This window comes from Extibacter muris, assembly GCF_004345005.1.
Taxonomy (GTDB): domain Bacteria; phylum Bacillota; class Clostridia; order Lachnospirales; family Lachnospiraceae; genus Extibacter; species Extibacter muris.
In genome coordinates this window covers 1-96,435 of record NZ_SMMX01000012.1, presented here as the reverse complement: position 1 = coordinate 96,435, position 96,435 = coordinate 1, and the positions used below count along the sequence as shown (strand labels likewise).

Annotated in this window: 105 protein-coding genes, 2 tRNA genes and 8 pseudogenes; 48 read left to right on the top strand and 67 right to left on the bottom strand. The window is 43.6% G+C overall.

What is annotated here, in order from left to right; all coding sequences use genetic code 11:
• Window positions 1–312: 312 nt before the first annotated feature.
• From E1963_RS14085 to E1963_RS14045, 11 genes are all read right to left on the bottom strand, one after another.
• Window positions 313–400, bottom strand: a tRNA-Ser gene (locus E1963_RS14085).
• A gap of 35 nt (window positions 401–435) precedes the next feature.
• Complete coding sequence (locus tag E1963_RS14080) at window positions 436–699, bottom strand: hypothetical protein (RefSeq protein WP_132279118.1); 264 nt, start codon at window positions 697–699, stop codon at window positions 436–438.
• Between the two features lie 170 nt (window positions 700–869).
• A complete protein-coding gene (locus E1963_RS14075) occupies window positions 870–1,487 on the bottom strand; it encodes a recombinase family protein (protein ID WP_132279115.1) in 618 nt (205 codons plus the stop codon).
• A gap of 596 nt (window positions 1,488–2,083) precedes the next feature.
• Window positions 2,084–2,212, bottom strand: a complete 129-nt coding sequence (locus E1963_RS21340) for a hypothetical protein (RefSeq protein ID WP_279230717.1) — start codon at window positions 2,210–2,212, stop codon at window positions 2,084–2,086.
• 102 nt (window positions 2,213–2,314) lie between these two features.
• On the bottom strand, window positions 2,315–2,914 hold the full coding sequence (locus E1963_RS14065; RefSeq protein WP_132279112.1) for a substrate-binding domain-containing protein: 600 nt from the start codon (window positions 2,912–2,914) through the stop codon (window positions 2,315–2,317).
• Between the two features lie 134 nt (window positions 2,915–3,048).
• Window positions 3,049–3,537 (bottom strand): ABC transporter permease, encoded by a 489-nt coding sequence (locus tag E1963_RS14060; protein ID WP_167482208.1) that lies wholly within the window; start codon window positions 3,535–3,537, stop codon window positions 3,049–3,051.
• 20 nt (window positions 3,538–3,557) lie between these two features.
• A complete protein-coding gene (locus tag E1963_RS20175) occupies window positions 3,558–4,025 on the bottom strand; it encodes an ATP-binding cassette domain-containing protein (RefSeq protein ID WP_201272046.1) in 468 nt (155 codons plus the stop codon).
• Entirely contained in the window at window positions 3,964–4,233 is a 270-nt protein-coding gene (locus E1963_RS20170; RefSeq protein WP_201272045.1) for an ATP-binding cassette domain-containing protein, read from the bottom strand. The genes E1963_RS20175 and E1963_RS20170 overlap by 62 nt, the downstream gene beginning before the upstream one ends.
• Window positions 4,227–4,799, bottom strand: coding sequence for an ATP-binding cassette domain-containing protein (locus E1963_RS20165; RefSeq protein WP_243117741.1), 573 nt, complete (start codon window positions 4,797–4,799; stop codon window positions 4,227–4,229). Before E1963_RS20165 ends, E1963_RS20170 begins: the two co-directional genes overlap by 7 nt.
• 313 nt (window positions 4,800–5,112) lie before the next feature.
• Window positions 5,113–5,292, bottom strand: coding sequence for a hypothetical protein (locus E1963_RS14050; protein WP_132279106.1), 180 nt, complete (start codon window positions 5,290–5,292; stop codon window positions 5,113–5,115).
• A 78-nt stretch (window positions 5,293–5,370) separates the two neighbouring features.
• Window positions 5,371–5,619: a hypothetical protein gene (locus E1963_RS14045; protein ID WP_243117740.1), complete on the bottom strand. Its 249-nt coding sequence runs from the start codon at window positions 5,617–5,619 to the stop codon at window positions 5,371–5,373.
• A gap of 355 nt (window positions 5,620–5,974) precedes the next feature.
• On the opposite strand from E1963_RS14045, the gene E1963_RS14040 reads away from it, so the two are divergent.
• On the top strand, window positions 5,975–6,817 hold the full coding sequence (locus E1963_RS14040; RefSeq protein WP_132279103.1) for an aldose epimerase family protein: 843 nt from the start codon (window positions 5,975–5,977) through the stop codon (window positions 6,815–6,817).
• Here E1963_RS14040 and E1963_RS14035 read toward each other — a convergent pair.
• From E1963_RS14035 to E1963_RS14025, 3 genes are read right to left on the bottom strand one after another with little or no spacing between them, the layout of a single operon-like run.
• Complete coding sequence (locus E1963_RS14035; RefSeq protein ID WP_132279100.1) at window positions 6,810–7,541, bottom strand: lysophospholipid acyltransferase family protein; 732 nt, start codon at window positions 7,539–7,541, stop codon at window positions 6,810–6,812. The two genes, E1963_RS14040 and E1963_RS14035, sit on opposite strands and share 8 nt — an antisense overlap.
• A complete protein-coding gene (locus E1963_RS14030) occupies window positions 7,541–8,089 on the bottom strand; it encodes a Fe-S-containing hydro-lyase (protein WP_132279130.1) in 549 nt (182 codons plus the stop codon). The genes E1963_RS14035 and E1963_RS14030 overlap by 1 nt, the downstream gene beginning before the upstream one ends.
• 35 nt (window positions 8,090–8,124) lie before the next feature.
• On the bottom strand, window positions 8,125–8,967 hold the full coding sequence (locus E1963_RS14025; RefSeq protein WP_201272044.1) for a fumarate hydratase: 843 nt from the start codon (window positions 8,965–8,967) through the stop codon (window positions 8,125–8,127).
• A 237-nt stretch (window positions 8,968–9,204) separates the two neighbouring features.
• Here E1963_RS14025 and E1963_RS14020 point away from each other — a divergent pair, with 237 nt between their 5' ends.
• From E1963_RS14020 to E1963_RS14000, 5 genes are all read left to right on the top strand, one after another.
• Entirely contained in the window at window positions 9,205–9,645 is a 441-nt protein-coding gene (locus E1963_RS14020) for a C-GCAxxG-C-C family protein (protein ID WP_132279094.1), read from the top strand.
• Window positions 9,646–9,682: 37 nt separating this feature from the next.
• Window positions 9,683–10,855 (top strand): GGDEF domain-containing protein, encoded by a 1,173-nt coding sequence (locus E1963_RS14015; RefSeq protein WP_132279091.1) that lies wholly within the window; start codon window positions 9,683–9,685, stop codon window positions 10,853–10,855.
• A gap of 127 nt (window positions 10,856–10,982) precedes the next feature.
• Window positions 10,983–11,351 (top strand): GntR family transcriptional regulator, encoded by a 369-nt coding sequence (locus tag E1963_RS14010; protein WP_132279088.1) that lies wholly within the window; start codon window positions 10,983–10,985, stop codon window positions 11,349–11,351.
• The gene (locus tag E1963_RS14005) at window positions 11,348–12,196 is read left to right on the top strand and encodes an ATP-binding cassette domain-containing protein (RefSeq protein ID WP_132279085.1); all 849 of its coding nucleotides are present in this window, start codon (window positions 11,348–11,350) and stop codon (window positions 12,194–12,196) included. The genes E1963_RS14010 and E1963_RS14005 overlap by 4 nt, the downstream gene beginning before the upstream one ends.
• Window positions 12,197–12,208: 12 nt before the next feature.
• A complete protein-coding gene (locus tag E1963_RS14000; protein ID WP_132279082.1) occupies window positions 12,209–12,946 on the top strand; it encodes a hypothetical protein in 738 nt (245 codons plus the stop codon).
• 52 nt (window positions 12,947–12,998) lie between these two features.
• Here E1963_RS14000 and gyrA read toward each other — a convergent pair whose 3' ends face one another.
• The 6 genes from gyrA to dnaA all read right to left on the bottom strand — a co-directional run bounded on the left by gyrA (window position 12,999) and on the right by dnaA (window position 21,486).
• Window positions 12,999–15,467 (bottom strand): DNA gyrase subunit A, encoded by a 2,469-nt coding sequence (gene gyrA / locus E1963_RS13995; RefSeq protein ID WP_132279079.1) that lies wholly within the window; start codon window positions 15,465–15,467, stop codon window positions 12,999–13,001.
• Window positions 15,468–15,477: 10 nt separating this feature from the next.
• On the bottom strand, window positions 15,478–17,412 hold the full coding sequence (gene gyrB, locus E1963_RS13990; RefSeq protein WP_132279076.1) for a DNA topoisomerase (ATP-hydrolyzing) subunit B: 1,935 nt from the start codon (window positions 17,410–17,412) through the stop codon (window positions 15,478–15,480).
• Between the two features lie 10 nt (window positions 17,413–17,422).
• A complete protein-coding gene (gene recF, locus E1963_RS13985) occupies window positions 17,423–18,508 on the bottom strand; it encodes a DNA replication/repair protein RecF (RefSeq protein ID WP_132279073.1) in 1,086 nt (361 codons plus the stop codon).
• Window positions 18,498–18,707: an RNA-binding S4 domain-containing protein gene (locus E1963_RS13980; protein ID WP_132279070.1), complete on the bottom strand. Its 210-nt coding sequence runs from the start codon at window positions 18,705–18,707 to the stop codon at window positions 18,498–18,500. The genes recF and E1963_RS13980 overlap by 11 nt, the downstream gene beginning before the upstream one ends.
• A gap of 35 nt (window positions 18,708–18,742) precedes the next feature.
• Window positions 18,743–19,849 carry a DNA polymerase III subunit beta gene (gene dnaN, locus E1963_RS13975; protein WP_132279067.1) on the bottom strand — a complete coding sequence of 369 codons (1,107 nt, stop codon included), beginning with the start codon at window positions 19,847–19,849 and terminating at the stop codon, window positions 18,743–18,745.
• 248 nt (window positions 19,850–20,097) lie between these two features.
• Entirely contained in the window at window positions 20,098–21,486 is a 1,389-nt protein-coding gene (gene dnaA / locus E1963_RS13970) for a chromosomal replication initiator protein DnaA (protein WP_132279064.1), read from the bottom strand.
• Between the two features lie 393 nt (window positions 21,487–21,879).
• Here dnaA and rpmH point away from each other — a divergent pair, with 393 nt between their 5' ends.
• The 8 genes from rpmH to rsmG all read left to right on the top strand — a co-directional run bounded on the left by rpmH (window position 21,880) and on the right by rsmG (window position 28,683).
• Window positions 21,880–22,014: a 50S ribosomal protein L34 gene (rpmH, locus tag E1963_RS13965; protein WP_132279061.1), complete on the top strand. Its 135-nt coding sequence runs from the start codon at window positions 21,880–21,882 to the stop codon at window positions 22,012–22,014.
• A gap of 49 nt (window positions 22,015–22,063) precedes the next feature.
• On the top strand, window positions 22,064–22,417 hold the full coding sequence (rnpA, locus tag E1963_RS13960) for a ribonuclease P protein component (RefSeq protein WP_132279058.1): 354 nt from the start codon (window positions 22,064–22,066) through the stop codon (window positions 22,415–22,417).
• A gap of 14 nt (window positions 22,418–22,431) precedes the next feature.
• Complete coding sequence (gene yidD, locus E1963_RS13955; protein ID WP_082912647.1) at window positions 22,432–22,644, top strand: membrane protein insertion efficiency factor YidD; 213 nt, start codon at window positions 22,432–22,434, stop codon at window positions 22,642–22,644.
• Window positions 22,645–22,683: 39 nt separating this feature from the next.
• A complete protein-coding gene (locus E1963_RS13950) occupies window positions 22,684–23,754 on the top strand; it encodes a YidC/Oxa1 family membrane protein insertase (RefSeq protein WP_132279055.1) in 1,071 nt (356 codons plus the stop codon).
• Window positions 23,755–23,766: 12 nt separating this feature from the next.
• The gene (jag, locus tag E1963_RS13945) at window positions 23,767–24,588 is read left to right on the top strand and encodes an RNA-binding cell elongation regulator Jag/EloR (protein ID WP_132279052.1); all 822 of its coding nucleotides are present in this window, start codon (window positions 23,767–23,769) and stop codon (window positions 24,586–24,588) included.
• Between the two features lie 68 nt (window positions 24,589–24,656).
• Entirely contained in the window at window positions 24,657–26,093 is a 1,437-nt protein-coding gene (gene mnmE, locus E1963_RS13940; RefSeq protein ID WP_132279049.1) for a tRNA uridine-5-carboxymethylaminomethyl(34) synthesis GTPase MnmE, read from the top strand.
• Window positions 26,059–27,960, top strand: a complete 1,902-nt coding sequence (mnmG, locus tag E1963_RS13935) for a tRNA uridine-5-carboxymethylaminomethyl(34) synthesis enzyme MnmG (protein ID WP_132279046.1) — start codon at window positions 26,059–26,061, stop codon at window positions 27,958–27,960. Before mnmE ends, mnmG begins: the two co-directional genes overlap by 35 nt.
• 9 nt (window positions 27,961–27,969) lie before the next feature.
• Complete coding sequence (gene rsmG, locus E1963_RS13930) at window positions 27,970–28,683, top strand: 16S rRNA (guanine(527)-N(7))-methyltransferase RsmG (RefSeq protein ID WP_132279043.1); 714 nt, start codon at window positions 27,970–27,972, stop codon at window positions 28,681–28,683.
• Window positions 28,684–28,754: 71 nt separating this feature from the next.
• On the opposite strand, the gene E1963_RS13925 is transcribed toward rsmG, so the two are convergent.
• A complete protein-coding gene (locus E1963_RS13925) occupies window positions 28,755–29,717 on the bottom strand; it encodes an alpha/beta fold hydrolase (protein WP_132279040.1) in 963 nt (320 codons plus the stop codon).
• A 431-nt stretch (window positions 29,718–30,148) separates the two neighbouring features.
• On the opposite strand from E1963_RS13925, the gene E1963_RS13920 reads away from it, so the two are divergent.
• Genes E1963_RS13920 through E1963_RS13900 form a run of 5 tightly spaced genes read left to right on the top strand, consistent with a single transcriptional unit; the run spans window position 30,149 to window position 34,606 of the window.
• The gene (locus tag E1963_RS13920; protein ID WP_132279037.1) at window positions 30,149–30,907 is read left to right on the top strand and encodes a ParA family protein; all 759 of its coding nucleotides are present in this window, start codon (window positions 30,149–30,151) and stop codon (window positions 30,905–30,907) included.
• A 20-nt stretch (window positions 30,908–30,927) separates the two neighbouring features.
• Window positions 30,928–31,836, top strand: a complete 909-nt coding sequence (locus E1963_RS13915; protein WP_132279034.1) for a ParB/RepB/Spo0J family partition protein — start codon at window positions 30,928–30,930, stop codon at window positions 31,834–31,836.
• Window positions 31,837–31,842: 6 nt separating this feature from the next.
• Window positions 31,843–32,382 (top strand): DUF4446 family protein, encoded by a 540-nt coding sequence (locus E1963_RS13910; protein WP_132279031.1) that lies wholly within the window; start codon window positions 31,843–31,845, stop codon window positions 32,380–32,382.
• Between the two features lie 35 nt (window positions 32,383–32,417).
• Window positions 32,418–33,704 carry a serine--tRNA ligase gene (gene serS / locus E1963_RS13905; RefSeq protein WP_132279028.1) on the top strand — a complete coding sequence of 429 codons (1,287 nt, stop codon included), beginning with the start codon at window positions 32,418–32,420 and terminating at the stop codon, window positions 33,702–33,704.
• A gap of 26 nt (window positions 33,705–33,730) precedes the next feature.
• The gene (locus tag E1963_RS13900; RefSeq protein ID WP_132279025.1) at window positions 33,731–34,606 is read left to right on the top strand and encodes a DUF3881 family protein; all 876 of its coding nucleotides are present in this window, start codon (window positions 33,731–33,733) and stop codon (window positions 34,604–34,606) included.
• A gap of 89 nt (window positions 34,607–34,695) precedes the next feature.
• Here E1963_RS13900 and E1963_RS13895 read toward each other — a convergent pair whose 3' ends face one another.
• On the bottom strand, window positions 34,696–35,481 hold the full coding sequence (locus E1963_RS13895; RefSeq protein ID WP_243117743.1) for a DDE-type integrase/transposase/recombinase: 786 nt from the start codon (window positions 35,479–35,481) through the stop codon (window positions 34,696–34,698).
• Between the two features lie 681 nt (window positions 35,482–36,162).
• Here E1963_RS13895 and E1963_RS13890 point away from each other — a divergent pair.
• From E1963_RS13890 to E1963_RS13850, 9 genes are all read left to right on the top strand, one after another.
• Entirely contained in the window at window positions 36,163–39,690 is a 3,528-nt protein-coding gene (locus tag E1963_RS13890) for a Cna B-type domain-containing protein (protein WP_132279019.1), read from the top strand.
• An 89-nt stretch (window positions 39,691–39,779) separates the two neighbouring features.
• Window positions 39,780–43,151 carry a DUF7601 domain-containing protein gene (locus E1963_RS13885; RefSeq protein WP_132279016.1) on the top strand — a complete coding sequence of 1,124 codons (3,372 nt, stop codon included), beginning with the start codon at window positions 39,780–39,782 and terminating at the stop codon, window positions 43,149–43,151.
• A 47-nt stretch (window positions 43,152–43,198) separates the two neighbouring features.
• A complete protein-coding gene (locus tag E1963_RS13880) occupies window positions 43,199–43,483 on the top strand; it encodes an HU family DNA-binding protein (protein ID WP_132279013.1) in 285 nt (94 codons plus the stop codon).
• 207 nt (window positions 43,484–43,690) lie between these two features.
• Entirely contained in the window at window positions 43,691–43,888 is a 198-nt protein-coding gene (locus E1963_RS13875; protein WP_132279010.1) for a hypothetical protein, read from the top strand.
• A gap of 11 nt (window positions 43,889–43,899) precedes the next feature.
• Window positions 43,900–44,394, top strand: a complete 495-nt coding sequence (locus E1963_RS13870; protein WP_132279007.1) for a class B sortase — start codon at window positions 43,900–43,902, stop codon at window positions 44,392–44,394.
• Between the two features lie 746 nt (window positions 44,395–45,140).
• Window positions 45,141–45,590 carry a sigma-70 family RNA polymerase sigma factor gene (locus E1963_RS13865; protein WP_132279004.1) on the top strand — a complete coding sequence of 150 codons (450 nt, stop codon included), beginning with the start codon at window positions 45,141–45,143 and terminating at the stop codon, window positions 45,588–45,590.
• Window positions 45,591–45,705: 115 nt separating this feature from the next.
• Window positions 45,706–45,975, top strand: coding sequence for a hypothetical protein (locus tag E1963_RS13860; protein ID WP_132279001.1), 270 nt, complete (start codon window positions 45,706–45,708; stop codon window positions 45,973–45,975).
• Window positions 45,976–46,270: 295 nt separating this feature from the next.
• Window positions 46,271–46,477, top strand: a complete 207-nt coding sequence (locus E1963_RS13855; RefSeq protein WP_132278998.1) for a helix-turn-helix domain-containing protein — start codon at window positions 46,271–46,273, stop codon at window positions 46,475–46,477.
• A gap of 20 nt (window positions 46,478–46,497) precedes the next feature.
• Entirely contained in the window at window positions 46,498–47,901 is a 1,404-nt protein-coding gene (locus tag E1963_RS13850) for a site-specific integrase (protein ID WP_167482206.1), read from the top strand.
• A 182-nt stretch (window positions 47,902–48,083) separates the two neighbouring features.
• Here the strand turns inward: E1963_RS13850 and E1963_RS13845 are convergent.
• A tRNA-Arg gene (locus tag E1963_RS13845) sits at window positions 48,084–48,160 on the bottom strand.
• A 283-nt stretch (window positions 48,161–48,443) separates the two neighbouring features.
• Here E1963_RS13845 and E1963_RS13840 point away from each other — a divergent pair.
• The 15 genes and pseudogenes from E1963_RS13840 (at window position 48,444) to tnpC (ending at window position 62,087) form a co-directional block, all read left to right on the top strand.
• Window positions 48,444–48,817: pseudogene (locus tag E1963_RS13840) on the top strand (TnpV protein).
• 446 nt (window positions 48,818–49,263) lie between these two features.
• Window positions 49,264–49,965 carry a lantibiotic protection ABC transporter ATP-binding protein gene (locus tag E1963_RS13830; protein ID WP_132278995.1) on the top strand — a complete coding sequence of 234 codons (702 nt, stop codon included), beginning with the start codon at window positions 49,264–49,266 and terminating at the stop codon, window positions 49,963–49,965.
• Window positions 49,966–49,968: 3 nt separating this feature from the next.
• Entirely contained in the window at window positions 49,969–50,694 is a 726-nt protein-coding gene (locus E1963_RS13825; RefSeq protein ID WP_132278992.1) for a lantibiotic immunity ABC transporter MutE/EpiE family permease subunit, read from the top strand.
• A 6-nt stretch (window positions 50,695–50,700) separates the two neighbouring features.
• Entirely contained in the window at window positions 50,701–51,432 is a 732-nt protein-coding gene (locus E1963_RS13820) for an ABC transporter permease (protein ID WP_132278989.1), read from the top strand.
• On the top strand, window positions 51,425–52,240 hold the full coding sequence (locus tag E1963_RS13815) for a NisI/SpaI family lantibiotic immunity lipoprotein (RefSeq protein ID WP_132278986.1): 816 nt from the start codon (window positions 51,425–51,427) through the stop codon (window positions 52,238–52,240). Before E1963_RS13820 ends, E1963_RS13815 begins: the two co-directional genes overlap by 8 nt.
• Before the next feature lie 63 nt (window positions 52,241–52,303).
• Complete coding sequence (locus E1963_RS13810; protein WP_132278983.1) at window positions 52,304–52,963, top strand: response regulator transcription factor; 660 nt, start codon at window positions 52,304–52,306, stop codon at window positions 52,961–52,963.
• The gene (locus tag E1963_RS13805; RefSeq protein WP_132278980.1) at window positions 52,954–54,315 is read left to right on the top strand and encodes a sensor histidine kinase; all 1,362 of its coding nucleotides are present in this window, start codon (window positions 52,954–52,956) and stop codon (window positions 54,313–54,315) included. The genes E1963_RS13810 and E1963_RS13805 overlap by 10 nt, the downstream gene beginning before the upstream one ends.
• A gap of 530 nt (window positions 54,316–54,845) precedes the next feature.
• On the top strand, window positions 54,846–55,271 hold the full coding sequence (locus tag E1963_RS13800; protein ID WP_132279124.1) for an RNA polymerase sigma factor: 426 nt from the start codon (window positions 54,846–54,848) through the stop codon (window positions 55,269–55,271).
• 213 nt (window positions 55,272–55,484) lie between these two features.
• Window positions 55,485–55,970, top strand: coding sequence for a hypothetical protein (locus E1963_RS13795; protein ID WP_132278977.1), 486 nt, complete (start codon window positions 55,485–55,487; stop codon window positions 55,968–55,970).
• On the top strand, window positions 55,909–56,265 hold the full coding sequence (locus E1963_RS13790; protein WP_132278974.1) for a plasmid mobilization protein: 357 nt from the start codon (window positions 55,909–55,911) through the stop codon (window positions 56,263–56,265). The genes E1963_RS13795 and E1963_RS13790 overlap by 62 nt, the downstream gene beginning before the upstream one ends.
• 1 nt (window position 56,266) lies before the next feature.
• On the top strand, window positions 56,267–57,631 hold the full coding sequence (locus E1963_RS13785; RefSeq protein ID WP_132278971.1) for a relaxase/mobilization nuclease domain-containing protein: 1,365 nt from the start codon (window positions 56,267–56,269) through the stop codon (window positions 57,629–57,631).
• Entirely contained in the window at window positions 57,628–57,930 is a 303-nt protein-coding gene (locus E1963_RS13780; protein ID WP_132278968.1) for a hypothetical protein, read from the top strand. Before E1963_RS13785 ends, E1963_RS13780 begins: the two co-directional genes overlap by 4 nt.
• A gap of 108 nt (window positions 57,931–58,038) precedes the next feature.
• Window positions 58,039–59,697, top strand: a complete 1,659-nt coding sequence (locus tag E1963_RS13775) for a recombinase family protein (RefSeq protein ID WP_167482205.1) — start codon at window positions 58,039–58,041, stop codon at window positions 59,695–59,697.
• A 288-nt stretch (window positions 59,698–59,985) separates the two neighbouring features.
• A complete protein-coding gene (gene tnpB, locus E1963_RS13770; protein WP_132278962.1) occupies window positions 59,986–60,327 on the top strand; it encodes an IS66 family insertion sequence element accessory protein TnpB in 342 nt (113 codons plus the stop codon).
• A gap of 143 nt (window positions 60,328–60,470) precedes the next feature.
• Window positions 60,471–62,087: pseudogene (gene tnpC / locus E1963_RS13765) on the top strand (IS66 family transposase).
• 255 nt (window positions 62,088–62,342) lie between these two features.
• Here the strand turns inward: tnpC and E1963_RS13760 are convergent.
• Window positions 62,343–62,975 carry a site-specific integrase gene (locus E1963_RS13760; RefSeq protein ID WP_330570835.1) on the bottom strand — a complete coding sequence of 211 codons (633 nt, stop codon included), beginning with the start codon at window positions 62,973–62,975 and terminating at the stop codon, window positions 62,343–62,345.
• Window positions 62,976–63,073: 98 nt separating this feature from the next.
• Here E1963_RS13760 and E1963_RS13755 point away from each other — a divergent pair, with 98 nt between their 5' ends.
• Window positions 63,074–63,325, top strand: coding sequence for an ABC-2 transporter permease (locus tag E1963_RS13755; RefSeq protein ID WP_243117739.1), 252 nt, complete (start codon window positions 63,074–63,076; stop codon window positions 63,323–63,325).
• Complete coding sequence (locus tag E1963_RS20755) at window positions 63,297–63,497, top strand: DUF6440 family protein (protein ID WP_132279121.1); 201 nt, start codon at window positions 63,297–63,299, stop codon at window positions 63,495–63,497. The genes E1963_RS13755 and E1963_RS20755 overlap by 29 nt, the downstream gene beginning before the upstream one ends.
• 264 nt (window positions 63,498–63,761) lie before the next feature.
• Here the strand turns inward: E1963_RS20755 and E1963_RS13745 are convergent, their stop codons facing one another.
• From E1963_RS13745 to E1963_RS13730, 4 genes are read right to left on the bottom strand one after another with little or no spacing between them, the layout of a single operon-like run.
• Window positions 63,762–64,103, bottom strand: a complete 342-nt coding sequence (locus E1963_RS13745) for a YxeA family protein (RefSeq protein WP_132278959.1) — start codon at window positions 64,101–64,103, stop codon at window positions 63,762–63,764.
• A 12-nt stretch (window positions 64,104–64,115) separates the two neighbouring features.
• Complete coding sequence (locus E1963_RS13740; protein WP_132278956.1) at window positions 64,116–64,910, bottom strand: ABC transporter permease; 795 nt, start codon at window positions 64,908–64,910, stop codon at window positions 64,116–64,118.
• 10 nt (window positions 64,911–64,920) lie between these two features.
• Window positions 64,921–65,706 (bottom strand): ABC transporter permease, encoded by a 786-nt coding sequence (locus E1963_RS13735; protein WP_132278954.1) that lies wholly within the window; start codon window positions 65,704–65,706, stop codon window positions 64,921–64,923.
• Window positions 65,699–66,622 carry an ABC transporter ATP-binding protein gene (locus E1963_RS13730; protein ID WP_132278951.1) on the bottom strand — a complete coding sequence of 308 codons (924 nt, stop codon included), beginning with the start codon at window positions 66,620–66,622 and terminating at the stop codon, window positions 65,699–65,701. The genes E1963_RS13735 and E1963_RS13730 overlap by 8 nt, the downstream gene beginning before the upstream one ends.
• 159 nt (window positions 66,623–66,781) lie before the next feature.
• Here E1963_RS13730 and E1963_RS13725 point away from each other — a divergent pair, with 159 nt between their 5' ends.
• Both E1963_RS13725 and E1963_RS13720 read left to right on the top strand, forming a co-directional pair.
• Window positions 66,782–67,477 carry a response regulator transcription factor gene (locus tag E1963_RS13725; RefSeq protein WP_132278948.1) on the top strand — a complete coding sequence of 232 codons (696 nt, stop codon included), beginning with the start codon at window positions 66,782–66,784 and terminating at the stop codon, window positions 67,475–67,477.
• Window positions 67,474–68,838 carry a sensor histidine kinase gene (locus E1963_RS13720; protein WP_132278946.1) on the top strand — a complete coding sequence of 455 codons (1,365 nt, stop codon included), beginning with the start codon at window positions 67,474–67,476 and terminating at the stop codon, window positions 68,836–68,838. The genes E1963_RS13725 and E1963_RS13720 overlap by 4 nt, the downstream gene beginning before the upstream one ends.
• A gap of 59 nt (window positions 68,839–68,897) precedes the next feature.
• On the opposite strand, the pseudogene E1963_RS13715 reads toward E1963_RS13720, so the two are convergent.
• The 19 genes and pseudogenes from E1963_RS13715 to E1963_RS22070 all read right to left on the bottom strand — a co-directional run.
• Window positions 68,898–69,002 (bottom strand): annotated as a pseudogene (locus tag E1963_RS13715) (M15 family metallopeptidase); the annotation flags it as partial.
• A 60-nt stretch (window positions 69,003–69,062) separates the two neighbouring features.
• On the bottom strand, window positions 69,063–72,239 hold the full coding sequence (locus E1963_RS13710) for a leucine-rich repeat protein (RefSeq protein WP_132278943.1): 3,177 nt from the start codon (window positions 72,237–72,239) through the stop codon (window positions 69,063–69,065).
• 5 nt (window positions 72,240–72,244) lie between these two features.
• Window positions 72,245–72,565, bottom strand: a complete 321-nt coding sequence (locus E1963_RS13705) for a hypothetical protein (RefSeq protein WP_132278941.1) — start codon at window positions 72,563–72,565, stop codon at window positions 72,245–72,247.
• Between the two features lie 375 nt (window positions 72,566–72,940).
• Window positions 72,941–73,777, bottom strand: a complete 837-nt coding sequence (locus tag E1963_RS13700; RefSeq protein ID WP_132278938.1) for a tyrosine-type recombinase/integrase — start codon at window positions 73,775–73,777, stop codon at window positions 72,941–72,943.
• A gap of 67 nt (window positions 73,778–73,844) precedes the next feature.
• Window positions 73,845–73,984: pseudogene (locus tag E1963_RS13695) on the bottom strand (cysteine-rich KTR domain-containing protein).
• 24 nt (window positions 73,985–74,008) lie between these two features.
• The gene (locus E1963_RS13690) at window positions 74,009–74,530 is read right to left on the bottom strand and encodes a hypothetical protein (RefSeq protein ID WP_132278935.1); all 522 of its coding nucleotides are present in this window, start codon (window positions 74,528–74,530) and stop codon (window positions 74,009–74,011) included.
• Window positions 74,531–74,591: 61 nt separating this feature from the next.
• The gene (vanX, locus tag E1963_RS13685) at window positions 74,592–75,200 is read right to left on the bottom strand and encodes a D-Ala-D-Ala dipeptidase VanX (RefSeq protein WP_132278932.1); all 609 of its coding nucleotides are present in this window, start codon (window positions 75,198–75,200) and stop codon (window positions 74,592–74,594) included.
• 5 nt (window positions 75,201–75,205) lie between these two features.
• Window positions 75,206–76,237, bottom strand: a complete 1,032-nt coding sequence (gene vanD, locus E1963_RS13680; protein ID WP_132278929.1) for a D-alanine--(R)-lactate ligase VanD — start codon at window positions 76,235–76,237, stop codon at window positions 75,206–75,208.
• Complete coding sequence (gene vanH-D / locus E1963_RS13675) at window positions 76,230–77,201, bottom strand: D-lactate dehydrogenase VanH-D (protein ID WP_132278926.1); 972 nt, start codon at window positions 77,199–77,201, stop codon at window positions 76,230–76,232. Before vanH-D ends, vanD begins: the two co-directional genes overlap by 8 nt.
• 19 nt (window positions 77,202–77,220) lie before the next feature.
• A complete protein-coding gene (gene vanY-D, locus E1963_RS13670) occupies window positions 77,221–78,276 on the bottom strand; it encodes a transpeptidase-like D-Ala-D-Ala carboxypeptidase VanY-D (protein ID WP_132278923.1) in 1,056 nt (351 codons plus the stop codon).
• A 123-nt stretch (window positions 78,277–78,399) separates the two neighbouring features.
• A complete protein-coding gene (vanS, locus tag E1963_RS13665) occupies window positions 78,400–79,545 on the bottom strand; it encodes a vancomycin resistance histidine kinase VanS (RefSeq protein ID WP_132278920.1) in 1,146 nt (381 codons plus the stop codon).
• Window positions 79,535–80,233, bottom strand: coding sequence for a vancomycin resistance response regulator transcription factor VanR-D (gene vanR-D, locus E1963_RS13660; RefSeq protein ID WP_132278917.1), 699 nt, complete (start codon window positions 80,231–80,233; stop codon window positions 79,535–79,537). The genes vanS and vanR-D overlap by 11 nt, the downstream gene beginning before the upstream one ends.
• Window positions 80,234–80,438: 205 nt before the next feature.
• Window positions 80,439–80,732, bottom strand: coding sequence for a winged helix-turn-helix domain-containing protein (locus tag E1963_RS13655; RefSeq protein WP_167482203.1), 294 nt, complete (start codon window positions 80,730–80,732; stop codon window positions 80,439–80,441).
• A gap of 280 nt (window positions 80,733–81,012) precedes the next feature.
• A complete protein-coding gene (locus E1963_RS13650; protein ID WP_132278912.1) occupies window positions 81,013–81,573 on the bottom strand; it encodes an AraC family ligand binding domain-containing protein in 561 nt (186 codons plus the stop codon).
• A gap of 170 nt (window positions 81,574–81,743) precedes the next feature.
• Window positions 81,744–82,172, bottom strand: coding sequence for a DUF3788 domain-containing protein (locus E1963_RS13645; protein WP_132278911.1), 429 nt, complete (start codon window positions 82,170–82,172; stop codon window positions 81,744–81,746).
• 13 nt (window positions 82,173–82,185) lie between these two features.
• Window positions 82,186–83,115: a helix-turn-helix domain-containing protein gene (locus tag E1963_RS13640; RefSeq protein WP_132278908.1), complete on the bottom strand. Its 930-nt coding sequence runs from the start codon at window positions 83,113–83,115 to the stop codon at window positions 82,186–82,188.
• A gap of 465 nt (window positions 83,116–83,580) precedes the next feature.
• Window positions 83,581–83,718, bottom strand: a pseudogene (locus E1963_RS22770) (TipAS antibiotic-recognition domain-containing protein); the annotation flags it as partial.
• Window positions 83,719–83,774: 56 nt separating this feature from the next.
• The gene (locus E1963_RS22075; RefSeq protein ID WP_330570837.1) at window positions 83,775–84,128 is read right to left on the bottom strand and encodes a DUF2268 domain-containing putative Zn-dependent protease; all 354 of its coding nucleotides are present in this window, start codon (window positions 84,126–84,128) and stop codon (window positions 83,775–83,777) included.
• Between the two features lie 65 nt (window positions 84,129–84,193).
• Window positions 84,194–84,361: a hypothetical protein gene (locus E1963_RS22070; protein ID WP_330570834.1), complete on the bottom strand. Its 168-nt coding sequence runs from the start codon at window positions 84,359–84,361 to the stop codon at window positions 84,194–84,196.
• Between the two features lie 39 nt (window positions 84,362–84,400).
• On the opposite strand from E1963_RS22070, the pseudogene E1963_RS22065 reads away from it, so the two are divergent.
• Window positions 84,401–84,490: pseudogene (locus E1963_RS22065) on the top strand (XRE family transcriptional regulator); the annotation flags it as partial.
• Window positions 84,491–84,578: 88 nt separating this feature from the next.
• On the opposite strand, the pseudogene E1963_RS23135 reads toward E1963_RS22065, so the two are convergent.
• From E1963_RS23135 to E1963_RS13530, 20 genes and pseudogenes are all read right to left on the bottom strand, one after another.
• Window positions 84,579–85,388: pseudogene (locus E1963_RS23135) on the bottom strand (relaxase/mobilization nuclease domain-containing protein); the annotation flags it as partial.
• Window positions 85,389–85,738: 350 nt separating this feature from the next.
• Window positions 85,739–85,936 (bottom strand): annotated as a pseudogene (locus E1963_RS22760) (DUF3795 domain-containing protein); the annotation flags it as partial.
• A 25-nt stretch (window positions 85,937–85,961) separates the two neighbouring features.
• Window positions 85,962–86,156: a DUF6144 family protein gene (locus tag E1963_RS22755; RefSeq protein WP_243117742.1), complete on the bottom strand. Its 195-nt coding sequence runs from the start codon at window positions 86,154–86,156 to the stop codon at window positions 85,962–85,964.
• A gap of 23 nt (window positions 86,157–86,179) precedes the next feature.
• Window positions 86,180–86,437: a hypothetical protein gene (locus E1963_RS20730; RefSeq protein WP_243117744.1), complete on the bottom strand. Its 258-nt coding sequence runs from the start codon at window positions 86,435–86,437 to the stop codon at window positions 86,180–86,182.
• Window positions 86,415–86,642 (bottom strand): DUF3788 family protein, encoded by a 228-nt coding sequence (locus E1963_RS22060; protein ID WP_330570833.1) that lies wholly within the window; start codon window positions 86,640–86,642, stop codon window positions 86,415–86,417. Before E1963_RS22060 ends, E1963_RS20730 begins: the two co-directional genes overlap by 23 nt.
• Entirely contained in the window at window positions 86,639–86,767 is a 129-nt protein-coding gene (locus E1963_RS22055; RefSeq protein ID WP_315974363.1) for a hypothetical protein, read from the bottom strand. The genes E1963_RS22060 and E1963_RS22055 overlap by 4 nt, the downstream gene beginning before the upstream one ends.
• Window positions 86,768–86,825: 58 nt before the next feature.
• Window positions 86,826–87,086: a hypothetical protein gene (locus E1963_RS13600; RefSeq protein WP_243117734.1), complete on the bottom strand. Its 261-nt coding sequence runs from the start codon at window positions 87,084–87,086 to the stop codon at window positions 86,826–86,828.
• A gap of 116 nt (window positions 87,087–87,202) precedes the next feature.
• Entirely contained in the window at window positions 87,203–87,955 is a 753-nt protein-coding gene (locus E1963_RS13595; protein WP_132278902.1) for an inositol monophosphatase family protein, read from the bottom strand.
• Window positions 87,956–88,050: 95 nt separating this feature from the next.
• Window positions 88,051–88,941, bottom strand: a complete 891-nt coding sequence (locus E1963_RS13590) for a penicillin-binding transpeptidase domain-containing protein (protein ID WP_132278899.1) — start codon at window positions 88,939–88,941, stop codon at window positions 88,051–88,053.
• A 45-nt stretch (window positions 88,942–88,986) separates the two neighbouring features.
• A complete protein-coding gene (locus E1963_RS13585; protein WP_132278896.1) occupies window positions 88,987–89,451 on the bottom strand; it encodes a VOC family protein in 465 nt (154 codons plus the stop codon).
• A gap of 139 nt (window positions 89,452–89,590) precedes the next feature.
• The gene (locus E1963_RS13580; protein WP_330570832.1) at window positions 89,591–89,893 is read right to left on the bottom strand and encodes a DNA-processing protein DprA; all 303 of its coding nucleotides are present in this window, start codon (window positions 89,891–89,893) and stop codon (window positions 89,591–89,593) included.
• Window positions 89,894–90,047: 154 nt separating this feature from the next.
• Entirely contained in the window at window positions 90,048–90,458 is a 411-nt protein-coding gene (locus tag E1963_RS13570; protein ID WP_243117733.1) for a hypothetical protein, read from the bottom strand.
• Between the two features lie 238 nt (window positions 90,459–90,696).
• Window positions 90,697–91,755, bottom strand: a complete 1,059-nt coding sequence (locus E1963_RS13565; protein WP_132278893.1) for a type IV pilus twitching motility protein PilT — start codon at window positions 91,753–91,755, stop codon at window positions 90,697–90,699.
• Window positions 91,756–91,767: 12 nt separating this feature from the next.
• Window positions 91,768–92,247, bottom strand: coding sequence for a hypothetical protein (locus E1963_RS13560; RefSeq protein ID WP_132278890.1), 480 nt, complete (start codon window positions 92,245–92,247; stop codon window positions 91,768–91,770).
• Window positions 92,248–92,260: 13 nt separating this feature from the next.
• Window positions 92,261–92,698 (bottom strand): PulJ/GspJ family protein, encoded by a 438-nt coding sequence (locus E1963_RS13555; protein WP_132278887.1) that lies wholly within the window; start codon window positions 92,696–92,698, stop codon window positions 92,261–92,263.
• Window positions 92,695–93,180 carry a DUF4860 domain-containing protein gene (locus E1963_RS13550; RefSeq protein ID WP_132278883.1) on the bottom strand — a complete coding sequence of 162 codons (486 nt, stop codon included), beginning with the start codon at window positions 93,178–93,180 and terminating at the stop codon, window positions 92,695–92,697. Before E1963_RS13550 ends, E1963_RS13555 begins: the two co-directional genes overlap by 4 nt.
• Window positions 93,177–93,449: a hypothetical protein gene (locus E1963_RS13545; RefSeq protein ID WP_330570831.1), complete on the bottom strand. Its 273-nt coding sequence runs from the start codon at window positions 93,447–93,449 to the stop codon at window positions 93,177–93,179. The genes E1963_RS13550 and E1963_RS13545 overlap by 4 nt, the downstream gene beginning before the upstream one ends.
• Window positions 93,450–93,533: 84 nt before the next feature.
• Window positions 93,534–94,523, bottom strand: coding sequence for a type II secretion system F family protein (locus tag E1963_RS13540; RefSeq protein WP_330570830.1), 990 nt, complete (start codon window positions 94,521–94,523; stop codon window positions 93,534–93,536).
• Between the two features lie 108 nt (window positions 94,524–94,631).
• Window positions 94,632–95,555 (bottom strand): transglutaminase-like domain-containing protein, encoded by a 924-nt coding sequence (locus E1963_RS13535; RefSeq protein ID WP_132278874.1) that lies wholly within the window; start codon window positions 95,553–95,555, stop codon window positions 94,632–94,634.
• Between the two features lie 19 nt (window positions 95,556–95,574).
• Window positions 95,575–96,300, bottom strand: coding sequence for a hypothetical protein (locus tag E1963_RS13530; protein WP_132278871.1), 726 nt, complete (start codon window positions 96,298–96,300; stop codon window positions 95,575–95,577).
• Window positions 96,301–96,435: the final 135 nt, after the last annotated feature.

Below are 96,435 nucleotides of genomic sequence, written 5' to 3'. Positions count from 1 at the left end.
GACATCTCATTCGATGTCCGTTCTGAATTTTTCTCTTTTCAAGAAATCTTCAGGGTCGTTGTCTATTGTTTAATTATCAAGGTGCTTTTGCTCCCCCGTTTGGGTCAGCTCAGATATAGTATCATTTTTTGGCTATAAATGTCAAGTGCTTTTTTATCTTTTTTTTACTTTTTTTAAACAAGCTCTTAACAGATACTATACCTTGTACGATGTGGAGCAGTTTCTACTATATATAATAGTTAAGATACCGTCTGCGCATTGGCCATAAAAAACTGTCTGAAACTTTAGTCCCAGACAGCCATTCATGACTAACGGAGAAAGAGGGATTTGAACCCTCGCGCCGGTTACCCGACCTACACCCTTAGCAGGGGCGCCTCTTCAGCCTCTTGAGTATTTCTCCAGCACGGATTATTATACTAAAGGAAACCTGTATTGTCAATGCTTTTTTGAATTCAACCAGTTAATAATATATTCTTTTGCTTCTTTCTTTGTCTTTATTCCATCTAATACACTTAATTCTGTATCTGTAAGATAAGAAGTGACTTCTTTCCAATCACTTAATACATATTCATCCATATCGATGTTACCCAGTATTTCAATGATTCGGGGCGACCATTGCTCCTGTCTGAGCCGCAGATCCGACAGACAGTCACACCCGGCTTCTTGAGCTAGATATTCAAGAAAACTTCTCTTTTCCATATCTGTTCCTCCTTTATATGTGAAAGAATACTGTTTATAAAAGTAGACTTTTTTGATCAAAAAACATTGATTCATTTTATTGTATATGTATTCGCAATTCTTTCGTTTCTCTACAAAATTCTCTATTTTTTACCGATAATTTTATTATATATGAAGCGCCCAATAAAGTTCTACTTTTTTATTCTGTCAGAACTTCTCTCCGCATAGCCGGCCCATTTCATGAATGTGGTATAGGATACTCCAAGCTGTCTGGCTGCTTCCCTGCCGCTTATTTTGCCATATCGCCAACGGCTGTACACTTTATAGAAATTATGGGGGACTTTTTTGTTCGGCCTTCCAAACTTCACACCTCTTGCTTTAGCAGCGGCAATTCCTTCAGCCTGCCTCTGTTTTATGTTTTCCCGCTCCGTCTCGGCAACATAGGATAACAGCTGAAGTACGATATCTGCAATAAGGGTACCAATCAGGTCATTGCTCTTTCGCGTATCGAGAAGCGGCATGTCCAGCACTACGATGTATATTTCCTTAGATTTGGTCAGATATCTCCACTGGTCCAGTATTTCTTTATAATTCCTGCCAAGCCGGTCTATTGATTTGATAACCAGTATATCCTTCTTTTTCAGCCTTCTCAACAGCTTCTGATATTCAGGACGGTTGAAATCTTTTCCACTTAACTTGTCCAGATAAATGTTTTCAGGCAGCACGGGAAAATCACGCAGTGCAATCATCTGTCTGTCTTCGTTCTGCTCTCTCGTCGATACTCGTACATATCCATATGTCTTATTCATTCCTTCACCCCACTGATTTTGAAATTGCATACCATATGAACATTAGTAGTTCAATAAGTATAAATTGATACGTCGGCTGTATTAAAAAGAGAGGACGCTCATCCTCTCTTTTTAATCTTATCATTACCTTTTTATTTCATTTTCATAAATCATCTGGCTGGCTTTTTACCTCTTCTGCGATAATCTTATGTAATATACTACCATTACTATAATACAATAAAAGGAAAAAATTACAATACATTTATACTATCCCCCGGTCCTATCTAAGGTACCCGAGTCCATCATTGGATTATGACCCTTTTTTGAAATCAAAAGACGGGCAGGTTATATATGTTCATTATCAACGTTCGCAGCGAAGCATGGAAAATGTTGCTGCAAGAAAATCCGGAATCAGGTATGAAGATGTTATCTCGCATAACAACCTCCGACTGATTCCGGATTTCCTAAAATTATGATTTTCTGGCATAGATTTCAGCTTCTTAAATATGTTATCAACATGCTCACACACGCCAAGGTCCTTACATCAGCCAGAAGCCTCTCCGCTACCGGCGTCCACTTTACTAAGCCTCCAGTTCGTACAGCCGTGCGGCATTGCGTTACATGATGCCCTCTATCTCTTCCTCCGTCAGCAGCGGCCATCCGCAGCGTCTGTTTATCTCGTTGAATCCGGTGCGGACTTTTTCGATATGGCCCCGTATCTCGACCGAAGGGTCTCCAGTTATCAAGCCACTGGTATCTTTCCTTATCAAAGTTCTCTTTTCTGATCAAATGCATATGAGCATCAATAATCATCCTGCATGCCTCCTTTGCTTATGCCTTTCTTTCCACTAGAAATTGTAATCGTCTACGGTATCCTTATCGAATTCCAGCACTGCATTGAACGTAATGTTCGTTCCGATTACAGAGGACTCCGGATACCCTTCCACCGTATCCCCTTCCTTATATTCTTTTCCGTCCGCCAGACAGCTGTACACGATATTGACCGCTTCTTTCCCAAGTGTCATTACATCCCACAGGCAGCCTACTACATTCAGATTGTCTTTCTTCATATATTCTTTGATATTGTTCGGCTGCTCTGCACCGTACACGATCACTTTGCTTCTGCCGGATGCGTCCACTGTCTGGGCAGCACCCAGAAGTCCCGGTGTAGCGATGACGGCGATGAGTTCCAGATCTGGGTTGGCCGTCAGCAGGTCCTGGCAGAGCGCGTAAGCCTTCTGCTGGTCGCCGCCGTGATATACCGTAGGCATCACCTGGATGTCAGGGAACTCATTCTTCAGGACATCCTGAAGGGCCTCTTCCTTCTTTGTCTCAGCAGATCCGGACTTGCTGTCCTTTTCGCCCGCTCCGCCTCTTGTACATCCGGCAAGCCCGAATACAAGGGCAAACGCCAGAATGACTGCCGTCAGCTGTTTTACTTTTTTCATAGTTCTTGCTCCTTACATTGAGTTGGTTTGTTATTTATTTTGACCGCTTATCATCCGTCTCTCCTTCAGTTTTCCGGAAAACTGCCGGATGAGCAGGACGGCAAGCAGGACAATCCCTATGAGCATCTGCCGTTTCAGGGAAGATATCTTGTTGAGGTTAAGCCCGTTCCCCAATATGGCGAAGACGAGCACACCAATAATCGTGCCGTAGACTTTGCCGCTTCCTCCGGCCAGAAGCGCTGCCGCCAGTTCATAGCCAGAGAGACGATGATGGGAGGCAGGTTCGTCTTGGAAACAAGCGTGCCGTTGACGCCTCCGAGCAGGCCCCCGATTATGAAAAATGCCAGAAACATAGTAAATACGTTCAGAACCTGCATCTGCATAAGCTTCCCCGCCAGCACGCCGACTGTGACAAGCTGTGCAGATACGGATATATCGATGCCGCCTACGATGAGGACTGCCGTCATCCCTACTGCCATGATGGCATTAGCCGCATTGGTGGATATGATATTGATAAGGTTGAACGGTGTCAGGAACTGAGGATTGATCACCGTTGTAATCGCCGCAACTATCAGGATTGCTATCAGGAGCGTCGCCTCCCGCTTTGCAAGTATTTTCTTCATCTCGAACCCCTTTCCGCACATCAGAGCGCTTTCTCCAGAATCTTTTTCTGCGTAGCCTCTTCCGCCTTCATCTCACCGACGATCCTGCCCTTCTTCATGACGACGATCCGGTCAGATACTTTCAGAATCTCAGGAAGTTCGGAAGATATGACAACGACGCCCATCCCTCTAACGGCCAGATTCCTCAGAAGCCTGTGGATCTCTGTCTTTGCTCCGATATCGACACCGACCGTCGGTTCATCTACGATAAATATCTTCGGATCTGTAGACAGCCATTTTCCTACGACTACCTTCTGTGCATTTCCGCCAGACAGATGTTCGATATTCATCTCCGGCAGCCGCGGGCGGATGTCCAGCTTCTCCATATTCTCTTCTACGAGCTCATCTTCCTTCTTCTTGTCAAGAAGGCCCATCTTCCCGGTTATCTTATCCAGAACCGTGGCGGTCAGATTGGCCCTCACGCTCTGCTTTACGATTATGCCCTGCATCAGGCCTCGTAATGCCGAACACGCTTTGGAACAGCTCGCTCCTTCCGGCGCCCACAAGACCGGTAAGTCCCACCACTTCCCCTTTATAAAGTGTGAAATCCACGTCCGCAAAGTTCCCTTCTTTGGTATACCCTCTTAATTCCATGAGCTTATCTTTGCGGTCCACCGGCTTCTTTTCCTCTATCTCATCAATCTTTCTGCCTACCATATGGACGACCAGCTTATCCTAGGACATCTCTTCTGTACGGAAGGTCCCGATATAATTTCCGTCCCGCAGAATGCTGATCCGGTCGGATACACGGAATACCTCTTCAAATTTGTGGCTGCTATACAAGATGGAAATATTCTTTTTCTCAGCATTTCGATAATATGATAGAGCTTATCTACCTCGCCGCTTGACAGTGACGCGGTCGGCTCGTCCATGACGATGACCCTGGACTCGAAGTATACTGCTCTTGCAATCGCGACCATCTGCTGTACGCCGATGCTTACATCTTCCAGCCTCTTCCTCGTATCTATCTCAATGTCCAGAAGCTTCATGTCCTCCACCGCCACCTTTTCCTGGCGTCTGTGGCTGATGAACCTTTTATCATCCTTTCCCATGCAGATGTTCTCTGCAATGGACAGGTTCGGGTACAGGCTGATATCCTGATAGATGATAGATATTCCATGCCGGATGGCCGAATACGGGTCTGTGATGGTCTCTCCTGTCCATCCGAGCCTGATCTGCCCGCCTTCATCCGGGTGGTAAACCCCGGCAAGTATTTTTATCAATGTAGATTTTCCGGCTCCATTTTCACCGACAAGCGCGTGTACTTCTCCTTCTTTAATTCCAGGTTTACATCATTTAATGCCTTTACACCGGGAAATGTCTGCTGATATGCTCTAACTAAACTGCAATTTTATCTGCCATTGCTCCACTCCCTTTCCTCTATGGCACGTCATTATGCTTCCAACGCAAACATCTCTTTCCTGTCCAGCAGGAACGGAAACATCACTGCGTTGTAGCCGCTCATAGGAAGCAAATCCTCATGGAGCGCGATGCCAAGTGTCTCTTCAAACCTGCAGTCGTACCGTGTGAAATATTTTATATTTGAAAATGTTCTCTATCTCCATAGAGCACTGCAAAGTCCAGATTCTTCTCCTGAATCCGTCTTGTGAGAAGTTCCTTCCTCTTCTGGTATACGCTGTCCTCCAGCCGAACAGGCTTTACCTGCTCTTCATTTAGAATCCCTTCCGGGCTTGCTATCCTTACTACTCTGCTCATGTCGTTCTCCTCCTGCATGTTAGTCTATTTAACGTTTTTTTAGTGTCGTGAAGCGAATATGCTCTTATATGGCCGGCTCTACTTGCGGAAGAATATGGAATCATAAGCTTTTCCTGTCGATTTCCGCTCTACCCGCCTGCATTTGAATACGGTATCTTCTACCTGGCCGATCTTAATCTGCAGATTATATCTTGTCATATGCAGACGGTCGTTGACAGCCTGTATGAGAGACAGCTGATGCAGCCACGTGGAGTCTCCGATTTCACGTTCTGACAGTATGTACAGCAGAATCGTATTCGTCCTTCCGCTTGCCAGCCGCTGTGCCATCGTATTGGGAGTAAAGTGCAGGACCTTTATAGCATCCTCGATCCGCTCTTTGTTCTTCGGCTTCGCTCCTTCCGGGTTATTCAGATAATTAGAGATGGTGTACTGCCACGCCGGCTAACTTTTCCACATCCCGTAATGTCGGATTATTATTACATATCACAGTAAAGCTGCAGTGAGCCGTCCATTTTGGACCGACCGGTTGACATGTGCCGGGAAGCTCTATAATATGGGGCTCAGATAGAGACGTCTGTTATCGTTCTCATAAGCGTAGGAGGTAATTGGATGAGCATCCATATGAAAATATATTTAGAAAGCAGAGATAAGAAAAGGCGAACGCCGGTCTATACGATGGATAATGGGCAGATATGCCAACCGGATAAAGAACGGAAGGTTCTTTTTAGACGGTAAACTAATCCAGGTAGCCCAGAACGACGGCTTCCATCATCTTCACGGCGGTAAAAAAGGATTCCACCGGTACATGTGGAATCCCTCTGTATGTATGGATGACAGCGGTCAGGAATATGTCCGGCTGGAACGTCTGAGTCCGGACGGGGAAGAAGGCGTCCCCGGCAATCTGTCGGTCTCTGTCCATTTTGCCTTAAATAAACAGAACGAGCTTTCCATTCGTTTTCTAGCGGTCAGCGACAGAGATACGGTATGCAGCCTTTCAAACCATATGGCCTTGAATCTGGACACGTGCCGTTCCTCCACCTGTATGGACCACCGGCTGAAGATATATGGCAGCTCTTTTGCACCTGCCGGCTGTAATGGCATTCCTGGCCAGGTGCTATCCGCGGGCCACACGAACATGGATCTGCGGACGGAACAGCTCATAAGGGCGCAGATTGTTTCTCCTTCCGCCTATACTGAGACGTTTGGAGGCTATGACCATAACTGGTTCTTGGACGGCGGGTCCTACCTGAGGCCCTGCCTCTCGCTTACCCATCCCGGCAGTGGACGGACGTTAGAGTGCTTCACTACCATGCCCTGCGTCCACCTCTATACCGCCAACTCTCTCACCGGCAGCGAGACGGGCAAATATGGAGTGCCCTACAAGAGGCACTGTGCTGTCTTCACTGAGACCCAGTATGCGCCTGACAGCGTGAACCACCCGGAATGGGAACAGCCTTTCTTAAAAGTAGGAGAACTGTATGACCATACGACTGTCTATCGGTTTTCTTCGCCTTACCTTACATAAGCCAGCCGCTTTTAGAATCATGTTCCTGTATCGTCTGCTGGATAGCATCCTTTACCTGTCCGGCTATCTCGGTCGTCTTCATATCCTTATACTCGTCATAGTACAGCGGCTTTAAAAAATGGACCTGGACGGTCACCGGCTTCATCGTACTTGAATCGAACGGGACGAACGAATCGATAAGTGCAACCGGAACAATCGGACATCTTGCTTTCGTGGCTGCCTTGAAGCTGCCTCCTTTGAACGGCTGCACTTTATTACCATTCCTGGAGCGGGTACCTTCCGCAAATATGAGATAGTTCCTTCCGTTCTTCACCTCTTTGGCAACGTCAATGATAACCTGCATTGCCTGGCGGACATCGTCGCGGTCAATCATATATGCCTTCATACACGCAAATACCTGCTTCAAAAACTGTATATTGGCAACTTCTTTTTTTGCCACGACAGAAAACGGGCGCGGACAGGCCTGTATTATTGCCAGTACATCATATAATCCCTGATGGTTGGGAAAGAACATGAACCCATCTTTTTCCGGTATGTTTTCTTTCCCGTGTACTTCAATCGTGACATTACCGCCTTTGTTGGCGCGGGTCGTTATGAATTTCAGCATTTCAAACCGTTTTTCTTCCGAATACTTGTCCACATGAGAGGCATAATAACATAACTTGACCCACATAAACGGTACGAGGATGATATTCCTGCATACCATAAGCAATATTCTCTTCATTATCTTTCATACTCCTTAATAGCAGTTTCGTACAGATTATTGCCTGCGCAGTCTGCCACAACGATTACCGGAAAGTTCTCCACGGTCAGCTTCCGTATGGCTTCCGTCCCCAGATCATCATATGCTACGACTTCAGACTCTTTGATACATTTAGAAATCAGCGCCCCGGCGCCGCCTACCGCCGCAAGGTAAACACTTTCGTTTCTTACGATAGCTTCCAGTACTTCCTTGCTCCGCTTTCCCTTTCCAATCATGGCTCCGAGCCCCAGATCAAGAAGCCTTGGGGTATATCTGTCCATGCGGCTGGCTGTCGTAGGTCCGGCTGAACCGATGGGACGGCCTTCTCTCGCCGGCGAGGGTCCCATATAGTATATGACCTGGCCTCTGACATCAAGGGGAAGTCCTTCGTCTCCGGATAATGCCTCTTCCATCCTTTTATGGGCGGCATCCCTTGCTGTATATATTGTCCCGGTCAGATAGATATATTCCCCCGCGCGCAGTGTACGGGCAATATCTTTTGTTATCGGAGCTGCAACATGCTTTTCCATCATAATACATTTCCTTTCACGTACTTTTAGTTAACTTATATCTCCCTGATCACATGTCTGTTCACATGACAGCATATATTGACCGCCACTGGCAGGCCTGCGATATGCGTCGGGTAAGTATTTACATGGACCGCGAGTGCTGTCGTCGTACCGCCAAGGCCGCCGGGTCCGATGCCAAGGCCGTTAATCCTTTGAAGCAGCTCCTCTTCCAGTTCGGATACCCATGGAATATCTGCCTGTGAGCCGACCTCCCTCGTAAGCGCCTCTTTGGACAATAGTGCACATTTCTCGAAGGTGCCTCCTATGCCGACACCGACTACCATCGGAGGGCAGGCGTTCGGTCCTGCATCTCTGACAGCCGTCAAGACCGCATTTTTCACCCCGTCTAATCCGTCCGCCGGCTTCAGCATAAAGACGCGGCTCATATTCTCGCTGCCAAACCCTTTCGGGGCAACCTTGACGGTAACCTTGTCCCCAGGCACGATACTATAGTGGATAACTGCCGGGGTATTGTCCTTCGTATTCTCTCTTATAATAGGATCACTTACGACAGACTTGCGGAGGAAACCTTCGGCATATCCCTTTCGCACCCCTTCGTTTACCGCTTCCTCAAGGCTTCCGCCCGTAAAATGAACGTCCTGTCCTGCCTCTATGAATACGACCGCCATGCCAGTATCCTGGCAGATGGGAATCATGTCATCCGCCGCAACCTTCAGATTCTCCTGCAGCTGCTCCAGAATCTGCTTCCCAATCGGGGCTTCCTCGTTCCTGGCCGCCTCCTTCATCGCGATATCCATATCTTTCGACAGAAAATGGTTCGCTTCTATACACATCTCTTTGATGTTATCAGTTATAATATCTACGTCAATTGTACGCATGATTTTCCTCCCGGTTTAAAATTGGATAGTTTTCACTTATTATAGTATAAAGGTTTTAGCGCCACATGTCAAAATCAGGGACAGGGCAAATTGGGGTTGGGGACGGGGGAAATTGAAATTTCCCCCGTCCCCAACCCCAATTTGCCCTGTCCCTGATTGAACTTTTCCACAAGTAAGGCTATAATATGACCAAGAGATTAAGAAAATTCTACATATATGAAATGGGAGGTTTATAACATGACTACTGATATCAACATGGAGCAGCTGCAAAAGGACGCTGTGGATATCTTTCATTCCGGGTTCGCCTGTTCCGAATCTATCATCTATGCAATCAAAAAGAACTTCGAGCTGGATATGTCTGATGACGCTATTGCGATGAGCTCCGGTTTTCCCTGGGGGCTCGGGGGAGGAGGATGTATCTGCGGCGCGCTTGCCGGAGGTACGATGTGTATCGGATATTTCTTCGGACGGTCCACACCGGGCGATAAGAAGATCAACCGCTGCTTTGCGCTTACCAATGAGCTGCACGACTACTTCAAGGCGGCCTGCGGCGGTACATGCTGCCGTGTCCTGACACAGGGGATGGAGCGTAATTCTCCTGAGAGGAAGGCACAGTGTACGCAGTTTGTAGCTGATACGGTCAAAAAAGTTGCTGAGATTATAATACGCGAGTTATAATATCCCTTAACAATTCCGCCATAGAAAGGAACAGGGAGTGGGAACCGGTAAGAACTTAAGAAAAAAGATAAGGCGGGTAGACGTCCAGGTATCTATATTGATTATTATGACAACAATATTCTGTTCCTCTATCATATTCCACATAGGCTATATCCTGGCATACAAGGACATGATATTGAATCTGGAGGACAGAGTCACTGCTATCCACGACTATCTTGAAGACAGCCTGGACAAAAGTACCTTCCGTGATATCAATACGAAGGAGGACATGGACGAGCCTTCCTATATCTCCATGAAGAAAGTGCTGGAAGATGTCAAGCTGTCAACAGATGTCCGATATCTATATACTGCCAAAAAGGACAGCAGCGGAAATTTTATCTATGTCATAGACGGACTGGATTATAAGGCCGCAGATTTTCGCTATCCGGGAGATCGGATAGAGCATGAAATATATGGGGATATGGAACGCGCACTGAATGGAGATATCGTACTGCCTGATGATATTAAGCAGACAGACTGGGGCAGTATTTTCATTACGTATTTTCCCATACACGATAAAAATGAGGTTGTCGGCGTGCTCGGCATCGAATTTGAAGCCGCCCATCAGTATGACACCTTCCACAAGATGAAGCTGTTCCTGCCGTTCATCATCTTAATTACCTGTATAGCAGGAACGGCCGCGGCAGTCCTCATCTTTCGGAGAGTGTCGAATCCGGCCTATAAGGACATGGCCAACACGGACCGTCTGACAGAGCTTAAGAATCGCAATTCTTTTGAAACGGACTTGCATAATCTGGAAGCCAGGACGAAAAAAGACGGGATTGGCATTGTCATAGCCGACCTCAACAGCCTGAAGCTCGTCAATGACCGGCTAGGCCACAGCACCGGCGATTTGTTTATACTGACGGCTGCCAGGGCCATACAGTCCTCCGTTACAAAAAACAGTACGGCATACCGGCTTGGAGGCGATGAATTTGTCATCCTCTTCTGGGATACGGATGACGGGGAAATGAAAGACTTCATAGAGAATGTCAACTGCAGGCTGGAAGAGCTTTCAGCAGAACTAGCATTGAAAATCCCCCTGTCGCTTTCCATCGGTTATGAACTGTTCCATCCCGAAAAAGACCGGAATCTGAAGGAGCTGTTCAAACGGGCGGATGCAGCCATGTACAGACAGAAAAAAGAATTTCATGAAAATGAAGCATTATAAAAGCTGCCCCTATAAAGGGGCAGTTTTCTTATGAGAATTATTATATTGACATAAATGTAAATCTGTGCTTTAATACATATATAGTTAATTATTTAAGTAATTAACCAAATAAGATAGGAGGGATAGCATGAAGCAGGAACTAAATCAGGAAAAGCCAATCTTCATACAGATTGCCGAAACTATAGAAGACGGCATACTGACCGGCGCTTTTCACGAAGAGGAACAGATTCCTTCCATCACGGAATTTTCCGTTAATTATAAAATTAATCCGGCAACAGCGCTAAAAGGAATCAATCTACTTGTAGACGAATCAATCTTATTTAAAAAGCGGGGTGTAGGGATGTTTGTATCAAAAGGGGCCGTACAGAGGTTAAAGGATAAGAGGCAGAGCCAGTTTTATGACAGCTATATCTGTAAGATGATAGAGGAGGCTAAAAGGCTCGGCATCACAAGCGATGACATTATCGCGATGATAGAAAGGGGATTTGTAAAATGAAAGGAATAGAGATAAAAGGCATTTCCAAGACTTTTAAAGACACAAAAGCTTTGGCTGACGTAAATCTTCAACTGGAGGAGGGAAAGATCTACGGTCTTTTAGGGAGAAACGGGGCGGGCAAATCTACGCTTCTGAATATCATCAATAACCGGATATTCCAGGATGAGGGAACCGTGACGCTAGACGGCGAGCCTGTGAAAGAGAACGAGCAAGTGCTATCCCGCTTTTTTCTGGTGAATGAAAATAATCTGTATCCGGAGGGAATGAAAGTGAAAGAAGCCTTCTTCTGGGGCAAAGAATTTTATCCTGATTTCGATATGGAATATGCAGATAAGCTGTGCAAAGTATTCGAGCTACCTAAAAAAAGGAAAATCAAAAACTTATCTACCGGCTATCAGTCTATATTTAAGAACATCATGGCTCTTTCCGTCAATGTTCCATATGTATTTTTAGACGAACCTGTTCTTGGGCTGGACGCATACCACAGAGATCTTTTTTACAGGCTTCTTATCGAGAAGTATGCCCAAAACCCGTTTACCGTGGTAATTTCTACCCATCTGCTTGAAGAGGTGACTAATATTGTGGAACATGTCGTCATTATAAAAAACGGACAGATTATAAAAGATGAATCAAGAGATGATATTCTGAACGGCGGCTATTGTGTATCCGGTCCGGCTGCGCTGGTCAATGCATATATATCAGGCAGGGAAACTATTGGGGAAGATACGATTGGGGGCCTGAAAACCGTATATCTTCTTGGTAGGCCGGATGATGTGCTCCCTGACGGACTGGAGATATCGTCTATGAATCTGCAGAAATTATTTATTCAGCTGACAGGCGTATAAGGAGGGGTTGGAATGAAAAAAGCATTGAAATATCAGTTATCAGAATTAAAACTTGTATTTATCTGTTATTTTGCCATTTTATTATTCATTTTCGCAGCAGGCTTCATCGGTCTAAGTATTGTAAAGATTAATATTGGCAGCGGATCTGTATCTATAGGGATGAGTGGCGCGTTTGTATGCCTGATAACCGGCATCAGCATATTCAGCGAGCACTTCCTCATGCTGATGCAGAATGGTTTCAGCAGGATAATTTATTTTAAAAGCAGCCTCTGCACGATAGGCATATTCAGTGTCGTTTTTGCTGTCGCAGAGGGGCTTATGACTAAGTTGATTCAGGTTACGGCATTATCTTATAAAAATATAGAAGTTAATACTTCCATCCAGATGATTTTTCCTTCCCTCCATGAGAAGCTGGACGGGACAGCGGGATTCTTGATGAATATGCTGCTGACTGCCCTCATGACCGGATGCCTTTTTCTGCTCGGCTATCTTGTGGCAGGTATCTTCTACCGGCTTCCTAAGCATTTCAAGACACCGTTTGCAATCTGCCTGCCGGTAACGTTATTTGTCATACTGCCATTAATCTGCGGGTTATTCCCATCGGCCTGGAATACATTTGTAGATATCCTTTTAACCGTTATGGGGATTAACTCCAATAATCTGATTCTTACTTTCCTGTTCTTTATCATTACTTTTATACTCTTATCTGCCGTTAGTTTCTCTATCGTGAGACGGGCAGAAGTAAAATAACATAATGTATGAAAAAGGTGGAACCTGAACTGCTGGTTCCACCTTTTTCTACTTACTGCTCTTCTTCCGGATCTTCATCGTCCCCTTTACGGACCTTTGCGATGCTTGCAACCGTATCCCCGTCAGGCAGGTTGATAAGCCTTACTCCTGATGTCACACGGCCAAGAGAGGATATATTATCACATTTCATGCGGATGATGATGCCGCCTGTGTTGATGATCATAATCTCATCATCTAAATCTACTGCTTTTACACCGACGACGTTACCTGTCTTTTCCGTAATCTTATAGCATTTTACACCTTTTCCGCCACGGTTCTGGCTTGTGAACTCTTCCATCTCCGTACGTTTTCCCATACCTTTTTCAGACACGATAAGCAAGTGCGTTCCCTGGGAATCCAGCTGCATGCCGATGACCTCATCACGGTCTGCCAGGTTCATTCCCCGTACTCCCATGGATGTCCTGCCTGTGGAACGTACATCTCTCTCATTAAAGCGGATGCACTGACCGTATTTAGTCACAAGGATAATGTCCCGTTCATTGTTCGTATACTTGACCTCTATGAGTTCATCCTCTTCCCTGAGCGTGATTGCCGCAAGGCCGGTCTTGCGCACATTGGCATAATCCGTTATCGGTGTCTTCTTGACGAGTCCCTTCTTTGTAGACATGAAGAGATATTCGCCTTCTTTATATTCTTCAATCGGAATCACTGCTGTAATCTTCTCTTCCGGCATGAGCTGCAGAAGATTGATGATTGCCGTCCCCCTCGAAGTCCTGCTTGCTTCCGGAATCTCATATGCCTTGAGACGGTATACACGGCCTGTATTGGTAAAGAACATGATATAATGATGCGTATTCGTCATAAACAGCTCTTCTACATAGTCCTCTTCCAGCGTCTGCATGCCTTTGATACCTTTGCCGCCCCTGTGCTGTGCCTTGAATGTATCATTAGACATACGCTTGATATAGCCAAGCTTCGTCATCGTAATGACAACATCCTGTCTCGGTATCAGGTCCTCCATAGAGATGTCAAATTCATCAAACCCAATCGATGTCTTTCTTTCATCTCCGTATTTATCCCGGATTACGATAATCTCTTCTCTTATGACACCAAGCAGCAGCTTTCTGTCTGCAAGAATCGCTTTCAGTTCTCCAATCTTTTCCATAAGTTCTTTGTACTCATTTTCAATCTTCTCTCTTTCCAGTCCTGTCAGGGCACGCAGACGCATGTCCACGATGGCCTGTGACTGTACATCGGATAGGCCGAAGCGTTCCATCAATTCAGCTTTAGCAGCCTGTACGTTATCTGAACCCCTGATGATTCTGATAACCTCATCGATATTATCAAGAGCTATCAGCAATCCTTCTAAGATATGTGCACGTTCTTCTGCTTTGTTAAGCTCATATTTTGTACGCCGTGTCACGACTTCTTCCTGATGCTGCAGATAATAATTCAACATATCAAGAACATTCATGACTCTCGGCTCGTTGTTGACAAGAGCAAGCATGATTACGCCAAATGTATCCTGCAGCTGCGTATGCTTATACAGCTGGTTCAGTATAACATTTGCATTGGCATCCCGCCTCAGTTCGATACATACACGCATGCCTTCCCTGTTTGACTGGTCGCTCAGATCTGTAATTCCATCAATCTTCTTATCACGTACCAGTTCTGCAATTTTTTCAATTAGACGGGCTTTATTGACCATGTATGGAAGTTCTGTTACGATGATACGGCTCTTTCCATTTGGCATCGTCTCGATGTCGGTCACCGCACGGACACGGACTTTGCCACGGCCGGTCCGGTATGCTTCCTCTATGCCTCTTGTGCCGAGTATCATTCCTCCGGTCGGGAAATCGGGACCTTTTATCACCTTAAGTATATCCTCAATCGTCGTCGCTTCATTATCTTCTATCTCGTCATCGATGATTTTGACAACTGCATTGATAACTTCAGCCAGATTGTGTGGCGGTATATTAGTGGCCATGCCGACCGCGATACCGGATGTACCGTTGACAAGCAGATTAGGGAATCTGGCAGGAAGTACCGCCGGTTCCTTTTCTGTCTCGTCAAAGTTCGGTATAAAGTCTACAGTGTCTTTGTTGATATCTGCAGTCAGTTCCATCGATATCTTGCTCAGCCTTGCCTCCGTATAACGCATGGCAGCTGCGCCGTCACCGTCCACGGAACCAAAGTTACCGTGTCCGTCCACGAGCGGGTATCTTGTACTCCATTCCTGGGCCATATTGACAAGCGCTCCGTAGATGGAACTGTCGCCGTGTGGATGGTATTTACCCATCGTATCACCCACGATACGGGCACATTTTCTGTGCGGCTTATCCGGGCCGTTGTTCAATTCAATCATGGAATAGAGAATCCTTCGCTGTACCGGCTTCATGCCATCTCTTACATCAGGCAGTGCACGTGATGCGATTACGCTCATGGCATAGTCGATATAGGAGGTCTCCATCGTCTTTTTCAAATCCACTTCATGGACTTTATCAAATATATTATCTTCCATCGTTTACCTCCTACACGTCCAGATTCTGTACATATTTTGCATTTTCTTCTATAAACTCGCGTCTTGGTTCTACTTTGTCACCCATAAGAGTTGTAAATGTAAGGTCAAGCTCAGAAGTGGTCTCATCATCCATCGTCACACGGAGCAATATGCGGTGTTCAGGATCCATGGTCGTCTCCCAGAGCTGTTCTGCATCCATTTCTCCAAGTCCTTTATAACGCTGTATCTTGTTGCTGCCGTCGCGGCCTACTTCTTTTAGTATTCCGTCCAGTTCTTCATCACTGTAGGCATACCATACCTTCTTATTCTTCTCCAGCTTATAGAGCGGCGGCTGTGCAAGATATACATAACCTTCTTTGATCAGATCAGGCATAAAACGGTAGAGGAATGTCAACAATAAGGTACTGATATGTGCACCGTCTACGTCGGCATCTGTCATGATGATAATTTTATGATAACGTAGTTTTGATATATCAAAGTCATCGTGTATTCCTGTACCGAATGCAGTGATCATGGCTTTGATTTCCGCATTGGCATATATCTTATCCAGTCTCGCCTTTTCTACATTCAGTATTTTTCCTCGCAGGGGAAGTATGGCCTGTGTTCCTCTGTCACGCGCGGTCTTTGCAGATCCCCCCGCAGAATCACCCTCTACGATGTAGATTTCACAGTTTTTTGGGTCTTTGTCGGAACAGTCAGCAAGCTTCCCTGGCAGCGACATGCTGTCAAGGGCAGATTTTCTTCTCGTCAGATCCCTTGCCTTTCTTGCAGCTTCCCTTGCCCGCTGTGCCATGACTGATTTTTCAACCGTCATCTTCGCCACGGACGGATTCTGCTCAAGGAATACTTCCAGCTGGCTGCTGACGACACTGTCCACAGCGCCTCTTGCCTCACTGTTGCCAAGCTTCTGTTTCGTCTGTCCCTCAAACTGCGGATCTTCTATCTTAACGCTGATAATTGCAGTGAGCCCCTCTCGTATATCTTCACCTGACAGGTTTGGTTCACTGTCTTTCAGCAGTTTATTTTTTCTGGCATAATCATTAAACGTCTTTGTCAATGCATTACGGAAACCGACGATATGGGTGCCGCCTTCCGGGGTGGTTATATTGTTGACAAATCCATATGTGTTGTCACTGTAAGAATCGTTGTGCTGCATTGCCACTTCAACAGCCACATTATTTACGAATCCTTCACAGTAGATGATATTTTCGTAGAGCGGCGTCCTGCTACGGTTCAGATATTCGACAAACTGCTTGATACCGCCTTCATAGTGGAATACCTTCTCCACAGGCTCGTCCACCGGCCTGTCGTCGCGCAGGACAATCTTTAATCCTTTTGTGAGGAAGGCCATCTCTCTGAACCTCTGCTTCAGTACATCATAGTCAAATACAGTCTCCTCAAAAATAGTATCATCCGGAAGGAACGTAACCTTCGTACCTGTCTTATCAGGTCCACATTCACCTATGACAGCCAGCTTCTTTGCAACTTTGCCGCGTTCATAGCGCTGCATATATACTTTACCGTCACTATAGATTTCAACTTCCAGCCAGTCTGACAGAGCATTTACAACAGAAGCACCTACACCGTGGAGGCCTCCGGATACTTTGTATCCTCCGCCGCCGAATTTGCCGCCTGCATGTAGTATCGTGAATACGACTTCAACAGCGGGCAGTCCTGCCTTGCTGTTGATTCCCACAGGAATACCGCGGCCGTTATCCACAACCGTTACAGAATTATCTTGATTTATCATTACGTATATGGTATCGCAGAATCCTGCCAGGGCTTCATCAACTGCATTGTCCACAATCTCATATACAAGATGATGGAGACCGCGTGCTGATGTACTGCCGATATACATACCGGGCCGTTTTCTGACAGCTTCCAGACCTTCTAATATCTGAATTTCGTCCGCGCCATATTCGTGCTGCACCTTTTCTGTACTCATTCTAATCCTCCTAGTTCTCTTTTGCTACTTGTCCGTCCTGGACATGAAATACTTTGTTTATAGAAAAACGATGATTCACAAACTCATCCACACCGGTACACGTGATTAACGTCTGTATATCATGAATACTATCTAATAAATAGTTTTGCCTGTGTTTGTCAAGTTCAGACAATACATCGTCAAGTAATAGCACAGGGGTATCATGTATCGACTGCCTGACCAGTTCGATCTCTGATAGCTTGAGCGACAGCGCGGCAGTCCGCTGCTGTCCCTGTGATCCGAACCTGCGGATATCAAGGTTCCCGGCCATAAAGCATATGTCATCCCTGTGGGGCCCTACTGAAGTGCTTTTTATCTTCATGTCCCGTTCTCTATTTTTGGACAGAGCCTGCTCAAGCGTAAGGTTCCCGATGCTCGGCTCATAAATCAAATGAATCTCTTCTCTATGTCCTGTCAACTTTTTGTGTATATTAGAAATTATTTTATTTATTTCATTTACGAACTGTTTTCTTCTATCCATAATCTTGTTACCGTACTGGATGAGTTGGATTTCCCATACATCCAACGTTTCCATTAGATTTCTCTGTTGGGTGATATCTTTTAACAAATGATTTCTCTGATTTACGATACGATTATAATTAGATAAATTATTAAGATATACCTTATCAAGCTGTGATAATTCAAGATCTATAAATCTTCTTCTCTCCGACGGCCCGTTTTTTATGATGTTCAGGTCTTCGGGAGAGAAAAATACGATATTGATGATTCCGAACAGTTCGCTTGCCTTACGTATAGGAATCTTATTGATGGCAATTCCCTTTGGACTGTTTTTCTTCAGATGCATGTCGATCTGATACGTAATACCGTTTTTTTCCACAACTGTCTCTATATGTGACTCTTCCTGCCCAAACTGAACCAGATCCCTGTCTTTTGTTCCTCTGTGGGATTTGGTCGTACCTGATAGATAAATAGATTCCAGGATATTGGTTTTTCCCTGTGCATTGTCCCCATAAAAGATATTTGTAGCATCATCAAACTCTAGTTTTAAAAGATCATAATTTCTAAAATTCTTTAACTTTAAAGATTTAATCTTCAATTTTTATTTCTTCCCCGTCAAATGTTACCACATCGCCGGCATGGAGCTTTCTTCCACGGCGGGTATCTGTCTCTCCATTGACCCGGACGAGACCGTCCTGGATCGCTTCTTTGGCCTCAACGCCGGAATCCACCAGGCCTGCAGCCTTGAGCACCTGTCCAAGCTTGATGAATTCTTCTCTCAATTTTATACTCTGCATATTATTTTCCTTACTTGCAATGTTGTGCTTATTGATTATGCTGCATTAAAATTTACCGGCAGAATCAGATAGATATAGTTCTCCCCGTCGTCTTTTATGAAACATGGAGCTTTTGCATTCATGAGATAAAGTGTGACTTCTTCATCATCGATGACACGAAGCGCATCGATAAGAAACTTCGGATTAAATCCGATAAGAAGATCCTTCCCTTCTTTTTCAATCACTATCTCCTCATTCATAGAGCCAATCTGCGACTTGATCTTCAGCTCCATGATTTCGTCGCCAATATTGATAATAATCGGCTTCTTATCTCCTTCTTTTACGAGAAGCGTCGCCCTGTCGATACAACTGAGGAGTTCTCTCTTGTTGATTCTCACTTTTGTCTCATAATCGCTGGAAAGCATCTGGTCAATCTTGAAGTATTCGCCTTCTATGAGCCTTGAGACTACGATCGTCTGGTCAAACTCAAATACGATATGGTTATTCGTGTATGAGATATTCACCATGCTTTCTGCCTCTCCGGACAGTATCTTGCTCACTTCCGTAAGAGTCTTACCTGGTACGACGAGCTTCTTGTCTGCGACTTCATTTCTCAATTCAATCTTGCGGATTGATATCCTGTGTCCGTCAAGAGATACGACCCTTAAGATACTGTCTTTTATCTCGAACAGCTCACCTGTCATTAATTTGTTGCTTTCTGTATCGGCAATTGAAAAGATAGTCTGCCTGATTACTTCTTTCAAAGTAAACTGTGATATTTCTATCGACTCCTCTTTCTCTATAATGGGCAGGTATGAGAACTCTTCTCCTGGCTTTCCTGACAGATCGAACTTTGCCTTTTCACAGGTAATGACTGTCTGAAGATTTGCATCCGTTTCGATTACGATATCATTGTCCGGAAGTTTTCTTACGATTTCTGAAAAGATTCTTGCATCGATAGCAATTATCCCACGTTCTGCAATCTCTCCCTCTATCTCTGTCTGTATTCCCAGTTCCATATCATTTGCTGTCAATTTGATAATGTCAGTAGTAGCATCAATAAGGATACACTCCAGTATTGGCATTGTCGTCTTAGAAGGGACAGCTTTGGATACGATGCTGACTCCTTTTACAAGGTTTGATTTGCTGCATATAATCTTCATGTGTATAACTCCTTTCGTGCGGCGCTAATATATAAATATATAAAAGATTTCCGTATTCTTCTTATTAGGGGCTGTGGAAAAGAGGAAAACCATCCTGAGCCCTCTGTCTGCCATTGTTTTGGCATCTCATAACTGTGTGGAATGTAACGGGGAGTATATGTGGACGCTGTTTGGATAACTTTTTCGTAATTCACTATTTTATTTCTGCAACAAGAGATATCCATAGGTTGTCCACAATTTTATTAACATTAAGCCGGATTAATTTTCTTCTTTATGATGCTTACCGTATTCGATAACGTTTCATCAGTCGTGACTTCTTTTGTTATCTTGTCAACTCCATGCTTTACTGTGGAATGGTCTTTCCCTCCTAGGAAGATGCCGATTGATTTCAATGGCGTGTCTGTCATAGAGCGGATAAGATACATCGCAATCTGCCTTGGGGTGGATATATCTGCATTTCGTTTATTGCTTTTCAAATCAACGATGGATACGCCGAAATGCTCGGAAACGATATCAAGTATGAGTTCGGGTGTCACTTCCCTGTTGTTTTTGGAGGATATGATATCTTTCAGAGCTTCTGAGGCTAGGGTGATATCTATCTCTGTGGCATTGTTATTCAGTTTGTACAGCGCTATCAGCTTATTCAGGGAACCTTCCAGCTCCCGGATGTTTGTCTTTACATTAGTAGCAATATATTCGATGACATCCTGAGGTATATTATATTTTTCCAGTTTGTCAAGTTCAATCTTCTTCTGAAGGATTGCCATCCTTGTCTCATAATTCGGAGCCGAGATATCCGCGATAAGTCCCCACTCGAACCGGGTGCGGAGCCGTGCTTCCAACGTCTCGATATCCTTAGGAGGCTTATCACTTGAGATGATAATCTGTTTTCCAGAAGTATGGAGATGGTTGAACGTGTGGAAAAATTCTTCCTGGGTACTTTCTTTTCCTATTATAAATTGTATGTCGTCTATCAGAAGAACATCATTATTTCTATACTTGTCACGGAACTTTGACATGGCCGACTCATTGCCGGCCGTCTTCCCGTTCTTCAGCGCATCGATCAGCTCATTTGTAAACGTTTCGCTCGTTACATACAGGACCTTTTTCTTTGGACTATTTTCCAATATAAAATGTGCGATTGAATGCATGAGATGGGTCTTTCCCAGTCCTACGCCTCCGTAAAGGAACAGGGGGTTATATACTTCCCCAGGTGATTCCGCAACCGCCAGAGAAGCCGCATGGGCAAAGTTGTTGTTGCCGCCTACGACAAACGTATCGAAAGTGTACTTTGGATTAAGCCCGGCCTTCTCAGCTGCGGACTTCGATTTTTTCTTCTGGTTCGCTTCAATGGCCATATTCTGAATCTCATCGATTCTTTCATCATCTTCTGATAAGAATATAACCTCATATTCCGTTCCCGTAATCTCTGCAATACAGACTTTAAGAGGGAGCAGATACTTCTTCTCGATATATTCCACACTTGCATTCATATTGACAAGTATGAATACCGTGGTTTCTATAACGTCATATACCTTTAAAGGCTGGATCCATGTAGAGAAAGATACGTTGGACAACCCATGCTCGATTCTAAGATGCTCTATAATCTCCTGCCATTTTTCCTTCACAATGTTCATTCCCATAAACTCCTAATCTTTCCATTTAAAAGGGTTTTAAGCATAAACCCGTTCTTTACATTTTACATCAAAATCACTATTTAAGCAACGATTATTCATGTGGATAACTTTATCATAAGCAGAAAATACCACATACACGGTACAAAAAGAGAAAAAAACTTGTATATCCACAGTCTATCCACCTAAAACCCACAGGTTATCCACAAAATGTGGATAATATGGAAAATAATTGGGGACGGGGGAAATTGAAAAAACCTCCGTCCCCAATTAAAAAAAATGACAAAATCCTAGCTTTTGCTTGACGTACAGGCTTTTTTTTAATATAATCTTAACTGATGTCTTTAGAAATATGTGGGAGTATATCCCTTGTAAAATATAAGGAGGTGGATATCAATGAAAATGACATTCCAGCCAAAAAAGAGACAGAGATCTAAAGTTCATGGTTTCAGAACGAGAATGAGCACAGCAGGTGGAAGAAAAGTACTTGCAAGCAGAAGAGCAAAAGGAAGAAAGAGATTATCAGCGTAGGCCGCATATATGTGGCCTTTTCTTCTCTAAAAATTGGGAGATCCACTGTATGAAATATTCCGAATCTTTAAAGAAAAATAAGGATTTTCAGACTGTCTATAATAATGGTATTTCTTATGCGAACAAGTATCTTGTAATGTATGTGATGGAAAATCATACGAAGAAGAACAGGTTAGGTATTTCAGTAAGTAAAAAAGTAGGAAATAGTGTAGTGCGACACAGATTGACAAGGTTAATCAGGGAAAGTTATCGACTACAAGAAGATAAGTTCAGATGCGGATTAGATATAATTGTAATAGCAAGAATAGGCGCTAAAGAAAAGAACTACAATGAAATCGTCAGCGCATTGCTCCATCTAGGACATCTTCATGAAATTATAGATGTGGGAAGCAATTCCCATTAGTGGGGTGACATATTATGAAAAGAATTCTGCTTGGATGTATCAGATTCTATAGGAAATATCTTTCAGGACTCAAGCAATATTCCACATGTATCTATTTTCCTACATGTTCCGAATATGCAGTTGAGGCAATTGAAAAATATGGAGCATGGAAAGGAAGTCGTCTGGCCATCTGGAGAATACTGCGTTGTAATCCATTTGCAAAGGGTGGATATGACCCCGTACCCTGATAATTTATATTAATCGTATTTACAATGGAGGAAGAAAGAATGACAGCAGCTGCTTTATTAACTACTGCAAACTGGCCTATTGTAGGACAGATTGCGTGGTTACTCGGTAAAGTAATGAACTTTATCTACACGGTGTTAGATAACGTATTGCCATCGGACAACGGCCTGGTGGGCTTATCTATTATATTTTACACAATAGTCGTATATACAATTATGCTTCCGCTTACTATCAAGCAGCAGAAAACAGCAAAGATGTCTTCTGTCATGAACCCTGAGATCCAGGCAGTTCAGAAGAAGTATAAGAATAAAAAGGATCAGGCTTCTATGATGAAGCAGCAGGAAGAGATTCAGCAGGTATATGACAAGTATGGAACATCCATGACAGGCGGATGTCTTCCCTTATTGATTCAGATGCCATTGCTGTTTGCACTGTATCCGGTTATCTATGATATGAAGAATTACGTTCCAGCCATCAAAAATGCGGCGGTAGATGTGAATAAGTTTATTACGATACCAGATCTTACACTGTCACCTGTCCAGATGATAAAAGAAAGTGGTTCCTTCGGCATAGCTCCAATCATCATAATTATAACTGCCATACTGCTCCCCATTCTGTCAGGCCTTACACAGTTTCTCAGTATCAAGCTTTCACAGTCTATATCAGGCCAGCAGATGGACAAGGATAATCCGATGGCAGGAACGATGAAGACGGTGAACATGACGATGCCGATATTCTCAGTATTCATGGTATTTACATTATCTTCAGGTATTGGCCTCTACTGGATTATAAGTGCAGTAGTACGGTGTGTTCAGCAGGTACTTATCAATAAGCACCTGGGCAAAGTGTCGGTAGAAGATATTATTGAGAAAAATAAAGAAAAAGCAGCTGAGAAGCGCCAGAAGAGAGGCGAGAAAGCTGAAAAAATAAATGCGATGGCACAGACAAATACAAGAACTCTAAAAGATTCTGCAAACCGCGGTACTTCAGGTCTGACAGAAAAAGAAAGAGAAGAGAAAATAGCAAGGGCACGTGATAATGCTGGAAACGCTAAGGAAGGAAGTCTGGCGTCCAAGGCAAACATGGTTAAAAAGTTTAACAAGAACGATTAGGGGGCATGGGTTATGGAATATATTACTGTATCGGCAAAGACGCTGGATGACGCAATTACAGAGGCTTTAATCCAGTTAGGCGTGACAAGTGACCAGTTGGATTATGAAGTAATTGAAAAAGGAAGTGCAGGCTTCCTTGGTATCGGAATGAAACAGGCAGTAATAAAAGCCCGCAAGAAGATAGCAGAGCCTGTAAAAGAAGAACCTGTTGAAGAGACAAAACCAGAAGTGCCGGTTAAAAAAGAAAAAACAGAAGTAAAAAAAGACTTTAAAAAAGATTATAAAAGAGAGATAAAGAAAGAAAAGGCTCTTGTAAAAATAAAAGAGGAGAAGCCGGCTGCAGAGAAAGAAGAAGCAGATCTTGCGAAGGTTGAACAAGAGACCATCGCAGCATGTGAGAAATTCATATATGATGTATTGCAGGCCATGGATATGGAAGGTGTAAAAGTGACATCAACGGTTGACAAAGAAGGTGCACTGAGCATAGACATGGATGGAAAAAATATGGGTATACTTATAGGAAAGCGCGGACAGACACTGGACTCTCTTCAATATCTCACAAACAGAGTTGCCAACAAGACGCAGGACGGTTATGTAAGGGTAAAACTTGATACAGAGGACTATAGGCGCAGAAGAAAAGAAACTCTGGAAAACCTTGCAAAGAATATAGCAAGTAAAGTAAAAAGGACAAGAAGAACCGTATCCCTTGAGCCGATGAACCCTTATGAAAGAAGAATAATCCATTCAGCTTTACAAGCAGATTCCGCAGTATCCACACATAGCGAAGGTGAAGAGCCTTACAGAAGAGTAGTAGTTACATTAGTACGTAAGTAAATAAAAAGAAAAAATAGGGGTTGAAATTGCCCCTATTTTTTGTATATTTTCATAGGGGTCAGACCCCTATGAAAACGGAGGTAATTGTTGTGAAAACTCAAACTATTGCGGCAATATCCACAGCAATGTCTGATTCTGGTATTGGTATTGTCCGTATGAGCGGTGATGAAGCTTTTATGATTGCGGACAAGATATATGAGGGAAAGAATGGCAAGCAGCTTTCATCCCAGAAGTCACATACGATACATTATGGCTTTATCAAGGATGACAATGGGCCTGTAGATGAAGTACTTGTCATGATTATGAGAGGTCCTCACAGCTATACAGGGGAGGATACGGTGGAAGTTAACTGCCATGGCGGGGTCTATCTTGTCAAGCGTGTTCTTGAAATTATGATTGAAAATGGGGCGAGGCCCGCGGAGCCAGGAGAGTTTACAAAGCGTGCCTTTCTCAATGGCAGGCTTGATTTGTCCCAGGCTGAAGCTGTTGGAGATTTGATTGCTTCTCAGAATGAATATGCGTTAAAAAGTTCAATAGGTCAGTTGAGGGGAAATGTAAAGTCAAAAATAAATGACATTAGAAATAAAATAATATACCATACGGCCTTTATTGAGACTGCTTTAGATGACCCTGAACATATCAGTGTCGACGGCTATGGTAAGGAGCTAAAGGGCACTGTTGCTGAACTTCTGTCAGAGATTGAGAAACTACTTTCTACATGTAACGATGGAAGAATCATTAAGGAAGGGATAAAGACGGTCATCGTCGGTAAGCCGAATGCTGGCAAGTCTACGCTTCTTAATGTACTAGTAGGTGAAGAGAGGGCTATCGTGACGGAGGTAGCGGGAACGACCCGTGATATATTAGAAGAGCACATTAATCTTCAGGGCATTTCACTTAATATAATAGATACCGCAGGTATCAGGGAGACAGATGATATCGTGGAACGGATTGGGGTAGACAAGGCAAGGCTACATGCTGATGAAGCAGATTTGGTTATATATGTGATCGATGCCTCTGCTCCGCTTGATGAGAATGACACGCAGATAATAAAAATGATATCTGGAAAACCTGTGATTATCTTGCTAAATAAGTCAGATTTAGATATGATGATTAATAAGGAAAAAGTAATAGATGCTTATTATGCAATAAATCCTGCAAATAATGAATGTGATGAAAGCAAAGAAATTCAAGTAATAGAAGTATCAGCAAAGAATCAATGTGGCATTAATGATTTTGAAGAAGTAGTAAAAGATATGTTTTTTGAAGGAAATCTTTCATTTAATAATGAAATATATATAACTAATGTGAGACATAAGGCTGCGCTGCAGGATGCCCGTAACTCTTTACTAAGGGTTATAGAGTCGATTGACAGCGGGATGCCGGAAGACTTTTACTCAATTGATCTGCTAGATGCTTATGAATCTCTTGGCAGCATTACCGGGGATACGATGGGAGAAGATTTGGTAAATGAGATATTCAGCAAATTCTGTATGGGAAAATAGAGACAAATACGATATTGTGGTTATTGGCGCAGGGCATGCAGGATGTGAAGCTGCACTTGCATCTGCCAGGCTTGGATTCCAGACGATTGTTTTTACGGTGAGTGTAGACAGCATAGCATTGATGCCGTGTAATCCTAATATTGGAGGAAGTTCCAAAGGACACCTTGTGAGAGAGATCGATGCACTTGGCGGAGAGATGGGAAAAGTGATTGACCAGACTTTCATTCAGTCTAAGATGCTAAATAAGTCAAAGGGTCCTGCCGTACACTCCCTCCGGGCACAGGCTGATAAACTGCGCTACAGCAATACAATGCGCCAGGTGCTAGAGAGCCAGGAAAGGCTGGAAATAAAGCAGGCAGAAGTAGTAAATATAATAACTGAAGACAATAAGGTGACAGGAGTACAGACTTATTCTGGCACAGTCTACCGGTGCAGAGCTGTTATCTTATGTACAGGGACATATCTGAAAGCACGCTGCGTATACGGTGATGTAAGCCAGAATACAGGGCCCAATGGACTTCAGGCGGCAAACTATCTGACGGAATGCCTGAAAGATCTTGGTATTAAGATGTATCGCTTTAAGACAGGCACTCCGGCCAGGATTGACAGGAATACAGTCGACTTCAGTAAGATGGAAGAACAGTTTGGTGATGAAAAAATTGTACCTTTTTCATTTACTACCGCTCCAGAAGATGTACAGATTGACCAGGTATCATGCTGGCTGACTTATACAAATGACAAGACGCACGAGATTATCAGGAAGAACCTCGACAGGTCTCCTTTATATTCTGGAATGATAGAGGGAACAGGTCCGAGATATTGTCCATCCATTGAAGATAAAGTTGTTAAGTTTGCAGATAAGGACAGGCACCAGGTATTCATCGAGCCCGAAGGACTAGAGACGAACGAAATGTATATAGGAGGCATGTCAAGCTCGCTTCCGGAAGACGTACAGTATGACATGTACCGGACTGTTCCCGGGCTTGAGCATGTGAAGATCGTAAGAAATGCTTATGCAATCGAGTATGACTGCATCGACGCAAGGCAGCTTAAACCTTCATTAGAATTTCGTTCGGTTGAAGGTCTGTTCAGCGGCGGACAATTTAACGGCAGTTCAGGTTACGAAGAAGCAGCGGCACAAGGACTTGTGGCAGGTATCAACGCATCCCGGATGCTCCATGGCAAGGAACCGATGATTATAGACCGTTCACAGGCGTATATTGGTGTGCTGATTGACGACCTGGTCACAAAAGAAAGCCATGAGCCATACAGGATGATGACGTCACGTGCTGAGTACCGGCTGCTGCTCCGGCAGGATAATGCAGACCGGAGGCTTACTAGAATAGGCTACGAGATGGGTCTGATAGAAGAAAAACGTTATAACAGGTTCCTTCTTAAGGAAAGATTGATTGCTGACGAAATAGATCGGCTGCTTCATACACACGTGGGTATAAATGAGAAGGTGCAGGATTTACTTTCCACATATGACAGTACCCCTTTGAATTCAGGCACTACTCTCGCAGAACTTATACGCCGGCCCGAACTTTCGTATGATATATTGGAACCGATTGATAAAGGCCGTCCAATTATGCCAAATGATTTACAGGATGAAGTTATAGAACAGGTTAATATATCTATCAAATATGAAGGATATATCAGGCGCCAGGAAAAACAGGTAGAACAGTTCAAGAAGCTGGAGAAGAAAAAGATACCGGAAAATATCGACTATGACGAAGTGAAAAGTCTGCGCATCGAGGCAATCCAGAAATTAAAGGAATACCGCCCTGTATCCATTGGACAGGCTTCCAGGATATCTGGCGTATCTCCGGCAGATATCTCAGTGCTATTAGTGTATCTTAATGCATAGGAGTTTATAATGAATAATATATTAGAGTCAAAACTGCAAGAACTTAATATTACACTTGATGGAAATCAGTCAGAGCAGTTTCAGATCTTCTATAATCTGCTTACAGATTGGAATAAGGTTATGAATCTGACTGGTATTACAGAATATGAGGAAGTAGTTGAAAAGCATTTTTTAGATAGTCTTGCTATTGTTAAAGCTGTCAATTTACAAAAAGTTCACAATATCATAGATATCGGTACAGGCGCAGGATTTCCGGGCATACCTTTGAAAATCATATATCCCCAACTGGATGTGACGTTATTAGACTCCTTGAAAAAGAGAGTACGTTTTTTAGATACAGTTATAGAAAATACTGGTCTTAAGGGTATCAAAGCCATGCATGGGCGTGCGGAAGATTATGCGAAACAGACAGAATATAGAGAGAACTATGACCTTTGTGTTTCACGGGCTGTCGCAAATCTGGCTACTCTATCAGAGTATTGCATACCTTATATACGGACAGGGGGTATATTTATTCCGTATAAATCGGAGGATATAGAAAATGAAGTAGAACATTCTAAAAATGCCATATCCTTATTAGGTGGAAATATCAGAGACATAGTAAAATTTCAACTTCCAGGAACAGATATAGGCAGATCATTTATAATTATAGAAAAAACTAAAATGACTCCTAAGAAATATCCACGTAAAGCAGGTCTGCCATCGAAAGAGCCATTAACATAATTTATATTGTATTAAAAACATCCTATGAACAGTAACACGTTCATAGGATGTTTTTGTATATCACTACTCTTCTATTCTTCAGTTGACAACAGTATATTAACCTGTTCAAGAAATTCGTGTGCATGTTCCAACTGAGGCAGATATTTACTATCATCCATTTCGACTATCTCAATGGACGGGAGTATATCTTTATAGGCATCGGCAAAATCAAAATTATCTGAATTAGATTTTCCTGTTATTATAAATATGCTGTTAGATAATGATTCCAGACAATGAGGAATATTTATAGTTGTATAATATCCTGACATACTTGCAAATAGATATTTTGATGAAGCATTTCCAGAGTGGGCACTTTCATAATATGTGCGCACTAAATTTTCCTCTATCTTATCAAAATCATAATAATAATCCATTTGGAACAATGCCTGTATATCACTTCGCTTCGTGAGCATGTTATAGACAAAAGTACCTATTACAGGAGTATTTATCAACAAGCTTAGACATTTACTTCTTTTCGTAGGTATTTTGCCAAGAAGTTCTATACTGGCTGGGTTAACTAATACAATTTGATCTACTATTGAATTATCATTTTGACATGCAGCTAAAACAAACGAACCAGATTTTCCCGTTGCTATTACATCCGTCTTATCTCCTATTACATGTTTTATAAAATCTGTAATAAGCTGCATATACATATAATTAGTATAGGTGAGGTTTGGTTTATCTGAGCGGCCGCAGCCTAATAAATCTATACTGAAGACAGTATGATTCTTAGATAAATGATCAATCACCTTATTCCATTCATATGCAGAACTGTAAGTAGTTAAATCATGTATGAGAAGTAAAGGTTTGCCTTCTCCCTTTTTTGTATAATAAATCTTGCCAAATCTCCATTCATAATAAGAACCGGATGGATTTGTCAATAAATCATCCAGTGTGGCAGAAAAGTATATAAACTTATTTATCATATGTAATGTAACAGCAGATACGCCAGCTAACGCAGATACCGCAGCAAATTTCTTTTTCCAGCTCATATAAACCCCACTTTCTTTTAAAACAACGTCCCCTTGTTTTGGTTTTTAAAATAGCTTATTAACTCAAAGGATAATTATATTATATAAGACTATTATCCATAAGAATATTATACTACATTAAAGTTCATATATAAAGCTAAAAAGTAAAAATGTTTCACGTGAAACATCTTGTTTAGAAGTACTAGACACATATAAATACATAATCTTATGCTCAGTTAAAAAAATAATTATTCTATAAATGCTAACTATTTTCTGTAGTAAAATATGTTAAATCATCAAAAGAATAACTACACTACCACTTACTTACATTAAAAATTATTAAAAAAGCACTATAATATTCAAAATTAAATGTTTCACGTGAAACATTTAGTAGATATAATGTTGAAAAGGTGGTATACTAAATCTATGCAAAAAACAGAAAGGTGATTAAAATGGGAAGAGTTATAGCCATTGCCAACCAAAAAGGTGGTGTTGGAAAGACTACAACAGCAATTAATCTATCCGCTTGCCTGGCAGAAAAAGGACAAAAAGTTCTTGCAGTAGACATGGATCCTCAGGGTAATATGACAAGTGGTCTCGGATTAGATAAAGAATCGGTTGACAAAACAGTTTATGATTTGATTATCGGAAACGCTGATGTAGATGAAGTTTTACAGAAAGATGCACTTGAAAATCTTGACATATTACCTACCAGTATAGATCTATCTGCTGCTGAAATAGAACTTATAGGTGTGGAAGAAAAAGAGTATATTGTCAGAGATGCAATTAAGGACATAAGGGATAATTATGATTATATTATAATTGATTGTCCACCGTCATTAAGTATGCTTACGATTAATGCAATGACTACAGCAGATACAGTTTTAGTCCCTATTCAATGTGAATATTATGCCCTGGAGGGATTAAGTCAGCTCATACATACTGTTGAACTAGTCAAGGAACGCCTGAATCCTCAACTTGAGATAGAAGGAGTCGTATTTACCATGTACGATGCACGAACCAATCTGTCACTTCAAGTTGTAGAAAATGTAAAGGACAACCTTCAGCAGACCATATATAAAACAATTATACCACGTAATATACGTCTGGCTGAGGCTCCGAGCTACGGTATGCCTATAAGCCAGTATGATTCGAGGTCTGCGGGTTCTGAAAGTTATATGAAGCTGGCAGATGAAGTGATGAATAAATAATAATTAATTTGGAGGACGATATGGCAGTAAAGAAGAAAGGCCTTGGGAAGGGGCTTGACAGTTTGATTCCTGACAAGCCTTTAAAGGCAGCTATGACCAATACCAGCAACCCCTCGGAGGATAATAAACCAGGTTCGGGGGAACGGATGATGAAGATTAATATGGTAGAGCCGAACAGAGAACAGCCGCGTAAAAATTTTGAAGAAGACGCACTGCTCGAACTGGCCGATTCCATAAAACAATTTGGTGTACTACAGCCACTTCTGGTCAGAAAAAGGAAAGATTATTATGAAATAATAGCAGGCGAAAGAAGATGGAGAGCGGCTAAGATGGCCGGTGTAAAAGAAGTACCTGTTATTGTAAAAGACTACACAGAGCAGGAAATAGTTGAAATCTCTCTTATTGAAAATATTCAAAGGGAGAACCTGAATCCAATTGAAGAAGCTATGGCATTTAAAAAACTATTGGAAGAATTCAACTTAAAGCAGGATGAAGTAGCAGAAAGAGTTTCTAAAAGCAGGACGGCTGTAACTAACTCGATGCGTCTTCTTAAGCTGGATGAAAAAGTGCAGCAGATGATTATAGATGACATGATATCTACAGGACATGCAAGAGCACTCTTAGCAATAGATGATTATGAACAGCAGTATATGCTGGCAAACAAAATATTTGATGAAAAGCTTAGTGTGCGTGAGACAGAAAAGCTAATTAAAGAAATAAAAAATCCGAAAAAGCCAAAGGAAAAGAAAATAATAGAAAACCAGTTCATATATACGGATCTGGCTGATAAACTAAAAGAAGTAATGGGAACCAAAGTAAGTATAGCATCTAAAGGAAAAGGAAAAGGTAAGATAGAGATAGAATATTATTCAGACAGTGAATTAGAACGTGTGTTCGATTTAATGATGAGCGTCAACAAAGGAGAATAGGCATATATGGAAAGTAAGATACTGAATGCGTTGGGAATAGATCCGGCTTTAATCTTCATCTTTACGTTGATATTGTTTATCGTATTGTTTATATTATATGTAAATGTCACTATGAAGTATAACCGGTTAAAAAGCAGTTACGCAACGTTTATGAGAGGAAAAGATGGCAAAACTTTAGAAGAAGGATTTAAGGACAAGTTTGCAGAGATAGACACCATACTTAAGGTTACAAAACAAAACAGACAGGATATAAGAGAAATAAATAAAAAAATGGAAGGTGACTATCAGAAGCTTGGCATTATCAAGTATGACGCATTCAACGAAATGGGTGGAAAGCTCAGTTTTGCGCTGGCTATGCTTGACGGCAATAATAATGGATGGGTCATTAACGCAATGCACAGCAGAGAAGGCTGCTACACTTATATCAAAGAAATCGTCAAAGGCGAGAGTTATGTAGAATTAGCTGAAGAAGAGGCTGAAGCACTTGACAGAGCTATATTCAGTGAATCATATGACAAAGAGATCAAAGACATTATTGATAAATAGTAAATATAACAATAACGAATAATGAGGTGGAAATTATGTTAGATATCAAATTTGTAAGAAATAACCCTGATACAGTAAAAGAGAATATCAAAAAGAAATTTCAGGATGATAAACTTCCTCTCGTAGATGAGGTATTACAATTAGATCAGCAGAATAGAGATATTAAACAGGAAGTTGAGGCGCTGCGTGCAGACAGGAACAAGATATCAAAGCAGATTGGCGCATGCATGGCACAGGGCAAGAAAGAAGAAGCTGAAGAACTTAAGAAAAAGGTACAGGAGAATGCTGACAGAATAGAGGCCTTGTCCTCAGAAGAAAAGCAGGTAGAGGAAAGAATCAAAAAGATTATGATGACGATTCCTAATATCATCGATTCATCTGTACCTATAGGAAAAGATGACAGTGAAAATGTAGAGATACAAAAATATGGAGAACCTGCAATACCAGAATTTGAAATACCATATCACACGGAGATTATGGAGAATTTTAACGGTATAGACCTCGAGAGTGCAGGAAAAGTTGCAGGAAATGGGTTCTATTATCTTATGGGAGATATCGCTAGGCTGCATTCAGCAGTAATCACATATGCAAGAGATTTTATGATCAACCGTGGCTTTACTTACTGCATCCCTCCATTCATGATTCGCAGCAATGTCGTAACAGGAGTTATGAGTTTCGCAGAGATGGACGCCATGATGTACAAGATTGAAGGTGAAGACCTCTATCTCATCGGAACGAGCGAACACTCTATGATCGGCAAATTCATCGATACGATGCTCAATGAAAACCAGCTACCACAGACATTAACGAGTTATTCACCATGCTTCCGGAAAGAAAAAGGCGCCCATGGGATTGAAGAACGTGGCGTGTACAGAATCCATCAGTTTGAAAAGCAGGAGATGATTGTCGTTTGTAAGCCGGAAGAGAGCAAGGTATGGTATGATAAACTCTGGCAGAATACAGTAGACTTATTCCGTTCTCTCGATGTGCCGGTACGTACGCTGGAGTGCTGTTCCGGAGACCTGGCTGACTTGAAGGTTAAATCCTGCGACGTAGAAGCATGGTCACCGAGGCAGAAGAAATACTTTGAAGTAGGAAGCTGTTCCAACCTTGGGGATGCACAGGCGAGAAGGCTTGGCATACGTGTAAAAGGCACAGACGGAAGCAAATATTTTGCGCACACACTTAACAACACAGTAGTAGCGCCACCTAGAATGTTGATTGCATTTTTGGAAAACAACCTTCAGGAAGACGGCTCAGTCCGTATACCAGAAGTATTGCAGCCATACATGGGTGGTATGACAAAGATTGAAAAGAAATAAAACATTAAAATTGTAAGGAAAAACCCATGCATAAATTTTTACAGGCCATAGGTTATGGCAATATAACTTCAAAAAGACGATTGAATGAATTCCTGAAAGACACAGAGGAGTCATTCACCCATCATGAACTCGTAGAAGTCGAAAATGAACTGGATTTCTGCGAGTATCAGAGGGAATGCGGCGCCGGCATAGGCGTATCTATCTGTGGGGATATGGATATAAACGAGCATTTTGAACGGCAGTATTATTATCCATATTTTATCGGCAGCGGACTGACATCTTATGCTGATGTCGTTGTGGAGAGGAGGATGGGTGAAGAAGCCTACGTAGGTATATGTGAAGATGTAAAAGTAGGTATCAGCCTAATCTTTTATCTGCAGAATGCGGTAGAATTTATCAAAGAAAAGCAGATGTCCGGCAAAAAAGTGAAATACGGTTCTGTAACACTTTCAGGACTATGCAATAAGGGTACAATTCTGCTCCCGGTATTAAAGAACGCCGAATTAGAAAAAAAGAGACAGGAAGAATCCAGAAACAGGATGATGCTATTAAGTGCGGCTAAAAATGGCGATCAGGCCGCGATGGAAAGCCTGACGCTGGACGATATAGACATTTATTCCAAAGTATCAAGACGCCTCATCACAGAAGATGTGTTCAGTATAGTGGATACATGTTTCATGCCATACGGGATAGAATGTGACTGCTACTCCATATTAGGTGAGATACTGGATATACATACAATAGAAAATGAAGATACAAAGGAACAGCTCTATGTCATGAAACTTGATGTGAATGAGCTGCAGTTCGATATCTGCGTGCCCGTTAAGAAAGTGACAGGAGAGCCTTCCGTAGGACGCCGCTTTAAAGGAGATATCTGGCTGCAGGGAAGAATTAACTTTTAAAGGCAATTGGGGACGGGGTATTTCTAGAAATACCCCGTCCCCAATTAAAAAAAGGGCGTCCCCTATTTCTGTAGGTTTTCAAACATTTGTTACACTGACCGTAAATAATCCTTTAAGACCTCATTCGGTGTTTTCCAGCCTAGAGGGCGCATGGGGAAATTGTTATAGTCCCTACGGTTATACACCTTCAGCTGCGCAGCAAAGTCCTCAAAGGAATAGAACAGATGGGTCGCATAAAAACGCTCATTATCTTTTCGATGGCTGCGCTCTACCTTCCCGTTGTGACGAGGGGTAAAGGGACGGATGACTTTGTGCTTTATCTCATGTGCTTCCAAGTGCTTTTGGAAGAGGGTCGGCTTGTCCCGGTGAGAAGTAAAGCGGTTGGTGAATTCCGACCCATTATCCGTCTGGATGCACTCGATGGAGATGGGGAACGCTTTTACGAGGTGTTCCACAAACTGCGCGGAAGAATAGGTGCTGTGTTCCTCAAAGGCTTCCACGAAGCGCCATCTGGAATACTCGTCAATGGCAATGTACTGGAAGAACTGCTTCCCAATGACCCTGCTGTTTTTGAGGAAGCGGTAGAGTCCGGTGATGGAGCGGGAATAGCCGCGCTGCCTGAGTTTGACCCAGAAGACGACCAGTCCGGCATCAGGGTTACGGCGACGCATATCCGAGATAAGTTTTTCTTCCTGTGGGGTATGCTGGTTGGGGTGATGGTGAGGCCGTCTGGAGCGGTCACGGAGGGAATCCATGGAGCCGTCAAAGCGGCGTTTCCAGCGGTAGACATACTGCCGGTTGGTCTTGTATTTGACAGCCGCCTTGGTGACGCCATACTTCTCAGCGTAGCGGATCAGGGATAGACGGTATCTCATATCTTGTGTTATACTAGCCATAGCAGGGAACTCCTTTGTTTATGTTGTGGTTGTGGTGACTAAAATATAACACAAAAGGCAGTATCTCTGCTTTTTAAATATTCAGTTGTAACACATGTATTGTAATCCTACAAATAGGGAAAAATGATTTGCCCATTTTACTTGATTTTTAAGAAGTTTTATGATATTATATTTAATGTATATCTGTGCTCGATTAGAATACTCTCTTTTCTTGTAAAGATAAACAAAAGTTTTTTTGTTTTTTTATAAGAAAGGGGTTGACAATTGTGCTTACACTCGATATACTCGCGACAGACAGACAGACAGACAGACAGACAGACAGACAGACAGACAGACAGACAGACAGAATAAGTCTGTCCTTTTTTGTTACTCAAATAAATATTCTATAATCAAAGGCGCATCACGCCTTTTTCTGTTTGTAGCTTGAAGCAATGCGAGTATGAATACATCTCTGATTTGAGAAACACGCTCTATCTTTCCATAGCAAAACCGTTTATGCAGTCAATCTGCTTGGAGCCGCTTTCTCTTTTCCATCTTTTCAATTATGGCGGAGTATTTATACGGGTGAAAATGGCCTTTTGAGGATAGGCATAAAGCAGATGATTTTTCAAATTGCGGGGAATGAAAACGAAGATTTCTGAAAAGGAGATGTAAATTGATATGAAAATAAAGAAGTTAAAGAGCATGAAGAAAAGATTTTTAAGCCTGCTGCTATGTGCGGTTATGCTTTGCGGCTTTGTTCCGCAAGGAACCATGGCAGCTTCTGCTTCAACAGGCGGTGACGTGTGTGCTCATCATGTGGAACATACCGAGGACTGCGGTTACAGCAAGGGCGTGGAAGGTAGTCTATGCACCCATGAGCATGCGGAGGATTGCACTATCTTTGAAACGAATTGTGTTCATTCGCATGACGAAAGCTGTTATCCTAATGAAACTGTTTTGGATGACAGCACTACCCCGTCCAAAGCGGGCGAGGCCAGCCCAACCGAATGTACCCATGTTTGCGGCGAAGAAAGCGCCTGTACTACAAAGAAATTGAACTGCACCCATTCGCATGATGAAAACTGCGGCTATGTAGAGGCGGTAGAGGGTACGCCGTGCAATTATGATTGCCCTCTATGTTCAGAATTAGACAACGAAATCGAAGAATTTTCATTGAGGTCAGAAGAGGTGACGGATTTTGCCACACTTAAGGAAACGATTGAAGAACTTACTTCCGGCAGCACAGAAACAATCAGTGTAAATGCTGAAAAGATCGCCTTTGATAGTACCATTACTGTTCCGGCTGGCGTTGAGGTAACGTTATCCTTTTCACAAGTTACGATTTTTGAGCCAAACCAAAAAGACCTTTCATCCCTGTTTTTCATACCCGAAGAAGCCGGTTTGACGATAGGGGAAACAACAACCGATGCCTATCGATCTACTTGGCGCGGTTATAGCGGTAATGCCGGCTATATGCAAGAGGCGCTTATTGAAAGCAAGGGGGATCTTATTCTGAACTCTGGCATAATTGGTGATTGGGCATCTTCCAAAGCCGTCATTGCATTAGATGGAGATAAAAGCTTATTTGTCATGAACGGTGGACAAATCGGAAGTAGCGATTATTATTGGCCAGATTGCGCAGTCAAGCTAGACAATGGTGCCAATCTTAACTTAAACGATGGCGTGATTACAGGTTCTGCAAAAATCGGAGTCCATGCAGACCATCAATCTATGTTCACCATGGAGGGTGGTCTCATTGAAAAGGCGAAAGACAAAGGCGTTTTAGTTGACCACGGGTCAGCCTTTACAATGAACGATGGTGAGATCAGCGAAAACGGTTTGTCGGAAATATGGTGGATGGATGCCGGCGGAGTGAATGTTTTTGATGGTTCCTCTTTCACAATGAACGGCGGCGAAATCTCTTACAATAAAGGCGGTACAGGCGGGGTCTGCATCGGAAATAATGTGGATACTATGCAAAATGCTTATAAGGATCTGGATGTGCTTCCCTCAAATACACCGGCCATCGCCACATTCATTTTTAATGACGGCTATATTGGTTCCAATACCGGATACGACAAGGGCGGCGGTCTCTTTGTCAGCGCCAATGCCGATGTCACCATGAATGGCGGCAGCCTTTCCGAAAATACAACAGAAGTTGGTGGCGGGGGCGTTCTCATTCAGGATGGCTACCTGCTCAAATACGCGGGCAACGAGAAGAAGCCTGTTACAGCAGACGACTATCCGAAAGTTTCCATGTCTGAATGGCAGACACGTTTTCCCGGACGTTTTACCATGAACGGCGGGAGCATCAGCCGCAACGAAGCCCTAGGCAAGTATACCCAGGGCGGCAGTGCTGCACCGATGGATGTGGACGGTGATGGCGGGGGAATCTTAATTTGGTCGAACGAAGTCTACCTAAAAGCAGGTGAGATTGCTCATAACACAGCAAAAAATCACGGCGGTGGTGTACATGTTAAAACTGTACCCTATCATTTGTCGCTTTCTCGTGTAGAGATTCGTACAAATAAGGCAAGCAATGAAGGCGGAGGACTCTGGTTTTGCCCAATTGGTATCAGTGATATTTATTTTGAAGAAGGAGCTTTAGTAACGGGAAATACTGCAGTCAACGCAGGAGATGACTTCTATACCGTCGAAAAGCGCAAAGATACATTTACGACAAGTTTAGGAGGTCAGCAAAGTCAGGTTAATGGCATCCTCTATATGTCTGACAAGACTTTAGGTGGTGGCAAGGTTCACTGGTATGCCGATAACCATGGCGACCGTTACATAGCTGGCACTACACCGGAGGAAGATGTCACTAGCATATATAATCGAACCAATGCTTATGGGCTCAAATCACAGCTTGAGCAGAAGGATATTGATACAGCAGAACAGTTAGTTTCTTTAATAGTTGTAGATAATCAGGCGGAAAGCGGCGGCGGTATCAGTGCCAACGGTTGGATTACGATTGGAAAAGGACCACAGCCGATTCAGGTCACACTTTCCGGTGAAAAACATTTACTTGATTTCGAGGGCACGCAATTTAATTTCAGCGATGAAGTGTTTCGATTCAAACTTACGGACACTAATTTACCGGGTACCTTGGGTTATTCCCTTTCCAAGACAACTTCATCCTCCGAGGTAATTCCATCATCGGAGCCGAAAATAGGCGCCTTTAGCTTTGATATAAACTTTAGCCTTCCGGGGACATATACCTTTGATGTAACTGAAATAAAAGGCGATGACGAAGCGTATCAATATGACAATGCAAAGTATCATATTGAATACAAAATTACACTGAATGCAGATAATGTGCTACAAGAAAGCCATACAATCAAAAAGGAAACCCTTCAGCCTACTCAAAGCACAACAGAAGTTGATAAGATTGTTTTTGAGAATGTTCATGCGCCTAAGACCTCAGTCCAAGTCACCAAGGTGTGGAATGATAACAATAATCAAGACGGCAAGAGACCAGAATCTGTTACTATTAAACTTTTGGCGGACGGTAAAGTTGTCGAGGGAAAGACCTTGACCCTGACCGCTGCCAACAATTGGACGGGTACCTTCTCTGATCTGGACGGATACAAGGCGGGCAAAAAGATTGCCTACACGGTAGAAGAAATCACCATTAGCAACGGCTATGAGGTTTCCGTTACCGGTACCGCCGCTGATGGCTATACTGTTACCAACACCTATCATGCACCAAAAATGGGTGGAATCACAATAGAGAAAGAAGTAACAGGGACACAAGGCGATAAAGACAAAAAGTTTCACTTTACAGTTACCCTTGATGACAAAACAATCAGCGGTACATACGGCGATATGGAGTTTACAAACGGAGTTGCGGAAATCATATTAAAACATGGTGAAAAAGCAAATGCCACGGGGCTCCCTGCCGGTACGGGATATACTGTCGTAGAAAAAGAAGCGAACAGCAACGGCTATACAACTTCTTCTATTGCTGACAAAGGTACGATTCCAGAAAACAGCAGTGCAGAAGTAAAATTTACCAATCATAAAGATGGCGTGGAAACTCCGAAACCGGATCCTACACCGAAGCCAACACCGGACACGCCTGATGATGTGCCACAGACAGGTGATACATCAAATATAAGCCTTTGGATTGCCTTGGCCTGCTTCTCTGTGTTCGGCATAGCGGTGATCCTGTTTGGGAGAAAACAGCGCCATAAAAGACACAAATAAGAAGTGCAGGAAAAAGGCGCAAACATAAGAACAGCTTGCCCCCTGAAAAGGAGACGTAAATTGATATGAAAATAAAGAGGAAAAAGAGTATGAAAAAAAGATTTTTAAGCCTGCTGCTATGTGCAGTTATGCTTTGCGGCTTTGTTCCGCAAGGAATGGCAGTATCTGCTGCTTCGACAGGCGGTGGCTTGTGCGCTCATCATACAGAGCATACCGAGGACTGCGGTTACAGCGAGGGCGTGGAAGGCAATCTATGCACCCATGAGCATGCGGAGGATTGCACTATCTTTGAAACGAATTGTGTTCATTCGCATGACGAAAGTTGCTATCCTAATGAAACTGTTTTGGATGACAGCGCTACCCCGTCCGATGCGGGCGAGGCCAGCCCAACCGAATGTACCCATGTTTGCAGCGAAGAAAGCGCCTGTACTACAAAGAAATTGAACTGCACCCATTCGCATGACGAAAGCTGCGGTTGTGTGGAGGCGGTTGAGGGTACGCCGTGCAGTTATGATTGCTCTCTATGTTCAGAATTAGACAGCGAAAATATCAATCCTCAAAAATCGCAAGAAGAAACAATAACAATCGAAGTTGATGGTGAGAAAAATTGGGTAGACATCGAAACAGCCATCAACGATGCTATCGCAGATAATCCTGATGCTGAAGTCAAAATTATCGGTAAAGGCAACGATGCAGTCATTGTCTTAAAAGACTTGACGGTGGATGTAGAGGGAATGTACCGAACCAAAGCCATTGAGTTGCAGGCGGACACAAGTTTTGAGAATGTAGAACTTCGGATACCTTCTACTGAAGGTTCAGATCCACATATAATGATTTTTGCAAACGGCCATAGTTTATATATGGCAGATAGTGTACGAAAGAAATTTAGCGGAGCGTATACAAAAGCCACAACTATTTTCGGGGGCGGCAATAAGAAAGACGTAGAAAGTGCCCATATCGAGATAAACGGCGGCGACTGGAGCGGTATTTACGGAGGCAGCTATAGAGGAAATAGCGGAAATACATATGTTCATGTAGCCGGAGATGCAGCCGTATCAAAGGTGTACGGCGGATGTTACGGCGGGGTCACGACAGGTAGTATTTATCTGGAATACGGCTCAAGCAGGAGGTATCAGGATGGCAGTAGCACGAAGTACGCATTGGCAGATGTGATAGGCAGCGGCCACGACATTCAAGGCGAACCGCAGATCGCCGATGTCACAGGTGAGAAAATCGAGGTTAAAATACTTCCCGGCGCATTGGTAAGCGACGTATATGGCGCTCGCAACTCTATGGTTTCTGTTGATGATGTCTATATAACCGTAGATGAAGGCGCAGTGGTAATAGACTCTGTAATTGGAGGGGCTTCTACCAGCCGCACGGAACAGTGGTCGTTGGCAGACGGGTACGACACTGACAAAAAACACTATACAGCTAACTCTGATATTCATGTTTTGTTTAACGGAGAAGGCCGGGTAGACGACACAAAATACTATAGCTGCCGGATATATGGCGGAGGTGTCTTTGGGGATGTCAATGGTGATATTGATGTAACAGTTAACGGACATGCAGAGTATGTCTATGGTGGCAGCTCAAGCGATAATGTCACCGGCAATATTGATATTACAATCAATGGCGGCATCTATGCAGGCGGGCATAATGCGGATATGGAATTAGGCGAGGTTTCAACCTGGTACGGAGGCACAGTTACCAGCGGTTGTGTGAGAGGAACGGTTACGGGAAACATTACCACCACAATAAATAAAGACGCTGAAGTTCATGCCCTCATCGGCGGCAGCGACGACGGAAGCGTAGTGGGCAACACCAATGTGCATGTATATGGTAAGGTTCTGAAAAAGAACCACGAAAACAGCAACAGATTCTTGCGGCATGCGGGAAGCATTTTTGGCGGAGGCTATTATAGTGATGAAGACTATATTGATGTGACCGGCTCGGCCTCTGTCTATGTCTATGAAGGCGCTGTTGTAGAGGGAGATGTCCATGGCGGTGCAATCGAAGGGCGAAACTTTGGCGATACCTATGTGGATGTTTCCGGTTCTGTATTGGGAGACATCTATGGCGGTGGAGAAAATCATCATGGCGCCGATGGATGGTATGCGAGCGATGGAACTGTCATATACCCAGGAGTTGTGTATGGCAATACTGAAGTAAAAATTCACGGCAATGGTACGGCTAACAATGTCTACGGCGGCGGAAAGGCTTCTCGCGTGATTGGAAACACATCTGTATTACTTGAAGGAAATGCAAGCGTACAAAATGTTTACGGAATCGGTAATCCTAATTCGGAATACTGGAAGGGAGGTACGCTCAAAAAAGCAAATCCTGTCGCTCCACACGTCTATAAAAATGCAACAATCACGATTAAAGATCAGGCGAGAGTTGCTGATACAATTTACGGCTTTGAAATATTTGAGATTAGAGATAATGAAGTTCTCCCGTTAGGTGGAAGAGCTGAGGTTTACTTCAAGGAAAGCAACAACGACGATATATTTAAGCGAGTTAAAAATGCACACCTTGTGCAAGTGACAGACAGCTCGAATGTGGTGATCGACAACGAGCATCAGGATAATGAGCAGTTGGTGAATGTTTATGACCTTGTCATTGATACTTCTGCCACATTAAAATTTGGTGCTGACGCTCATATTTTGGAAAACTATCGGGGAGATAAGGAAAAAAGCGGCACTTTGGAAATCCCAGCCGGAAAAGGTTTGACAGCGGATGGCGCAGTAACGGACCTCACCAGGATCAGCATTTACGACTACGATAATGTCGTTCCGGAAAAAGCGCAGGTATACGTTATTTCCGGTGCTGGAAGTACAACGGATGACGGTGACTTCACTTGGATTGATACCCGTAACGGTGTTTATATGGACTGGAAAGCAATCGAGGATAATAAATCCCAATGGTGGTTGGTAAATGATCCGAACCCGGAACGCCACGGTGGATTGCAGGTGAAAAAGACCGTTTCCGGCAGCGGCGCAAGCAATACAGAGGCATTTACCTTTACCGTAACGCTGGATAATACCACAATAAGCGGAGTTTACGGGGATATGACCTTTGAAAAAGGCATTGCCACCTTTACCTTGAAGGCGGACGAGAGCAAAACTGCTTCCAATCTCCCTGCTGGCGTAGGCTATACCGTCGAGGAAAAGCAGAACGCAGGTTATACGGTTACGGTGAACGGAACGGCCGGCGCAAAAACAGCCGGTACGATTGCCGCAAATATTACCGCTACCGAAGCATTTAACAATCATAAAGATGGCGAGGAAACTCCTACACCAGATCCGAAACCGGAGCCTACACCTGACACGCCTGATGATGTGCCACAGACAGGTGATACCTCAAATATAAGCCTTTGGATTGCCTTGGCCTGCTTCTCTGTGTTCGGCATAGCGGTGATCCTGTTTGGAAGAAAACAGCGCCATAAAAGACACAAATAAGAAGCGTTGAAAAAGAGAACGCCTATACCCTTTGAGAAAGGAAATAAATGAATAGAAATGAGTTTGTGGAAGAACTTTGCAGCAGAACCAGCCTTACCAAGTCACAGGCAACCGAAAGCATGAACGCTGTTCTTGCCATTCTGACCGAAAGAATGGCAGCAAGGGACAAAGTGCAGTTTACCGGCTTTGGAACTTTTGAAGCGAAATATTCTCCTCTGCGTAAAGCGAGAAACCCTCAAACCGGAGAGAAAGTAAGCATCCCCGCTGGCTACCGGCCAAGCTTTAAGGCGGGAAAATCGTTGCGCGGAAAGGTAAATGAAGCTCAAAAATAAGAGCGAAGCAAGGCGGGTTGGATTATTCCAGCCCGTTTCTTGTCTGAATTTATTGAAAGGGTGAGGGAAATTAAACTTTATTTAGGCAATGTCACAAGGTCAAGGAAAAGAAGCGCATGGAAAAGTCGCAGACATAAAAATAGCTTGAAACCTGTTTTTTCTGTCCTGTTTCTTGTTTTTTTCAACCTTTTTGTTGTATCTGCCGTTATGATTATCAATTTTTACATACAGGGCAAACAGGAACAGGCTTCCTTTACAGAACTTGCGGCGACCGTAGAACTGGCGCAGCAGTCGCAAGGCCATATCGAGGAAACATTAGAAGATCCGCAGTACACCAAGTATGCCATCCTGTATGCGGAAAACAGCGATTTTGAGGCTGGCTGCATATCGACAATACCAATATAGATTATCCGGTTATGAGTACGCCGGACGAGCCGGAATATTATTTGCGCCGCGCTTTTGATAAAACTTCTTCTCAAAGCAGAACGCCCTTTGTCGGCGCGGGCAGCACGATTGACAGCGATCTGTTTATCGTGTATGGGCACAACATGAAGAATAATACCATGTTTGGCACGCTTGATGATTATGCGTCAAAGGCGTTTTGGGAGGAAACTCCCCCTCTCCTTTTCACGACAACCACCGAATATAGGGAGTATGAAATATTTGCCGCTTTGAAAACCCGCATTTTATATCAAGACGAACCGGGTTACCGTTGGTATTATCAGGCGGGTGATCTGACCGAGAAAGCCTTTAACGAACTTGTAAGCTATCTTTCAGAGAACGCCTTATACGATACCGGCATTACGCCCTCTTATGGGGAGCAGATTACCATTTTATCCACTTGCAGCTATCAGGAGGACAACGGACGCTTTCTAATTGCGGCAAGAAGAATACATACCGATACAGAATAAGGAACGAAACATGATTTAGCATGAATGAGTAAAAGCCAAACATAAATGCTGTTGGCTTAAGAAAATTCGGAAAAGAAGAATGGCGGCCAGAAGAAAAAAACAGTGGCGAAAACGCTTTGTTATGGCCTGTCTGTTTGTGGCCGCCCTGTTGATTGTAATTGTTGCTATTCTGCTCTTTTCACAACACCCGTCCAACGCTAGCCATACTTTACGGTGGAGAATGATGCTCTGCGATAACGGTACACCGGGCGGCACATACACCTTGTATCCTCACTTATCGCTGAATGGTGACACATAAAAACATACAAGTATAACTTGATAAGATAGACAAGAACGCCCGATTTAAGGAAAAATCCTTAATCGGGCGTTTTTCATCTCTTGGTGAAATTCCTCGAAAAAAGGATGCGTTTCAACCATATTCAAATAGATTTTCTGTATATTTTGAGGACGCAGCTATGAAACCCAACAAACGGAGGTGCGGCTAACAAAGTTCAGCGTATTTTAACGCTGGCGAAACCTGTTCTTGGCTTTGCGGCCTGTTTCCGCAGGGCAGCTTTGTCATGCCCTGGTTGCAGAGGCACGCTCCTCTTATCCCTCTCAAAAGTTAAGGTGGATAGGAGGTTTGCAGTATGGAAAAGGTTTAGAAAAAAGTTTTGCGGTTCATGTTTTCCAGGCTGCCGTTCCCCTCCTCTGATTTTGATTTGCCCATGTAACGAAAAAATCAAATCGAAATTGGAGGATTACATATGAAAGAAATCAATTTAAGGGATTATTACCCATTTTATACAAATGATATGACTGTTGAAGTGCCGGACGAGGTTGCTGATCTGCTCCGGGAATATAAGCTGGCAGAGGCCGCTTATATCCTGCGTACATACCGGCATAAGGCATATTTTTCCCTGGACTACGATACTAACGTAGAGCATGATGCTCTGGTGATCGTCCTGACGCCGGCTGAAATTTTGGAACAGAAAGAAGAAAGTGCCAGGCTGTATCAGGCGATTGCTTCCCTGCCGGAAAAACAGCGAAACCGTGTCACTTCACATTTTCTGCTCGGCATGAGCATATTGGAAATTGCAAAAAGCGAGGGCTTCGGTGTTAGCTCCGTACACGAAGGAATCCAGCGAGGGCTTCGGCGTTTGAAAAAAAATTTTGAAAAAATGGAGTCAGACCCCGAAAATAATGCCCGAAAATGAAATGAATAATAGAGGGACATATTTATCCGGCAGGACAAGCCTGACAGGTGTGGCCGACAGCACAAGCTCCGGCACACCCTAACTGAAATACGATTATAACTGCCACGCCCCTCGCTTGCTCCTTGACAATTTCATATACGCTATTACAGGTACTTCATTCTGTGTTCCGAGCGGCAAATGGGGCGGCGCCATAACAGGCAGCCAAGGAGGTGATGAATCCCGCTGTCCGAGCGATCCACGCAAACCATTGACCCTGCTGTGGCAGGCAGGGCGCGACAACGGCATAGATGATAATGGTACTTTCTCACGACCTCCTAAGGACTTGGGGGGAGTTCCTGCGGCGTGCGCCTGCTCCGGCAAAGCGGCGGCGACTGCGGGGCTATGATGCGGCGAAGCTATCCGCAGCCTGTAATAGTCCCGCCCTGTTATGAAAGGGCCTGCCGGGGGGCGTGGCAAATACGGCAGTAAATCGAAATCAGATACAATGAGCCGGGCCTGTGACTGTAAAAACGCAGGTCCGACTTATTCATGTGGTTTTGATAGACAGAAAATAAATTTTCAAATATGGATAAATCGCAAATTTTTTATTAGCAAGCAGACAAATCACAGCCAGCGCGGTATAATAATCGCAGGAAGTTATTTCTGCACATTACCTGACTGGCTGAAGAAAGGAGGACACTATGAGCCAGACCGTCAAGGATGTGCAAAGAAATGTTCCCGAACAGCGAACATATAAGGTTGAGGAAATAGCTGAGATTCTTAATATTGGCCGAACCTCTGCCTACAATCTTGTAAAAGAGGGACATTTCAAAGTTGTACGAATTGGTAATGCCATACGAGTTTCTAAAAAATCATTTGATGAATGGTTAGACGCACAGGCGTTCTAACTTAGAAAGGAAGATCGTATATGGCATCTATTATTAAAAGAAAAAAAGCATACTCCGTTGTTTATAACTATATTGATGAAAACGGAGAGACAAAGCAGAAATGGGAAACCTGGCATACACACAAAGAGGCATTAAAACGAAAAGCGGAAGTAGAAAACCAGCAGAATAATGGTACATTTCTTCCCCCAAACAATCAAAAAGTGTCTGATTTTCTGTATGATTTTGTTTCTACCTACGGAGAGAAAAAATGGGGTGTGTCAATGTATGACAGCCAAAATGCCCTGATTGCCAACTATATCAATCCTATTATTGGCGATTTGGAAGTACAGTCCATTACTCCACGTGTAGTAGATAAATATATCCAGACCCTTCAAAAAACGCCTTGTGTGTCCACTAAAACCAGAAAAGCAAGATCCGAATTTGTATCGAACCAGACCATAGAGAAGATTATCAAACTTCTCCGCTGTGCCTTTAAGCAGGCTGTCCGCTGGGAGCTGATAGGAAAGAACCCTTTTGAAAATACTGTGCTTCCCAAAACAGAATACAAGAAGCGGGATATATGGGATGCAGATATGATTCGCAAGGCATTGGATGAATGTACCGACAGCAAATTATACATAGCTATGAACCTGGCTTTTGCCTGCTCTTTGAGGATGGGCGAAATCTTAGGTCTTACCCGGGATAACGTACATATTACAGACGAAAATATAGCTGCAGATAATGCTTATATTTTCATAGATAAGGAACTGACAAGAGCCTCTAAGCAAGCGATTGAAATGCTGGGGCAAAAGGACATTTATCACATTTTTGTTCCGCTTATGCCAAACACCAGCACCCGCATTATTCTGAAAAAGCCAAAGACCGATTCCAGTATTCGTAAAGTGTGGCTGCCTAAAACGCTGGCCTACATTTTGCGGGAATGGAAAAAATCGCAGGACGAATTGAGAGGCTTTCTCGGAGAGGAATATCAAGATTTTAATCTCGTTATTGCCTTACCTAATGGGAGGCCATGTGAGAACCGTATCATCGAGAAAGAGTTTTCTTTGCTGAAACAGCGTGCAGGGCTGCCTAACGTGGTATTTCACTCTCTAAGACATTCCAGTACCACTTACAAGTTAAAACTCAATCACGGCGATTTGAAGGCGACACAGGGCGATACAGGACATGCTGAAATAGATATGATTACCAAAGTTTACGCCCACATTCTTGACGAGGACCGTAAAATCAACGCCCAAAAGTTTGAGAGCGCTTTCTATGCTAATCCTGATCTGCGGAATGTGAAAGCTCCACAGGAACCAGAACAGCCTCAGACACAGGCCGTTGACCTTGCAGCCTTGATTGAGCAGCTTCAAAAATCACCAGAACTGGCGAGCACTCTGGCAGCCCTGATTTCAGGTCAAAATCAAGCAAAAAGTTCAAATTAGCAAAAGGTCTATTTTTATTAGCAAGGTGCAGATTTTTGTTCGTGTCCAATTAGCAAAAAATACACCAAAACGTATAAACAATCAGTTACCCCTCACCTGGCGGAATATGATTTTGTTTAGAGCTTGCAGTAAATAAAAAAAGCTGCAAACCCTTGAAAATAAAGGCTTACAGCGTTGTTTGCTGGCGTCCACGAGAGGATTTGAACCTCCGACCCCACGCTTAGGAGGCGTGTGCTCTATCCAGCTGAGCTACGTGGACATTTGTAAAAATATAAAGTTGTATGCAAGATTTAGACTCGAACCATCTACCGCTTAGGAGGCGGACGCTTTATCCTGCTGAGCTACAGAAACATATTAAGTTGTCAGCTTTTATATTCTATCATTTTACGAGGAAAAAATCAATAACGAAATTGGGACACCTTTTTTTAATTTGTAGGATTACAATACATGAATAAAACCAGATAAGGAGAAAACTCAAAATTTTGTTTAAGACAGCAGACATAACAACGTGGAGTGAATATCTTATTTGGAGGAATTACAAAATGGCAAAATCATTATTCGAACAGTTAGGCGGTACATATCGGAAAGAAAGTGATTACTTAATACCATGCTTGACTGTACCCGCCGAAGAAGAACAGCCGATAGGCACATGGGGACAGCGGCATCTGGACTATCTGAAGCAGTATCGCAAAGTTACATACACCAATCTTCTCACAAGCGGCAGGCTGAATACATACCTTGCCGACATTGACAGGCAGGCACAGGAATGTTTTGAAAGGCTCATAGAGGGCATGAAACAGGCACAGGGCAAACGGAACGCCTAAAGGAGGAAAACGCCTTAGAATGGACAGGACGGCTAGGTAACATAAGGGCTTGTGAGAGGGAGATTGTGGAGGAAGAAATCTTATACACATAATGGAGTGGCGACAGGGTGTAAAGCTCTGTCGTTTTTCTTTTTTGTGGGATAAAAATTCGTGTTTTATGAATTGATATGTTTGTTCAAACGGCTATAGTAGATACAGTACAATTTGAGGAAGAAAGAAATGTTTGAGTATATGACGGCACAGGAAGCAGTGGGGCTTTGGGGAATATCGGTAAGGCGAGCATAAAGGCTCTGTAAGGAAAATCGGATTGAGGGCATATTGAATATCAATCGGGTATGGCTCATACCAAAAGGAGCTGTTAAACTTGCCGATGCCCGAAAAAAGATAACCCGATAAAGCAAAATTAGCTTTTCCCATTTACCTTATACTGATATGGCAGGCGTTAATCAGGATTTTAAAAAGATTCCTTATCTTTATGAAATCTTCAAAAACATCAGCTATTCTTTTCCCATAATCAAAAGAAAGGACAAAACAGAATATGGAAATGATTTTGAAAACAACAAACCTCTGCAAATCTTTCAGCGGACAGACGGTTGTAAACAACATATCGCTGAACATTGAAAGAAATTCCGTCTATGGACTATTGGGACCGAATGGAGCTGGAAAATCTACGACGCTCAAAATGATTACGGGCATTTTGAAACCGACCTCTGGAAATATCGAATTTGACGGTCACACATGGAAACGCAGCGATTTAAACCATATCGGAGCGTTGATTGAAATGCCGCCGCTTTATGAAAATTTGACCGCCTATGAAAATCTGAAAGTAAGGACTACTATTTTAGGACTGACAGATAAGCGGATTGACGAAGTGCTGCAAATCGTCCGACTGACGGAAACAGGCAGGAAAAGAGCCGGACAGTTTTCTCTTGGTATGAAACAGCGTCTTGGAATTGCGGTTGCATTACTAAACAACCCGAAACTGCTCATTCTTGATGAACCGACTAATGGGCTTGACCCGGTTGGAATTGAAGAACTCAGAGAGCTTATCCGCTCTTTTCCAGCAAAAGGGATTACGGTTATTCTGTCCAGTCACATTCTTTCAGAAGTGCAGCAGACAGCTGACCATATTGGTATTATTGCGGGTGGTGTTCTGGGTTATGAGGGGAAACTGAACGCAGACGAGAATTTGGAACAGCTTTTTATGGACGTTGTAAAAAGCAATCACAGGGAGGGTTAAGGCATGGACTATCTGAAATCAGAACATTTGAAATTTAAGAGGACAATATCGAACAAACTGATTTTCATTGTTCCACTAATCACAGCTATTTTTGCGTGGCTTATGGGTGGATTTATGGGGTATCAGTACATGACACTTTACTGGTGGTATGCGTTTTTGCTTCCGGGAGCAATCGCAATTTTGTGTTCTTTGTCACACAGAAAAGAAGAAAACGCCGGGAAATACTATTCGGTATTTTCTATGCCTGTGAACCTTTCAAGATTTGAATTTGCCAAGGGCATTATCTTAGTCGAAAAACTGCTTGTTTCAGCGATATTTTTAGCATTGCTTATCTCTATCAGTAATATCATCACTCCGGCAACGGCAGTATATTCTGTTTTACACAGCATTGTAGGAAGTATCGGGATTATCCTTGCGTCTGTCTGGCAAATTCCTTTGTGCCTGTACTTAGCACGCAAAACGGGAATGTTTGTGCCGATTGTGTTAAATACAATACTTGGGATTGTTCTGTCTACTGCTACTGCATTAGGAAATACAATCGCATGGTGGTTTGTACCGTATTGCTGGGCGGCCAAACTGGCAAAGCCGCTTATGGGAATTGAAATAAACGGAACTTATGCGGGGAATTGTGGATTTTCTATAGCCATTATGATTTCCATTGCGTTGTCAATACTCTTGTTTCTTATTTTATCCTATGCCGACGCAAAGGATTTTTCCAAAGGGAGGTAGACGGAAATGGGTTTTATTTATGCGGTTCGTTCTGAACAGGAAAAAACGAAGCATACACCGTTTTGGGCCATTCATTTTTGTATACCTGTTATCGGGGCATTGTTATTTCTTGCTTACTATTTCCAGTATGCCAGCACAGCAGATAGTAAAAAGCTCAAAATGATATTGGAAATTACGACAACGTTTTTTCCATTGTTGATAAGCGTTATTGTCGGTCTGAATGTTGCACTGGAAGAAAAGGCTTCACACTTCCAGACGCTGCTTGCTGTACCGAACCGACACAAAAATATGCTTGCAAAATTAACTTATCTTTATGGTTCGGGGGTATTTGCACTGTTCTTTCTGTTTCTGTTATTTGTGGTTGGCATACATCTTTTGGGAATGGCTGATACCGTGCAGCTCGGAATGCTGATTGGAGCCGCCGCCGGGATGGCATTTTGTAATTTGATAATATACATCTTGCACCTGTTCCTTAGCTTCAAATTTGGATTAGGGTTATCCCTGTTTTGGGGCGTGTTTGAAAGTCTGCAATGTATCTTATATAGCAATATCGAACTAAAAGGCATAGCGAAGTATATTCCCTTTTCATGGTCTATGAATTGGGTAAAGGATATTTTGAGCCGACAAATTTTCAACTATGGAACGGAAAAAATATGGATTGCAGCATTAACGACAGGTGGCTTGTTGCTGACCTTATTATGGTTTTCTCATTGGGAAGGACGGAAAAATTATGAATAAAAACAGAAAAATGTTTATAGTCGTGCTGTTTGCTTTTGTTGTATGCTTTTCTCTTGCGGGCTGCTCTTTACAGGAAAAAATCAAGGAATATTCCAGTGATAAAGAGCAATGCTATCTGGACGCAGAGAATGTGACGCAATTTTCCTTTAAGGGAAACGACTATACGATTTTGGAGGATACCGTTTCTAATGGCGGGCTTGGGGAATGGACTGGATATATCCGGCAGCTTGCAGCTGTAGACGAAACAGGAAAAGTATTGCTTCAGGAAAACATAGAAGCCGCTACCTTTCGGACGTTGGCAGATTTAGCGGATAAAGCCCCGGAAGCTGCTTATATTATCCCATTCTTGAATGTGTACGCAGCCCCCAACGCTGACGATTATCTGATTGTAGATGTAAACGGAGGGTATCACAAAGCTGTTAGAAAAGAAAATATCAAAGACACAGATACGGTCTTTGACTTCAAGGACACAGAGCAGTCTATGAGTGGAAAGTTTGAAATCAATCCCGAAAATGCAACGCAGCTCCTTTGTGACGGGATTATTTATCAAGTAACCTCTGATACCATATCAAATGATGAATTAGGAAGCTGGATTGATATTCTTGCAAAAAGCGTTACATTCGATACGGAAACGAAACGCCCTTTGTCCAAAGAAGATTTGAACAAGATTGACTGGAACGGAAAAAACGCCGGACAGGGGCGGGAACAATGGTTTTACACAGACGTTTACGAGATTTGCGGTACGGATAAAACAGAAGCGGTTGCGGTAAAAATAAATAACCGCTACTATATTGCAGAGCAGAAATGACCGCTTTTCTGCCCTTACGGATTATGCTATAATGCGAAAAGAGCAACGAAAGGAGGCGACACTATGGCAGCAATCCTTATGGTTGACGATGAACGACCCATTTTAGAGCTTGTGAAAAATGGACTGCAAAAAGATGGGCATTTCATTACTGCCTATACGTCTGCCGCACAGGTTCCGCTTGATAAGCTGAACAGATACGATTTGATTATACTGGATATAATGATGCCGGATATGGACGGATTTTCTTATTGCAATAAAATCCGTTCATTGGTAGACTGCCCTATTCTCTTTTTGACAGCTAAGACAATGGAAAATGATATTACATTCGGGCTTGGCTTGGGAGCAGACGACTATCTGACAAAACCATTCCGCATTGCGGAGCTGCGGGCAAGGGTAAATGCCCACTTACGCCGGGAACACAGGGAACGGCATACCGCCCTTACCTTTGAACGGATAAAAATTGATTTGTCCGCAAAGGAGCTACGGGTAGATAATACACCTGTTCCCCTAACCAAAAGTGAATATCTGATTTGTGAATACCTTGCAAGAAATAAAGGACAGGTATTTTCAAAAGAACAGATTTATGAAGCTGTTTTCAGCTTGGAGGGCGACAGCGATAATTCTACCATTTCCACTCATATCAAAAATATCCGGGCGAAATTAAGCAAATTGGATATTCAGCCGATAACTACAGTTTGGGGGATTGGGTACAAATGGGAATAAAAACAACGTCACTGAAATTTTCTTTTTGGAAATTTTTATGTATGCTGCTAATCGGACTGATAGCTTCGGCCGCTATTCCATTCAGTCTTATTTTTGCAGGAGCAAGCACAGGATTTATTGCTTATGCTGATTATTCAGAACGCAGTACAAAAGACCTTGTTCCTATTATTGCTGCAACGCCGGATTTAACAGATGTGCAGCTTCCTATGGGGTGTAAGTATTTAGTGTTGGATAAGAATTATCAAATGATAGAAACATCCTTAGAGGGTGACGATTTAGACCGGGCTATGGATTATGCCATATATGGAAAGAGAAATGAAAACATTAACAAACAGTATTTGCTTGTTACACGCAAAACTGAATATGTAGTGCTTCAATATTACATTGGCTCACAGTTTACGAATGAGTGGCTTTATGAACATTTCCCCTCACCGGAAATTTTGTTATATATCCTCTTAGGGATAAACTGCATTGCGGTTTGTGTAATATTAACAGCAAAGTTTGCAAAGAATATGCAGGTACAGCTCTCACCGCTTTTTGAAGCAACAAAACAGGTTACAGGACAAAATCTTGATTTTGAAGTCGGACACTCAAAAATCAAAGAATTTGAAGATGTACTGCGTTCTTTTTCTGATATGAAAGACAATCTGAAATCTTCTTTAGAGAAGCAATGGAACGCAGAACAACGACAAAGGGAACAAATCGCGGCACTTGCTCACGATTTGAAAACACCTTTAACCGTTATTCAAGGAAACATCGACTTAATAAGTGAAACAGAACTTGACAATGAACAACGTGTATATGCTGAGTACATTACAGAAAGCTCTGGGCAGATAGGCATTTATATTAAAACGCTGATTGATATATCCCGAACGGCAGCCGGGTATCAGCTCAATTTGGAGAAATTTGATATATCTGATTATATGGAACAGATTGAAGCACAGACAAACGCCTTATGTCTTACAAAAGGAATTTGTCTACGCATGAAAAAAGGGGATAACTTAGGAACTTTCAAAGCGGATAAATTACTGCTGGAACGGGCAATTATGAATGTGATAGCAAATGCGTTAGACTACTCTCCACAAAAAGGAACAATCTATGCAGATGTGCAAAAATCAAACGGTTTTCTGTACATCTCTATAACAGACGAGGGAAGTGGTTTTACAAATGAAGATTTGCACCATGCAAAGGAGCAGTTTTTTATGGGCGACAACAGCCGAAGCTCTAATATGCACTTTGGCATGGGGCTTTATATCACAAGCAGCATTGTAAAGCAACACAATGGGGAACTTACTCTTAAAAATTCCGATAATACAGGCGGTGCAGAGGTTAAAATAAAAATTCCATATTAGGATTTAATGGGCGATGGGAAACATCGCTCATTATTTTTGCAAAACTTTATGAAATCTTCAAAAATATTTCGTAGTATTTTAAAAGTGAACGGTTGAACTTAAAGTCCACCAAATAAAAAAACGGCGTGTGGTGGGCGGTATTGCTATGCCCGAAAAGACTTAACAGACACTCTCCAGACCTGTTTTAAAGTTTGGAGAGATTTTTTTATGTCCTTTTTTCGGGCAGTAATCTATCTGCTTATGCAACGCAAATTGGACTTATACATAGCATATCGGGGAATGGCAGGAAGCCAGTTAAAAAAATCCCTGCTTATGCAACGCTGCTTCTTGCCATTAAACCAGAAGTAGAATCTCCACTTAACAGAATTAGTATCACTTATAACCGTAAGGGTCACAGAACCTTTGCGGTTTTTCTTTTGTCGTTTTTTATCGAAATGTGCCACGGGGTTTTTTCTGATGTTGGCTGCCGTTCGCCGCCTTTCCAATCTGAATTATTACATTTCAAAAATTTCAGATTGGAGGAAAAAAGAATGTCATACAACAACGGACGGAAGAACAGGAAATGGCTTATCTGGAAAGAAGCCGAGGAAAAAATATTACGGGAGCATGGAGTTGATGAAAACACCATTGAGCAAATCCGCACAGACGACAGGGCAGACTTCAATTCCAACAGGCGGTTTTACCATTGGACAAGCGACTTCGGCGAATACCTTGAGGGGATGGCAGACAGGGAGCGGAATGCCGAGGTAAAGACCGTTGCCGATTTACTGGATGAGATTGAGAACGAAACTCTGTATCGGGCGTTGCTTACGGTGGACAGGCGTACCCTGCAAATCATCCTGCTGAAAATGCAGGGCTATTCCACAAAAGAGATTGCCCCGCTTGTTGGATTGACAACAGGGGCTATCTATGCAAGGCTAGACCATCTGCGTAAAAAGCTGCGGAAGATTTTATAACCATCTAATATTTTCTATCTTCTTATGGACTATTGGGTGAGGGATAAAATTCCCTTGCCCAATTTTCAAAGTAGGTGAATAAAATTTCCGTCCACAGGGAATAATAAAAAGTTTGTCCAAAATCTTGACATGGGTGTAACCGCTATGGTATTCTGAAATACCCATAAGGAAATTGGAAAATCAAAAATTAAATAAGCACACATAGATGGAAGAATGGAATGTCAGCCAACGGACAAGGTTGACCGCTGCGAACGTAAGCCGCCCTTTTCGGCTGGCGTATGGCAGCATGGTTTTGAATTTCAAAGCCGTTACATAGCATTGCGAATCCGAGCAGGAGAAATCTCTCCTGTCGTTCGTGGTGCGGTGTGGCGGCTTTTTCATTTATCCAAAAGTCAAGAGAAATTGAATCCAGAACGGAGGTGGAAAGGACATAGGGTTTTCTTTTCGGAGGATAAGACAGGCGTTAAGAATGCCGCTGCACAGGAAAAATGCTCTGCGGCGTTGTCCACAGAGATAGCGAGCATCGGATTGTGTCAGCCACAATCCAATCCACAGCCTAAAGGCGTGTGGATTTACTCAGGGAACATCCCTGAATACCCTGTTAAAAATGAAATTCAAGACTGGAGGATTAAGGAAAATGAACAGAGAAAAATCAGAAAAGAACGTGCGGAATGTCCCGATTACTGTCCGATTGAATGAGGAAGAAAGCAGGCATTTAAAGAATTGTGCCGCCGCTTGCGGTCTGTCCGCAGCGGAATTTATGCGCCAGCTATGCAGGGGAATCGCCCCGCAGCCAGTGCCGCAAGTCGAGTTTTGGGAGCTGTTAAATACACTTTATGAGGTACACGCCGCCTTTAAAAAGTGCATTCCCTACTTCCCTACCGCCGCTGAAATCTGCAAGGAGATTGAGCAGTTGACGGTAGATTTACAGCAGAGGTTTACCATGCCGCAGCCGTTTGACATCGAAGATTATGCAGGGAAAGGGGCGGTCTGATATGGCGGTAACAAGCCTTTGGCACATCAAGGGGAACTTAAAAGATTTGATTGACTATGTAGAAAATCCAGAAAAGACCGTGCCGAATGAGGATATGCAGGACTTCTTCCATGTGTTTTCCTATGTGAAAAATCCAGAGAAAACAGACAGCGGCGAATATGTTTCCGCCCTCAACTGTTTAAAAGAAACTGCCCTGCAACAGATGATTTTAACGAAAAAGCAGTACCAAAAGACAAGCGGTTATATCGCATGGCACGGCTACCAGAGCTTCAAGCCAGACGAGGGAACGCCCGAACAGTGCCATGAAATCGGTTTAAAACTGGCAGGGGAAATGTGGGGAGACAAATACCAGATAATCGTTGCCACCCACCTTGACAGAGGGCATCTCCATAACCATTTCTGTTTTAACTCTGTTTCGTATCTGGACGGGAAGAAATATAATTACTCAAAATCGGAGCAGAAACGGTTAAGGGAAGTGTCCGATCACTTGTGCCGAGAGTACGGATTGTCGGTGATTGAGAACCCCAGGAAAGCCCCGTCAAGACCGCTGTATCTGGATGAGAAAAGCGGAAAGCCGACACGTTACAATGTCTATCTGGAAGATTTAACAGAGGCAATCAGCGGCAGCCGTGATATTCCGCATATGATGAAATACCTTACCGACAAAGGGTATGAGGTTGATTTTTCGGGAAGCCATTGGAAGATGAAGCTGCCGCAGTATAAACACTTCACAAGGTTAGATACGCTTGACGAGCGCTTAACGCCCGATTTTATCCGCTCACATTTAGGGACAAGGGCAAGATACGGGAACTACAAAGCGAGGATTTCCTACTCTCCCTATATGCCAGAGGAATATAAAAAAGCGTGGAAACCGCATCAAAAAACCACTGGAATCTTAGCGTTGTATTACTACTGGTGCTACCAATTGGGGATATTTCCGAAAGGAACGGACTACAAGCCTACAAGCCCGCTGATGAAAGAGGAGCTTTTGAAACTGGATGAGATTACCGCACAGGTGCGCTATATGTCAAAGAATAACATCTCCACCCTCTCTGATTTACACGCTGACAGGGACAAAAATCAGTCGGAAATGGAACGGCTTACCGATTATCGGCGGCACTTGCAGAATAAAATACGACGTGCTTCACCAGCCGAAAAAGAAACATTAAGAGCCGAAAAAAATGGCGTGACGGAGCAGATAACCGAACTACGAAAGCGGCTGAAATATGCAGACGGGATTGAAAAACGCTCCGCACACATTGACGACTGTTTAAACCAAATCCATGACACGATAGAAAACCAACGGTCAAATCATCAGAAGCAGCCAACTAAAACAGAACACAGGAGGGAGGAATCATTGCGATGAGCAGGCTGTCCGAGGAAGAAATACAGTCAATTATGGAAGAATACAAAGACGCCCCTATGGTAAATCCCGACAAAATATATCCCCCTCTGCCGCCCGCCGAGAATGTCACGCCCCTTGTCCGCATCCCAGAGCCGACAAGCCTTAGCGAAAAAATCGGCAGCACGGAATACACCGTCAACGCCCATTTCCGAAAAGACGGGCGGGATTTGCTCTGTATTCTTGCGGATATATTTCGGCGTGGCACACACGGTTATGGATTTTATGACGGGGAGAATTGGGGTGATGATGACGGGGAATAGCAGGCGGCGGAAGAATTATCGCTTTAAAGCGTTGAATTTTAAGGGCAGATGTGGTATGCTGTACCTACACTTCACAATACCGTGTCTGCTGTCGGAAAGGAGAGCTTTATGAAAAGACAGCAGGAAGAGTTTACGGCATTATATTGTAGATTAAGCCAAGATGACGGACGGGAAGGCGAAAGCAACAGCATTGTAAACCAGAAAGAATATCTGATAAAATACGCCAAGGAACACGGTTTTCCCAACCCGAAATTCTATGTTGACGACGGTTATACGGGTACGAATTTTGACCGCCCAAGCTTTAAGGAAATGTCGGCAGATATTGAAAAAGGGATTGTAAAAACGGTCATTGTAAAAGACTTATCCCGTTTCGGCAGGAACTATATCGAGGTCGGCTCTTACTCCGAAATCATCTACCCAGAAGCGGGCGTGAGGTTTATCGCCATCATGGACAACGTGGACACGGGCAGTCTTGAAAGCAATGAATTTGCCGCCTTTACCAACCTTTTCAACGAATGGTATCCAAAAAGCACGAGCAAAAAGGTAAAGGAAGTCAAGAAAGCGAAAGGGCTTGCAGGCGAACATCTGGGAGCACCGCCCTACGGATATTTACGGAATCCAGACGACAAGACACGCTGGCTTGTGGATGAAGAAGCTGCGGCGGTTGTCCGTAGGATATTCTCCCTCTGTATGCAGGGAAAGGGTGTGTCGGATATAGCCACAATCCTATGGAAAAATAAGGTGCTTACCCCATCAGCCTATAAAGCATCAAAGGGAATCGGTGTTGCAAAAGTGTCGGAGAACCCATATTGTTGGGAATCTGCTACCGTAGCTGCCATCCTGGAAAACGTGGCATATATTGGCATAACGGAAAGCTTCAAATCCACGAGGTTAGGATTTAAAAGCAGGAAACGCATCCCTACGGCAAAAGACAGGCGGGCATACATCGAAAATGCCCATACCCCCATCATTGACAGAGATATGTGGGAAAAAGTCCAGACGATACGGGAGAACAAACGTAGACCGACCAAAAGCGGGATGACAAGCATGTTTTCAAGTCTGCTCTATTGTGCCGACTGCGGGGCAAAACTCAGCTTGGCAGCAGCAAACGGATATGTGCATTTCCGTTGTTCCATGTATAAAAGGACAAGCCGTACACAGAACTGCACACAGCACTATATCCGAGAGGACGCATTAAACCAGTTGGTGCTGAAACAGCTTCAGCATTTCCTGTCTTATTTGCAGCAGTTTGAGCGTGTATTTATCAAACAGCAGATTGACACTACCCTTGCAGAACGCAGATACGAGTTATCTGCAAAGCAGAAACAGATTGAAAAAGATGAAAAACGGATAGATGAGCTTGACCGCCTGTTCCGTAAAATCTATGAGGATAATGTCAATGGAAAGCTGAATGACGAACGCTTTTACAAGCTGTCGGACGGATATGAAGCTGAGCAGGAACAGCTAAAACAGGAAATTGAAACCCTGACCGCCGAGGTCAGTGAAGCCGACACGGAAATCACCAATGTTTCCAAGCTGATAGCCGACACCAAAAAGTACACCCGCATTGACGAATTGACGCCCGAAATCTTAAATACCTTTGTGGATAAAATCGTAATCCATGAACGTGAGAAAAAGGACGGGAAACGGACACAGAAAATCGACATCTATTATTCCTATGTTGGGATTGTAGACATTCCAACGGATGAAGAAATGCGGGAAATGGAAAAGGCATATATGCAGCATACTACACGTCAAACCGCCTAATATATAGGCGTGGCAGGAGAAAATCTATGCTCCTGCCCATACATATCTATTTTTATCCCTATCTGGTTTAACCCATGTGTTACAACTGAATAATTAAAATACAGGGTTCTCTCCTTTGTGTTATATTTTAGTCACCACAACCACAACATAAGCGGGCGGGGAATCGAACAGAATTCCCTCTTGTGTCATCAAATAGCCAGTTGCTATGAAGGATATCACGGTCCGCATCAGCAATGATGCAGACCCTGTCCTGCTGGCCAGGGCATTCCGCCTGCTCTAGGAGCTCTCATGTTAGGTGACATTTCCGGGCTCGAGAAGATCTACATTGTCTGCGGCTACACAGATATGCGGAAATCCATTGACGGGCTCTGCGCCGTTATCGAAGACCAGCTTAAGATGGATCCATCGTCCAGCGCTCTCTTCCTTTTCTGTGGAAGAAGACGGGACAGGATTAAAGCCTTGTTCCGGGAACCTGACGGCTTCGTTCTGATCTATAAGCGGTTGTCTGTCCGCGGCGGCTATCAATGGCCCAGGAAGCAGTCGGAGGTCCGGGATCTATCCTGGAGGGAGTTCGACTGGCTGATGTCGGGGATCGATATTGGCCAGCCAAAAGCCCTCAAGGCAGAGTAAAAAACCATCTGGATTTCAGCAAAAATCCTGCATAGAAAAATCCTGAAATCCCCTGTAAATTCGGCGTTTTTCAGGAGCGATTCTTCTTTAGCAAAAGCCCCGTTTCTGGTATAATAAAGGTATCAAATCCGAGGAGGGAAACGATGGCTTCCAGTGCGAAAGATATCCAGCTCAGAGAGCTGAAAGATACAGTATCACAACTAAAAACAATGATATCTGAACAGACTGAGCTGATCAAATCCCTCCGTCTTATTATTGACGAAAAATCCAGTCACGAGAAAGCACTCCAGGAACAGGTGGACTATCTTACCAAAAAACTTTTCGGCTCTTCCAGCGAAAGAAGATCCGATGATATTCCGGGACAACAGAATCTCTTCGATGAAGCGGAAGTGGAACAGGATCCATCCCTGCTGGAAGAAGAAACGGTAATCCGGGAGCATACCCGCAAAAAGAAGGCAACGCATGAAGAGCTCTTTAAAGGCCTGAAGGTTGAAAAAGTAGTGATACCTCTCCCGGAAGAAGAGCAGATCTGCCCGGTCTGTGGTACGCAGATGGTCCTGGTCGGCGAGGAGTATGTCCGCCGGGAACTGTAATTCATTCCTGCCACCTGTAAAGTGATCGAATACTACAGCCAGAGTTACGGATGCCCATCCTGCAAGGAAGGACTCGGCGATACGGAAAAACCCGTGATCGTAAAGTCCCAGGTCCCGGCGGCTCTGGTTGGGAAAGGCCCTGCCTCGGCTTCTGCCGTTGCATGGACCATGTATCAGAAGTATGCCAATGGGCTTCCCCTTTACCGGCAGGAGAAAGACTGGAAGCAGTATGGTGCCCAGATCAGCCGCACCACTCTTGCCAACTGGATCATCTACTGTTCGCAGAACTATTTTCAGCCAATGTATGATTACTTTCATCGGGAGCTTCTGAAACGAGAGTTTGCGATGGCAGATGAGACAAGAGTCCAGGTGCTGAATGAGGAAGGACGCAGGGCCCAGACCCAGTCATTCATGTGGCTGTTCCGCAGCGGCGAGGACGGGCTTCCGGCGATCATCCTGTATGGCTATTCCCCGACCAGAAGCGGCAGCCATGCAAAGGAGTTTCTGGAAGGCTACCATGGATATCTGGAAACTGACGACTATCAGGGGTACAACAATCTGCCGGGGATCAGACGCTGTTCCTGCTGGGCGCATATCCGCCGATACTTTATCGACGCTGTCCCCAAAGGAAAGCAGTATGACTACAGCCAGCCGGCAGTACAGGGAGTCCAGTACTGCAACCGGTTATTCGCCATTGAGGACTCCATTAACCAAAAATATCCCGGTGATTTTGAAAAAAGGAAACAGCTGCGTCTCGAGAAGGAAAAACCTGTTCTGGAGGCTTTCTGGTCGTGACTCGATCAGCAGAGGCCGGTCCGGAATACCCGGATGGATAAAGCGGTGAATTACGTTCTCAACCGGCGTGATACAGCAGAGACCTATCTGGAAGACGGGCGCTGCAGCTTTACCAATAATCTCAGCGAGAATGCGATCCGTCCATTCGCAGTGGGGCGGAAGAACTGGCTGTTCAGCAGTTCCGTTGACGGAGCGAATGCCAGCGCAGTGATCTACACAATGGTTGAGATGGCAAAAGCACATGGGCTGAATATTTACGGATATCTTAAATTTCTGCTGGAGCACCGGCCAGATAAAGAGATGACCGATGAACAGCTGGCGGATCTGGCACCCTGGAGTGAAAAACTCCAATCTATCAAAGATCGCATGTGAATTATAGTGAATTACTCCAACTCCTAAGCGTGGGGTCGGAGGTTCAAATCCTCTCATGTACGCCAAAAATCCCGCCGAAAGTCTTGATTTATCAAGGTTTTCGGCGTTTCTTGTTTATCCGAAACCTTGTCTTTCAAACCATTATACCGTTTGTAAGATAACATGTTTGTTTATGAGTTACGATGTATTATTTGCTAATTGGAAACAAACAAAAATCTATACTAATAAAATCTGCCTCTTTGCTAATTTTAGATTTCAGACCGCTTTTTGACCTGAAATCAAAGCTGCCAGCGTGCTTGCAAGTTCCGGCCATTTTTGAAGCTGCTCAATCAAAGCTGCCAAGTCTAAGGTTTGTGCCGAAGGCAGTTCATGTGGAGGCGTTACATTCCTCATATCAGGCTTTGCATAGAAGGCGCTCTCAAATTTCTGTGCGTTGATCTTGCGGTCCTCGTCAAGAATATGAGCGTAGACCTTAGTAATCATATCAATCTCTGCGTGTCCTGTATCGCCCTGTGTGGCCTTCGATCGCCGTGGTTGAGCTTTATTTAGCTTATAAGTCGTACTGGAATGCCTCAAAGAGTAAAAGACGACGTTAGGGAGCCCTGCCTTTTGTTTCAGCAGATAAAACTCTTTCTCGATAATCCGATTCTCGCAAGGTATGCAATTTGGCAATGCAACCACCAAATCAAAATCCTGGTACTCGTTACCGAGAAAGCCCTTTAATTCTTCCTGTGACTTTTTCCATTCACAGATGATATAGGCAACCGTCTTTGGCAGCCAGATTTTACGGATGCTGGAATCTGTTTTGGGCTTTTTCAGAATCAGACGGGTACTGGTATTCGGCATAAGCGGGGTATAGATATAATAAATGTCTTTTTGACCCAACATTTCAATGGCCTGCTTGGAAGCTCTTGTCAGTTCTGTCTTTCTAAGATTAGAACGTCTGCGCGTCTAACCATTCGTCAAATGATTTTTTGGAAACTCGTATGGCATTACCAACCCGTACCCCCCTTGTGTTCAAATTCGGGGCTGAAAAAGGCCGTGTGCTGCTGTTAGTATCATTCTTCATTCCGGCAGGGATTTGTTTTGGAATATGCCATCTTCTTGCCATGCTGGGAGTTGAATTGACAGACCAGCTTGTGTTTATCCTGCTGTGCTGTTCTCCGATCCTTGCATTGGCGTGGTGCTATGTAATGTACCAAATCAGTTATCGCATCTTTTCAAGACAGGAACTTTGATTTTAACCTATACAAGAGATTTGAAATTACTGAAACCGAGGGAAGCGTTAAGGGCTTTTATGTGGTAGTAGATAAAGAAACCGGCGTTAATTACATTGTCGCAAAGTTTGGAACGGGCGGGGGCATTTGCCCATTAGTTGACAAAGATGGAAGGCCCATCGTGACAAAATAACCTTTCTAAATGGGATGAACTGAAAGAAAAAGCCTGTCCCAAACGCAGGTCAATTCCGATCAACCATACACCATACACGTACAATACGCCTGTCTGTAGAATTGCAGACAGGCGTATTGCTTTGCAGGAAAACCTTTTCAAACAATTATTTTTCTTCTTTAAGATTTCACTATGCAGGTCAGATCAGCATACAACACACTAAACGCAGGAAAAATAATAAGTATTTTTACAATCAACTAATTTATATTTAGGAGGGGCTCTAACCTACTCGTTATAATACTGCTGAACCCTCGCAGGTAATTCCTTGTATTCAACTTCTGCCCATGTTACCACACCCCGTATAAAATTGACTTTCAGGCAGAGAAACGCATCATCTGTCAAAATACGGCTTGTTTCAAACACAACATCCTTTTCGTTCCCGTCCTCATCGTAGGCCTTCAGCGTGTATTTATAATTCATTGCTCCATGCGGAGCAATCTCCTGCACCCATCTGTTGTCAATTTGCGTATAATAATTGTCATTTTGGGTCGCAAGAAAAGCTACCCCCATGCAGATGACAACTAATATTGTGACAATAATGCCTACTATAACTTTTTTTGATTTCATGTGAAAATCCTCCTACCTCGCACTATAATTTCTTTTGTGAACCGTTTTTTCAGATTTTTTCTTCTTTTTCTTTGTGGCGGTTACTTCACGATTTTTCGCTGTGGAAACAATAATGAATGTCACGGCCAGCATAAACAGGATGGAGGCTGCACTCAACAAGACGTTTCCAGTTGGATCACTGCTTCCATCTTGATAACCAACTACGGTAAGGCCCGCAGTAATAGGATATAGATCACGCAGGCCGTGGCCGGAAGCCATCATTCCAACGAAACCATAAAAGAAAGCAAAGCCAACCCCGGCCATAAAGCTGCCGCTTTTTTGAGCGGTAAAAGCAATAACAGGCATGACTGCAATATAGGAGATCAAATTGATCCCGATCATCTGAAAAAGGGCCAATGCCGCACCACCGATAGAAAATCCGGGAAATCCGCTTGCAAAGAAAACAATGAGCGTGAACAGAAATTCAATAACGGAAAGTGCTACTGCTATACATCCAACAGCAATCAGTTTTCCAATCAGCATTTTCCGAAAGGACACAGGGATTGTGAGAATATTTTTCAGCGTGTCGTCTGTACGCTCCCGGTCAATGATATATCCGGCAATCAAAACGATTGTTGCAGGATATATCAGAACCAAATTGTTCAAAATTACACTGGAAGTAAAGTTTATGAGCGTATGTGTTGCCCCGTCAGAGGCCGTTGCCATAAACCGAGCAAGGAGCACGACGGTAAACATCGTCGCTACGCCAATCCAAATTACGGAATACCGCTTTATTTTATAAAATTCCGTTTTTATAATGCATGCCATTTTTCTCACCTCAACTTTCGCATTTGTTATAAATTCTGATAATCGCCAGATAAGACAGCACCCCAATAATAACGACAGTTAATACAACGGGCCACAGCGGTAAAAAATACGGCTCCATTACAGAATATGCCGGGGTTCCAGGATCAACGAACCGGACGGCCTGCCAACGGTAAATGATAGGTGCTGGCATGATGTTTGTTACCAGCCGCATCATAGGGTCTGCTGTGGCAAAAAGGCCTCCATACGCAAGCATAAAGTCGAACATCGTATAAAAAAAGGTTAAGATAACCGAAAAAATATAAGAGCGGTTAAATCCTACAAGCGCAATGACAATCGGCAAAATGCTTGTTGTGTAAAGTAATGCTGTAATAATCGCAATACCGAAGTTTTCCCCGATGTTTGTTAGTTCACTTCCGGCAATCAGGCCGCCAACCATTGACGAAACCATAGTGGCAAAGGCAAAGAGCAGTCCCAAAATGTAAAGTACAGCAATTTTTGCTGTAGCAATTTTAAACGGGGAAATAGGGATAGTGCGTAGGTTTTTCAAAGTATCGTTATCCCGCTCCATAAAAAACAGCATAGCCGCAATGATACCTAAAACCGCTGGAAGCATGATGGGCATACCCATAGTAGCCAACAGGCCGAAAACTGCTTCAAAGCCGGTAAAGTTTCCCACACTCCCGGCCAGTACAAGAGCCGTAAACGGAATTGGGAACAGAAGCGCGGCGAAAATCACAAATGATACAAAGTGTTTCCGCTTTAACTTCCGCATCTCGCATTGGATCAGTTTAAGCAATTCCCTCACCCCCTGTAATTCTCTTGAAGTAATCCTCCAAAGTATCCTCGCAGAGATGGGATTCCAGAATATCGATTTCAGCCTCGATAAAAGCGCGGTTAATCCTTGCTACCGGCAGGGCCGTATCATAGAGATACAGATTATTGTTATCCATAAGCTGGATATTCTTGCTCTGAAACATCGCGGCAATAATCTGTGCAGCCTTTTGTGCATCCGATACGCAGAAATGAATGTACTTTGCGTTCTTAGACTCCAGCCCCTTCAGGCTTTCTTCTTCTAGCAAATTGCCGTGGTCAATAATTCCAACATCGTCAGCCAACAGGGAAATTTCCGAAAGGATGTGACTGGAAATCAAAATCGTTTTCCCTCTGGCGTCGCACAATTCCCTGATAAAATCGCGTACCTCTGCAATACCGATGGGGTCTAGTCCATTGATCGGTTCATCTAAAATCAGCAGTTCAGGATTGTGCATAACAGCCAGCGCAATCGCCAACCGCTGTTTCATACCGAGAGAATATTGCGAAAACAATTTTTTGTCCCGGTAAGGCAGGTTGACAAGTTCCAATGCACCTTTGATGTAGTTGGGGTTCCTCAAGCCCCGCAGTTCGGCAAAGATTTTCAGGTTTTCTGTCCCTGTCAAATTGGGGTAAAAGCCCGGTGACTCAATCAGACAGCCAATGCGGGGCAAGATTTCCTTTTCGTTGCCCTGGAAAGGCTTTCCGAATATTGTTACCTCGCCAGACGTGGGGGCTGTCAATCCCAACAGCATCCGCATAGTCGTGGTCTTACCTGCACCGTTGCGCCCCAACAGTCCATAGATACGGCCCTTTTTCACATGAATATTCAGATGGGAAACACTGACCTGACTTCCATATTTTTTTGTCAAGTCATGTGTTTCAATAATGTAATCACTCATATAGCTTGCGCCTCCTTTTTGTTCTTGTAATCAGCATAACACATCAACTTTGAGATAACTTTGAGCCAACTTTGAGTTTACTTTGAGATTTCAAGACCAGAATAGGAAATTTATTTGTCTTGCGGTATAATAAGAATAGTTGAAAAAAGGTGGTGACTTATGAACGATAAGATTATTCTTGTGGTGGACGATGAAACCGAACTGTTGGAGATGGTGAAGTCCATTTTTATGAGAGCAGGCTTTACGCAGGTGTTGACGGCATCCTCTGGTGAAGCTGCCTTGAAAGTATGTAAAGAGAGGCAGCCGGATCTGGTGATCCTCGATGTTATGATGCCGGGTATGGACGGATTTGCCACACTAAAAGAATTACGAAAGACAAGCAAAATCCCTGTCCTTATGCTGACAGCCCGCGGTGAAGCAGAGGACAAATTTGCAGGATTTGAAAATGGTGCAGACGATTATCTGTTGAAACCCTTTCTGCCGAAGGAATTATTATTCCGAGTGAAGGCTATATTAAAACGAGCCTACCCAAGGAAGGAGCGCAAAGTGTCCTTTGATACAGCAACCGTGGACTTGGATAAAGCGATAGTACAGCGCGATAGTGAAAGCATTTCTTTAACGGCCAAAGAGTTCCAGCTTTTTGAAAAACTGTATGAAAACGCAGGACGAATCGTTACTACCGGCGCATTATGTCAGGCGATTTGCGGCGACTTCTGGCAGGGATATGAGAGTACGTTGGCTACACATATCCGGCATTTGAGAGAGAAGATTGAAGAAAATCCCTCAAAGCCGATTACCCTTGTGACGATCAAGGGAATCGGGTATCGCCTGAATATTAAGGGGGCGCAGAGGTGAACGCATCAGAACGGTTTTTTCGCCGCTATATATTTTCCACAGTTAGAATTATAGTCCTTTTTCTGGCTGTTAATATTATTTTAGTGGCTTCCTATTTTGTGATAGCTTATTTAGGCAATATGGCAACATCCAAGTTCCCGATTGAAGACTTTTCAGATCATGTCACGGTAACAAATGGGGAATTCAGCGCTGATATACAAGCGAAGGAAATGCTGAATAATGCCGACGCATGGGCTATGATTTTAGGTGATGATGGCACTGTCGTTTGGGAAGAAAATCTACCGGAAGAATTACCACGTCACTATTCCTCAATGGATATTGCAATGTTTAGTCGTTGGTATCTCGATGATTATCCGACCAATATCGCAAAACGACAGGATGGGCTTTTGGTGATTGGCTTTCCTCCTGGAAGTGTTGTGAATTACTATTTTTCCTTCAAGGCGCAATACATTTGGCCTATGTTATTTGGATTAGCGGCGGTATTCTGCATTAACATATTATTGATGATATATTTGTTTATCCGCAATGCCCGCCGGGTAGAAAAAGCTATGGTGCCGATTTTGAGAGGCATTCGGCATCTGTCCTCCGGAAAGCCTATCCATCTGGAAGAAACCGGCGAGTTAGCAGAGATTAATGCTGGTTTGAATAAGGCCGGTGACTATTTGCTGAAAAAGGATAACACCCGTGCAGACTGGATCAGAGGAATTTCCCATGATATACGCACACCGCTTTCTGTGATTTTGGGATATGCAAGCGAAATTGAAGACACTTCTTCTTTGCCAGAAGCTGTCCGAAACCAGGCTGGGATAATCCGAAAGCACAGTGAACGGTTAAAAGATTTAGTGGCTGATTTGAATTTGACAACTAAATTAGAATATTCCATGCAGCCTATGCAAAAACAAAGCCTTGACCCGGTAGAATTGGCGCGGCAGGCTGTCAGTGAAATATTGAATGATAGCCTATCAGAACTATACGAGTTGGAACTATCAGAAGATAATCCCGGTAAAAGCATCTCGATTGTCGGAGATCAGGCTTTACTTAGCCGAATGTTGGCTAATTTGATAAGGAATTGTATTGTCCATAATCGTAATGGGTGTAAAATACAGGTCTCCATTGGCAGTAATGACACACTTTGTATTTTTTCTGTTATGGACAATGGATGCGGGGTAAGTGAAGCGCAGTTAAATGCATTAAACAGTGACGAGGATATTTCCAGTACGCAAAAACAGACCGATGAAATGGAACATGGTTTGGGTCTTAAAATTGTGCGGCAGATTGTGAAAGCACATCAGGGAACAATCCATTTTTTTGAAACAAGTCCTATTGGATTGAATGTTACAGTTAAGCTACCCATAAAGTAATTGAAAAGGAAAGCGGAGAGAAAAATCTTTCTCCGCTTTCCTTTTTTCAGCTCACTTAGTCATGCAATGCAAAAATTGATATATATATCCGGGTACGGTTCATCTGCCAGAACATAATGCCACCATTCGTTACAATAGGCTTCAAATCCGCTGCTTTCCATTAGAGAAGCGGTGCGCAATCATACTCCCACACCGTCGTACTTTAAATTATTTCTCTCAATTTCTCAATAATCTTTCTTTTTCATTGCCAGAAGCGTTGCAAGAAAGCCAACCAAAGAAACTGCCAGCAGGGAAATCCAGAGTGTCATATGGCTGTTATCTCCCGTCTGCGGGCTGCCGCCGCTCGGCTTGCTGGGATTGCCCGTGTTTCCGCCGAGCATGGGGATCTCTACAAGAGCATCTTCCGGTTTCACCCCCGCAGGCTGCGAGCCGATAGCGGGAATTACTGTGCTGTCCTTTACCGCATTACAGACCATGCAGTGAATGGATTTACTGCCGTCTTCGGTAGTGGTGGGCTGCTTATCTACGGTATATTTCTCATTCCAGTCATGGCCATTAGGGTCAACATCTTTTGTCTCTACAACATTGCACACGGAGCAAGTGCGCTTTTGGCTGCCCTTATCCGTACAGTTAGGGGAAGTCAAAGCTTTCCATTCGCCCCAGGTATGGCCCTTGGCCGCAATCTCTGCCGGCTTTTCAATTTCAGTTATACCGTTTTCATCCGAGAACAGCTTGCTGCAGACGCTGCACTTCCAATGGCCTTCATAGCCTGCTTCGGTGCAGGTGGATTCTTTACCTTCTACCACTTCCAGAGTGTGCTGTACAACTAAGGTTCCGGCCTTATAAGTAATCGTATAATTGTCTCCGGCAGCCGCGTCGCTGACGGTGATGGTATAGCTGCCAGCCGTATTTGCGTCCGCATCGGCGCAGGCAACAGCAGGCTCCGTGCTTAGGCTCTCTCTATCCACAAGACCGGAAACGGTGTAGGTAAATGTAGGCAAAGCGCTACCCACGCAGATTTTCTGATCCTCTGCGGTGATGGTTACAGTCACAGGCTGAATCACAAGTCCGCCATAAATCTTGTGATGATAGGTGGCGGTGCTGTCAGTAGCCTCTTTAGTCACCGTCACGTCATAGCTTCCTGCGTTGACAGGAGCTTCCACAGTATTTCCGTTCTGCTCGTAAGTAACGGTAAATCCGCCATCCACAGTGAATCCCTGAGTCTGACCATTGTAGGTCTTAGTCTGGACACTTACATCAGGGGCCAGAACCTCTTTGGTTGTCCAAACGGCATATAGCGTGACAGTTCCATTGTTCTCAGCGGTCAGGTTCTTTAGTTGGTCGCCGTCGGTGTAATGTACAGTCGCTCCATTTTTCTCAGTTGTCCAACCTGCAAAGTTATAATCTGCCTTAGTGAATGTGCAGGAGGCTAAGGTAACTGGCTTGTCATAGGTGGCTGTAATCGACCCCATAGTGCCATTACCATCCTTAGCATTAAAACTGATGGTATAGGTGTTGGGCTTCCACTGGGCATACAATGTTGTACCGTTTGGAACAGTGGAAGCAACAGCATCACTTTCATATGTCACTCCACTACCGTCTGCCGCCGTATTCCAGTTTAAAAAGTTATAGCCAGCCCTGGTAAAGGTATTTTCTGATAAGCTTGTCGTATTGCCGCCCTCTGTGACTTGTTGTGCGCTCATAGTACCGGAACCGCCATTAGAATCAAAAGTGATCTTGTAGTTCCATTTGGCATAATAAGTTTTACCATTTTCCGCAGAGCTGACAGCATCACCAGTGAAGGTAGAAGATTCATACCAGCCAGCGAAGGTATACCCCTCCCTGACGGGATCAACGAGTGTTTTTTCTTTAAATTTAGTATGGGGTACGATGCCACCGTTTGTGATCAAATAAACTGGATCATATGATCCGTTATAATACAGATTTTTTTTGACCGTTTCAGACGGGAGATAGAGCATACAGCCACGTGTAACATTTGAAGTACACCCCGCGATAGAAGCCGTCTCCGAAACCGCCGAGAGATTGATGGCATATTTGCAGGAATGAAGAAATGCATCCTGTCCAATGCTGGTCACTGTAGAAGGGACGGTAATATATTCAATTCCAGACTGCTGGAATGCGGTCGTTGAGATTGTTTCCAGGCCTTCGGGCAGCGCAACGGATTTAATATTGGCAAGGGCGCCGGTCCTGCCAAACACATTTGACCCAATACTTTTGAGCGCACTGCCTTCAGCAAAAACCACGCTCTCAAAGGCATGATTACCGGTTCTCTGCAGAAAAGCATTATCTCCAATCGAGGTAACAGACGCAGGGATTTGAATGGATGTAAGGGGCACGTCATAAAAAGCATTGGGTCCGATTTCCTTCAGTCCCTCCGGCAGGGTCACTTCCGTAATACTACAGTTGGTGAACGCATTATTCGTGATTGTCTTCAAGTTAGAGCCGCTTTCAAAGGTGACTTTGGAAATTCTTGAGCAGTTCCAGAACGAGGCATTCAGAGTTTCTATTTCTGCAGGAATCGTAACTTGTCCAACCATAGCACCACATCTTTGAAATGCTCCTGATCCGATTTCTTTTACAGCTACAGGTATTATTTCAGATGACGTGCTTTTCGTAGGATTATTGAAATACACTAGGGAGGTGCAGCCACCAAATGCAGCTGAACCAATTGACAAAAGATTTTCTGGTTGCTGGAAGGTTACGGTCTCAAGCTTTGCACAATTAAAAAAGGCTCCTGCCCCAATCTCAGTTAAGGATGCGGGAAACTCAATACTGGTCAACGACTTCAAAGTATGGAAGGATTGCATTTTGATCTGTCCCAGCTGACTGCCATACTCAAACGTGACTGTTTTCACTGCCTCACACCATACAAAGGTATTGGCCCCTACAACGGTGATGTCTTTGCCGATTTCAATTTTTGTGATTTGGGTCTTATATGCCTCATTTGGTAAAGTAGTACACCACGGCGCTGTTCCCGCCTCAGAGTAATCTGCCATCGCCCCGGAACCGGAAATGGTGAGGGTATAGGCAAGACTGTCGCTGACATCATTATTCTCCGTCAGTGCCCAAGAAACATTATCGTTTTCAGTAGCGCCGCAGGTACCAGAAGTGGCCGGTTCAGCTGTAGGTGTTTCCGCTGGCTCTGCAGATGGCTCTGCGGTAGGCTCCGCTGCTGATTCTGCGTCAGACCCTGTTTCGGATTCCGTAATAACGCAACCGCCCTCATGCCCGGTTTCTAGCATGCAGCCTTCGGTGACAGTGCATTGCTCCGCCAGTGTGCTTTCGGCTTCTTCCGCAAAAGCCACGGTGGGGAGCATACTCAGCAGCATGGCGACAGCCAGCAGCATGGCTAGCAGTCTGCTTCTTTTTGCTTGTTTCATAGTTTTTACCTCTTTTCATGGTTTTCTTCACATTGGTTCAACGTGCAGCCCAATAAATATTTCTTCGCCTGTTTCGGTTCTGTAAAGGATTGATTCTGCCCGGTCAGATAAGAAACCGCGTCTTCCCACTCCCGCAGACTAAAATCCTCCGCACTGATTTCATGCAGGTGGTGGAGGAGAAACGCATTTTCAAAGTATACATGGCAATTCGGCGGAGGTTCTATCTTGCAGGCTTGAAATACATTCATCAGTATCTCATAAGCCTTCTCCGGATTAAGCGCAGGAACCTTCCCTTCTTTTGCATCCGGTTCCTGTTTACAATTCATACGATCACCTGCCTTTCTTTGGCGGCAGTTTGTTGCCGCGACTGCCGTTGACTTTGTCCAACATGCGACTGAATACCGCAGACTGACTCATCTGCGGTAACTTTGGCATAGCTGCAGGCCTAAAATTCATACGGAAAACAGAAAAAAGCGACTTGTCCTGACTGCAAATTGCCCTTTCTGCCACAACAAAAAAGCCTGCAAATGGGAAGGCGGATGCAGGCTTTCTTGTCATACGCAAATATTGTTTTATGTAGGATTTTCCCTATGTACCACTTGAAAATATTGGAACTTTACGATATACTATATGTACCTGTAACGTGCTTTACAGTACAGGTGTGATAACATTTACCGCAGATGAGTCAATCTGTGGTTTTTTTATAAAATGAGCTTCATTTTATTTAAGATTTGCTCATGAGCTGCGGCGCTGACCGCCACATAGATTCGTGTTGTCTCAATGCGGCTATGGCCAAGGATGTCCGCCAAATGGGCCAGGTTCTTCTCAATGGCATAAAAGCTGCGGGCGAACAGATGCCGCAGGTTGTGCGGAAATACCTTGCGTGAATCCACCCTGGCGCTGGCGCAGAGTTTTTTCATATCATGGCAGATGTTCGTCCGGTCCAGGGGCCTGCCGCTTCTGGTGCGGAAAATGTGGCCGTTGTCTATGCCCAGCTCCTTTGTGTATTTCAGCAGCCTGCCGCGCAGCTCCTTTTGCAGAAGAACGGTGCGGTTTTTCCCTTTCATGTAAATTTCTGCCCGTCCGGTTTTTGCCGCTTCCACTGTAATATATTGCAGCTCGCTGACCCGGATACCTGTGCCGCATATGGTCAGCATCACCAGATACAGCCGCTCATTTCCTTTGGCCTGGGCCGCTGCCAAAAGCTGCTTGTATTCCGCCTCTGATAACTCCCGCGTCTCGTCCAGAAACGCTTTCCGCTGTACCTTTAGGAGTTTTATCTTACAGTCCTGCCAGCCGCAGAACTCTAGAAAAGCGTTGATAGAAGTCAGTGCGCCGTTGACAGTCTGGGCCTTCACCCGGCTTTGCAGTATCTCCCGGTATTCCAAAAGCCGGGTCTTGGTAAGTTCCTCCCCGTGCAAATACTCCGCCAGTTTCCGCACGGCCTGGAGATATTTGCTCACAGTCGCTTTGGATTTCTCATTCAGATACAGGCTTTCTTCAAACGCCTGTATCTTTTGCACTGTTATTTGATTCATGATCATAGACCTCCTGTATATCATTTTTATATATTTTACCCATGAACATACAGGAAATCGTAATCCTTTATAAAAAAGGTGAATTCAGTTTACGTATTACAACTAAAGTTTGTTGCTTACATTTGGGACAGTACAGCGGGAAATTTTCAAGTATAGTATCATCCGTATTCTAATCTGTGTCTTATTCTTGCAAATAGGACATAATATCCATTCATTATTTTTCTCCGTCCATTATAATTCGTACTTGCGAAAGAGCAATATTCCTACAATCGTGGTTACTGTAAAAATAGAAAAGGAGCTGATTATATCATGTAGGGATATTTCTTTTGCTATTATACCGCTATTTAGAATACCAAAATAAGTGGCAGTAAGTGTACCAAGCGAACTGCCTATATTGGCAAAAATCACGATTACCATAGCTTTCAAAAAGCAATTTCTGAAAAAGCGCTTGATATGAAATATATCATCTGGAACACGGTTTATATCATCAACTGTCGGTTTAATAATTAAAGCATCGGTAAGACCGGCAAACCAACCACATGCCAAAAATGAATTGAGTGATGTAATCGGTACAGAAATAAAAGCTGTTAAAATACTGAAAGGGTGCCCCGACATAGCAGCTGTAAAAAAACCAGCTAATACGCTATTCCATAAAACCCAAGATTTAAGCTGTTGCAATCCTGTTTGGTATTTGCTAATAAAACCATAGGCAATTAAGAGAAAAATAGCGATTGGAATTATCTTCGCAAACACTCGAAAAACACGATTCGGTGTTGGAACAGATATTCAGCTATTTTATTTCTTCAATCACCCACTATGCAATGCAAAAATCAAAATATGTATCGGGGTACGGTTCATCTGCCAGAACATAATGCCACCATTCGTTACAATAGGCTTCAAATCCGCTGCTTTCCATGATATGACGCAGGCATTCCCGGTTCCTTGACTCTTCCTCTGTCAGACCGCTTGCAGTGTGATGGGATCGTTCATCCATAAAGTCAAAGTCTCCGCCCATAGGAACAAGCATACCGGTATCTAAATAAAAAATGGTGAGGTCAACCGCACCTCCGCGGCTATGGCTGGACTGTGAGGCCACATAACCCTTTGTAACCATTTCATTCCTCTTTATATTTGGGTAATACCGCTTTTTCGTCAGATTGTTCTCCGGGAGTGACGCCCAATGCAGAAAACAATCTACGGCACGCTGAGGGCGATAACCATCCCATAAGAGCAGCCCATACCCCTGTTTCATGGCAAGTTTTTGAGCTTTGCGTAAAGCAGCTCCCAGCTCTTTGGTTCCTGCAACACGGTTTACCTCATATCCGTCTACCGGTTTTCCTGTAAAATTATCCCATGTGGCATATTTGGCGTCCCAACGAATGCCGGGCAGCATTTCGTCTAAAAAAATAAAATTCTGTTTCATCGTGTTTACCTCCTAAGCGCCAGTTCAATCAAACAGTCAATGAGCTCCGAAAGGGTAAAGCCTGCTGCAGCCATCATACGGGGATAGCGGCTATACGAAGTAAAACCAGGCATGGTATTAACTTCATTGAGGACAACATGCCCATCTTCCTGTAAAAACAGGTCAATGCGGGCCAATCCTCTGCAGCCAAGTATCTGATAAATTTTCTTAGCTGTTTTCTGAATCCGTTCCCTTATCTCCGCCGGCAGGTCAGCCGGAACTTTAATCGTTGCATTTTCAGATCCCTTCTCAGGCTGTGCTTCCTGGTGAATCTTAAAAAAGCCGTGTTTTAGGCTAATCTGATCGACCTCGCCGACAATCAGGTTCGTACCAGTTCCCAATACGGCGCAGCCGACCTCACTTCCACAAACGGCCTGCTCGATCAATACTTTTCTGTCGTATTGCCTTGCTTCGTTTATGGCCGCGCATAAATCTTCCGCTTTATCTACTTTATTAACTCCAAAAGAAGAACCAGAGCGTGCAGGTTTTACAAAAAGAGGAAAACCAAATCTCTCTGCTCCCGGGCTGGCGCCGTCCTGGATAATCTGGAAATCGGGGACTTTGATACCTGCATTTTTTACGGCAGTATAAGCAAGTGATTTGTCCATGCAAATCACGGAGCTTTGAATATCACAGCCAACATAGGGAATACCCGATAGTTCGAGCAGCCCCTGTATTGAGCCATCTTCCCCAAATTTCCCATGAATCATTGGAAACACCACATCTACAAGTTGGGTTTCATATCCATCATCTTTTTGTATCAACAGGCCATGCGTATTTCTCCCCGGCGAAAAGACGACTGGATATTTTGCATATCGTTCCCAATCAAGGCAAGGCTTTTCGCACAGTTTCCAAACGCCTGATTTTGTGATTCCAATATAAAAAGGCTGATATTTTTCCATATCTATGTTTGCGGCAAGCTCCATTGCAGATTTTATTGATACAGTATGTTCCTCTGAGCAGCCCCCAAACAGGACCGCAACGTTTATCTTATACATTTCCAAGACTCCTTTCAAAATTCAGACAATTTCTGATCGTATTGCTCACTGTGTCAACCAACACCCGTTCCGTATGGTAAGCCGTATGCGGCGTAACGATCACATTTGGCATCCTTTGGAGAGCTGATAAAAAGGGGTGTTCTAGCGCTTTATGCGTATAGTCATAATAAAAAATTCCTTCTTCGCCTTCCAGTACATCTAAAGCGGCGCCTCCAATTCTTCCATCTTCCAATGCGTCTATCAATGCCCCGGTGTCCACCAAAGCGCCCCGTGCCGTATTGATAAGAAGCGCCTCTTTCTTCATCATGTTTAATTGCTCACGGCCAATCATATGGAAAGAATCTTCTGCCAGTGGGACATGAAGCGTAATGATGTCGCTGCTTTGCAGCAGCTCACAAAATGAAACATAGCCTGCTCCCGCTTTATGATTGCGGTCATATGCCAGCACCGTACAGCCGAATCCCTTCAGGCGTTCCATAACAGCCTGTCCAATCCGTCCGGTCCCTATAACGCCAACCGTCATATCCTGCAGTTCCTTTCCACGAAGGTTATTCAGGCAATAATTTTGAATTTCTGCTCTGTGCATTACGGGTTTTGTTCCACGCATCAGCATAAGCATCAACATAATGGCATAGTCGGCGACGCTCCCCGGTGAGTATGCTACCGTGCCAACGGTTATTCCCATTTGCCCGGCTGCCTGTATATCAATATGGTTGAAACCAATACTCCGGGTGCAGATATATTTTACTCCGGCGTTTTTCAGCGCAAGGAGGAGAGGTTCCGATAGCTCCGCTTTATGGCTTATGCTGACACACTGGCATCCAGCAGCTAATTTTGCATTGTTTTCCGATACGGCTTCGCTTATGAGTGAGACTGTAACGCCAAATTCACAGGAAAGTTTATAGAAAACCGCTGCCTCGTCCATCTCACATCCAAAAACAGTAATATCAGTCTTTTTCTTCATTGCTTCACTCCTTATTTGTTTATTGCGATTTAATTGCGTCAATAATATCAACGCTGTCCTGAAATCTGTCGTTCTCAGTTGATCCCATGACTGCACAGATATAGGTGTTTCCGTTAATGACCGCCGCAGAAATGATACAGGCGCCGCCAAGACTGCTGGTTCCCGTTTTTAGGCCGATTACTTCAGGACGGTAATATTGGCTGTCTGGATTGAGAAGTTCGTTTGTATTTTGGTAAGTGACCTTCCGGCCATTCGGCCATCTTTCATAAGACGAATAGCTTGCCACGATCTCCGAAATACAAGGGTCATCCAGACATGCCTTTGCAATAACAGCGAGATCGTAGGCCGTAGTATACTGCCCATCGGCGTCATATCCATCCGGTACTACAAAATTTGAGTTTTCCGCGCCAAGCGATTTTGCCTTTTGGTTTACTTTATCCATGAACACATCAATGGACTGCGCATTTGACAGCCCCTTATCTCCGGCAATTTTCTTTCCGGTATTCACCGCGAGCGTATATGCCGCGTCATTGCCGGAAGGAAGCATAAGGGCAACTAAGAGCTGTCTGACGGTCAGGGTATCGCCCTGCATAAGCCATGCCCTTGACGAATCATCATGCATCAATTCAATTTCCGCGCCCACCCTCATTTCATCGTTCGGGGAGCAGTAATCCAGCACCGTCAAGGCTGTAATCATCTTAGCTGTGCTGGCCGGCGCAATTTTGTCTGTACCTTTTTTCTGATATAATGTCTCATTGGTATCGGCGTTAATCACAATAGCATTTGCTGCCGTGATGTTTACGGAAAGAGGATTTTCTGCAGAGTCAAGGGAGGGGGAAACCGCCTCGTTTTGTTCGCCATTCACCAGAGAATAAGCCTCATTATTTTGAGTAACCTTTTTGCCGGGGATGGGGATTTCTTTGCCGCCCCTTATCAGATTCACAATTCCGAATGCTGTAACGGCTATGAGTAAACAGAGCACGATACATACAGCTCTGTAATACTCCCTTTTTTTCTCTTTTGATTTTCTCCTGTTCCTGTTATCGTAATTTTCGTTATTATTTTGATATTCCATCGTTATCCCAAACTCCTTTCTGGAAGTAAAAAATCGCTCCACCCGATATATAGCATATCAGAATGGAGCGATTTATGTTTTCGCTTTCCTTTGCGGATAATATATGATTTTTAACGGAATTTCTTACGATTTTCCTACGAGAGGCAATGACACCTCAAAGCAGGTAAAACCATCTGCACTGTGGGCGGTTATCTGCCCGTGATGAAGTTCAACAATCTCCTTTGCAATGGCGAGTCCCAGACCGGCACCGCCCGTTGCGGAGCTTCTTGATATATCCAGGCGGTAGAACTGCTCAAATATTCTTTCTAATCGTTCCTGCGGAATTGTATTTCCCTCGTTTATGACTTTAATGAGCACATGATCTTCTATCTGCTCTGCAGTTATCTTAATGCTTGTATCTGCGTTACAATAGCTGACAGCGTTTCGCAGCAGGTTATCAAATACACGCTGCATCTTGTTTGCATCACACGAAACAAAAATATCCGGCTGCATTTCAAATTCCAGCTTCAGGTTTTTCCCGGCCAGCATCGGCTTAAACTCATATGCCAACTGTTCGAGCATCCTCGTCAGATTGATTTTGCCGTATACAAGCGTAATATTGGAAAGGTTGAACCGTGTAATCTCAAAAAATTCGTTAAACAAATCCTCAAGGCGCTCTGCCTTATCCAGTGATATGGATAAATACCGCGTCTTAAGTTCATCGGAAATCTGGCCTTCATCCCTTAATAGCGTCAAATATCCGATTACCGATGAAAGAGGGGTTTTTAAGTCATGAGCCAGATACATAACAAGGTCATTTTTCCTTTGTTCCGCAAGCTCGGCATCCGTTTTTCTTTTCGTCAGAGTATGCCGTATGGAATTGATTTTTCTTTCCGTTGATGCCAGTTCTGCCGGCAGAGCTATATCTTGGGCATCTTCACTCACCAGAGAATCAATTCCACGGTTGATCTCCTTAAAGTATTTTGAAACATTGTCCACATACATGCGAAAAATCACAAAAAATACACCTAAAACTGCAAGGAGAAAAAGCCAGAATTCATATCTCTTGAAGGTTTTCAGGTAGACGACTGCGGCCTCATCGCGGTCTTGGTAAACAAAATGCTCTAAAATGGCAATTACGGCATTTGCAAAATTGCCTTTTAAAACAAACAGATAAATACCCGCTATAACCAGAAGGGAGCATAACATCATGAGCAGCATTTTGATGGATAATCTGTTTTTGAAAAGCAGATAGTCATCTTCATAATTTATTTTCTTTCTATTTTTCAATGGTATATCCCACTCCCCACACAGTTTTTATGAATTTAGGGTTTTTTGCCCGTTCTTTCATTTTCTCTCTGAGCCGACCGATATGGGCCATAACAGTATTATTGTTTTCCATGTATTCTTCTCCCCATACCGCTTCAAATAGTTCCTCCGTTGAGACAACCTTCCCCTGGTTTTCACACAGATACCAGAGAATAGAGAACTCCGTCGGTGTCAGCTGAAGCTCTTTTCCAAATAAGATACATTTATGGCTGTTCTTACTGATCGTCATTCCTCTTATATCGTATTCGCTGCGTTCATCCTCCTGTTTGAGTGGTGGTTGTCTGTATCTCATATACTGCCTTAACTGCGCTTTCACTCTGGCAACCATTTCCAGTGGGTTGAACGGCTTCGTGATATAGTCATCCGCAATGGATAGCCCCATGATTTTATCCCCATCCTCTACTTTTGCTGTCAGCATAATCACAGGAAAATAAAATTTCTCCCGGATTTTCTGGCAAATTTGAAAGCCGTCAATATCCGGGAGCATAATATCTAATATGGCTAAATCCAGGTGGACGGACTCAATGCACTTTAACGCATCCGTACCGTTGTAAAATTTATAAACAGTATATCCATCGTTTTTCAGATAGACTTCCACTAAATCGGCCAGCTCTTTTTCATCATCAACCACTAAGATTTTTTCATTCATTGCATTGCTCCTTACGTTCACAATCAGTCTGACTTTATTATGCACCAAAACGTTATAATATTATCAGCCGATGGTAGCATAATTATAGATAATCGTCAAGGCAGCTTACTTCTGGGCTTTAAGATAGCCGATAATAAGCAAAGCGAACCGGTGCGACAACCACGACTTAGTTACATCCAACCTCCCTCTGATTCCATAGTTTATATTACGGCACTTCAAATTTATATCCAACACCAACAACGCTTTTGATGTAATCCGGAGAATCCGGTGTAATTTTCAGCTTTTTCCGAAGATTGCTCACATGGTTATTGACTGCCTTGCGGGAGTAGCAGGTATAATCCTCATTCCAGACCAATTTCATAATCAGCTCATAAGTAAATACCCGCTTCGGGTGTGTAATTAACAAAGCAAGGATGTCAAATTCCTTAGCCGTTAATTTGATTACCTGCTCGCCAATACATACAAGCCGTTGCTCCTGGCAGAAATATAAATCGTCCATTTGAATTTCTGTAAACGGTTCATCAATGGCTGTCTGCACCCTATAATTTTCGGAAATGGCGCATGGGCTGTTAGCCGGATTATTCTGTTTCTTTTCGGAATCAAGAAGATAATTTACTAACTCCTGACGCTGACGGGTGTTTAACAGCACAAGCAGCTTTTCTGCAATTTTACCGCCCGGTTCAGATATATCAAATACAGCTAATTTCCCATGTCGCTACCCCCTTTCCACGCAGAAAGCTTCTTTTAAGCATTATAAAGTTTGTTATATTGTTTCGGAGTCACTCTGGCATATTTTTTGAAAAAATTAGTAAAGTGACTCTGGCTGCTAAAACCAAGCTGATAGGTGATATTTGTTCGCATTCCAATGATTGAGCATAATCTGCGACCAAATCGCCGATGATCATATAAAGCAGTTCTTCCTTTTGCAAATCACAATACGATCCATTTTCAATTAAATCAATCAATTCTTTAATTTGCGGAATAAGATCACTTTGGTGAACAATCTGCGGCTCAAAATATGGACATATGGCATATCCTATACATTCCAACGCCAATTCTTCCATACGCTCAGTAGTGATATGAAAACATCTAAAATCCAACACTTCTTTTTTCAATTCCAAACAAGTATGATTGTCATTAGGGTTAAATAGGAGCAGATCATTTTTCCCTATTGTATACTCCTTGCCTTGACAGATTACCCGTCGGCTTCCGCTCTCTATATATCCTAATTCATAGTAATCATGGAAATGTGGAGGTAAATTTTCTATCATTCCTGTCATTGATAATATCTCTATATTGAGTTTTTCATCAAAAACAATTCTGCTGTCAGAGTTATTCATACGTCACCTCCACAAAGTTATTCCAATTATATCATTATAGTTCATGCGTATCTCATTTTCTTGCATAATGTTGCTATCTTCACAAAGGCTTGTCGAATAATGCGCTTTCATTCTCTGAGTATAAAATAGGAAATATTGTGGCCCACTAAATTGAGCCACAATATTTCCCGTTATGACGGTATACGCTTTCGAAGATTGATGAGGCGAAAGACATTCTCCATAATCTCACTATCCCGTACCTCTAGCATCAACCACTTCTGTCCATTCCCAGTTTTCGTTTTTTTGAATACCGACTGCACATACTCAGAACATAGCGGCATAAGAAGTTCTGCCTCTGTAAGCTCATGGCTTCCTATAACCACGAGGACGATAAAATGGCCTTCCATCGGGTAGAGCGTACAAAGGGATTTCCCACCCTTTTTATACTTAACGTTCCAGCCAGCCTGCATGGAACAACGACTGTGTTCCATGTAGGGCGTAATCTGGTAGGTGGACTGAATATGCTCATTGAAGTCTGCCCATAACGGGCTGCCGATATATTCTGTGACCTGCTCCCATGTTGGCGGCGTTACATTTGAATAGAGCATATTCCAATCCATCCCAATTCCCTCCTTAGACACTGCTATCCTGCGGCAAAGGCTTGACCCAAATTTCCATGTAGGCCATGTCCTTCGCATCTCGGTAATACTTCTCTGCAGAGAAAGGCTCCGTGGTCAGGTTGTGGTGAGGCAACCATGTACCGAAAAGGTACTTGCTGGCCTGATCCAAAGCGACCGTCACCAAATCCTCGAATTTCTCTGCTTCGATTTTGCAAACGATGTACTCGCCTGCCGGAAGTTCTTTCTTTACGAAGCCACCCTGCAACTGGCCCTGAACATTTTGGGCAAGGCCACCCGCAAAATAGGTGAAAAGGCCTTGTGTAGCATCTTCCGTATGGGACATCCCCATTTCCACGCGGGTATCGAGGATGGCTGCAATTGAGGCTTTCTCCGTATGATACCGTTTCCAAAGCTGACCCGGCGCATCTACGCCAGTGCTTTCACCGGCCGGAATCTGCTCAGAAATATGAACTGCGGTTTCCAGACCAAGGTAGATTTCCGGGTTCGCCAGCGACTTTCTCTGGATTTCCAAAACGATATCTCCCGCCACCAGCGGGACCCCTTCGTCAACCAGGACGTAATTCATGGAAACCTCCGGCTTGTCAAATGTGTTGAGCATTGGTAAATCCCTCCTGTAGTCTTCGGGTGTGATCCCATACGTTTCCTTGAAAGCCCGCGTAAAGTTCGCATGGCTGGAAAAGCCGTAGTCCAAGGCAACGTCAAGGATTCTCTGCTCCGAGTCGCTCAGATTCTCGATTACCTTCGCCAAACGGCGGAGTTTCACATATTCCTGAACCGATTTATTTACCAATCGCTTGAACAAGCGCTGGAAATAGAAAGGGGACAGGCCGACGGTGTTTGCCAGCGTCTCTGTCGAGATTTCTTCAGCCAGGTGTTCCTCGATAAAGGTCAAAGATTGTTCGATTGCTTCCCATGCGTGCATTGCAGCACCTCCTATAATTGATGTTCATAGCTACGAGCAAAATGTCGTTTGGCTCATCCCTATGATGCTCACATCATACCACGTTATTTTGGGCTGTGCTATTCACACAATGCCCTTTTGCAATGTGGCACTGTTTGAAATGGCCTTCGACCATGAGTATATTGCCGTACATTGCACACATAGTCAAGTTGTATATCGTTCCAATGTTCTCAGTGCATTTTACAAGGGGATAGGCAAAAGCGTAGTCATTTAAGTAGTAATTATTTTCGTATGAGTTGCCGGAATGATCCCATAAGTCGGGAGAACTTTTTTTGAGAAGCAATCCTTACCACATTTTGTCGTATATTATCTCGCATCACTGCAGCAACCTCCTTTTGCCGCCGTGATGTTTTAGGGACGCGAAAAAATGACTGCTGTACGACGGCTTTTTTCTTTTACCGTCGTGCGGCAGATGGTTATAGATTACTATTTATTACGACAATGTGCTTTAATTGCCTCTCCGAAAAACTCTGCGATATTCCATGTGGCAAATCTATTGATATAGTCCGAAAATCGTTCATCAGTTTGATAGACTTCGCCCAAGCACATCAACATATCATCCGAACAAGGGTAGAATTTTTAATGCCGGTTAGCTTTGCAACTTCATGTACTGTCATTTTTCAGACCTCATTCCAAAATCCCTTTACTTCTTTCTGTATTTCGTCAGCGGGTGTTAAAGTAGCTCGAATGATAGATTTCCCAGTCTTTTGCAAATAATATTTTATCATATGATAGCCACAAGCGTATCCGGCACAATAGGGCAAACCAACAGGAAAATAATTTTGCATTTTTTCCATTTCATCACCATATAGATATGCTGTCAGGTTATCTAAGCCCTGTTCATCAAGACTTTCCCTAATGATAGGCTTGATATATCCATTCAAAGTTTCCATATCTGTCTTGCTTACCCACGGCCCTACATTTTCCTCACCATATAGGGAAGTAGCGAAGTTTTCAGCAAGGCCCTCACTAATTCATTACAGCAAGAGTAATATCATTGTGCCACTTAATAAACTGGAATCGGACATTATGATTTGTTTCACTTTAAGGAACGCTCGATTGATTTTTGACAGTTGTTCCAAAACTGATTGTCACTTAGCAGGGTAATGCTTTCCGCCGATTTTTCATCAATTTTTTCTGGCAGAAGAAAGCCCAACATACCACTTGCCATAATAACATCATAACCATTCGGTTGTGCTGCATTCATTGGCACATTATAGCAGGCCCATTTTTTTCAAAAGGCTTCATCATGAATATTGAGAATCGGGGAGAACATCCCAGCTTGAACACGTTTTACCGGCTTGTCACCCTGCTGAACATTTCCGTGGATCAATTCCTCCGTTTTTTGCGCCATTTTAAGGGGATACGACTAACGGCAAGCAATGCAATCTTACGTAAGATTGCGTATGAGGCAGGAATCCGTTCCCGGATTTCCGGTATTCCACATAGACCACCCGCGTTTTGGCGTAGTTCACGCTCTGTCTCCGTTGGCAGTCATTTGTGATTCCAGTTCCTTGATCTGCACCGAAAGCGCATTGAAGCTGGCAATGGCAGCGTCCGATTTTTTCTGCAAGTCCTCATAGCTCATATCGCCATGCTTTTTGAGATAGATTACCGCCTGGGATAGCTGTTTCAGATTAAACACCTTCGCCCACCGTTCATAACCCGGACCTTTGCCAGCGCGGATCGCCGCCTCAATATCCACCAGCAGACCGACTTTAGAAACCGGCTTTTGGGGAGAAGTGCGGCGGGGCGTTATCGTCCGGGTTCCGGCAATCCGTTCTTTGATGGCCGGCTCCGTATAGTCGCCTTTCAGCGTATCGCACCGGGTATATCGATCTTCCGGCGACAGACGATACCGAAGGTGCTTTCGTTCCCGGTTGACTTCAATCCCGGCTGCCGGTTACTCCCCAGCCATGTGCCGTAGTGGTTGCGGCTGGATTTTGGATTTTCTACGATGGAAAGACCATGCTCCAGGCACAGCTTGTCATTCATGCGCCGGATCGCCCAGGTGGAACCCCAGAAATTACGGAACTTCTTCTGGCAGTCCAGCGTCGTAGAATTTATGATGATGTATGAACGTGGTGCTTATCAATATGGGGGCAGACGACAAAAGCGTGGTTGCCTTTCGTCAGCTTCAATGCCAACTTCCGACCAATTTGATTTGCTTCTTCCGGCGAGACTTCGCCGGGCTTAAACGCCTGCCGGAGATGGTAGGCAATCACATCGTCTGCGCGTTCCTCCTTATTGAGTTCTGTTAATAAAAAGCGCAAAGGCTTCCAATACCTTTGCGCTCTGTTACAAAGAAAAAGCGCCATCAAAAATATGTGGCGCAGTTTCAAAATATTTAATTGAGAGAAGGGAAGATTAGATGAGCTATAAGCACTGGTTCATGAACAAAAATCATAGCATATTCAAATTATCCCTTTTTCTAATGGAGTCTTAGGTTGATATTTTTCGTTGTCGCTGCATCCTGCAGTAATCCGGCGACAAAAGCACTTTTTTCTTTGAGCGTCAGTGTTTCCATATCAGATTTTTGGTTTCGGTGTGTTATAAAGGAATCAAAGTCGTCAATATGATCTTATTTTTCGCAAGGGTATTCGCTGCATTGGAAACAGTATTGGGCGCCGTCGTGCTCCATGCTACATCTTGCGATTTTGCACGATTGATTTCCCTCACCGCCGCCGCAGCCAGGGCAGTTTTTATTCAAAAACATGGGGCAAAGCCCACAATTCAAACCGCAGAGGGAAAATAATTGGTTTTGTCGGTTAAATCCTTTCATGGCATCTCCTAATGTAAAATAAATCCTAATCTTTGCTAAACGTGACTCTCAGCAGACAAAAATCAAATCCCTGTCGTATGCTTTGCAATATTTCCACATACACGGGAATCTCAAAAACAAGTTCAAAAAGTTTCTTATTATATCCTGCAGTACAGTGGCACCAAGTTAGAGATTGTAAAAGAGCCGCCTTCTCTAGCATCGGACATTCACAGGTAAACATTTTCGTATATAACTGATTTTCTTCTATATACCAGCCGGCACCATTTTCATTACCTTTTCCACCCATTCCGCGCGTTCTGCAGGTGTTGAATTTAGTGTTAACGGCAATTCAGACGTTATGCTGTCTGATGCCTCTTTTGAAACTGTCATTTCCAAACCGCGCTTCAGTCGCATAAGTTCATCCAATTCTAAAGTCGGAGGTATGTATTCCGGCATAGAGAAATTCCGCATATTTGGCACCTCCATCGGCTGTGAAAGGCTAAAACTCATATCTAGTCCCATGCGAGAGCAACAGGCCATCCGTTAATTCCACACGCAGAATGATGGTGTTTTCATCGTCAAAATCAGCCGTATTGGTCGGTTCAAACATGACCCATTTCCCGTCACGATAGGTTTTTGCCTCATCATATTGCCTGCAAACGGCGTCAGAAAGAGTACCCCTTATATCTTCAAATTTTGTTCTTTCATCTTTTCCAAAGATAATCATGAATCCAATGCAATTACTTTTAGCGTATAGGCCACAAAGGCCAAACATAACGCTTGCCAAACTTCAAGCAAGGATTGTCCAAGCAATTCCGTCATAGTTAAATGAGATGGTATATTTTCAAGCATCGCATCCCCTCCATAAATTCACATATATTTTTCTGTTGCGTTACTCCCAGAAAAAATTTTACTTAATAATAGACCTCACTTGGTCAAGAATATTATCAGTGCTTTTGATGCCCAGCATAGGAATATTCAAGTTTTCCGCATTTATTCTATTGATAAGTTCGCTCATAAAAACGTCTTTACCGCTTATCTCTTTATTAAAATCTGATGTGGTTTCCACGCCGCAGGTTGGCGAACGATTTGCACCAATGATTCCGATTATCTCAAAATCGTAGGCATTGTATTCTGTTATTTGTTTCATAACATAATCAACTTGTACCATTAGCAATTTGTAAGTTTCCTCTTTTTAAGTCCCGATTTGTTTATTTGTCCATGAGATATTAGCTACTCAAAAGTATTGCTATATTCTCACCTACTCCTGAAAAGGGAACACACTTCTTACAGCAGATTTAGCAGTTCTGTATGGATATATCCGTTTGTTCCTGCTACGCTGCCGCCTTTTCTCGGATCAAGCGGCTTTCCCGTAAAATCAGTTACTTTACCGCCGGCTTCCTGAATTAGAAGCATACCGGCAGCATAATCCCAGGGATTCAGATATATCTCAAAATAGCCTCCCTGTCTGCCACAGGCGGTATATGCCAGCTCCAGCGCGGCAGAGCCGATCCTGCGGACATCCTGACACTGGCCGAACACCCTGCGGAACCGGGCAAAGTTTTCATCGGCCAGCTCTCTTTTTGCTGTTCCCAGTCCGATTATCGTGTCTGATAGTCTTTTTTCATTTGATATATGTATGGGTTGTCCGTTTAGGAAGCTGCCCTTTCCCTTAATCGCTGAAAACACTTCTTCATGGAAGGGATCATACACGATCCCCATAACAATTTCCCCCTGGCGGCAAAGGGCTAAAGATACAACGCTGTGCTGGTAATCATGCATAAGGTTTGTGGTCCCGTCAACAGGGTCTAAAATCCAAAAGCTATCCGCCTTTATTTCCTGCAATCCAGTTTCTTCTCCGAGAAATTGAATATCCGGTGCAAGGGCAAACAGCTCCTTTTTTAAGAAATTTTGCACGGCAATATCTACTTGCGTTACATAGTCTGCAAGGCCCTTCTCTTCCACATGAGCGGCCATTTCACGGTTCTTAATTAACCCCTGCGTCTTTGTTACTAAGCTGATAATTTTCTGAATATCCATATATGTTTCCTCCATTGGCGTAACCATCTGATTACAAGACATCGTTACGAAAATAAGGTTTGAAAGAACTCAGCAAACCAGAATTTAAAACATCTTTACTCCATTATTTTTAGGGCAATTTCTTTAGCAACACTACTTGAAATTTGTTCTTTTTGTAAGCTGTCATTGAGATATATAGCAAAATATTCTCTCTGTTGTTCCTTTTCAGTAAAACCTATAAACCATGCTTCTCCATTTGAACTAGAACCAGTCTTTCCATATATTTTTTTCTCTTTATTATCTTGAATTAGCATAATTTTTTTTAGTATTTCGACATTCTCGTTGTCATAGAAACTATTACCTTCAAAGATTTTTGATAAAATCTCTACCTGTTCATAAGGTGAAATTTTTAAAGATGAGCCGAGCCAAAACCCGTTTAATTCTTCGTATGGATTTATCATACTTCCTTCCCATTCGGAAACATCACAATTACCATACTTCAACTCACTTAGCTCTTTTTTGACTTTTTCTTCCCCTACACTATTTATAATATGATGAAAATACCATATACAAGACGTTTGAAATGCCTTTTGCAAAGTCAAATTCTCGTTCCATTCCGAATTTAGATATTGAGTTCCATTATAGTTCATGGTGGAGGTTTCATCTTTAATAATATTGTTGTGTAATCCTATTAATGTAGAAATAATTTTAAAAGTTGAATATGGGGATACTTCTTGTTCTGCCAAATCTTTATTATATAGAGAATACTTGTTTTCTGATGGACTGTATAAAACCGCACAACCATTTATACTATTAAAGGCATTACTTAAATCAAGCATTTCTTCCCCAGTGTTCTCACTCTCTTTTTTTACTGTTTTATCATCTGTTTCAGATTGATCTAACTGATTTGTCTTTATCTGCTCCACTTTATCCTGTTTAGATGAACACCCAGATAGCATTGTTAAACATACTACTGACATACAGATAATCTTCAAAAATCTTAACATACTTCCTCCCTACAACTTCCGATTTGTTTATTCGTCCATCATGTATTAGCTGTTTAGAAGTTTTGTCAAATCCTCAATAGAAGCGTCCATTTTCACAGAAACCTCTTCCATAGTCATGCCGGAAGCAAGAAAACGCTTTATCACCATTTTCATATCCTCGCCAACCTCAATGATATAGCCGTCCAAATCGTAGAACCGGATCACCCGCTGGCCCCAGCTATGTTCAATCACTTCTCCCAGGTATTCAATATCCGGGTATTCTTTCAGCTTGTTCAGAAAACCGTCAAAGTCCTGTTCCTCAAAGACGATTTCCGCATTGTTGGATTTCTTTAATATCTTTTCTTTCGGCAGATTTACAAGCCAGTCAAAATCCTGCTGCAATGCCAGACCGCAGGTAAAGGCAATGTTCCTTCCGTAATCCTGAAACACCTCTAATCCAAACAGATCCTCATAAAATTTTCTTGCAGCGTTAATGTCGGCCACCGATATAAGCATACATACGTGTTTCATGCAAATACTCCTTTCAAACTGTGGTTTTTCATTTTCACAAAAGGTGATCTATAATTTTCTGTAAAGTCAACCAGATTTATAATGGGTCTTCCCGGTTGAATATTTATTATATCATAGAGCAGCCTGTACTTTCACTTTTTCATATCCGTTTTTGTCCAAGATTTATCCCGTTTTTGTTCAAGTTTAATCCTATCGGTATTTCCCGCAGTTCTTTCCGAAACTGGTGTGCAAAACGGATTGTCTTAATTGTACCGCCTTTTTCCCGACCGTCATATACTGCAATTACGCGGTCTGAATGTTCGACCATATAGCGGTTGCGTTTGGCAAAGACGTTGGACATGTATTCTTCCTGGATTACGATAACCTCCGCGCAGGCATCCAGCAGAGCGTTTGTGTGTGCATTCTGATACAAGCTGTCTACCCGTTTCTGATATGGAAGCATCCCAGGTCCATGCAACGACATTGCGTTTTAGGCAGAAGGAAGATAAATCCATTCGTGCATCAGGCACACGCTAGGCTCGTCCTCCCTGGGAACCAGCCGGTAGGTACATTCCCCATACACGGTTCGTATGTCCTCAATCTCCATACCATATGCTTTATAGAAGCGGTATTCCAGATTGGAGATAATACAGCGAAGCGTCTGCAGCGCCTCTCGCTGAGCAGTGATAATCAAATCCCGGTCTATGCTTCGCTTCAAAAACATCCCTGGATAACACATCGAAGATCAACATATGGCGCACCTCTGGGTCAAAGCGTTCCAGCGTCATGAATTTACCCGATAGTACGTCCTGCCTGCGGAAGCCGGTAATTTTTCTGAATATCACGCACCAGGTCCATACACTCGGCATCCGACAGTGGGCGCAGTTTTCCATGAGACTCTTTGCCGCGTTCCTCCGCGCAGGATCGCCGACATACTGTGTCGACATGTAGAGCTCATTCAAGACTTTAGATTGATAATCACCCTCAACCTGAAACAGCAATCTCTTTTCCATTTCATTCAGTTCCATGTAGCCCTCCTTTCTTCTGAAAATGGGTATAATAAAACGCCATAGGATTCTGATAGCCTATGGCGCAGTGTGTAGGAAATTTATATATATACACGAAGCTAACATACATAATACATATAGTGAGTGTATGGATAAAATAAAAATATAAGGCATGAGGAATAAGAAAGGCAAAATATTCGACATGTTAAACAAAAAGGATTAGATCGTGCTTCATGGCACATCTAATCCTTTTTATACCTTATCGCAATTTCTTACCGAGCATATCCGGATTTGTTGCGAAGGTAAGCGCGGTCTCTTCTGTGATGGTGCCAGCTTTATACAGGCGCAGAAGGCTCGTATCCATCGCTATCATATCGTTGCTGGCAGAAGAATAGATGATTCCGTCTATCTGAGGAATCTTATTATCCCGTATCATGTTTCGGATGGCCGGGGTTACTGTCATAATCTCAAAGGCAGGAACCATGCCGCCGTCCACGGAAGGGACGAGCTGCTGCGATACGACTGCCTGGAGCACCATGGACAGCTGTACCGCAATCTGGCGCTGCTGGTTAGGCGGGAATACATCTATGATACGGTCTATCGTATTCGCGCTTCCAATCGTGTGCAGGGTCGAGAAGATGAGGTGACCGGTCTCTGCGGCTGTCATGGCTACCTGTGTCGTCTCATAATCACGCATCTCGCCAAGTAGGATGACATCGGGACTCTGCCGCAGCGCGGCACGCAAGGCAGACACGTAACTGTCCGTATCTACATTGATTTCCCTCTGGCTTACGATACTTTTATCGTGCCGGTGCAGATATTCAAGCGGATCCTCCAGTGTGATGATATGCTTTTCAAAGTTGTGGTTGATATCATCTATCATACATGCAAGCGTCGTCGACTTGCCGCTTCCAGCCGGACCTGTCACAAGCACCAGGCCTTTCGGGAAGCGGTCCAGCTTCATAATACTGTCAGGTATACCGAGCAAAGCCGGATTCGGGAGCGTAAAGGTAATGATACGTATAACGGCCGACAAAGCGCCCCTCTGCTTGTAAGCGCTCACACGAAAACGTGACAGTCCCGCGATGGCAAAGGAAAAGTCGTCATCCCCCGTTTCCAGAAGCTTGTCCATGGAACGTTCTCCCGCCAGCTCGTATATCTGACGGAGCAGGTCTTCCGTGTCATCGGGAAGAAGCCGGTCATCGTTGATGCGTACGATCGTATTATTGACCCTCATAGAAGCGGGAAGGCCTGCGATGATAAAAAGATCCGATGCTTTTTTCTCTATGGCGTTTTCAAAAAAATCAGTTGCATTCATTATGAAAATCTCCTATTCGATTAATTTTAGCCGGTCATTGCCCTCCCATCCTGCAGTAGATACCTCCTGCCAGGACGTAATGCGGTAAAAACCGCCGGAAAGGTTATCAGATTTATTCAGTGTCAGAACAATTTTCAGTGCTTTATCTTCATTGATTTTTTCTTCAAAGGTCAATATCGGCTCGTCAGATGAAAGGTCCAGGGTGATTCCTTCCACCGTATTAAGCAATACGGCTGCGTCCGCATAGTAATCACCGGACCTGTTCCTGTAAGCATTCCCTAATATACCGTCAATCTCCTTCAACTTCCGTTCTGCCTCATTGCATGCATTATAATACTCCGTATTATGTCCGGCAGTATCCTTGCTGTACTTGTAATCTCCGGCAGCGCTGGACAATGACAGGGTGGCAAAGGTAACAAGGCAAAGTATGATAAACACCATGAGCAAAGATACGGAGCCTATATTGGCTACAGGATATGTCTTTTTCTTCATAGAGGCTCCTTTCCTACGGTTTCAATTGCTTGTATGTTACTATATCTAACTCATATATGTGTGAGGACGAGCCAGATTTAGCAACGGAAAGTCTGTATTCTGTGATACCGCTGTCTGAGGCTCCTTTGTCTATCTCCAGATAGTAGGCCGCATCCGCTTCGGTGCATGGCTGAAACCCTTTATCATAGTAAATATGCAGAGTGCTGTCTTCTGCCTTCATATGTGGATAATACTCTCTGAGGACGGTTCCGGCGTCTTCTGTGCCGCGGATGATATCAGCAGCGGAAACTGCCTGGTTTACAGCGCTGTCGAGCTCTTCGGTATCCCGGCTGATCGTATGTGACTTTACAAACAGCTGCAGGCAGATGGCGCTGATAACAGAAAAGAAGAGGATAGCTATGATGATTTCCATCAGAAGCAGCCCGGAGCGGTTGGAGGTCTGTTTTTTCATGGCACGCTCCTTTCTGAGATAATAAGAGAGTCCTCGGCCCCCTTATTATCTGTTGATGTAAATTCCAATAGCCCGGTCCCGGTCTTATCCATACCAAGGCTGTTGATTTCCATGATTGTTTTGCCGTTCTTCAGAAGTATATCGACCCCGTCATTCAGGAACAGCTCCTTGAGCAACCCGTCGTATTCATATATATATGTAGTACAGTCCACACCATTATAATTGCCGCGCAATGCCAGACACCGGGTCCCTTCTATGTCCTGGATGGAAACAGCGCCTTTACTGTCGTTTTGCCGTATCTTTTCAGTGATATAGGATAGACAAGTCCGGTTCTGGTCGTTTGCCTGAATCTGCCCTGTTGTAGAGCTGTACAGATTGGCAGCCAGAAGCAGTACGGCGAACGACGATGCCGCGAAGACAAAGAAAAGAGCTATCGGAAATATAAGATCGATCATATGTTTCTGGCGAGTCTGGAATTTCATTGCCCATCCTCCTTATCAATGATAGTTACGTCAGGCATAATATTGGAACCAAGAATCTGATAGTCTATAAAAAACCGGTCTTCATCGTAGATAAGCCCATAATGCTCCTTAAGGTACTGAAGGCTTTCCGGGTAGGCGCCTTCTATGGCATAGCAATGGGCTATGCCACGGCTGACCGCTGTCTCCAGAGTCTGCTTTTCCTGGTAGGAAGCTTTATCGGAGAAGGAAGATATACCGAACCAGAAACAGCCAAATATTATAAAGAACACTATAATAGAAACGATTAAGTTTCTGCTGCTGGATCTGGACTTATTGGATACAAAACGTTGCTTCATGTATATTACCCCAATCTTCTATATGCTAGACATGATTCCCATCAATGGCAGCATTACAGATAATAATATCATACCAACGATAAGGGAAAGTATGATGACAAGAGTAGGTTCCAGAGTTGCAATCATATTCGTGAACCTCTGATCTATCTCCTCCTGGTACCTGTCCGCGATATCGCCCATAACTTCATCCAGTACACCAGCCTTGGAACCAATGGAGGCCATGCGGGCGTATATCCCGGAGAAAACGTCCATATCAAGCAGCGCCTGGGACAGATCTTCGCCCTCCTGCATCTTCACCTGGCATTGCTCCAGTTTCTGGCGGAAGTTTTCGGTGTCTGTAAGTTTGGATGTAAGCTCCAGGCATTCCGACTGGGTCATTCCGCTGCTCAGGGTCAGTGCCATCCCACTGGCGAATCTGCAGGCCGCCATTTTCTCGGATACGGAACGGGTCCAGGCAAACCTGGCGGTGAACCTGCCGAACCATGCGCGTCCGCTTTTTGTGCGTGTGACGAAGAAGATAAAAATGATGAGTGCAGCCAGCACCGCTATGAATGCGACTGAATAACGGTTCAGCGCACTTCCCAGATTGAGAATGGCTTTGGAAAAACCAGTCATCTCACTCCCGAGCTGCCGGAACACTTGATTGAAGATAGGCATTACCTTTGTTATGAGCACGACGATGACGAGCAGCATCATACATATCATAATGAGAGGATATGTGACGGCATTTTTGACTGATTGGGCGATTGTCGCTTCGCGGTCATAGTGTTCACCAAGCGATTTCATTACATCATCCAGCTTACCGGTCTGTTCGCCGATATTTACCATCTGCAGCATATAATCTGGAAAGGATTGTGTAGAGACAAGTGCTTTATAAAAGCTTCCCGTTTCAAACAGGGTCTTCTGCATGCTCATAAGAAGTTCCTGCTCCTCAGAACTTTTGCTTTCCTCCAGCATCAGAGTAACCCCCTCTATCGATGAGATGCCGGACTGTAAGATCATTGCCATCTGAGAACAGAAGGCAGATATTTCCATATTGGAAAGAGGGGTAAATATTTGCTGCTCCATAAGAACTCCTTTCTTAATCATAATTAAACCATTATAAATGCATCAAAACTAATACGTATATTTTAACACATAGTTTGTTCCGTCTCCGACGGCTTCTTTCAAAGACTTGTTGTCACTGTTAGCGGCAAAGGTAGGATCCATCAGCTCCCATGAAGTGCCGTCAAACTCGATGATATTGTCAATCCAGCCTTTATCGTCCACATATGTGCTGATCCAGGAGTGATATGCGTCTCCCGCATATCCTATGTCCAGCTTGGTAGGGATGCCTTGTGAACGGAGCATTGCAGCCATCAGGGAGGCATAATCAAAGCAGATCCCTTTTCCGGTCTCCAGTGTCTCATCAACGACAGGAAGGTAACCATAAGTAACGGAAGACGCTTTATCATTGTCATAAGAAACATTTTTGATTACATAGTGATATATATTTTCTACTACTTCTAAATCAGAATGTGCCCCTTCAGCCAATGCTTCTCCCTTTTTGACAGCCTTTGAATCAGGGGTAAAGCTTACATATTGGTTCGGGTAGAGAAAAGGGGTGAATTCATCTGCGATTTTTACTTCGATATCCTGGGCAAAGGCGATACTGTACATATCGTCCTGTACATTTTCCAGCAGGCTTGCCGAATAGGTGCCGCTTCCGGCTGAGAACGGGAATGTCTCATAGCCTCCGCTCTGGGACAGCAGATAGGTGTAAGTGGTACCGTCAGGAGCGGCAAACTGCAGCTTGACTTTCCCGTTAGTGCCCCTGTACTGCACCATCATATAACCCTGGTCCGTGTGAGATGCATCAAAAGTCACGATATCATTACCGTATGTAGTTGTTCCGCTCGCCTCCGGTACAAGGGCCTGGGGAGTATTGTCACGTACGGGTCCTGACCTGGATGGTGAACTTTTCTTCCCCCCGCAGCTGCAAAAGAGGATACAGCACAGGAAGAGCAACAATAAAGATTGAGATATTGTCTTCTTATTCATGTGCAGTATCCTCCTTTGACTATTCCGTAGGCGATATTAGTATTTCCAGCGTATTGCCTGAATTATCAGGTATCATGATGTTCACCGGCTGGCTCGGTATTTTAAATGTTATGGTTTCGTTTTCTTTATCGACGACCGCAGGCTCAACCGTATTGCCGTCAGAGGCAGTTCCGGATATGCCTTCATAATCTATGCCCGAATAAGTGTCACGTACGACAATATATATATAGCCATTCTCTGTGTATGACCGTATCAGTTCCGGTTTGTCCATATCAAGATGTGTCACCTCATATTTTTTGACCGAGTATTGTCCGTTCATGGCCGTAGCTTTAATCAGCAGCGTACCGTTCTGCGGTATGGCTACCATGTAGTTTTTAGAATCAACCTTTTCCAGGGAGACCGGGGTACCGTCTATCGTCGCCGAAACTCCATCCACGGGTAGCAGCGTCTTGACCTGTATCTCATAGACCGCATTGTCTGTAGAATCTACATTTGTCCTCTGTGCAATGATGGTAGGACGGAAGAAGAGAAGCGGCAGCAGGACAAGTATTACGAGGACAACGTAAGAGATGACTCTGCCAAGGCGGAACTCCGTCTTTTTATAATTTCCCCAAGACTCAAGCGTCTCAAGAGGAATAGCATTAGGTACGACTTCACATTCTGCAAAGATATTATTAAGAAGCTGGTTGGCAGTTTCAGAATCCAGTTCGGGTATTCTATCAGGATTGGTGTTCGTATTATCCAATGTTGATTCCTCCTTGTATAATGTATTTAGGTTGTTCAAGGGATACCTATAAACCCTTAGACCTACTTCTTTACATCTCCAGTCTGATAGGAGATAATTGTTTTATTAGATTGAGGGGATGATCGTTGCCTCCTT

Bases quoted from the DNA above. Each gene is read 5' to 3' on its own strand.
- E1963_RS14080 (WP_132279118.1), bottom strand. From the start codon at position 699: ATGGAAAAGAGAAGTTTTCTTGAATATCTAGCTCAAGAAGCCGGGTGT.
- E1963_RS14075 (WP_132279115.1), bottom strand. From the start codon at position 1,487: ATGAATAAGACATATGGATATGTACGAGTATCGACGAGAGAGCAGAAC.
- E1963_RS14065 (WP_132279112.1), bottom strand. From the start codon at position 2,914: ATGAAAAAAGTAAAACAGCTGACGGCAGTCATTCTGGCGTTTGCCCTT.
- E1963_RS14060 (WP_167482208.1), bottom strand. From the start codon at position 3,537: ATGAAGAAAATACTTGCAAAGCGGGAGGCGACGCTCCTGATAGCAATC.
- E1963_RS20175 (WP_201272046.1), bottom strand. From the start codon at position 4,025: ATGCAGGGCATAATCGTAAAGCAGAGCGTGAGGGCCAATCTGACCGCC.
- E1963_RS20170 (WP_201272045.1), bottom strand. From the start codon at position 4,233: ATGGTAGGCAGAAAGATTGATGAGATAGAGGAAAAGAAGCCGGTGGAC.
- E1963_RS14050 (WP_132279106.1), bottom strand. From the start codon at position 5,292: ATGAGCAGAGTAGTAAGGATAGCAAGCCCGGAAGGGATTCTAAATGAA.
- E1963_RS14045 (WP_243117740.1), bottom strand. From the start codon at position 5,619: ATGGCACAGCGGCTGGCAAGCGGAAGGACGAATACGATTCTGCTGTAC.
- E1963_RS14040 (WP_132279103.1), top strand. From the start codon at position 5,975: ATGGGCAGATATGCCAACCGGATAAAGAACGGAAGGTTCTTTTTAGAC.
- E1963_RS14035 (WP_132279100.1), bottom strand. From the start codon at position 7,541: ATGAAGAGAATATTGCTTATGGTATGCAGGAATATCATCCTCGTACCG.
- E1963_RS14030 (WP_132279130.1), bottom strand. From the start codon at position 8,089: ATGGAAAAGCATGTTGCAGCTCCGATAACAAAAGATATTGCCCGTACA.
- E1963_RS14025 (WP_201272044.1), bottom strand. From the start codon at position 8,967: ATGCGTACAATTGACGTAGATATTATAACTGATAACATCAAAGAGATG.
- E1963_RS14020 (WP_132279094.1), top strand. From the start codon at position 9,205: ATGACTACTGATATCAACATGGAGCAGCTGCAAAAGGACGCTGTGGAT.
- E1963_RS14010 (WP_132279088.1), top strand. From the start codon at position 10,983: ATGAAGCAGGAACTAAATCAGGAAAAGCCAATCTTCATACAGATTGCC.
- E1963_RS14005 (WP_132279085.1), top strand. From the start codon at position 11,348: ATGAAAGGAATAGAGATAAAAGGCATTTCCAAGACTTTTAAAGACACA.
- E1963_RS14000 (WP_132279082.1), top strand. From the start codon at position 12,209: ATGAAAAAAGCATTGAAATATCAGTTATCAGAATTAAAACTTGTATTT.
- gyrA (WP_132279079.1), bottom strand. From the start codon at position 15,467: ATGGAAGATAATATATTTGATAAAGTCCATGAAGTGGATTTGAAAAAG.
- gyrB (WP_132279076.1), bottom strand. From the start codon at position 17,412: ATGAGTACAGAAAAGGTGCAGCACGAATATGGCGCGGACGAAATTCAG.
- E1963_RS13980 (WP_132279070.1), bottom strand. From the start codon at position 18,707: ATGCAGAGTATAAAATTGAGAGAAGAATTCATCAAGCTTGGACAGGTG.
- dnaN (WP_132279067.1), bottom strand. From the start codon at position 19,849: ATGAAGATTATATGCAGCAAATCAAACCTTGTAAAAGGAGTCAGCATC.
- dnaA (WP_132279064.1), bottom strand. From the start codon at position 21,486: ATGAACATTGTGAAGGAAAAATGGCAGGAGATTATAGAGCATCTTAGA.
- rpmH (WP_132279061.1), top strand. From the start codon at position 21,880: ATGAAAATGACATTCCAGCCAAAAAAGAGACAGAGATCTAAAGTTCAT.
- rnpA (WP_132279058.1), top strand. From the start codon at position 22,064: ATGAAATATTCCGAATCTTTAAAGAAAAATAAGGATTTTCAGACTGTC.
- yidD (WP_082912647.1), top strand. From the start codon at position 22,432: ATGAAAAGAATTCTGCTTGGATGTATCAGATTCTATAGGAAATATCTT.
- E1963_RS13950 (WP_132279055.1), top strand. From the start codon at position 22,684: ATGACAGCAGCTGCTTTATTAACTACTGCAAACTGGCCTATTGTAGGA.
- jag (WP_132279052.1), top strand. From the start codon at position 23,767: ATGGAATATATTACTGTATCGGCAAAGACGCTGGATGACGCAATTACA.
- mnmE (WP_132279049.1), top strand. From the start codon at position 24,657: ATGAAAACGGAGGTAATTGTTGTGAAAACTCAAACTATTGCGGCAATA.
- mnmG (WP_132279046.1), top strand. From the start codon at position 26,059: ATGAGATATTCAGCAAATTCTGTATGGGAAAATAGAGACAAATACGAT.
- rsmG (WP_132279043.1), top strand. From the start codon at position 27,970: ATGAATAATATATTAGAGTCAAAACTGCAAGAACTTAATATTACACTT.
- E1963_RS13925 (WP_132279040.1), bottom strand. From the start codon at position 29,717: ATGAGCTGGAAAAAGAAATTTGCTGCGGTATCTGCGTTAGCTGGCGTA.
- E1963_RS13920 (WP_132279037.1), top strand. From the start codon at position 30,149: ATGGGAAGAGTTATAGCCATTGCCAACCAAAAAGGTGGTGTTGGAAAG.
- E1963_RS13915 (WP_132279034.1), top strand. From the start codon at position 30,928: ATGGCAGTAAAGAAGAAAGGCCTTGGGAAGGGGCTTGACAGTTTGATT.
- E1963_RS13910 (WP_132279031.1), top strand. From the start codon at position 31,843: ATGGAAAGTAAGATACTGAATGCGTTGGGAATAGATCCGGCTTTAATC.
- serS (WP_132279028.1), top strand. From the start codon at position 32,418: ATGTTAGATATCAAATTTGTAAGAAATAACCCTGATACAGTAAAAGAG.
- E1963_RS13900 (WP_132279025.1), top strand. From the start codon at position 33,731: ATGCATAAATTTTTACAGGCCATAGGTTATGGCAATATAACTTCAAAA.
- E1963_RS13895 (WP_243117743.1), bottom strand. From the start codon at position 35,481: ATGAGATACCGTCTATCCCTGATCCGCTACGCTGAGAAGTATGGCGTC.
- E1963_RS13890 (WP_132279019.1), top strand. From the start codon at position 36,163: ATGAAAATAAAGAAGTTAAAGAGCATGAAGAAAAGATTTTTAAGCCTG.
- E1963_RS13885 (WP_132279016.1), top strand. From the start codon at position 39,780: ATGAAAAAAAGATTTTTAAGCCTGCTGCTATGTGCAGTTATGCTTTGC.
- E1963_RS13880 (WP_132279013.1), top strand. From the start codon at position 43,199: ATGAATAGAAATGAGTTTGTGGAAGAACTTTGCAGCAGAACCAGCCTT.
- E1963_RS13875 (WP_132279010.1), top strand. From the start codon at position 43,691: ATGATTATCAATTTTTACATACAGGGCAAACAGGAACAGGCTTCCTTT.
- E1963_RS13870 (WP_132279007.1), top strand. From the start codon at position 43,900: ATGAGTACGCCGGACGAGCCGGAATATTATTTGCGCCGCGCTTTTGAT.
- E1963_RS13865 (WP_132279004.1), top strand. From the start codon at position 45,141: ATGAAAGAAATCAATTTAAGGGATTATTACCCATTTTATACAAATGAT.
- E1963_RS13855 (WP_132278998.1), top strand. From the start codon at position 46,271: ATGAGCCAGACCGTCAAGGATGTGCAAAGAAATGTTCCCGAACAGCGA.
- E1963_RS13850 (WP_167482206.1), top strand. From the start codon at position 46,498: ATGGCATCTATTATTAAAAGAAAAAAAGCATACTCCGTTGTTTATAAC.
- E1963_RS13830 (WP_132278995.1), top strand. From the start codon at position 49,264: ATGGAAATGATTTTGAAAACAACAAACCTCTGCAAATCTTTCAGCGGA.
- E1963_RS13825 (WP_132278992.1), top strand. From the start codon at position 49,969: ATGGACTATCTGAAATCAGAACATTTGAAATTTAAGAGGACAATATCG.
- E1963_RS13820 (WP_132278989.1), top strand. From the start codon at position 50,701: ATGGGTTTTATTTATGCGGTTCGTTCTGAACAGGAAAAAACGAAGCAT.
- E1963_RS13815 (WP_132278986.1), top strand. From the start codon at position 51,425: ATGAATAAAAACAGAAAAATGTTTATAGTCGTGCTGTTTGCTTTTGTT.
- E1963_RS13810 (WP_132278983.1), top strand. From the start codon at position 52,304: ATGGCAGCAATCCTTATGGTTGACGATGAACGACCCATTTTAGAGCTT.
- E1963_RS13805 (WP_132278980.1), top strand. From the start codon at position 52,954: ATGGGAATAAAAACAACGTCACTGAAATTTTCTTTTTGGAAATTTTTA.
- E1963_RS13800 (WP_132279124.1), top strand. From the start codon at position 54,846: ATGTCATACAACAACGGACGGAAGAACAGGAAATGGCTTATCTGGAAA.
- E1963_RS13795 (WP_132278977.1), top strand. From the start codon at position 55,485: ATGGAATGTCAGCCAACGGACAAGGTTGACCGCTGCGAACGTAAGCCG.
- E1963_RS13790 (WP_132278974.1), top strand. From the start codon at position 55,909: ATGAACAGAGAAAAATCAGAAAAGAACGTGCGGAATGTCCCGATTACT.
- E1963_RS13785 (WP_132278971.1), top strand. From the start codon at position 56,267: ATGGCGGTAACAAGCCTTTGGCACATCAAGGGGAACTTAAAAGATTTG.
- E1963_RS13780 (WP_132278968.1), top strand. From the start codon at position 57,628: ATGAGCAGGCTGTCCGAGGAAGAAATACAGTCAATTATGGAAGAATAC.
- E1963_RS13775 (WP_167482205.1), top strand. From the start codon at position 58,039: ATGAAAAGACAGCAGGAAGAGTTTACGGCATTATATTGTAGATTAAGC.
- tnpB (WP_132278962.1), top strand. From the start codon at position 59,986: ATGTTAGGTGACATTTCCGGGCTCGAGAAGATCTACATTGTCTGCGGC.
- E1963_RS13760 (WP_330570835.1), bottom strand. From the start codon at position 62,975: ATGTTGGGTCAAAAAGACATTTATTATATCTATACCCCGCTTATGCCG.
- E1963_RS13755 (WP_243117739.1), top strand. From the start codon at position 63,074: ATGGCATTACCAACCCGTACCCCCCTTGTGTTCAAATTCGGGGCTGAA.
- E1963_RS13745 (WP_132278959.1), bottom strand. From the start codon at position 64,103: ATGAAATCAAAAAAAGTTATAGTAGGCATTATTGTCACAATATTAGTT.
- E1963_RS13740 (WP_132278956.1), bottom strand. From the start codon at position 64,910: ATGGCATGCATTATAAAAACGGAATTTTATAAAATAAAGCGGTATTCC.
- E1963_RS13730 (WP_132278951.1), bottom strand. From the start codon at position 66,622: ATGAGTGATTACATTATTGAAACACATGACTTGACAAAAAAATATGGA.
- E1963_RS13725 (WP_132278948.1), top strand. From the start codon at position 66,782: ATGAACGATAAGATTATTCTTGTGGTGGACGATGAAACCGAACTGTTG.
- E1963_RS13710 (WP_132278943.1), bottom strand. From the start codon at position 72,239: ATGAAACAAGCAAAAAGAAGCAGACTGCTAGCCATGCTGCTGGCTGTC.
- E1963_RS13705 (WP_132278941.1), bottom strand. From the start codon at position 72,565: ATGAATTGTAAACAGGAACCGGATGCAAAAGAAGGGAAGGTTCCTGCG.
- E1963_RS13700 (WP_132278938.1), bottom strand. From the start codon at position 73,777: ATGAATCAAATAACAGTGCAAAAGATACAGGCGTTTGAAGAAAGCCTG.
- vanX (WP_132278932.1), bottom strand. From the start codon at position 75,200: ATGAAACAGAATTTTATTTTTTTAGACGAAATGCTGCCCGGCATTCGT.
- vanD (WP_132278929.1), bottom strand. From the start codon at position 76,237: ATGTATAAGATAAACGTTGCGGTCCTGTTTGGGGGCTGCTCAGAGGAA.
- vanH-D (WP_132278926.1), bottom strand. From the start codon at position 77,201: ATGAAGAAAAAGACTGATATTACTGTTTTTGGATGTGAGATGGACGAG.
- vanY-D (WP_132278923.1), bottom strand. From the start codon at position 78,276: ATGGAATATCAAAATAATAACGAAAATTACGATAACAGGAACAGGAGA.
- vanR-D (WP_132278917.1), bottom strand. From the start codon at position 80,233: ATGAATGAAAAAATCTTAGTGGTTGATGATGAAAAAGAGCTGGCCGAT.
- E1963_RS13655 (WP_167482203.1), bottom strand. From the start codon at position 80,732: ATGGACGATTTATATTTCTGCCAGGAGCAACGGCTTGTATGTATTGGC.
- E1963_RS13650 (WP_132278912.1), bottom strand. From the start codon at position 81,573: ATGAATAACTCTGACAGCAGAATTGTTTTTGATGAAAAACTCAATATA.
- E1963_RS13645 (WP_132278911.1), bottom strand. From the start codon at position 82,172: ATGGATTGGAATATGCTCTATTCAAATGTAACGCCGCCAACATGGGAG.
- E1963_RS13640 (WP_132278908.1), bottom strand. From the start codon at position 83,115: ATGCACGCATGGGAAGCAATCGAACAATCTTTGACCTTTATCGAGGAA.
- E1963_RS22070 (WP_330570834.1), bottom strand. From the start codon at position 84,361: ATGAATGCAGCACAACCGAATGGTTATGATGTTATTATGGCAAGTGGT.
- E1963_RS22755 (WP_243117742.1), bottom strand. From the start codon at position 86,156: ATGTTTACCTGTGAATGTCCGATGCTAGAGAAGGCGGCTCTTTTACAA.
- E1963_RS20730 (WP_243117744.1), bottom strand. From the start codon at position 86,437: ATGGGACTAGATATGAGTTTTAGCCTTTCACAGCCGATGGAGGTGCCA.
- E1963_RS22060 (WP_330570833.1), bottom strand. From the start codon at position 86,642: ATGATTATCTTTGGAAAAGATGAAAGAACAAAATTTGAAGATATAAGG.
- E1963_RS22055 (WP_315974363.1), bottom strand. From the start codon at position 86,767: ATGCTTGAAAATATACCATCTCATTTAACTATGACGGAATTGCTTGGA.
- E1963_RS13600 (WP_243117734.1), bottom strand. From the start codon at position 87,086: ATGGTACAAGTTGATTATGTTATGAAACAAATAACAGAATACAATGCC.
- E1963_RS13595 (WP_132278902.1), bottom strand. From the start codon at position 87,955: ATGGATATTCAGAAAATTATCAGCTTAGTAACAAAGACGCAGGGGTTA.
- E1963_RS13590 (WP_132278899.1), bottom strand. From the start codon at position 88,941: ATGTTAAGATTTTTGAAGATTATCTGTATGTCAGTAGTATGTTTAACA.
- E1963_RS13585 (WP_132278896.1), bottom strand. From the start codon at position 89,451: ATGAAACACGTATGTATGCTTATATCGGTGGCCGACATTAACGCTGCA.
- E1963_RS13580 (WP_330570832.1), bottom strand. From the start codon at position 89,893: ATGCTTCCATATCAGAAACGGGTAGACAGCTTGTATCAGAATGCACAC.
- E1963_RS13570 (WP_243117733.1), bottom strand. From the start codon at position 90,458: ATGGAACTGAATGAAATGGAAAAGAGATTGCTGTTTCAGGTTGAGGGT.
- E1963_RS13565 (WP_132278893.1), bottom strand. From the start codon at position 91,755: ATGAATGCAACTGATTTTTTTGAAAACGCCATAGAGAAAAAAGCATCG.
- E1963_RS13560 (WP_132278890.1), bottom strand. From the start codon at position 92,247: ATGAAGAAAAAGACATATCCTGTAGCCAATATAGGCTCCGTATCTTTG.
- E1963_RS13555 (WP_132278887.1), bottom strand. From the start codon at position 92,698: ATGAAAAAACAGACCTCCAACCGCTCCGGGCTGCTTCTGATGGAAATC.
- E1963_RS13550 (WP_132278883.1), bottom strand. From the start codon at position 93,180: ATGAAATTCCAGACTCGCCAGAAACATATGATCGATCTTATATTTCCG.
- E1963_RS13540 (WP_330570830.1), bottom strand. From the start codon at position 94,523: ATGGCAATGATCTTACAGTCCGGCATCTCATCGATAGAGGGGGTTACT.
- E1963_RS13535 (WP_132278874.1), bottom strand. From the start codon at position 95,555: ATGAATAAGAAGACAATATCTCAATCTTTATTGTTGCTCTTCCTGTGC.